The 115,343-nt window shown below is 54.7% G+C and carries 107 protein-coding genes and 7 tRNA genes (2 of these 114 cut by a window edge); 34 read left to right on the top strand and 80 right to left on the bottom strand.

All coding sequences use genetic code 11. The features are described from left to right. Positions 1-121, top strand: the end of a protein-coding gene (locus ATK06_RS08875; protein WP_048381673.1) for a TetR/AcrR family transcriptional regulator. The gene continues 443 nt to the left of window position 1, outside the view; 121 of the gene's 564 nt are visible here — the last part of the coding sequence; the start codon falls outside the window, past its left edge; the stop codon is at positions 119-121. Positions 122-178: 57 nt separating this feature from the next. Further along, positions 179-904, top strand: coding sequence for a glutamine amidotransferase (locus ATK06_RS08870; protein WP_048381671.1), 726 nt, complete (start codon positions 179-181; stop codon positions 902-904). On the opposite strand, the gene ATK06_RS08865 is transcribed toward ATK06_RS08870, so the two are convergent. Further along, positions 901-1,581 (bottom strand): NAD(P)H-binding protein, encoded by a 681-nt coding sequence (locus ATK06_RS08865; protein WP_048381668.1) that lies wholly within the window; start codon positions 1,579-1,581, stop codon positions 901-903. The two genes, ATK06_RS08870 and ATK06_RS08865, sit on opposite strands and share 4 nt — an antisense overlap. A 53-nt stretch (positions 1,582-1,634) precedes the next feature. Here ATK06_RS08865 and ATK06_RS08860 point away from each other — a divergent pair, with 53 nt between their 5' ends. Together ATK06_RS08860 and ATK06_RS08855 are read left to right on the top strand one after the other, a co-directional pair. Beyond that, the gene (locus tag ATK06_RS08860; protein WP_048381666.1) at positions 1,635-1,901 is read left to right on the top strand and encodes an ACT domain-containing protein; all 267 of its coding nucleotides are present in this window, start codon (positions 1,635-1,637) and stop codon (positions 1,899-1,901) included. 8 nt (positions 1,902-1,909) lie between these two features. Further along, entirely contained in the window at positions 1,910-3,274 is a 1,365-nt protein-coding gene (locus ATK06_RS08855; protein ID WP_048381664.1) for a PFL family protein, read from the top strand. A gap of 120 nt (positions 3,275-3,394) precedes the next feature. Here ATK06_RS08855 and ATK06_RS08850 read toward each other — a convergent pair whose 3' ends face one another. The 8 genes from ATK06_RS08850 to ATK06_RS08815 all read right to left on the bottom strand — a co-directional run bounded on the left by ATK06_RS08850 (position 3,395) and on the right by ATK06_RS08815 (position 11,365). Then, positions 3,395-5,026 carry an ABC-F family ATP-binding cassette domain-containing protein gene (locus tag ATK06_RS08850; RefSeq protein ID WP_098389208.1) on the bottom strand — a complete coding sequence of 544 codons (1,632 nt, stop codon included), beginning with the start codon at positions 5,024-5,026 and terminating at the stop codon, positions 3,395-3,397. A gap of 110 nt (positions 5,027-5,136) precedes the next feature. Then, positions 5,137-5,538, bottom strand: a complete 402-nt coding sequence (locus ATK06_RS08845; RefSeq protein ID WP_048381659.1) for a metal-sulfur cluster assembly factor — start codon at positions 5,536-5,538, stop codon at positions 5,137-5,139. 3 nt (positions 5,539-5,541) lie between these two features. Continuing rightward, positions 5,542-5,988, bottom strand: coding sequence for a Fe-S cluster assembly sulfur transfer protein SufU (sufU, locus tag ATK06_RS08840; RefSeq protein WP_048381657.1), 447 nt, complete (start codon positions 5,986-5,988; stop codon positions 5,542-5,544). Then, on the bottom strand, positions 5,988-7,253 hold the full coding sequence (locus ATK06_RS08835; protein ID WP_048381656.1) for a cysteine desulfurase: 1,266 nt from the start codon (positions 7,251-7,253) through the stop codon (positions 5,988-5,990). The genes sufU and ATK06_RS08835 overlap by 1 nt, the downstream gene beginning before the upstream one ends. Then, positions 7,253-8,008, bottom strand: a complete 756-nt coding sequence (sufC, locus tag ATK06_RS08830; RefSeq protein WP_048381654.1) for a Fe-S cluster assembly ATPase SufC — start codon at positions 8,006-8,008, stop codon at positions 7,253-7,255. Before sufC ends, ATK06_RS08835 begins: the two co-directional genes overlap by 1 nt. A 32-nt stretch (positions 8,009-8,040) precedes the next feature. Further along, positions 8,041-9,213 (bottom strand): Fe-S cluster assembly protein SufD, encoded by a 1,173-nt coding sequence (gene sufD / locus ATK06_RS08825; RefSeq protein ID WP_098389207.1) that lies wholly within the window; start codon positions 9,211-9,213, stop codon positions 8,041-8,043. Next, the gene (sufB, locus tag ATK06_RS08820; RefSeq protein ID WP_048381650.1) at positions 9,213-10,664 is read right to left on the bottom strand and encodes a Fe-S cluster assembly protein SufB; all 1,452 of its coding nucleotides are present in this window, start codon (positions 10,662-10,664) and stop codon (positions 9,213-9,215) included. The genes sufD and sufB overlap by 1 nt, the downstream gene beginning before the upstream one ends. A gap of 23 nt (positions 10,665-10,687) precedes the next feature. Further along, positions 10,688-11,365, bottom strand: a complete 678-nt coding sequence (locus ATK06_RS08815; RefSeq protein WP_048381648.1) for a helix-turn-helix transcriptional regulator — start codon at positions 11,363-11,365, stop codon at positions 10,688-10,690. A gap of 271 nt (positions 11,366-11,636) precedes the next feature. Between ATK06_RS08815 and mptB the strand changes: the two genes are divergently transcribed. The 5 genes from mptB to ATK06_RS08790 all read left to right on the top strand — a co-directional run bounded on the left by mptB (position 11,637) and on the right by ATK06_RS08790 (position 17,070). After that, positions 11,637-13,349 (top strand): polyprenol phosphomannose-dependent alpha 1,6 mannosyltransferase MptB, encoded by a 1,713-nt coding sequence (gene mptB, locus ATK06_RS08810; RefSeq protein WP_098389206.1) that lies wholly within the window; start codon positions 11,637-11,639, stop codon positions 13,347-13,349. Between the two features lie 27 nt (positions 13,350-13,376). Beyond that, positions 13,377-14,318 carry an ABC transporter ATP-binding protein gene (locus ATK06_RS08805; protein ID WP_048381646.1) on the top strand — a complete coding sequence of 314 codons (942 nt, stop codon included), beginning with the start codon at positions 13,377-13,379 and terminating at the stop codon, positions 14,316-14,318. Positions 14,319-14,320: 2 nt separating this feature from the next. Then, entirely contained in the window at positions 14,321-15,100 is a 780-nt protein-coding gene (locus ATK06_RS08800) for an ABC transporter permease (protein WP_048381644.1), read from the top strand. An 84-nt stretch (positions 15,101-15,184) separates the two neighbouring features. Next, on the top strand, positions 15,185-16,225 hold the full coding sequence (locus tag ATK06_RS08795) for a COX15/CtaA family protein (RefSeq protein ID WP_408608290.1): 1,041 nt from the start codon (positions 15,185-15,187) through the stop codon (positions 16,223-16,225). 71 nt (positions 16,226-16,296) lie between these two features. Beyond that, positions 16,297-17,070 carry a zinc-binding dehydrogenase gene (locus tag ATK06_RS08790; RefSeq protein ID WP_048381642.1) on the top strand — a complete coding sequence of 258 codons (774 nt, stop codon included), beginning with the start codon at positions 16,297-16,299 and terminating at the stop codon, positions 17,068-17,070. Between the two features lie 52 nt (positions 17,071-17,122). Here ATK06_RS08790 and ATK06_RS08785 read toward each other — a convergent pair whose 3' ends face one another. Then, positions 17,123-18,055, bottom strand: a complete 933-nt coding sequence (locus ATK06_RS08785) for a heme o synthase (protein WP_098389205.1) — start codon at positions 18,053-18,055, stop codon at positions 17,123-17,125. Between the two features lie 369 nt (positions 18,056-18,424). On the opposite strand from ATK06_RS08785, the gene tkt reads away from it, so the two are divergent. The 5 genes from tkt (at position 18,425) to pgl (ending at position 25,197) form a co-directional block, all read left to right on the top strand. Beyond that, a complete protein-coding gene (gene tkt / locus ATK06_RS08780; protein WP_098389204.1) occupies positions 18,425-20,518 on the top strand; it encodes a transketolase in 2,094 nt (697 codons plus the stop codon). Between the two features lie 81 nt (positions 20,519-20,599). Continuing rightward, on the top strand, positions 20,600-21,685 hold the full coding sequence (gene tal, locus ATK06_RS08775) for a transaldolase (protein WP_048381640.1): 1,086 nt from the start codon (positions 20,600-20,602) through the stop codon (positions 21,683-21,685). Positions 21,686-21,866: 181 nt separating this feature from the next. Next, the gene (zwf, locus tag ATK06_RS08770) at positions 21,867-23,408 is read left to right on the top strand and encodes a glucose-6-phosphate dehydrogenase (protein WP_098389203.1); all 1,542 of its coding nucleotides are present in this window, start codon (positions 21,867-21,869) and stop codon (positions 23,406-23,408) included. Positions 23,409-23,432: 24 nt separating this feature from the next. Further along, positions 23,433-24,377, top strand: a complete 945-nt coding sequence (locus ATK06_RS08765; RefSeq protein WP_048381636.1) for a glucose-6-phosphate dehydrogenase assembly protein OpcA — start codon at positions 23,433-23,435, stop codon at positions 24,375-24,377. Positions 24,378-24,441: 64 nt separating this feature from the next. Beyond that, positions 24,442-25,197, top strand: coding sequence for a 6-phosphogluconolactonase (gene pgl / locus ATK06_RS08760; protein WP_048381635.1), 756 nt, complete (start codon positions 24,442-24,444; stop codon positions 25,195-25,197). 66 nt (positions 25,198-25,263) lie between these two features. Here the strand turns inward: pgl and secG are convergent, their stop codons facing one another. From secG to pyrR, 29 genes are all read right to left on the bottom strand, one after another. Next, positions 25,264-25,500: a preprotein translocase subunit SecG gene (gene secG, locus ATK06_RS08755; RefSeq protein ID WP_048381633.1), complete on the bottom strand. Its 237-nt coding sequence runs from the start codon at positions 25,498-25,500 to the stop codon at positions 25,264-25,266. Between the two features lie 99 nt (positions 25,501-25,599). Beyond that, positions 25,600-26,391: a triose-phosphate isomerase gene (gene tpiA, locus ATK06_RS08750; protein WP_048381631.1), complete on the bottom strand. Its 792-nt coding sequence runs from the start codon at positions 26,389-26,391 to the stop codon at positions 25,600-25,602. Between the two features lie 27 nt (positions 26,392-26,418). Further along, a complete protein-coding gene (locus ATK06_RS08745) occupies positions 26,419-27,636 on the bottom strand; it encodes a phosphoglycerate kinase (RefSeq protein ID WP_048381629.1) in 1,218 nt (405 codons plus the stop codon). A 116-nt stretch (positions 27,637-27,752) separates the two neighbouring features. Next, positions 27,753-28,760 carry a type I glyceraldehyde-3-phosphate dehydrogenase gene (gap, locus tag ATK06_RS08740; RefSeq protein WP_048381626.1) on the bottom strand — a complete coding sequence of 336 codons (1,008 nt, stop codon included), beginning with the start codon at positions 28,758-28,760 and terminating at the stop codon, positions 27,753-27,755. A 379-nt stretch (positions 28,761-29,139) separates the two neighbouring features. Next, positions 29,140-30,129 carry a DNA-binding protein WhiA gene (gene whiA, locus ATK06_RS08735; RefSeq protein WP_048381624.1) on the bottom strand — a complete coding sequence of 330 codons (990 nt, stop codon included), beginning with the start codon at positions 30,127-30,129 and terminating at the stop codon, positions 29,140-29,142. Positions 30,130-30,177: 48 nt separating this feature from the next. Next, positions 30,178-31,146 (bottom strand): gluconeogenesis factor YvcK family protein, encoded by a 969-nt coding sequence (locus ATK06_RS08730; protein ID WP_098389202.1) that lies wholly within the window; start codon positions 31,144-31,146, stop codon positions 30,178-30,180. A 20-nt stretch (positions 31,147-31,166) separates the two neighbouring features. Continuing rightward, positions 31,167-32,048 carry an RNase adapter RapZ gene (gene rapZ / locus ATK06_RS08725; protein ID WP_231913507.1) on the bottom strand — a complete coding sequence of 294 codons (882 nt, stop codon included), beginning with the start codon at positions 32,046-32,048 and terminating at the stop codon, positions 31,167-31,169. Between the two features lie 49 nt (positions 32,049-32,097). Further along, on the bottom strand, positions 32,098-34,185 hold the full coding sequence (gene uvrC, locus ATK06_RS08720; protein WP_098389200.1) for an excinuclease ABC subunit UvrC: 2,088 nt from the start codon (positions 34,183-34,185) through the stop codon (positions 32,098-32,100). A 3-nt stretch (positions 34,186-34,188) separates the two neighbouring features. Beyond that, the gene (locus ATK06_RS08715; protein ID WP_098389199.1) at positions 34,189-34,722 is read right to left on the bottom strand and encodes a PH domain-containing protein; all 534 of its coding nucleotides are present in this window, start codon (positions 34,720-34,722) and stop codon (positions 34,189-34,191) included. Positions 34,723-34,883: 161 nt separating this feature from the next. Next, positions 34,884-35,366 carry a 6,7-dimethyl-8-ribityllumazine synthase gene (gene ribH / locus ATK06_RS08710; RefSeq protein WP_048381618.1) on the bottom strand — a complete coding sequence of 161 codons (483 nt, stop codon included), beginning with the start codon at positions 35,364-35,366 and terminating at the stop codon, positions 34,884-34,886. 103 nt (positions 35,367-35,469) lie between these two features. Next, a complete protein-coding gene (locus tag ATK06_RS08705; protein ID WP_048381617.1) occupies positions 35,470-36,792 on the bottom strand; it encodes a bifunctional 3,4-dihydroxy-2-butanone-4-phosphate synthase/GTP cyclohydrolase II in 1,323 nt (440 codons plus the stop codon). 53 nt (positions 36,793-36,845) lie between these two features. Then, positions 36,846-37,439, bottom strand: coding sequence for a riboflavin synthase (locus tag ATK06_RS08700; RefSeq protein ID WP_048381615.1), 594 nt, complete (start codon positions 37,437-37,439; stop codon positions 36,846-36,848). A 20-nt stretch (positions 37,440-37,459) separates the two neighbouring features. Beyond that, positions 37,460-38,467, bottom strand: a complete 1,008-nt coding sequence (ribD, locus tag ATK06_RS08695) for a bifunctional diaminohydroxyphosphoribosylaminopyrimidine deaminase/5-amino-6-(5-phosphoribosylamino)uracil reductase RibD (RefSeq protein ID WP_048381612.1) — start codon at positions 38,465-38,467, stop codon at positions 37,460-37,462. Positions 38,468-38,473: 6 nt separating this feature from the next. Next, complete coding sequence (gene rpe, locus ATK06_RS08690) at positions 38,474-39,172, bottom strand: ribulose-phosphate 3-epimerase (protein WP_048381607.1); 699 nt, start codon at positions 39,170-39,172, stop codon at positions 38,474-38,476. 56 nt (positions 39,173-39,228) lie between these two features. After that, positions 39,229-40,761 carry an RsmB/NOP family class I SAM-dependent RNA methyltransferase gene (locus ATK06_RS08685; protein WP_048381604.1) on the bottom strand — a complete coding sequence of 511 codons (1,533 nt, stop codon included), beginning with the start codon at positions 40,759-40,761 and terminating at the stop codon, positions 39,229-39,231. Beyond that, positions 40,758-41,714, bottom strand: a complete 957-nt coding sequence (gene fmt, locus ATK06_RS08680; RefSeq protein WP_048381603.1) for a methionyl-tRNA formyltransferase — start codon at positions 41,712-41,714, stop codon at positions 40,758-40,760. The genes ATK06_RS08685 and fmt overlap by 4 nt, the downstream gene beginning before the upstream one ends. 96 nt (positions 41,715-41,810) lie before the next feature. Then, positions 41,811-42,320 (bottom strand): peptide deformylase, encoded by a 510-nt coding sequence (def, locus tag ATK06_RS08675; RefSeq protein WP_048381602.1) that lies wholly within the window; start codon positions 42,318-42,320, stop codon positions 41,811-41,813. A 93-nt stretch (positions 42,321-42,413) separates the two neighbouring features. After that, a complete protein-coding gene (locus ATK06_RS08670) occupies positions 42,414-44,441 on the bottom strand; it encodes a primosomal protein N' (protein ID WP_048381601.1) in 2,028 nt (675 codons plus the stop codon). A gap of 37 nt (positions 44,442-44,478) precedes the next feature. After that, a complete protein-coding gene (gene metK / locus ATK06_RS08665; RefSeq protein WP_048381597.1) occupies positions 44,479-45,708 on the bottom strand; it encodes a methionine adenosyltransferase in 1,230 nt (409 codons plus the stop codon). Between the two features lie 149 nt (positions 45,709-45,857). Beyond that, positions 45,858-47,081: a bifunctional phosphopantothenoylcysteine decarboxylase/phosphopantothenate--cysteine ligase CoaBC gene (gene coaBC, locus ATK06_RS08660; RefSeq protein ID WP_098389198.1), complete on the bottom strand. Its 1,224-nt coding sequence runs from the start codon at positions 47,079-47,081 to the stop codon at positions 45,858-45,860. Positions 47,082-47,215: 134 nt separating this feature from the next. Further along, positions 47,216-47,506, bottom strand: a complete 291-nt coding sequence (rpoZ, locus tag ATK06_RS08655) for a DNA-directed RNA polymerase subunit omega (protein WP_048381593.1) — start codon at positions 47,504-47,506, stop codon at positions 47,216-47,218. Positions 47,507-47,571: 65 nt separating this feature from the next. Continuing rightward, on the bottom strand, positions 47,572-48,144 hold the full coding sequence (gene gmk / locus ATK06_RS08650; protein WP_048381591.1) for a guanylate kinase: 573 nt from the start codon (positions 48,142-48,144) through the stop codon (positions 47,572-47,574). A gap of 2 nt (positions 48,145-48,146) precedes the next feature. Next, a complete protein-coding gene (gene mihF / locus ATK06_RS08645) occupies positions 48,147-48,470 on the bottom strand; it encodes an integration host factor, actinobacterial type (RefSeq protein ID WP_048381589.1) in 324 nt (107 codons plus the stop codon). 277 nt (positions 48,471-48,747) lie between these two features. Continuing rightward, positions 48,748-49,572, bottom strand: coding sequence for an orotidine-5'-phosphate decarboxylase (pyrF, locus tag ATK06_RS08640; RefSeq protein WP_048381587.1), 825 nt, complete (start codon positions 49,570-49,572; stop codon positions 48,748-48,750). Positions 49,573-49,575: 3 nt separating this feature from the next. Then, the gene (carB, locus tag ATK06_RS08635; RefSeq protein WP_098389197.1) at positions 49,576-52,926 is read right to left on the bottom strand and encodes a carbamoyl-phosphate synthase large subunit; all 3,351 of its coding nucleotides are present in this window, start codon (positions 52,924-52,926) and stop codon (positions 49,576-49,578) included. A gap of 42 nt (positions 52,927-52,968) precedes the next feature. Next, positions 52,969-54,120 (bottom strand): glutamine-hydrolyzing carbamoyl-phosphate synthase small subunit, encoded by a 1,152-nt coding sequence (gene carA / locus ATK06_RS08630; RefSeq protein ID WP_048381585.1) that lies wholly within the window; start codon positions 54,118-54,120, stop codon positions 52,969-52,971. A 36-nt stretch (positions 54,121-54,156) separates the two neighbouring features. Continuing rightward, positions 54,157-55,521, bottom strand: a complete 1,365-nt coding sequence (locus tag ATK06_RS08625; protein ID WP_098389196.1) for a dihydroorotase — start codon at positions 55,519-55,521, stop codon at positions 54,157-54,159. A 9-nt stretch (positions 55,522-55,530) separates the two neighbouring features. Then, the gene (locus tag ATK06_RS08620) at positions 55,531-56,472 is read right to left on the bottom strand and encodes an aspartate carbamoyltransferase catalytic subunit (protein ID WP_048381581.1); all 942 of its coding nucleotides are present in this window, start codon (positions 56,470-56,472) and stop codon (positions 55,531-55,533) included. Positions 56,473-56,474: 2 nt separating this feature from the next. Then, positions 56,475-57,104, bottom strand: coding sequence for a bifunctional pyr operon transcriptional regulator/uracil phosphoribosyltransferase PyrR (pyrR, locus tag ATK06_RS08615; protein ID WP_048381580.1), 630 nt, complete (start codon positions 57,102-57,104; stop codon positions 56,475-56,477). A gap of 481 nt (positions 57,105-57,585) precedes the next feature. On the opposite strand from pyrR, the gene ATK06_RS08610 reads away from it, so the two are divergent. Genes ATK06_RS08610 through ATK06_RS08600 form a run of 3 tightly spaced genes read left to right on the top strand, consistent with a single transcriptional unit; the run spans position 57,586 to position 59,546 of the window. Beyond that, positions 57,586-58,581, top strand: coding sequence for a TIGR01777 family oxidoreductase (locus ATK06_RS08610; protein ID WP_231913508.1), 996 nt, complete (start codon positions 57,586-57,588; stop codon positions 58,579-58,581). Between the two features lie 27 nt (positions 58,582-58,608). Then, positions 58,609-59,097: a YbjN domain-containing protein gene (locus ATK06_RS08605; protein WP_048381578.1), complete on the top strand. Its 489-nt coding sequence runs from the start codon at positions 58,609-58,611 to the stop codon at positions 59,095-59,097. A 2-nt stretch (positions 59,098-59,099) separates the two neighbouring features. After that, positions 59,100-59,546 carry a YbjN domain-containing protein gene (locus ATK06_RS08600; RefSeq protein WP_048381575.1) on the top strand — a complete coding sequence of 149 codons (447 nt, stop codon included), beginning with the start codon at positions 59,100-59,102 and terminating at the stop codon, positions 59,544-59,546. A gap of 76 nt (positions 59,547-59,622) precedes the next feature. Here the strand turns inward: ATK06_RS08600 and nusB are convergent, their stop codons facing one another. The 15 genes from nusB to aspS form a co-directional block, all read right to left on the bottom strand. Further along, complete coding sequence (gene nusB, locus ATK06_RS08595) at positions 59,623-60,237, bottom strand: transcription antitermination factor NusB (protein ID WP_048381573.1); 615 nt, start codon at positions 60,235-60,237, stop codon at positions 59,623-59,625. Between the two features lie 15 nt (positions 60,238-60,252). Beyond that, positions 60,253-60,816, bottom strand: a complete 564-nt coding sequence (efp, locus tag ATK06_RS08590; RefSeq protein WP_048381571.1) for an elongation factor P — start codon at positions 60,814-60,816, stop codon at positions 60,253-60,255. 72 nt (positions 60,817-60,888) lie between these two features. After that, entirely contained in the window at positions 60,889-61,980 is a 1,092-nt protein-coding gene (locus ATK06_RS08585; protein ID WP_048381570.1) for an aminopeptidase P family protein, read from the bottom strand. A gap of 24 nt (positions 61,981-62,004) precedes the next feature. Continuing rightward, on the bottom strand, positions 62,005-62,436 hold the full coding sequence (gene aroQ, locus ATK06_RS08580; RefSeq protein WP_048381569.1) for a type II 3-dehydroquinate dehydratase: 432 nt from the start codon (positions 62,434-62,436) through the stop codon (positions 62,005-62,007). Between the two features lie 4 nt (positions 62,437-62,440). Next, positions 62,441-63,532, bottom strand: coding sequence for a 3-dehydroquinate synthase (gene aroB, locus ATK06_RS08575; protein WP_098389195.1), 1,092 nt, complete (start codon positions 63,530-63,532; stop codon positions 62,441-62,443). 165 nt (positions 63,533-63,697) lie between these two features. Continuing rightward, positions 63,698-64,231 carry a shikimate kinase gene (locus ATK06_RS08570; protein ID WP_048381567.1) on the bottom strand — a complete coding sequence of 178 codons (534 nt, stop codon included), beginning with the start codon at positions 64,229-64,231 and terminating at the stop codon, positions 63,698-63,700. A 42-nt stretch (positions 64,232-64,273) separates the two neighbouring features. Then, a complete protein-coding gene (gene aroC, locus ATK06_RS08565) occupies positions 64,274-65,497 on the bottom strand; it encodes a chorismate synthase (RefSeq protein ID WP_048381565.1) in 1,224 nt (407 codons plus the stop codon). 13 nt (positions 65,498-65,510) lie between these two features. After that, positions 65,511-65,888 carry a prepilin peptidase gene (locus tag ATK06_RS11540; RefSeq protein WP_048381986.1) on the bottom strand — a complete coding sequence of 126 codons (378 nt, stop codon included), beginning with the start codon at positions 65,886-65,888 and terminating at the stop codon, positions 65,511-65,513. Positions 65,889-65,978: 90 nt separating this feature from the next. Continuing rightward, positions 65,979-66,824, bottom strand: coding sequence for a shikimate dehydrogenase (locus tag ATK06_RS08555; RefSeq protein WP_048381563.1), 846 nt, complete (start codon positions 66,822-66,824; stop codon positions 65,979-65,981). A gap of 91 nt (positions 66,825-66,915) precedes the next feature. Continuing rightward, a complete protein-coding gene (mltG, locus tag ATK06_RS08550) occupies positions 66,916-68,061 on the bottom strand; it encodes an endolytic transglycosylase MltG (protein ID WP_048381984.1) in 1,146 nt (381 codons plus the stop codon). 11 nt (positions 68,062-68,072) lie between these two features. Further along, the gene (gene ruvX, locus ATK06_RS08545; protein WP_048381562.1) at positions 68,073-68,591 is read right to left on the bottom strand and encodes a Holliday junction resolvase RuvX; all 519 of its coding nucleotides are present in this window, start codon (positions 68,589-68,591) and stop codon (positions 68,073-68,075) included. A 175-nt stretch (positions 68,592-68,766) separates the two neighbouring features. Next, on the bottom strand, positions 68,767-71,454 hold the full coding sequence (alaS, locus tag ATK06_RS08540; protein WP_098389194.1) for an alanine--tRNA ligase: 2,688 nt from the start codon (positions 71,452-71,454) through the stop codon (positions 68,767-68,769). A 121-nt stretch (positions 71,455-71,575) separates the two neighbouring features. Continuing rightward, positions 71,576-72,955 carry a replication-associated recombination protein A gene (locus tag ATK06_RS08535; protein WP_048381561.1) on the bottom strand — a complete coding sequence of 460 codons (1,380 nt, stop codon included), beginning with the start codon at positions 72,953-72,955 and terminating at the stop codon, positions 71,576-71,578. A 33-nt stretch (positions 72,956-72,988) separates the two neighbouring features. Further along, the gene (locus ATK06_RS08530; RefSeq protein ID WP_231913509.1) at positions 72,989-74,305 is read right to left on the bottom strand and encodes a phosphotransferase family protein; all 1,317 of its coding nucleotides are present in this window, start codon (positions 74,303-74,305) and stop codon (positions 72,989-72,991) included. Between the two features lie 174 nt (positions 74,306-74,479). Next, positions 74,480-76,303 (bottom strand): aspartate--tRNA ligase, encoded by a 1,824-nt coding sequence (gene aspS, locus ATK06_RS08525; RefSeq protein WP_048381560.1) that lies wholly within the window; start codon positions 76,301-76,303, stop codon positions 74,480-74,482. A 154-nt stretch (positions 76,304-76,457) separates the two neighbouring features. Between aspS and ypfJ the strand changes: the two genes are divergently transcribed. The 4 genes from ypfJ (at position 76,458) to ATK06_RS08505 (ending at position 80,740) form a co-directional block, all read left to right on the top strand. Further along, positions 76,458-77,348: a KPN_02809 family neutral zinc metallopeptidase gene (gene ypfJ / locus ATK06_RS08520; RefSeq protein WP_098389191.1), complete on the top strand. Its 891-nt coding sequence runs from the start codon at positions 76,458-76,460 to the stop codon at positions 77,346-77,348. 170 nt (positions 77,349-77,518) lie between these two features. Beyond that, positions 77,519-78,643: a CE1758 family FMN-dependent luciferase-like monooxygenase gene (locus tag ATK06_RS08515; protein ID WP_048381554.1), complete on the top strand. Its 1,125-nt coding sequence runs from the start codon at positions 77,519-77,521 to the stop codon at positions 78,641-78,643. Continuing rightward, positions 78,643-79,320, top strand: a complete 678-nt coding sequence (locus ATK06_RS08510; RefSeq protein WP_048381552.1) for an FMN reductase — start codon at positions 78,643-78,645, stop codon at positions 79,318-79,320. Before ATK06_RS08515 ends, ATK06_RS08510 begins: the two co-directional genes overlap by 1 nt. 43 nt (positions 79,321-79,363) lie before the next feature. After that, entirely contained in the window at positions 79,364-80,740 is a 1,377-nt protein-coding gene (locus ATK06_RS08505; RefSeq protein ID WP_098389190.1) for an L-serine ammonia-lyase, read from the top strand. On the opposite strand, the gene hisS is transcribed toward ATK06_RS08505, so the two are convergent. Next, positions 80,737-82,023 carry a histidine--tRNA ligase gene (gene hisS / locus ATK06_RS08500; protein WP_098389189.1) on the bottom strand — a complete coding sequence of 429 codons (1,287 nt, stop codon included), beginning with the start codon at positions 82,021-82,023 and terminating at the stop codon, positions 80,737-80,739. The genes ATK06_RS08505 and hisS overlap by 4 nt on opposite strands. A gap of 21 nt (positions 82,024-82,044) precedes the next feature. Next, positions 82,045-82,683 (bottom strand): MBL fold metallo-hydrolase, encoded by a 639-nt coding sequence (locus ATK06_RS08495; protein ID WP_048381980.1) that lies wholly within the window; start codon positions 82,681-82,683, stop codon positions 82,045-82,047. Between the two features lie 110 nt (positions 82,684-82,793). Between ATK06_RS08495 and ATK06_RS08490 the strand changes: the two genes are divergently transcribed. Both ATK06_RS08490 and ATK06_RS08485 read left to right on the top strand, forming a co-directional pair. After that, a complete protein-coding gene (locus ATK06_RS08490) occupies positions 82,794-83,639 on the top strand; it encodes a peptidylprolyl isomerase (RefSeq protein WP_098389188.1) in 846 nt (281 codons plus the stop codon). A gap of 184 nt (positions 83,640-83,823) precedes the next feature. After that, a complete protein-coding gene (locus tag ATK06_RS08485) occupies positions 83,824-84,099 on the top strand; it encodes a hypothetical protein (protein WP_098389187.1) in 276 nt (91 codons plus the stop codon). A gap of 92 nt (positions 84,100-84,191) precedes the next feature. Here ATK06_RS08485 and ATK06_RS08480 read toward each other — a convergent pair whose 3' ends face one another. From ATK06_RS08480 to ATK06_RS08380, 21 genes are all read right to left on the bottom strand, one after another. Continuing rightward, the gene (locus ATK06_RS08480) at positions 84,192-85,832 is read right to left on the bottom strand and encodes an IS30 family transposase (RefSeq protein WP_048379854.1); all 1,641 of its coding nucleotides are present in this window, start codon (positions 85,830-85,832) and stop codon (positions 84,192-84,194) included. 69 nt (positions 85,833-85,901) lie between these two features. Continuing rightward, positions 85,902-88,187 carry a RelA/SpoT family protein gene (locus ATK06_RS08475; RefSeq protein ID WP_169916290.1) on the bottom strand — a complete coding sequence of 762 codons (2,286 nt, stop codon included), beginning with the start codon at positions 88,185-88,187 and terminating at the stop codon, positions 85,902-85,904. A 43-nt stretch (positions 88,188-88,230) separates the two neighbouring features. Continuing rightward, positions 88,231-88,779 carry an adenine phosphoribosyltransferase gene (locus ATK06_RS08470; protein WP_048379122.1) on the bottom strand — a complete coding sequence of 183 codons (549 nt, stop codon included), beginning with the start codon at positions 88,777-88,779 and terminating at the stop codon, positions 88,231-88,233. Between the two features lie 3 nt (positions 88,780-88,782). Then, a complete protein-coding gene (locus ATK06_RS08465; RefSeq protein WP_161795978.1) occupies positions 88,783-90,198 on the bottom strand; it encodes an ABC transporter substrate-binding protein in 1,416 nt (471 codons plus the stop codon). 239 nt (positions 90,199-90,437) lie between these two features. Next, positions 90,438-91,637 (bottom strand): protein translocase subunit SecF, encoded by a 1,200-nt coding sequence (secF, locus tag ATK06_RS08460; RefSeq protein ID WP_048379124.1) that lies wholly within the window; start codon positions 91,635-91,637, stop codon positions 90,438-90,440. Position 91,638: 1 nt separating this feature from the next. Then, positions 91,639-93,468 (bottom strand): protein translocase subunit SecD, encoded by a 1,830-nt coding sequence (gene secD, locus ATK06_RS08455; protein WP_098389185.1) that lies wholly within the window; start codon positions 93,466-93,468, stop codon positions 91,639-91,641. 248 nt (positions 93,469-93,716) lie between these two features. Further along, positions 93,717-94,118, bottom strand: a complete 402-nt coding sequence (gene yajC, locus ATK06_RS08450) for a preprotein translocase subunit YajC (RefSeq protein ID WP_053072599.1) — start codon at positions 94,116-94,118, stop codon at positions 93,717-93,719. 73 nt (positions 94,119-94,191) lie between these two features. Continuing rightward, the gene (gene ruvB / locus ATK06_RS08445) at positions 94,192-95,286 is read right to left on the bottom strand and encodes a Holliday junction branch migration DNA helicase RuvB (protein WP_098389184.1); all 1,095 of its coding nucleotides are present in this window, start codon (positions 95,284-95,286) and stop codon (positions 94,192-94,194) included. Between the two features lie 11 nt (positions 95,287-95,297). Further along, positions 95,298-95,903 (bottom strand): Holliday junction branch migration protein RuvA, encoded by a 606-nt coding sequence (ruvA, locus tag ATK06_RS08440; protein WP_048379127.1) that lies wholly within the window; start codon positions 95,901-95,903, stop codon positions 95,298-95,300. Beyond that, complete coding sequence (gene ruvC, locus ATK06_RS08435) at positions 95,904-96,434, bottom strand: crossover junction endodeoxyribonuclease RuvC (RefSeq protein ID WP_048379626.1); 531 nt, start codon at positions 96,432-96,434, stop codon at positions 95,904-95,906. 188 nt (positions 96,435-96,622) lie between these two features. Further along, positions 96,623-97,381, bottom strand: a complete 759-nt coding sequence (locus ATK06_RS08430; RefSeq protein WP_098389183.1) for a YebC/PmpR family DNA-binding transcriptional regulator — start codon at positions 97,379-97,381, stop codon at positions 96,623-96,625. Positions 97,382-97,533: 152 nt separating this feature from the next. Next, positions 97,534-97,980 (bottom strand): hypothetical protein, encoded by a 447-nt coding sequence (locus ATK06_RS08425; protein ID WP_098389182.1) that lies wholly within the window; start codon positions 97,978-97,980, stop codon positions 97,534-97,536. Beyond that, complete coding sequence (locus ATK06_RS08420; protein WP_098389181.1) at positions 97,977-99,071, bottom strand: glycosyltransferase family 4 protein; 1,095 nt, start codon at positions 99,069-99,071, stop codon at positions 97,977-97,979. Before ATK06_RS08420 ends, ATK06_RS08425 begins: the two co-directional genes overlap by 4 nt. Next, entirely contained in the window at positions 99,068-100,024 is a 957-nt protein-coding gene (locus ATK06_RS08415) for a phosphatidylinositol mannoside acyltransferase (RefSeq protein WP_231913614.1), read from the bottom strand. Before ATK06_RS08415 ends, ATK06_RS08420 begins: the two co-directional genes overlap by 4 nt. A 62-nt stretch (positions 100,025-100,086) precedes the next feature. Then, positions 100,087-100,758 (bottom strand): phosphatidylinositol phosphate synthase, encoded by a 672-nt coding sequence (gene pgsA, locus ATK06_RS08410; RefSeq protein WP_048379133.1) that lies wholly within the window; start codon positions 100,756-100,758, stop codon positions 100,087-100,089. Next, a complete protein-coding gene (locus tag ATK06_RS08405) occupies positions 100,758-101,423 on the bottom strand; it encodes an HIT family protein (RefSeq protein WP_098389429.1) in 666 nt (221 codons plus the stop codon). The genes pgsA and ATK06_RS08405 overlap by 1 nt, the downstream gene beginning before the upstream one ends. Positions 101,424-101,603: 180 nt before the next feature. Next, positions 101,604-103,664 carry a threonine--tRNA ligase gene (gene thrS / locus ATK06_RS08400; protein WP_048379135.1) on the bottom strand — a complete coding sequence of 687 codons (2,061 nt, stop codon included), beginning with the start codon at positions 103,662-103,664 and terminating at the stop codon, positions 101,604-101,606. A 169-nt stretch (positions 103,665-103,833) separates the two neighbouring features. Beyond that, positions 103,834-105,060, bottom strand: coding sequence for a Dyp-type peroxidase (locus tag ATK06_RS08395; RefSeq protein ID WP_098389179.1), 1,227 nt, complete (start codon positions 105,058-105,060; stop codon positions 103,834-103,836). Positions 105,061-105,177: 117 nt separating this feature from the next. Continuing rightward, a complete protein-coding gene (locus tag ATK06_RS08390) occupies positions 105,178-105,810 on the bottom strand; it encodes a copper chaperone PCu(A)C (RefSeq protein WP_098389178.1) in 633 nt (210 codons plus the stop codon). Positions 105,811-105,819: 9 nt separating this feature from the next. Continuing rightward, positions 105,820-106,323: a copper resistance CopC family protein gene (locus ATK06_RS08385; RefSeq protein ID WP_048379138.1), complete on the bottom strand. Its 504-nt coding sequence runs from the start codon at positions 106,321-106,323 to the stop codon at positions 105,820-105,822. A gap of 377 nt (positions 106,324-106,700) precedes the next feature. After that, a tRNA-Val gene (locus tag ATK06_RS08380) sits at positions 106,701-106,772 on the bottom strand. 265 nt (positions 106,773-107,037) lie between these two features. Here ATK06_RS08380 and ATK06_RS08375 point away from each other — a divergent pair. The 9 genes from ATK06_RS08375 to msrB all read left to right on the top strand — a co-directional run bounded on the left by ATK06_RS08375 (position 107,038) and on the right by msrB (position 110,228). Continuing rightward, positions 107,038-107,110 (top strand) — tRNA-Gly (locus ATK06_RS08375). Positions 107,111-107,142: 32 nt separating this feature from the next. Then, positions 107,143-107,214, top strand: a tRNA-Val gene (locus tag ATK06_RS08370). A gap of 42 nt (positions 107,215-107,256) precedes the next feature. Beyond that, positions 107,257-107,332 (top strand) — tRNA-Gly (locus ATK06_RS08365). Between the two features lie 30 nt (positions 107,333-107,362). Then, positions 107,363-107,436, top strand: a tRNA-Cys gene (locus ATK06_RS08360). 12 nt (positions 107,437-107,448) lie between these two features. Next, positions 107,449-107,520: transfer RNA gene (locus tag ATK06_RS08355), tRNA-Val, on the top strand. Positions 107,521-107,562: 42 nt separating this feature from the next. After that, positions 107,563-107,638 (top strand) — tRNA-Gly (locus ATK06_RS08350). Between the two features lie 102 nt (positions 107,639-107,740). Continuing rightward, positions 107,741-108,457 carry a dihydrofolate reductase family protein gene (locus ATK06_RS08345; RefSeq protein ID WP_053072602.1) on the top strand — a complete coding sequence of 239 codons (717 nt, stop codon included), beginning with the start codon at positions 107,741-107,743 and terminating at the stop codon, positions 108,455-108,457. Positions 108,458-108,544: 87 nt separating this feature from the next. Further along, positions 108,545-109,882: a glycosyltransferase family 87 protein gene (locus ATK06_RS08340; RefSeq protein ID WP_053072603.1), complete on the top strand. Its 1,338-nt coding sequence runs from the start codon at positions 108,545-108,547 to the stop codon at positions 109,880-109,882. Then, the gene (gene msrB, locus ATK06_RS08335) at positions 109,824-110,228 is read left to right on the top strand and encodes a peptide-methionine (R)-S-oxide reductase MsrB (protein WP_083985921.1); all 405 of its coding nucleotides are present in this window, start codon (positions 109,824-109,826) and stop codon (positions 110,226-110,228) included. Before ATK06_RS08340 ends, msrB begins: the two co-directional genes overlap by 59 nt. Positions 110,229-110,309: 81 nt before the next feature. Here the strand turns inward: msrB and hemQ are convergent, their stop codons facing one another. Further along, the gene (gene hemQ, locus ATK06_RS08330) at positions 110,310-111,035 is read right to left on the bottom strand and encodes a hydrogen peroxide-dependent heme synthase (RefSeq protein WP_048379140.1); all 726 of its coding nucleotides are present in this window, start codon (positions 111,033-111,035) and stop codon (positions 110,310-110,312) included. 191 nt (positions 111,036-111,226) lie between these two features. Here hemQ and ATK06_RS08325 point away from each other — a divergent pair, with 191 nt between their 5' ends. Beyond that, the gene (locus ATK06_RS08325; RefSeq protein ID WP_098389177.1) at positions 111,227-111,865 is read left to right on the top strand and encodes a DUF3000 domain-containing protein; all 639 of its coding nucleotides are present in this window, start codon (positions 111,227-111,229) and stop codon (positions 111,863-111,865) included. An 84-nt stretch (positions 111,866-111,949) separates the two neighbouring features. After that, entirely contained in the window at positions 111,950-113,095 is a 1,146-nt protein-coding gene (locus tag ATK06_RS08320; RefSeq protein WP_169916288.1) for an HRDC domain-containing protein, read from the top strand. Here ATK06_RS08320 and dxs read toward each other — a convergent pair. Both dxs and ATK06_RS08310 read right to left on the bottom strand, forming a co-directional pair. Then, positions 113,084-114,985: a 1-deoxy-D-xylulose-5-phosphate synthase gene (gene dxs / locus ATK06_RS08315; RefSeq protein WP_098389175.1), complete on the bottom strand. Its 1,902-nt coding sequence runs from the start codon at positions 114,983-114,985 to the stop codon at positions 113,084-113,086. The two genes, ATK06_RS08320 and dxs, sit on opposite strands and share 12 nt — an antisense overlap. Positions 114,986-115,154: 169 nt before the next feature. Next, positions 115,155-115,343 carry the end of a class I SAM-dependent RNA methyltransferase gene (locus ATK06_RS08310; RefSeq protein ID WP_282957064.1) on the bottom strand. Its footprint extends 1,122 nt past the window's final position, so only the last 189 of its 1,311 coding nucleotides appear in the window; its start codon lies off the right edge, out of view; its stop codon occupies positions 115,155-115,157.

The raw sequence follows: 115,343 nt of genomic DNA, 5'->3' as shown, positions 1-115,343 counted from the left end.
TCTGCTCACCTACCTGGAGACAATCATGGACGGATTGATCAGCCGAGTTGCGGCCGGCTTATCAACCGACAACTTTGAAGAAATGCTGGACATGGTTGAGGCTTCCGTCCGCGGACACTAGCCCCACTGCAGATCCGCACTTTAAGGACGCGTCGCTGGCGTTGTACAATGACCAGTCATGCGTCCTTTCCTTTTAGTGTCACCGCGTCAACGTAGTCCCCTGGCTGAGGTGGAGCTCCATGATTTCCTCCGTGCCACTGGATTATCGCTTTCCGACGTCCAGATGATGCTAATCGAATCGCCTGAAGACTATCTTCCGGATCTGAGTGACTACGCAGGAGTTTTTGTGGGCGGTTCGCCCCTCAACACTACGGACGCTGAGCATTCAGAGTGGCATAAACACGTTGATCAGCAGTTGGGGTCGCTGATTGATTCACCTGTACCCGTCCTAATGTTGTGTTACGGAATGTCAAGCCTTGCTATGTCACAGGGTGGCGCGACCGGGCATTCGCACCCTGAGGACTCCGGGCCAACCGAAGTACGTCTGACACGAGAAGGCCTCGAAGACCGAATATTTCGAGGTGTGAAACCAACCTTTACCGCGTTAACTGGCCATACCGAAAATGTGACCGAGCTTCCTGATAGTGCAGTTCTGTTAGCAACGGGACCAACGTGCCCTATCCAGACGGTCCGTTATGGCGACCATGTTTGGGCATGCCAATTCCACGCGGAAATGGACGCCCAAGCGATGGAGAAGCGAATGAGCTTCTTCCGTGGATATGGTTATTTCGATGATTCCGAATTCGAAGCAATTGTGGCCGCCCTACCGAGCTATGACACCTCTGGGCCACGGCAGCTTATGCGGAATTTTGTCGCGCTAAGTCGCGAAAAAGAGGCTAATTAAAAGCTGATTTCGGAAGCCGGAGCGTCGCCTCCGGCAATCGCAACCCGTGCCCCATGCTCGGGAATATCGGCGCGTCCTACTAATTCAGCTAATACCGCGGCTACCGCTTGGCGTGGGGTTGGTTCGGCTGCGGAGGCGATATCGTCGACGCGCTTGATGCCCGAGTTATCCTCATCGGTGAGTTCACCCGGTGCTACTACCACGAACGGGAATTTCACGCCTGCGTTCAGACGGCGATCGACTTCCTGCTTCGCCAAGCCGTAGGCGTACATGGGGTCATTTTTATCCCACGGATTGTTCAGTGAACCGGTAAAGGAAACGAGCAGCAAGGTCGGTGCTTTCTCTGGACGGTCGTCAAGCCTATTGAGCGAATCGATCATCGACCACGCGGCATCGCGATCGACCGCGCGTGTTGTCGTAGCATCGCCACGTCCGCCGGCGCCAGCAGACCACACAATTACGTCGTATGCTGCCAGAAGTGCATTCCATTTCACAGCGTTGAGCGCCGTAATATCTTGAACGAGCGGTTGCGCACCGAGCTCCTGAATGTGGTCTACCTGGTCTTCTTGCCTAATCACGCTGGTTACGTTGTGGCCAGCGTCGATAAGTAAAGGAGTAAGTAGGCGCGCGACCTTGCCGTGGCCGCCGATGATGAGAACTTTCTTAGCCGTAGTCATAGTCAACCACCTTACTCAATTCCCGCAGTGGTGGACCGGTAGGATGCTGTGGCATGTATGCAATCATGACGGTCACAGGTAAAGACCACACGGGGATCATCGCAGCTGTAACAACGGCTCTGGCAAAGTTGGACGTCAATATCTTAGACGTGTCGCAAACCCTCATGGACGAGTGGTTCACCATGATCCTCCGCGTTGAACTCCCCGAAGAAAGCACCATCACCGGTGTGCACCAGGCAATGGAAAAAGTAGAAGAAGACCAGTCCTTGACTATTCGTCTACAATCTGAAGAACTCTTCAGCGCGGTCAACGAGATTTAGGGATAGCAATGAGCCTACGTTTTAATCCTGGATCCGTTCTCGACACAATCGAGATGATTGAAAAGTATCGCCTCGATATTCGCACGGTCACCATGGGCATTTCTCTGCTCCAGTGCACTCGCTCCACTATGGAGGAGACGTGTGCCGCGGTATACGACCGCGTGACCACCCAAGCAGCACGGTTAGTGGAGACGTGCGAAGGTATCGAAGCCGAGCTTGGAATCCCCATCGTAAACAAACGTATTGCGGTGACCCCCATCGCTCTTGTCGCTAGTGGTGTACCCGGCAACCCTGCAGATATCGCGCGAGCCCTGGATAAAGCGGCGCGGGAGCTAGGCGTTAACTTTATCGGCGGATACTCTGCCCTTGTAGCTAAAGGTGCAACAGACGCTGATGAAGCGTTGATCGCTTCTCTCCCAGAGGCGCTTTCCGAAACATCCCTCGTGTGTGGTTCGGTCAACGTCGGTTCTTCACGCGCGGGTATCAACATGAACGCTGTGCGTACCTTGGGACATGTCATCAAGGATGCCGCTGAGCGCACAAAAGATGCCTCTGCAATCGCGTGCGCGAAGCTCGTCGTTTTCTGCAATTCTGTCGGCGATAATCCATTTATGGCTGGCGCATACCATGGTGTGGAAGAACCCGACTGTGTCGTATCAGTCGGGGTCTCTGGCCCCGGGGTTGTCGACCGAGCCCTTGGGTCCCTAGAAGGCGCCACGCTGGACCAGGTCGCCGAAGAAATCAAAAAGGCAGCATTCAAAATCACGCGTACCGGCCAACTGGTCGGATCAATGGCCGCGGAACGCTTGGGCGTTCCTTTTGGCATCGTTGATCTCTCCTTGGCGCCGACTGCGGAGCTCGGCGATTCAGTGGCCCACATCCTAGAGCACATGGGCTTGGATCAGGTGGGCACGCACGGAACAACCGCTGCGCTGGCGCTGCTCAACGATGCAGTGAAAAAGGGCGGAATGATGGCATGTTCGCGCGTGGGTGGTCTGTCGGGTTCCTTCATCCCAGTCTCAGAGGACAAGGGCATGATTGATGCCGTGCGTACCGGCGCGATATCTATCGACAAGCTTGAGGCCATGACGTCTATTTGCTCGGTAGGCCTGGATATGATTGCAATCCCCGGTGACACTAGCGCTGAGACTATTGCTGGCATGATTGCTGACGAATCCGCGATCGGCATGATGAATCATAAGACCACTGCAGTGCGCGTTATCCCAGTACCGGGTACGAAACCTGGTGACGAGGTGAACTTCGGCGGGCTCCTCGGCTACGCTCCTGTCATTCCCGTGAACACTGTGGCATCGAGCGAATTCATTAACCGAGGTGGCTTTATTCCTGCCCCCGTTCATGGCTTCCGTAATTAGGCCGGGGATGTAATGGCGTGCGACACGTGTCGTGGGTATCGCTTCACGACGACTACCCCACGATGCGTGTCCGCGTACATGAACCAGGGCAGCGCAAATGCCGCGGGGCCGTCGGGTTTGCTATGCCAGCTCTACAATTTCCATGTAGTCATCGCTCCAAAGGTCCTCTACCCCATCAGGCAGGACAATGACGCGCTCAGGCTCCAAAGCTCGCACAGCTCCAGGGTCGTGGGTGACCAATACTACCGCGCCAGTGTAGGTACGCAACGCATCAAGCACCTGCTCACGTGATTGTGGGTCGAGGTTGTTTGTCGGCTCATCGAGCAGAAGCACGTTGGCCCGCGAAGACACTAACGTGGCCAATGACAAGCGCGTCTTTTCACCACCGGACAAAGTCCCGGCAGGCTGCTCTAATTTGTCACCGGAGAACATAAAGGCGCCAAGAAGGCCACGTAAATCTTGCTCGTCAGCGTCGGGGCACGCAGCAATCGTATTTTCCCACACAGTTGCTTGCGGATCGATTGTGTCGTGCTCCTGGGCAAAGTAGCCAATTCTCAGTCCGTGGCCAGTGACAATACCGCCCTCCCCGTCCGTGCGCTCGACCCCGGCAAGGAGTTTAAGCAAGGTTGTTTTACCAGCGCCGTTGAAACCTAAAATGACCACACGAGAGCCTTTATCGATAGCTAAATCCACGCCGGCAAAAACTTCCAATGACCCGTACATCTTGGTTAAACCTTTGGCAAACAAAGGCGTCTTTCCGCATGGCGCCGGTTCCGGGAAGCTGATGTGCGCTACTTTGTCGGCCACGCGGACGTCGTCGAGTTCTCCGAGCATGCGTTCCGCACGCGCAGCCATTTGCTTCGCGGCTCGCGCCTTCGTAGCTTTGGCACCAAATTTTTCAGCCTTCTCCTGAAGCGCCGAAGCTTTCTTCTCTGCGTTTGCGCGTTCACGACGGCGACGTTGTTCATCCTGCGCACGGGCCGTTTTATATTTTGCGAAGCCCATGTTGTAAATATCGGCCTCAGCACGGACGGCATCAAGGAACCACACTTTATTGCACACGGCGTCTAGCAAATCGACGTCGTGAGAAATCATGATGAGGCCACCCTCGTGTTTGGCTAAGAAGCCGCGCAGCCACGTAATAGAGTCGGCGTCTAAGTGGTTTGTCGGTTCGTCGAGAAGCAGAGTGGTATTCGACTTACCCGACCCCGCGGTTGCGGCAAAGAGGATCTGGGCCAGCTCGACGCGCCGGCGCTGACCACCACTGAGTGTCTTCAACGGTTGATCCAGAATTCGCTGTGGTAGACCAAGATTGTCGCAAATCTGGGCGCACTCCGCGTCTGCTTCGTAACCACCGAGTGAATGATAGCGTTCTTCCAGCTTGGAGTATTGCTGGATTGCTTTATCGCGCTTGGTCTCATCGAGACTGTTCTCAATGACCTCACGCTGTTTTTCCATCTTGATGCGAATCTTGTCCAGGCCTCGGGCCGACAACACACGATCCCGGGCCGTCTGCTCGATATTGCCCTCCCGGGAATCCTGGGGCAGGTAACCGATTTCTCCAGAACGTACGACAGCCCCTTGGTATGGCTCGGTCTCCCCTGCCAGGATCCGCATAGTGGTGGTTTTGCCAGCACCATTGCGGCCGACGAGTCCAATACGGTCGCCAGGTTGGACGCGCAATTGCTCCCCAGGAGCGGTGAGCAGAGTTCGAGCGCCAACGCGGACTTCCATATCTTTAGTAACAATCACGTTTTTGTATCCTAGCGGTTGGGAATTCCTTGTGCTGTGGAGGGTGAAACAAGAAAGACTGGCAGGAGCAAGTCCTGCCAGTCCGTCCTTTTCATTGACCGGGTGAGGTTTTAGACCGCAAAGCCCAGGGCGCGCAACTGTTCGCGGCCTTCCTCGGTGATCATATGAGGGCCCCATGGTGGCATCCAGACCCAATTGACGACCACTTCATCAGCAACCCCATTGTTGACAATCGCAACCTGGGTTTGTTCTTCGAGGACGTCTGTCAGCGGGCACGCTGGCGTCGTCAGAGTCATGTTGATTACAACGCGTTTAATGCCATCGATGTGTTCGATCCAAACATCATAGACAAGCCCGAGATCAACAACATTGATGCCCAGTTCAGGATCGATGACGTCATGCATGTACTCGAGCGCATCGGAGGCATCTTTTTCGTCCTGCTCGGACTGCGGTGGGCGTGCCTCTGGATCGTACTTCTCAAAAGAACTCGACGAATCAGTAGGGTTTGTCATGGTTTACTCCTCCAGTGCTTCGCTTGCGGCTGCTTCAAAAGCTTTCCAGCCTAACAGTGCGCATTTGACTCGCGCAGGAAATTTAGACACTCCAGCAAAAGCAATGCCATCGCCGATGACAGCGACATCGCCTTGCTTCTGACCTTTAGAAGTCACCATTTCTTCAAAAGCGCCGAGTTTTTCCATCGCTACTTTCAGCGGTTGGCCAATTACCTCTTCAGTCATAACCGATGTTGAAGCTTGGCTGATCGAACAACCTTCTGCTTCGTACGACACGTCTTCTACCACGGTGCCGTCCTCTGAGAGCTGTACTCGCAGAGTAAGTTCATCTCCGCAGGAAGGATTTACGTGGTGGACTTCAGCCTGATAAGGCTCGCGAAGCCCGGCATGCTCGGGGTTTTTGTAGTGGTCAAGAATGACCTCTTGGTACATCGCTTCTAAATCGCTCATTATTTCACTCCAAAGAATTTCTTTGCTTCAACAATAGCTGCAACAAGCTCGTCAATTTCTTCGAGTGTGTTGTACAAGTAGAAACTTGCACGGGCGCTCGATTGCATTTCCATGCAACGGTGAAGCGGCCAAGCACAATGATGGCCCACTCGGACGGACACGCCGTGCCCATCGAGAACCTGCCCCAAGTCGTGGGGGTGAATGCCGTCAACGGTAAAGGACACTGCTCCACCACGATGAGTCGCGGTTGTCGGACCGAGGATGGTCAGCCCTGAAATCCCCTGCAATTTATCTAAAGCGTACGCAGTGAGCTTCTGCTCGTGAGCGTGGATAGCGTGCATGCCTACCTCGCTGAGGAAATCCACAGCTGCACCGAGTCCAACTACTTGGCTGGTCATCTGTGTTCCTGCTTCAAAACGCTGCGGCGGTGGCGCATACGTAGAACTGTCCATCTTGACGATCTCAATCATTGAACCGCCCGTGAGAAATGGAGGCAGGGCTTCCAAACGCTTTTTCTTCCCGTAAACGGCGCCGACACCGCTTGGCCCAAGCATCTTGTGCCCCGAGAACGCAGAGAAATCTACGTCCAGTTCGTGGAAATTGACAGGCATATGTGGCACGGACTGGCATGCGTCCAAGACTGTCATAGCTCCGACAGCTTTCGCACGGCGGACTATTTCCGGGACGTCAGAGATTGCGCCCGTTACGTTGGACTGGTGGGTAAACGCGACCACTTTGACGGTGTCATCGAGCTCAAGCGAATCAAGATCGATGCGCCCGTCGTCGGTTAAGCTGTACCACTTCAGCGTTGCACCTGTGCGTCGGCAAAGCTCCTGCCAAGGAACCAGATTGGCGTGGTGTTCCAGTTCAGTTACGACAACAGTGTCACCAGCCTTGACCTGCATCTCTCCGGCGCGATCGTCGCCCAATACGTACGCGATGAGGTTCAGCGCTTCAGTTGCGTTCTTGGTGAACGCGATTTCTTCGTCATCGGCGCCCACGAACCGCGCAATGTTAGCTCGCGCAGATTCGTAAGCATCCGTTGCTTCTTCGGCAAGTTGGTATGCGCCGCGGTGTACTGGCGCATTAGTGTGCAGAACAAAGTGCTCCTCAGCACGCCAGACTTTTTCTGGGCGTTGCGAAGTTGCACCGGAGTCCAAGTACACCAAGGGCCGGTCGCCACGCACGGTCCGAGAAAAAATCGGGAACTCCGCGCGGATGGCGTCGGTATTAAGTGTTCCGTCGGCGTTGAGGTAGCTACTCATTAGATGAACTGCTCGTACCCTTCTGCATCCAGCTGCTCTGCAAGGCTTGCGTCACCAGACTTGACGATCTGGCCGTGAGCAAATACGTGCACGAAGTCTGGCTTCACATACTCCAGGATGCGCTTGTAGTGGGTAATCATGACGATGCCACCATTGGTCTCTGCCTGGTAGGAGTTGATGCCCTCCGACACGACGCGCAGGGCGTCGACGTCTAGACCGGAGTCGGTCTCGTCCATGATGGCGAACTTTGGCTTCAGCAGATCGAGCTGGAGAACTTCGTGGCGCTTCTTTTCGCCGCCGGAGAACCCTTCGTTCACGGAGCGCTCAATAAACGCCTTATCAATCTTGAGGTGCTCACGTGCTTCACCAAGCTCCTTGACCCAGTCACGAAGCTTCGGTGCCTCACCGCGGACAGCAGTCACGGCAGAGCGCAAGAAGTTCGACATGGACACACCTGGAACCTCGGTTGGGTACTGCATTGCCAGGAACAGACCAGCCTGCGCACGCTCATCTACTTCGAGGTCCAGGATGTTCTCGCCGTCGAGAAGCACCTCACCTTCGGTGATTTCGTAACGTGGGTGACCAGCCAGGGCGTATGCGAGGGTGGACTTGCCGGAGCCATTTGGTCCCATGATTGCGTGGGTTTCACCAGAGTTGATGGTCAGGTTCACGCCCTTGAGGATTGGCTTTGGCTCAGCGCCTTCCTCGGATGGAAGGACCTGCGCGTGAAGATTCTTGATTTCCAGAGTTGACATAGTTATTTCACTTTCGTCGAGATTGGCGGGTTTTAGACAACGACGGATTCGAGCTCAGCTCCAACGCGTGCTTCGAATTCGTTTCGGATTTCTTCCACAGGAATCTGATTAATGACCTCAGTAAAGAAACCGTGAATGATCAAACGACGAGCTTCTGCCTCAGGAATACCGCGGCTCATGAGGTAGAAAACGTGCATGTCATCGAAACGGCCAACGGTAGCAGCGTGACCAGCGCCCGGGATTTCGCCGGTTTCAATTTCCAGATTCGGAATAGAATCTGCGCGAGCGCCTTCGCTGAGTACCAAGTTACGGTTTGCTTCGTAGGTCTGGGTATTGCGCGCGGTATTGCGGATCAGAACGTCACCAACCCAGCAGGTACGGGCCTCAGTCTTGGTCTCAGGGTTTCCCTGCAGAGCGCCCTTGTACAGAACGTTGGACTTGCAGTTAGGCGCGGAGTGATCAACGAGAAGGCGGTTTTCAAAGTACTGACCGTCATCAGCGAAGTACACACCGAGCATCTCGACGTTGCCGCCTGGTGCCTCGTAACGAACGCGAGGAACGATACGCACAATCTGGCCACCGAAGGTCGCGACGGTGTGATGCAAATGAGCGTCTCGACCGATAACTGCCTGGTGGTTGGACAGGTGCACGGTGTCATTGTTCCAGTCAGCGTCGGTAACAACGTTGAGCTTCGCACCATCACGAACGATGAAGTGAATGTTGTCAGCGTAGGTGGCTGAACCGGTGTAATTGATCACGACGGTAGCCTCTGCGTGCGCCTCAAGTTCAATGACCACTGCACCGAAAGCGGTGGACTCTGCGCCCTGGCCTTCAATGTGAACGGAGATGACGCCTTCGACAACCGAGTCTTGTGCGACGTTGACGTACGTGACATCCTTCATGGAAGTCCAAGCCTGGGCCGCTACACGGTCAGCTGGAGCACCTGCGTAGGTTGCACGCTCATCATCTTTGGAGATGACGTCTACCGAAACAGTGTCTCCTGCGTTCTCTGGCACGTCAACGGTAATCGAGCTGTCAACCTGCTCCGGGAAGTTGCCGTTGTGCAGACCTCGAATATTACGCAGTGCGATGAAACGCCAAATCTCGTCGCGACCTTGAGGAACGTCAAAATCGTCTACGTTGAAAGATGTGAAGACGTCACCCTTGGTGTTGTGCGGAGTGCCGTTTTTAACCATTTCGGACATTAGCCCACAGATCCTTCCATTTGCAGCTCAATGAGGCGGTTCAGCTCGAGTGCGTATTCCATCGGCAGTTCCTTCGCAATGGGCTCCACGAAGCCACGAACGATCATGCCCATTGCTTCTTCCTCACTCATGCCACGGCTCATCAGATAGAACAGCTGGTCTTCGGAAACCTGGGACACTGTTGCCTCGTGACCCAAGGTGACGTGATCGTTGCGGATGTCGTTGTATGGATACGTATCCGTACGCGAAATGTTGTCGACGAGCAGCGCGTCGCACTCGACGTTAGCTGTTGAGTGATGCGCGTTTGCGTGAATCTCGATCAGACCACGGTAAGCCGAGCGTCCACCGTTTCGCGAAACCGACTTGGAGACAACGTTCGACGAAGTGTAAGGCGCCATGTGCACCAGCTTTGCACCAGTGTCTTGGAACTGGCCTTCGCCAGAGAACTGAGCGGAGAGGACTTCACCCTTAGCGTGCGGTCCGGTCATCCAGACTGCTGGGTACTTCATGTTGGTCTTAGAACCGATGTTGCCATCGATCCATTCCATGGTTGCGCCCTCTTCAGCGCGTGCGCGCTGGGTAACCAGGTTGTAGACGTTGGTAGACCAGTTCTGAATCGTTGTGTAACGGCAGCGTGCACCCTTTTTCACGATGATTTCAACGACCGCTGCGTGCAGGGAGTCGGACTTGTAAATAGGGGCCGTGCAGCCCTCGACGTAGTGTACGTACGCGTCCTCATCCACGACGATAAGCGTGCGTTCGAACTGGCCCATGTTTTCCGTATTGATGCGGAAGTAGGCCTGCAGAGGAATCTCTACGTGAACGCCCTTAGGGACGTAGATGAAGGAGCCGCCGGACCATACGGCCGCGTTCAGCGCGGAGAACTTATTGTCACCAGCTGGAACTACGGTGCCGAAGTACTCGCGGAACAGCTCAGGGTATTCACGGACTGCAGTATCGGTGTCGACAAAGATAACACCTTGCTCTTCCAGATCTTCACGAATCTGGTGATAGACCACCTCAGACTCATACTGAGCTGCGACACCTGCGACCAAACGCTGCTTTTCAGCCTCAGGGATACCCAACTTATCGTAGGTATTTTTAATATCTTCTGGGAGGTCATCCCACGAGGTTGCCTGCTGCTCGGTAGAACGAACGAAGTACTTAATCTTGTCGAACTCAATGCCTGACAAGTCAGGACCCCATGTTGGGATGGGCTTCTTTTCGAAGATGCGGTAGGCCTTCAGACGCTGCTCCAGCATCCATTCTGGTTCATTCTTGAGACGCGAAATCTCGCGGACGACATCTTCATCGAGGCCACGCTTAGCTTTCTCGCCGGCTTCGTCTGAGTCGTGCCAACCGTAGTTGTAAGCACCGGTCATCTCATCGATAATCTCGTCATCGCTGCGCGATGCGGATTCGATGCCAGGGTTCTGGGTTGCCTGGGTCATGAACCGCTCCTTTCCTAAAACTGTTAAAACTTTGGGTTAATTGGAATGTTTGTCGTACATACACCATGGCCATCTGCGATGGAAGCCAACGGTTGTACATGTAGTCCGGTTAGCTCTGCAATGACTTCATGTTCGGCCTCGCACAGTTCAGGGAATTCCTCTACCAAATGAGATACCGGGCAGTGGTGTTGGCAGATTTGAACGCCACCTGGCGCTTTTTTGACCGTGGCAGCATAACCGTGCTCGTCAAATGCGTGAGCAAGTTCTTCTGCTGTTTCGGCAACCGATTCAGCAGTGTCATCTGCGTGCCCTACCCCATGGATTATGTTCTCCATCCTGTTTCGGGCGAGCTCCAAGACGGCTTCACGGCCTCCAGATTCCTTCAAAGCGGCCAATGCCAGCATTGCCACGCTGTCGTACGCGTGGCCGAAGTGCTCCCTGCCAGAATCCGTCAGTGTGAATACTTTTGCCGGACGCCCGCGCGACCGCATACCGCGCCGTGGTTTAGGCACCTGTGTCTGCGCCAGACCTTCATCAATCAGAATGTCCAAATGTCGACGAACTCCAGCAGCAGATAAGCCCAACTTGTCGCCTAAATCACCGGCGGTAATTGGGCCATCTGTAAGGAGCGCACGCATGATATTGCGGCGTGTGTCGCCATCCACTGAACTGGTCGATCGCGATTCAACCTTCTTACTCATCGTGTCACCTCCTCTTGCTCAAAGCGTCTACTATTAGACAACACTAGTGTTACCTAAATTGTTTCAGCAATGCCAAGCAAAGGTGCCCTAACTTGCCTGGACCTCGGCCTTTGCCGGGTTTTATTCGCAAAATCTGCAAAACGGAAAGAGAAGGCGTCGTTTTTCCTATTAAATTTTAGGGAGCTCAGCTACCCTCCCCGTCCTGTTCCTGTTCCACACCGATCACACCGCGTCGCGAAAGCACACCCTACCCGGCTAAGCTAGTGAAACCGTGAAGCAAAAGTTCAGCCAGCGCTCTGTCCTTTGGCGCGCCCTAACTCGCGACCTGCCTCGCCTGGGCGCGCCAGGTTCTCGGTCGGCGGAGCTTCACTCTGATTCCGCCCTGGTTACTGCGGTATCCGGTAGTGACTTGGCATCGCGGAGAACGTATCAGGGTATTAGTCCGGTAGCGCTAGTGCACGTGGCGTTTTTTCGCTGGCTTGGGGTATTGGGGTCTTTGATAATCGGCTTAGCAGCGTTAGGCGCTGGAGCTTTGCCCGTGGTGCACAGCCCTTATGCAGATTTTCCTGGCGGTTCACTGCTTGCTCAGATGCTTCCAGCCGCCACCGTCGTTTGCTTTGTTGGTGTCGTCATGTTGGTTGTGGCGTGGCTCGGCCTATCTCCTTTCGCAGGTATTCGCCTTATCGATGGGTCCCCGCGACGTCACGGCTTGGTTAGTGAAGGGATGCTTTGGCGCACTTTTGCTGCTTGGGTTTTCCCGTTACTTTTCACTGCCCCACTGTTTACCCAGGACGTCTACAGCTATTTAGCCCAGGGGTCTATCACGAATCAAGGCATGGACCCGTATTCAGCCGGCCCTATCGATCTCTTGGGTGTTGAACATGACTTAGCTCGTTCCGTCCCATTTATCTGGGCGCATTCACCGTCACCATACGGGCCGGTAGCCTTAGGGTTTGCATCGCTAGTCAGTTCTCTGACCAATGACTCAATTGTTTTAGGCGTACTCTTTCATCGGTTGCTGGCCGTAGTGGGATTCGTGGCTATGGGATGGGCGTTGTCCCACCTTGCGCGTAGGTGCGGAGTGCCTCCAGCCTCAGCATTGTGGTTGGGAATGCTGAACCCGTTGGTACTTCTCCACTTGGTCGGTGGTATCCACAACGAAGCCTTAATGTTGGGCTTCATGATGGTGGGGCTCGAGTTTGGCTTCCGCGGCAATGAACGTCTGCGCGATCTGCAGCGCATTGATCTTAGGACAATCGGCTGGTGGGTCAGCGCCGTGGCGCTACAGACCTGTGGTGGTCTGGTAAAAGTGAGCGCTTTCTTGTCCCTTGCTTTCTTCGCGATGGCCTTAGCGCGGGATCTGCGTGCTGTAGGTAGGAATCACTTCAGAGCTATGGGTATTTCCTTCAGCCTCCACGTCCTCATCGTTCTCGCGACGGTAGCTACGGTCACCCTTCTTACTGGTATTGGGCTGGGCTGGATTACCGGGCAAGGTGGGGCTGCCCAGATCCGCAGCTGGATGTCTTTGACCACAGATATCGGCGTAATTTCCGGTTGGATAGGGATGGTCTTGGGTCTGGGCGATCACACTGACGCCATGCTGTCGTTGACTCGTACGGTAGGAATCGTGATAGCTGGAGCCTGGACGGCTCGCATGCTCTACGCCACGTATGTAGGGAATGTCTACGCTATGGGTGGTTTGGGTGTTTCCATGTTTGTGGTGGTCATTTTATTCCCGGTCGTGCACCCTTGGTACATTTTGTGGGCTGTAGTCCCTCTAGCTGCGTGGGCGAACCGGCGCTTCTTCCACGTGGCGGTAGCCGCGTATTCGTCGATAGTTTCTTTAATCGTGCTGCCCCGTGGCTTATCTCTACCTCCCGGCACGGTGTCTGGGATTTATGCGGCCACCACTGTTATTGCGGTGTTAATTCTTGGCCTCGGTTGGTGGCTGCTGCGCCGCCGCGGACTCTTTCGCCTACACTGATACCTTGTGTCTGAAACTTTTGGTGGAATGTCGCGTGAATTAAACGATACTGAGATAGCCGTATCGCTGAGCGACGTTGTCAAAGAATTTGGCAATAAGCGCGTGGTAGACGGTCTTACCCTCCAGGTGCGGCGGGGTGAGATTTTTGCGCTACTTGGCCCTAATGGCGCTGGTAAGACCACCATGATTGATATGTGCGAAGGCTTCCAGAAGCCGACCATGGGAACAATTTCCGTCCTCAGTTTCGATCCAGCCAAGAACCCTGATGCTGTCCGGGCACGCGTGGGGATCATGCTCCAAGAGGGCGGTTCCTATTCCAGCATCAAGGTCCAGGAATTGCTCGAGCTCAATGCGAGCTACAGCGTGGAGCCACTTTCCGTAGACTGGCTGATTTCCATCTTGGGCTTGGAAGGCGTCAGAGATAACACTTATCGACGTCTTTCCGGCGGTCAGAAACAGCGTGTCAGCCTAGCTTTGGCCTTAATTGGACGCCCAGAGCTCGTTTTCCTTGACGAGCCGACAGCGGGGATGGACGCGCAGTCCCGTTTGGCGGTTTGGGAACTCATTAAGGCTTTGCGCCGCGATGGGGTCACAGTAGTTATCACCACCCATCTCATGGATGAGGCGGAGGCTTTAGCTGACTACGTTGCGATCGTTGACCATGGTCGCCTCATTGCATCGGGTACCCCAGAACGCCTTACAGGCGGCGGTACGGATTCCTTGCGCTTCCAAACCGCCAGCGAACTGGATGTAGCGCGAGTGAACGAATACTGCTCAGCATTAGGCATCGAAGTAACGACTATTCGGCCATTGCATTATGCGGTGGACGGCGAACCACGGCCTGAAGTTATTGCCGCCGTTGCAACAGGTTGTGCAGAACAGGACGTTCTAATACGGACACTGGACGTCGCTCACTCTACGCTCGAAGAGGTTTTCCTAGCTCTTACGGGAAGGGAATTAAGGAGTTAATCATGGTCGACGCAACGAATGAACGCTTCTCCCCCGGTGTCTTTTCTCCGGCACCGCAACGCTCATCGGTATCGACCATGATGTGGGCACAGGGAAAAATTGAGACAAAACTGTTTTTAAGGCATGGCGAACAGCAGTTGCTGAGCCTTATCATTCCACTCGGTCTGCTCGTAGGAATCGCTAAGATCCCTTTCTTGGGCGTTGAAGATCCGCTAACACATGGCTTCCCCATGATGCTAGCAATCGCGGTAACCTCATCTGGCTTTACCGGGCAAGCGATTGCACTGGCATTTGACCGGCGCTACGGCGCACTGAAACGTACGGGTGCTTCTGGTGTGCCGGCGTGGGCGATTATTGCGGGCAAGGTTATCGCTGTAGCCGCGATGGTGATTTTCCAAGTGCTGGTTTTGGGTGCTACCGCATACCTTCTAGGTTGGCGTGCAAGTGGCTCCGGCGTTCTGATGGGCTTGGCCATCCTTCTTCTTGGTGTAGCGTGCTTTACTTCATTGGGCCTGTTGTTTGGCGGTTCGCTGAGTTCAGAAATTGTGCTAGCTGGGGCTAATCTGCTGTGGGTTATCTTGGTGGCGGTTACCGGATGGGTGCTTTACGAGTTTGGGCTTACTGTTTCAACCTGGTTTGACCTCATTCCTTCGGTGGCTTTAGCGTCAGGTTTAGCGCAAGCTTTTGAAGGCATAGTTCCTTGGTCGCAGGCGCTCATCCTGGTCACGTGGACGGTCTTTATCACTGTGGCGTGCACACGATTCTTTAAGTTTGCCGGTTAAAACATCGACCCTTTGCTCTCGCTGGCGGGCGCCGATGCGTACGTCTTTATGATGATACGAACAAGTGGGTTAGACTCGGTCCCTGTGACTACTCCTCAGAACACTGCCGCTCAGGTTCACGACCGCGCTCTTGGTAGCGAAAAAATAGGGTGGATTCCCACAATTAAGACCCAGCGCATACTTGCTTTTATTCTGCTACTTGCGCAGGGTGGCATTACCGTGACCGGTTCAATCGTTCGTGTTACCGGTTCTGGCCTTGGTTGCGACACCTGGCCGCATTGCCATGAAGGTTCATTTATTCCTGTTGCAGGCGCTGCGCCTTGGATTCATCAGGCAATTGAGTTCGGCAACCGGCTCCTGACCTTTGTTCTTGCTGCCATGGCATTGGCTGTGTTCATCGCGATTATCAAAGCTGGTCGTCGCACTGAAATTTTTGTGTACTCACTCATTTCTGGGTTAGGTATCGTTCTACAGGCCGTTTTGGGCGGCATTACGGTGCACCTAGATCTGAAATGGTGGTCGGTTGCTTTGCACTTCCTGCCCTCCATGGCCTTGGTCTGGATTGCCGCGATTCTTTATCAGCGAATCGCACAGCCTGATGATGGTGTCGTCGAGAAGCGATTCCCTACCCCGGTGCGAGCTCTCACTGTCGTGTCAGCTCTAGCAATGACTTTCACCCTCGTTACTGGGACGATGACAACAGGCGCCGGACCGCACGCAGGTGACGCTAATGAAGGCATGGAAGGTCGCCTCGATGTAGACATCGATCTGATGGCGCACATCCACGGATACAGCATGTACGTCTACCTTGGAGCCACTGTCATCATGGTTCTCCTACTTCTGCGCGCAGGCGCCTCGAAGGATGATAGGAAACTCGGGTTCTGGCTCATTGCCATGATTATTGTCCAGGGCATCGTCGGCATCGTACAGTACCGACTCGGCGTCCCGCGGTGGACGATCCCGTTCCATATTGCGATGTCTTCAGTCGTTGTCGCACTCACGGGCTTCTTCTACGGCCGTGGGCGCGTGCTCCGGGGCGGTAAAGCTACTATGACTGGTTCTTTGCTTGGCGACGAAAAGTGGTACGCCAAAGACGCACGGCAGAACACTCCACAAACCGTCTAGTTTCAAAGACAAGCTCGAAAACGCCGGTACTTAATAAGAAGTCCCGGCGTTTTCGTCTACGCTGGACCAGTATGGAGAACATCCAGGTAACCATCGCTGAGACGTGTGAATACGCACACGAGTTTTCGGACGGACTGCTTCCCGAGAATGCTTACGGAGCTGCTGGAATTGTCAACGAGGATCCGTCAGGAGATCTTGCTCCCGGCACCGCTGTGATGTGGTGGGTTTGTGACTCCACGGTCCCGGAACGCACTCGACGCATTGAAGTACAGCGGGAACGGATTGTCGTGATTCCGGCCGGGGTGGAACCGGCCGAGGCCGCAAGGATTTTACTGCCAGCCATGATTTCTTCCGTATTAGTATTTGACGTCCTCCGCATCGGGGCCGATTCGGTATTTCTAGTGGGAAACATCGGTCTGTGCGCCCCGCTCGTGACTTCCCTGGCCCACTCTTCCGGAGCACATATTATTGGTGTCGACGAATCGGAACGCGCCGTCGCCGAATTAGAGGATGCGGGAGCGGCGCAAGTGCGCACTTCACACCAATTCCCCGCTGCGTGGACGATGAAACTCACCGGTAATCAAGGCGTAGATTGCGTAGCGGTCCCGGTAGATCACACCGCGTTTGCCCGCGCGTTGAGCGTCTTACGCCCTCATGGCGTACTCTGCCTTCTGGCCAATGAAGGTCGGCCTAAAGCTCGATTAGCCGCCTCTGCCCTTTTCGACCACGGTTCAGCGCACGTTGTTTGCCCTGACATGATGGGAATTCTTCACCGGGAGGAAATGTATCGCGTGCACGCACAGCATGTTACACAAGCGTTGAGTGCTGGAATTTTGGCTCTCTAAACTACTAACGCCACCTGAATTCTCAGGTGGCGTTAGAGATTACGGCAAGTGTTTAGAAGAACGTGGTATCCCAGCCCAACATTTCACCGATAGTCGTCCAACCCAGGATCGCATCTACAGACAAAGCGACAAAGAGGATTGCTAAGTAATTGTTCGAGAGAATAAACAACTTCAGCGGCTTGACGTTCTTGCCTTTTTTCACCCCGTTGTGCAGCTGGGTAGCCATCACCAAAAAGACGGCCCCTACTACAACCGAGCCGATGAGATAAATCCAGGAAGTTGCCGGAACAATCAACAGAGAGACGATTACGGTTGCCCAGCTGTACCACAGAATTTGGCGGGTAACCTCGACGTCCTTGCGCACAACCGGAAGCATGGGAACGCCTGCACGTTCATAATCTGCGCGGTATTTCATTGCAAGAGCCCAGGTATGCGGTGGCGTCCAAAAGAAGATAATTAGCCACAAAATGATGGCTTGCCACCACTGAGATGGGGCGCCTGCAGGGAGATGATCAGTGATTACGGCCCAGCCGACAGCAACCGGCATACAACCTGCTGCACCACCCCAGACAATGTTCATCGGCGTGCGGCGTTTAAGGAACTTTGTGTACACAAAGATGTAGAACCACACCGTCAATAGGATAAAAAGCCCAGCAAGCAGGGAGTCACACAGCAACCACAGCCAGAGGAAACTAGCCACCATGAGCACCCATGCGAAGATACTCGCATTGCGCGTCGAAACAGTGTGGCGCACCAACGGACGTGCGCGTGTCCTCCCCATCTTGTGGTCGATATCGGAGTCAGCGACCATATTAAACGTATTCGCTGCCGCTGCACCCATCCAGCCACCTACTAAGGTCAGCAGAATCAGGCCGATATTGTTCTCACCGCGATCTGCCTGCAACATTGCTGGGATCGTTGCGACGAGAAGCAATTCGATAACCCTGGGTTTGGTCAGCGCGATATACGCCTTGATCGTATCCAAGGAGTAGCCTCCAACATCTCGTAGATTCAGCCGGAAATACTGCCGGCAATTTTTGTGCGCACTCAAGTAGTCGTGAAAACGTACACCAAGTTCCCAGTATTCCAGAAAGAGGCAGATTGGGGCCGGATGGCGTCGATAAGCACGCACCACATTTAGCGCTCTTGGCTACTGTATATGGTTTCAGTAGCTTCAGATAATTCAGGTTAACCCTATAAGTCCAATATTTTCAGGATAAGAAGGACAGATGGGCTGGGATTCTGCCGAAAGGCTAGAAACTTACTATTGTGGGAGAAGTACATAGTTCGATTACGCTTGTCGCGCTAATCGACGCGAACCACATTTGTTTGACATGATCGTGAGGACGAAATCGTGACCCTAACCCCAGAGCAGAAGGCACGCACTGAACGTCGCTACCCGGAGAACTGGTCAGATCTTGACACCAAGGCAATCGATACCGCACGCGTTCTTGCCGCAGATTCTGTCCAAAACTGTGGATCCGGACATCCCGGCACGGCGATGAGTCTAGCGCCTTTGGCATACACCCTGTACCAACGTGTCATGAACCACGACCCACAGGACACCGCGTGGGCTGGACGCGACCGCTTCGTCCTATCCTGTGGCCACTCTTCCCTAACTCAGTACATTCAGCTTTACTTGGGTGGATTCGGCCTCGAACTTGATGACCTCAAGGCGCTGCGCACCTGGGGATCCCTTACTCCAGGCCACCCAGAATACGGTCATACCGATGGCGTTGAAATCACCACTGGCCCACTGGGACAGGGCTTGGCGACGGCCGTCGGTATGGCAATGGCTGCACGACGCGAACGTGGCTTGTTCGACCCCGAAGCCCCGGCGGGTGAATCCCCGTTCGACCACTTTGTATACGTGATTGCTTCTGATGGTGACCTCCAAGAAGGCGTCACTTCTGAAGCTTCGTCGCTCGCTGGCACGCAGAAGCTAGGTAACCTTATTGTCTTCTGGGATGACAACGAAATCTCCATCGAAGACGATACCGACATCGCTTTCAACGAAGATGTTGTCAAACGGTATGAAGCCTACGGTTGGCACACCCAGGAAGTCGCATCCGCAGAAGATGTTGTGGCCCTGGAAGAGGCAATTGCTGCCGCAAAGGCTGAGACTACTCGCCCGTCCTTTATTCGGGTACGTTCCATCATCGGCTACCCTGCTCCTAACCTCCAGAACACCGGCGCAGCGCACGGCGCAGCTCTAGGTGACGAAGAGGTTGCTGCAGTAAAGGAAATCCTAGGCTTCAACCCTGAGCAAACTTTCGCGGTCGCGGAAGATGTGATCGCACATACCCGAAAGCTGCAGGACCGCGGAGCAGAAGCGCACGCACAGTGGCAAAAGAAGTTCGATGAATGGGCAGAAAAGAACCCAGAAAACGCTGAACTATTCCGCCGCCTGGCCGCACGGGAGCTTCCTGCGGGTTGGGATGAAGAACTTCCCACCTGGAACGCTGGAGATTCGGTTGCAACTCGTAAGGCGTCCTCCGCTGCGCTTCAGGCCTTGGGCAAGACACTCCCAGAACTGTGGGGCGGCTCCGCCGACCTCGCAGGTTCCAACAACACGGTGATTGAAGGCGCGGACTCCTTCGGTCCGGAGAGCATCACCACCGACACCTGGACTGCCCAACCTTACGGCCGTAACCTCCACTTCGGTATCCGCGAACATGCTATGGGAGCGATCCTCAACGGTATGGCTCTCCATGGTGGCACCCGCCCATACGGTGGAACCTTCCTTATTTTCTCCGAATACATGCGCCCAGCACTGCGTCTCGGAGCCCTGATGGGTGTGAGCACCTACCACGTCTGGACTCACGACTCCATCGGTCTTGGTGAAGACGGACCAACACACCAGCCAATCGAACAGCTTGCTGCGCTCCGCGCGATGCCGGGTCTGACACTAGTTCGTCCAGCTGATGCGAATGAAACTGCAGCCGCATGGCGAGCAGTCCTAGCCGACGAAAACGGTGGACCGAAGGGGCTAGCGTTATCCCGTCAGAATCTGCCGGTGCTGGACGGCACTAAAGAGAAAGCTCTTGAGGGCGTTGCTCGTGGCGCATATGTGCTCGTCAAGGAATCCGGCGATACCCCTGACGTCATCCTCATGGGTTCTGGCTCAGAGGTAGAGCTCGCCGTATCCGCGGCCGCAAAGCTGGAAGAAGAAGGCGTCTCCGCTCGCGTTGTTTCGGTGCCATCTTTGGACTGGTTCGAGCAGCAGGATGCCGAATACATCGAAGAAGTGCTTCCGACTGCTGTGAAAGCCCGTGTTTCCGTTGAAGCAGGTATCGCGATGCCGTGGTACCGCTGGCTTGGAGATGGCGGCAAGGCTGTCTCCCTCGAACACTTCGGAGCATCGGCCGATTACAAGACCTTGTACAAGGAGTTTGGAATCACCGCTGATGCTGTATACGAGGCTGCCCGCGAGGTTCTAGATAAGTAGCGCAGTATCCGCCAGTTTGATTTCACATCGAACTGGCGGAATTCCATATAAGAGACACCCAATGAAAGAAGGTAAAGATTTATGACCGCAATCGATGATCTTAAGAAAGCTGGCACCTCAACGTGGCTGGATGACCTTTCCCGCGACCGCCTCAACACAGGTAACTTGGCGGAAGTTATTGAGACCAAGTCTGTCGCAGGTGTCACCACGAACCCCGCTATCTTTGCAGCCGCTATGACCCAAGGTGTGGCTTACGATGCCCAGATTGAGGAACTGAAAGCTGCCGGCGCCTCAGTTGACGATGCCGTATACGAGATGAGCATCCAAGACGTGCAGAACGCATGTGACTTGTTCCTGCCGATTTACGAACAATCGGGTGGCGAAGACGGTCGGGTTTCCATCGAAGTTGATCCTCGTATCTCCGAAGACACCAATGCGACAATTGCCCAGGCAAAGGAACTCTGGTCAAAGGTTGATCGCCCTAACGTGATGATTAAAATCCCGGCTACCCGTGGATCACTGCCTGCAATCTCCGAGGCTCTTGGCGCTGGAATCAGTGTCAACGTCACCCTAATCTTCTCGGTGGATCGTTACCGTGAAGTCATGAAGGCTTTCGAAGACGGCATCACCTTGGCGGAAAAGAACGGCCATGATGTCTCCTCCATCCATTCGGTTGCGTCGTTCTTCGTGTCCCGCGTGGACACTGAAGTAGACAAGCGATTGGAAGAAATTGGCACGGAAGACGCCTTGGCCCTGCGAGGTAAGGCGGGTGTAGCCAACGCACGTCTGGCATATGCAGCTTTCCAAGACTTCTTCGGCCCTCGCGAACTTCCTACAGGAACCAACATCCAACGCCCACTGTGGGCTTCCACTGGGGTTAAGAATCCCGAGTACCCTGCCGACCTATACGTCAAAGAGCTGGCCGGACCGAACACCGTGAACACCATGCCGGAGAGCACCATTGATGCCACCCTCGAGGCAAACCGGATCGATGGCGACACCCTCACTGGCACTGCCGCCGCCTCTGAGGAAATCTTTGCAGACCTTCGCAAGGTAGGTGTGGACTTGGAGGACGTCTTCGCGGTGCTTGAAGTCGAAGGCGTCGAGAAGTTTGTCGCATCGTGGACGGAACTTTTGGAGAAGATTGGCGGACAACTCTCAGCATAATAGCTGATGCGTTTCCCGCCTGAAGTATCGCTCACATTGCAGTGATTGAGGGCACGGCCACACATAAAGAGTTGTGTGTCCGTGCCCTTCTTTGATGAATGAATAAAGCTTTTGCCCACAGCATAAGCACGGTTTAGCCTACGATAGAGAAAAGTCTTCGTTTGACCCTGAAAGGTTTCCGGTGTCCACGCCTTTGCCACCTACCGCCCCAAATCCTTTGCGCTCCCCTGACGACAAGCGCTTACCTCGTATTGCCGGACCGTCTGGAATGGTTATTTTCGGCGTCACCGGTGACTTAGCACGCAAAAAATTACTTCCCGCCATTTATGACCTAGCCAATCGTGGCCTACTACCAGCTGGGTTCACTTTAGTAGGTTATGGTCGCCGTGAATGGTCCAAATCGGATTTTGAGGAGTATGTCCGCAAAGCGGTAGAGGCCGGCGCGCGCACGACTTTCGACGAAAATGTGTGGATTCGTTTAGCTGAAGGCATGCATTTTGCCGCGGGCAATTTTGACGATGATGCTGCCTTCGACAGCCTAGCAGCGGACTTAAAACACTTCGACGAGACTCGTGGTACCGGTGGGAACTGGGCTTTCTATTTGTCTATTCCACCTGGTTTCTTTGCCGATGTTTGCCACCAGCTTGAACGCACCGGTATGGCGCAGGGACCCGACCACGCGTGGCGGCGCGTCATTATCGAGAAGCCTTTCGGCCACGACTACGAGTCAGCTCACGAACTGAACCGGATTGTCAATGCCGTTTTCCCAGAGTCGTCGGTCTTCCGTATTGATCACTACTTGGGCAAGGAGACGGTTCAGAACATCATGGCTCTGCGTTTTGCGAACCAGTTGTTCGAACCGTTTTGGAATGCTCACTACATCGATCACGTACAGATCACTATGGCCGAGGATATCGGGCTCGGTGGGCGTGCAGGCTACTACGACGGTATCGGCGCAGCCCGCGATGTCATTCAAAACCACTTAATTCAGTTACTTGCATTGGTAGCGATGGAAGAACCTACATCGTTCGAAGCTGCTCAGTTACAGCAAGAGAAGATTAAAATCCTCACCGCCACCAGTCCGGTTGAGCCGCTCGAAGAGACGACGGCCCGGGGCCAGTACACAGCGGGGTGGCAAGGCTCCGAATACGTAAAAGGCCTCCGCGAAGAAGACGGATTTGATCCTGAGTCAAAAACCGAAACGTATGCAGCATGTACCCTCGAGATTGCTTCTCGACGTTGGGCCGGTGTCCCCTTCTACCTGCGTACTGGAAAGCGGCTAGGCCGTCGCGTCACCGAGATTGCACTGGTATTCAAGAAGCCACCGCATCATCCATTTGGTGAGCACCACACCGGGGCAATGGGCGAAAACGCGGTTGTGATTCGAGTGCAACCGGATGAAGGCGTCCTGATGCGCTTCGGTTCTAAGGTGCCTGGCTCACAGATGGAAGTCCGTGACGTCAACATGGATTTCTCCTATGCAGAGGCATTCACCGAAGAATCGCCGGAAGCCTACGAACGCTTAATCCTGGACGCTCTTCTCGACGAATCCAGCCTGTTCCCAAGCAACACCGAAGTCGAGTTGAGCTGGAAGATCCTAGATCCGATTTTGAATTTCTGGCAAAAACATGGGAGGCCTGATGATTACGAGGCTGGAACGTGGGGTCCAGAAAGCGCGGACGAAATGCTGGAGCGTAGTGGTCGCTCATGGCGCCGGCCATAAGCAGCGAAGAAAGGTACTTTGATTATGCACATCTGTCTCAGCAACACGTCGACTCGGACAATTTCTTCGCAGTTGCAGCGTATCCACGAAACTACAGCTCAAACAACTGGTCGCGTACTCACATTAATCATCATGGCAACTGCTCAAGATGACTTAGAAGCACTCATGACCGTCACTACCGACGCTTCTCGCGAGCACCCTGCTCGTGTGTTAGTGCTCGTCGATAGTCGTGATAGCAACGTACAGGAAGACTCTCGGGTGGACGCAGAGATTCGCGTCGGTGGAGATACTGGGGCGAGCGAATTAGTCGTGATGTACCTGCATGGCCACGTCGCGGACCACCCAGATGCAGTCGTGACTCCCCTGCTCTTGCCCGATACACCAATTGTTGCGTGGTGGGCTTCTCAAGCGCCCAAGAACCCTGCACAAGACCCAATTGGGAAAATCGCGCAACGCCGCATCACCGACTGCTTCAACGACCCGCATCACAACACGCTGGGCCGCCGCTGCAGCTACTATGAGCCAGGTGACTCTGATCTAGCTTGGGCTCGAATTACCCAATTCCGCGGACTTATCGCGTCCGCTCTGGATGTCTACCCACGTCTACCAATTAAAAAAGTCGAAGTAGCTGGTGTGGACGAGAACCCCAGCATTGACTTGCTCGCGGGATGGCTTGCAGACCGACTGAATGCGCCGGTGCGTCGAGTCACCAAGAAGGACAACAATACTGGCGGTACTCTGCCCGCTTGTTCGATTTCCTTGCATCGAGAAGATGGTGAGATTAATGTGTCCACCACCGAGAACGCAACGGCTGCGCTTTCGTTACCCAATAAACCCGTAACGTACGTTGCATTGAATACCCGTTCGCTGTCCGACTGTTTGGCTGAGGAACTACGACATCTCGACGACGATAAGGCATACGCGGGAGCTCTTGCAGGCGTTTCTCGAATCGAACGAGACGACGATTAATCAATATTTTTAGCATCGCAGCACTACAAGGCGCTGCGGTGCTCTTTCATAGGAAGGAATACGTATGGTCCTGGTGCACCCAACCGATGACCTCAATGATCTTACCCGCATTGTGGCATCTCGTTTTGTTGAGACTGTAGCCCACATCCAAGCCGACGCAACTGGGGTCTCCCAAGATGGTTTCGCTCGAGTTGTACTCACCGGCGGGACGGCTGGTATTGCCGTTCTAAAACGTATTGCGGAATTAGATAGGGCCGCTCAAATACAGGCAGACAGTTTCCCAATTGCAGCTATTGACTGGACGCGAGTGCACGTATTCTTCGGTGACGAACGCGTTGTCCCTGTGGATGATTCTGAGTCTAACGAGGGACAAGCACGCCAAAGCCTTCTTGAGCATGTGAATATCCCAGACGAAAACATACATGGATACGAAGCGTGCTCGCATAGTTTGGAAGAAAGCGCTGAACGGTATGCACAGCTGATTAAGAAGTACGCACCTGACGGCTTCGATATTCATTTGCTCGGGATGGGACACGAAGGCCACATCAATTCCCTATTCCCGCATACTCCCGCAACGGCAGAGAAAAAACGCCTAACTGCAGCCGTGGAAGACTCCCCGAAGCCGCCAGCACAGCGCCTCACGCTAACACTGCCTGCTGTGAATACTGCTGCACGCGTGTGGCTGCTTGTATCCGGTTCCGAAAAAGCTGAAGCTGTACAAGCACTTGTCGATGGCGCTGAAACTTCCGAGTGGCCCGTCGTTGGCGCTCATGGCCGTGATGAGACCGTCTTGTTTGTAACACCAGATGCGGCACCATGAGCGTAGCGTGTGAAAAAGCGGTTGTAGTTCGATGAACTACAACCGCTTTCGGCTATTAAGGAACCTTTACGATCCGTAAGCCTGGAGCAGATTAAGTGCAATGATGCAGATAATCCAGATAAGAGCCATGACCACGGTATAACGATCAAGGTTCTTCTCCACTACGGTGGACCCCGAAAGATTTGATTGGACACCGCCACCGAAGAGGCTAGACAAGCCGCCGCCCTTGCCTTTGTGAAGCAGCACGAAAATAGTCATAAGAACGGCTGCAATCACCAGGATAATCTGGAGCGTAAGAATCATGAATATCCTTCTTTATTTTGTCGACAGGGCGGATAACACTAGACACAATACACTAAACGGCGTGTAACCGGTTAAAAGACGACACGCCGTAGAGCGTAGTTAAGCCTGAGGAATTGACGGCTGCGCCGCAGCTGCAACAAGCTTGGCAAAGTCTTTTCCATCCAAGGAAGCTCCGCCGACGAGTGCGCCGTCGATATCAGTCTGCGAAACAATCTCGGCTGCGGTTTCTTGCTTGACGGAACCGCCGTAGAGAATGCGGAGACCCTCAGCGACTTCTTGGTCAGCAATTTCGGAAATGACTCCGCGAATTGCGGCGCACACTTCTTGTGCGTCTGCAGCGGAAGCCACTTTGCCGGTGCCGATTGCCCATACGGGCTCGTAGGCGATAACAACTTTCTTGAGGTCTTCCGCGCTGAGTCCGGCCAGGGACTCACGGGTTTGGTTGACTACGTAGTCGACGTGTTCACCGGCGTCTCGTACTGATTCAGGCTCACCGACGCACACGATGGGCTGAAGATCATGCTTCAAAGCAGCGCGGGTCTTTTCTGCCACAAGTTCGTTGGTCTCATGGTGGTAGTCACGGCGCTCAGAATGGCCGACGATAACCCAAGTGCAGCCAAGACGCTGCAGCATAGAACCAGAGATTTCACCAGTGTATGCGCCTGCATCGTGAGCCGAAATGTCCTGTGCGCCAAAGCTAACAGCTAGCTTGTCGCCTTCGATAAGCGTCTGGACGGAACGAAGGTCAGTGAAGGGGACACAGAAAGCAGCGTCAACGAATTCGTAGTATTCCTTTGGCAGAGCAAATGCGAAGCTCTGCACAGTAACCATCGCTTCGAGATGGTCCTTGTTCATCTTCCAGTTACCGGCGATGAGTGTTTTGCGAGACATGGATTTCCTTCCGGAAGTTAAATGGTTTTACTTCGACAGTACGGCTACGCCAGGAAGTTCCTTGCCTTCCAGGAACTCGAGAGATGCGCCACCTCCAGTGGAAATGTGGCTGAAGCCGTCCTCATCGAGACCCAAGGCACGGACAGAAGCTGCGGAGTCTCCACCACCAACGACACTGAATGCACCGTGTTCGCGGGTGGCTTCGATGATGGCCTCTGCGAGACCCTTGGTGCCGAAAGAGAATGCCGGGAACTCAAAGACGCCCATCGGGCCGTTCCAGAAGATGGTCTTGGAAGCTACCAGAGCGTCACGGAACTTCTTGACGGTCTCTGGTCCGACATCGAGAGACTGCCAACCGTCAGGGATTGCGTCGAGTTCAACGATCTTGTGCTCAGCATCCTTGTCGAACTCTTTTGCTGCCACAAGATCGACAGGAAGCACAATCTTGTCACCGTACTGTTCGAGTAGCTTGCCACAGGTTTCGATCATCTCTTCCTGCAGCAAAGATTGCTGGACGTTGTAGCCCTGCGCTGCGAGGAAGGTGTAGCACATACCGCCACCGATGATTAGGTTATCGGCCTTACCTGCAAGGGCTTCGATGACACCAAGTTTGTCAGAGACCTTGGAGCCACCGAGAACCACCGTGTATGGTTTTTCTGGAGCAGTTGCGACAGAGTCCAATACGGAAACTTCCTTAGCGACCAAGTAACCTGCGTATGCCGGCAGCTCCTTGGCTACGTCATAGACAGATGCCTGGGCACGGTGAACCACACCGAATCCGTCGGAGACGAAAGCGCCATTGTCTGCCGCAAGAGCCGCAAGAGCCTTCGCGAATTCAGCGCGCTCGGCATCATCCTTGGAAGTTTCCCGGGCGTCGTAACGAACATTTTCCACAAGGAGGATGTCACCGTCGTTGAGGCCATTTGCACGCTCGTGAGCGTCCTCGCCGACGACGTCGTCTGCAAGTGCCACGTACTGGTCCAGTGCCTCGCTGAGCGCTTCAGCAACCGGCTTCAGGGAATACTTAGGGTTGACCTCGCCTTTAGGGCGGCCGAGGTGAGCCATAACGATGACCTTGGCATCGGCGTCAAGCAGGGCTTTGAGAGTTGGCAGCGAAGCCGTAATACGGCCCGGGTCGGTGATGTTGCCTTCGTCATCCAGTGGGACGTTGAAATCGGAACGTACAAGAATGTGTCGTCCTGCAACGCCTTCAGCGAGAAGATCATCAATGCTGCGAAGTGCCACTATTTCCTCTTTTCAGTCGGCAGTATAAAAGGTTGTGTACCAGGATATCTGTTTATGCAAAAGGTCCAGGGTGAAGTGCCCAAGGCACCCCACCCCGGACCTACAGGGGAAACGGTTTAGAGCTTAGAAGCAACCATTTCGGTCAGGCGAAGGAGCTGGCAGGTGTAGCTCCACTCGTTGTCGTACCAGGAAACAATCTTGACCTGGTTGCCGCCGATAACCTTGGTCAGACCAGCGTCAAAGATTGAACCGTGTGGGTCGGTCACAATGTCGGTGGAGACAATTGGGTCCTCAGTGTAAGCGAGGGTCTCACCCATTGGGCCTTCTGCAGCTTCCTTGATTGCTGCGTTGACCTCTTCGACCGTGGTGTCGCGCTTGACAGTCACGGTCAGGTCGGTTGCAGAGCCAGTGATTACTGGTACGCGAAGTGCGTAGCCATCAAGCTTGCCCTTGAGCTCTGGAAGAACAAGAGCCACTGCCTTTGCAGCACCGGTGGAGGTAGGAACGATGTTCACGGCTGCTGCACGGGAACGACGCAGGTCGCGGTGAGGTGCATCGTGCAGACGCTGATCGCCGGTGTATGCGTGAACAGTGGTCATGAGACCGTGTTCGATGCCGAACTTGTCGTTGAGAACCTTTGCGACTGGCGCAAGGCAGTTGGTGGTGCAAGAAGCGCCGGAGATGATGTTGTGCTTCTCTGGATCGTAGTCCTCGTGGTTGACGTTGTAGACGAAGGTTGCGTCTTCGTTCTTCGCAGGTGCGGAGATGAGGACCTTCTTAGCGCCAGCTTCCAGGTGAGCCTTAGCATCGTTAGCGTCAGTGAAGAAGCCAGTGGATTCGATGACGACATCAACGTTGTGGGCGGACCAATCCAGGTTCTTTGGATCGCGTTCTGCGGAAACGAAGATCTTGTGGTCGCCGACAGTGATGGACTCGTCGTCGAAAGTGACTTCCTGGTCGAGCTTGCCCAAGATCGAGTCATACTTCAGCAGGTTAGCAAGGGTCTTGTTGTCAGTCAGGTCGTTGACTGCAACAACTTCAAGGTCGTTGCTGCGCTCAAGAATTGCGCGGTACAGGTTACGACCGATGCGACCAAAACCATTAATGCCAACACGAACAGTCACGATTGAACTCCTTAAATGTATGCGAATCGGGACGCCAGGCATAGGTACCACTTCAACACTTTGGGGAGGTGTGCTACCCAAACCTGTTTACGTTCATCAGTTTAGCGCACTCAGGTCGATTCTCGCCAAGAAAATCCAAAAAGTAATCAGAATTGGGCAGGAATTTTCCAAATTTGTAAAGACACTCGGAAGAAAACGGACATATTCAGACTTTTGGCCGATCTTAATCTGTGAAAGAATTCGAACAAGGTTTAAACCCGCAGCTGAGGTAGCTCATGACCCCTCATCGGGGGTAGTCCTGTTTGAACTTTAGCTTGATGGCATCGCAACAAGACAGCCTATGTGAGATATGCCACAATAGGAAAGAGCGATAACTTAATTAATCACTTTCAGAATTCTGCTCTGTCTTCTGGGTGTCCGGTATTCCTAGCTCAGCTGCACGTTTATCAGCCATCGAAAGTAAACGTCGAATACGTCCGGCGATCGCATCTTTGGTAAGCGCGGGCTCCGCAAGACGCCCCAACTCTTCGAGTGACGCTTGCTGATGCGCTACTCGCAGATTCCCTGCTTCAGCGAGATGTTCTGGAACCTCGTCGCCCAAGATTTCCATAGCTCTTTGAGCCCGGGCCGCTGCCGCAGCAGCTGCTTGGGCCGAGCGCCGCAGATTGGCGTCGTCGAAGTTATCTAATCGCCGTGCACTGCTCGAGGCCTCACGTTGCAATCTTTCCATGTCCCAACGCAGTCGAGAGCCGTGCGCTCCCATTCTGGTTAGCACAGCCCCAATGGCGTCTCCATCTCGTACCATCACTCGGCAACCAGTTCGGCTTTCTTTAACTTTCGGCACCGCTCCAAGCTTCCTACCGCACCCAGCAAGAGCTAAGCCAGCTTCCATACACGGCACCGTTACTTCGAGAGACGAAGCCCTTCCTGGCTCTGTAATATGACCTGCCACGAAGAACGCACCACGCCAGACGGCCTCATGGACTGGAACCTGTCCAGCAACGATTGTACGAGGGAGGCCAACGACAAGGTCGCCGCCACGCGTAATTAGACCCGTTTTTTGGATTAGGTCTCGTGCGCCGTGTTCTGTAACGACCTCATAGCGCATCGCCCCACGGGACGTTGGCGCGGGCATGGGGATAATCTCGGGCCGGGCACTTTCCGAGACTTGAGTCATCAGATTTACCACGCGTTCAGCCACCTCGATGGTGCGGACCCTCACCGTAATCCGCGCTTCCCCTGCAACGTTGGGGCTCACATCCAGTACTCCCCCGAAGCGAATCATCGAAGCTAATTCAGCGCTTTGTTCAGCCGCCTTAGTTGCGCGGACGGCACACAATTCCCTGGCGACGTCGAGGGTTAAAGACATTATCTCAGCTTTCTATCCAACGTAACTTAAAGAAAACAAGCTTACTGGTCACAGCTGTTTCAGAACTTCTGCCACCTTTTGGGGATCATGTAATTCGGAAAGATGACCATTACTGTCTTTCTTTCGCACATCAGCGAAGATTACGCTCGCCCCGAGCTGCGATGCGGCGCGCTCTACGTTGCGACGATCAGAACTTGAACGCAATTCATGTGAATCTGCGACTACAAAATCCATCCGCAAATCAGGCGCGTGCTGTCCCAACATTTGGATGTGTCGTTCTGTTGAGAATCCCGCGGTTTCTCCCGCTTCTGCTGCAAGATTTAGGAACACTACGGTGGTTGCGTCCGTGTTCGAAAGTCCCTGTGAGATCTCTGGTATCAACACATGCGGAATAACCGAAGAAAACCATGATCCCGGACCCAAAGTGACAATGTCGGCCGAAGCTATAGCCGTGAGCGCCTCAGGATGCGCTTTCGGTTGCGCTGGATATAGCTGCACTCTACGTACTTGACCAGGAGTTGAAGCGACGGCTACTTGTCCACGTATATGAGACATTACCTGGGGGTTATCGTGTAAGCCCGCAACTTCTGCTTCGATATCCAGCGGACTAAGACAAACTGGTAGAACACGCCCTTGAGCACCTGCCAAATCAGCGACAATATCTAAAGCCTCTTGCATAGAGCCTAAAGATTCCGCTATGCCTGCGATGAGCAGATTACCTACCGCATGTCCGGCTAGCGCACCGTGTCCCCCAAACCGGTGCTGGAGAATTTTTTCCCAATCAGTATCACCTTCGCCTGCCTGGGATAAGGCGGCCAATGCCATGCGTAAATCTCCGGGTGGAATGCCGTGAAGTTCTTTGCGAATTCGACCGGACGATCCGCCGTCGTCGGCGACAGTGACGACGGCGGTAATCGGCAAACGCGTGACGCTACGGGCTGCTCTTAAAGTCTGGAAGAGCCCGTGGCCACCGCCTAGGGATACGATACGGCGATCACGGGAAATGTGCTCGGACATGCACTATGCTTTCTAAGAATCTAGTTTCGGGAAATATCACGGTGATGGACGCTGACGTCAAGGTCACCGCGCTGCCTAATACGGCGTGCAATTTCTTCTACTACTGCCACTGACCGGTGGTGTCCGCCGGTGCAGCCGATTGATACGGTGACAAAATTTTTGCCCTCGTGCCGGTACCCTGCCTGCATTGAATCAAACATGGCAATGAAATTTTCGATGAATTCCGAAGCTTCAGGCTGTCCAAGAACATAATCTGCAACAGGACGGTCGGTACCACGGAAAGGACGCAGCTCCTGTTTCCAATATGGATTAGGCAGGAATCGAACATCGACTGTGATATCCGAATCGCGCGGAGAACCGTGCTTGAAACCGAAGGACTGAATCGTCACATGTGGTTTGGCTAATACTCGCTCGCCGAAACTCTCCTCAATTCTGCGGCGGAGATCATGGACCGACAGTTCGCTTGTATCGATAACTACATCTGCCGCTTCTTTGATAGGTGCTAACAGCTCACGTTCACGTTCAATACCAACGCTCAGAGAATCTTGTCCTTGGAGAGGATGCGTCCGGCGGACAGAGTCAAAGCGGCTAATAAGAATTTCAGTCTGTGCATCCAAAAAGAGCACGTCAGGACTTAATTCTTTGGCGCGTAACGTCTCAACTGTCGAAGCCAAATTTCCCCCAAAGACCCGTGATCGTACATCTGTCACCACAGCGGCCCTCGTTACTGGAGAATGGGCGTCAGCACACATCGAGAAGAAATCCACGATGAGAGCTGCGGGGAGATTCTGCGCGACATACCAATCGCGATCTTCGAACACTCGAGCAGCGGTACTTAAACCGGCGCCGGACAGTCCCGTTATGAGGAGTGGAGGCGCTTCCAGATGCACAGATTGATTCATGGGCGCCATTCTAGCCCGGAACTTCTACGAACGCGTTGGGGCGCAAAAACTAATTTTCTGCAGGATGCAACGCTTCGTATACTTGCTCCGCCAAATTGGGCCCAAAGCCCTTAACCTGTTGAATCTCTTCAACAGACGCAGTCTTGAGTTTCTTCAACGATCCGAAATGCTTCACCAGATCGGTACGCCGAACTGGCCCTAATCCTGGGATGTCGTCAAGCTCAGAGCGGCGCATCCTCTTGGATCGCTGCTGCCGATGATATGTGATAGCAAACCGGTGAGCCTCGTCTCGGATTTGTTGCAGGAGATATAAACCTTGGGACTGGCGTGGCAGAATGACCGGGTCTTCCTCGCCTGGCAACCACATCTCTTCAAGACGCTTAGCCAACCCGATAAGAGTTACATCCGTTATGCCAAGCTCTTCAAAAACCTCTTGGGCGGCGTTGACCTGCGGCGCACCGCCATCGACAATAAAGAGTTGTGGCGGATAGGCAAATTTGTTTGGGGAGGTGGCCATTTCTTCCACTGCCGCTTCTAACTCATCTTCAAAGGTTGAGCCGTCGAATTCTTCAGCTTCTGGAACTGCGAGTTTGTCTTTGTTGTGGCGGATGAAGCGACGCCGAGTTATTTCTGCGATGGAAGCTACGTCATCGCTATGGCCATCCCCAGCAGCGTCTTTGATGCGGTAGCGGCGGTAATCAGACTTCTTGGGCAGACCATCTTCAAACACAACCAGCGACGCAACGACGTCTGTACCTTGAAGGTGAGAGATGTCGGTACATTCGATACGCAATGGTGCCGATTCCATCCCGAGAGCTTCTTGGATATCGTTTAACGCAGCTGAACGCGCAGTAAGGTCCCCGACGCGTTTGAGTTTATGCTGCCTCAAGGCCTCCTGCGCATTGCGGTGTACCGTTTCGCACAAGGCTCGCTTGTCGCCTCGTTGAGGAACCCGAATTTCCACCGGGCCGCCACGTAATTCTTCCAAAACGGCTTGGGTTTGTTCAGTGTCTTCCGGGAGCGCCTCCACCAGAATCTGGCGCGGGATTACCTGCGTCTTGCGAGGTTTGCTGCTCAGCTGGCCGTCGTGGGAAAGTTGATCCACTCCGCGACGTCGAATGGAGCGTGCGTCTTCCAGCTCTTCTTGTTCGAAACGCGCGATTGCATCGCCATAGAACTGGACCAAGAAGTTTTGCATCAGCGCCGGCAATGCCGGATCAGGTTGTCCCTCTTCGAAGGTTTCTGTCGAGGCTTGGTCGCCGGACTTTTCCACGACCCAACCGCGCTGGCCTTTTACTCGTCCGTCTCGAACGTGGAACATCTGCGCAGCTGCCTCGAGTTCATCGGTCGCAAACGCGATAATGTCGGCATCGGTGCCGTCGCCAAGCACTACTGTTTGCTGCTCCATGAGCTTGTCGATTGCGCCAAGATCGTCTCGTAGACGTGCAGCACGTTCAAAATCTAGTTGCTCGGAAGCAGCCAGCATGTCGGCTTTAATTTTCTTCCGTACTGGGTCGGTATGGCCGTTCATGAAAGCCATGAAGCCGTCGGCAATCTTGCGATGTTCTTCTTCCGACACCCGACCAACGCAAGGAGCAGCGCATTTGTCAATGTAGCCCAACAAGCACGGGCGACCTAGTTGTTCGTGGCGATTGAAAACGCCCTGTGAGCATGTGCGAATTGGGAAGATTCGAGTGAGCAAGTCGAGCGTCTCCCGTACCGCCCATGCATGCGAAAAGGGCCCGAAGTAGCGTACGCCTTTACGACGTGGTCCGCGGTAGAAGAATGCGCGGGGGAAGCGTTCTCGCACGGATACAGCAAGCATCGGGTACGTTTTATCGTCCCGGTACATGACGTTGAAGCGAGGGTCGAACTGCTTAATCCAGGTGTATTCCAACTGGAGTGCTTCAACTTCGCTGGCTACGACAGTCCATTCCACAGATGCACCAGTAAGCACCATTTGCCTAGTCCGAGGATGCAAAGCAGTGATGTCCTGGAAGTAGGAATTCAAACGGGAACGGAGGTTTTTTGCTTTACCGACGTAGATGACGCGCTTGTTCTCGTCACGGAATTTGTAGACACCGGGATCCGTAGGGATAGTGCCAGGAGCCGGCCGATACGTTGCGGGGTCTGCCACAGGCTAATCCTTAGGCATGTATTGTGCTTCGAGCCGCCGGAACGCATCGACCTTCTGCACAATGGTGCTGCGGTCTGCTGCCTGGAATGCCCACAGCGGGACAAATTCAAAATCGGGTAGTTCGAGGCGTGCCATGCGCGAGCCCTTCGGGAAAGAGAGGCCGTAAATCACTGCCCAGGAGTAGAAACGGGTGCCAATAAAGTTACGCACTTCTACCCCATCGGCATTAGCACGGACTCGCGGGCGTGACAGCCCGATGTAGCACACCACTGAAATCACGATGCCGACACCGATGAACGCCCATTTATCTATGGTCGTGACCGCTGCACCGGTGTATCCCACACCAACGACCAACGCCATGAAAATGTGAACAGCCATGACGATGACAACCCAAACGATTGCTATGCGCCGCATGGTTGGCGACGTCACCTCCAAGTCCCACGGCCGCGACGTGGTTGCCGCAAAGGGGTCGAGTGCGTTGTAGGTTGCCCGCTCTTGGGTAGACAACTCGCGATTCTGTTTGTGCTGTTCAGACATGCTCTTCCTTCATCTGTCGAACCAGCTCCATTAGAGGTCGGGTTCGACGTCAACGTCAGGTTCTCAGTGTACAGAGGTCCCGCATGATTCCAGAAAGCTAACGTCGTGGCGGGTGCATGCCTATCGACGACGCCGGCAGTTTCATGCGTGTGAGGTCGCGATTACTGCTTCGCGTCTGAGACGATCCGACGTAAAGTTACGGCGGTGTGGAGTGCCGCGATCATGGCTTCCGCACCTTTGTCTTCTGCAGCACCTTCAACGCCGGACCGTTCAATGGCTTGTTCTTCCGTAAATGTTGTCAGAACACCGTTGCCTACGGGGACACCCTCATCGAGGGCTACGCGGGTTAAGCCTGCCGTCACAGAATCACACACGTAGTCAAAGTGCGGAGTGCCGCCCTTAATAACGCATCCGTTTGCGACAACGGCATCGTGGGTCTTGGCTGCCGCTTGCACTGCGACGGGTAATTCTAGAGCGCCGATCACACGGTATTCACTCACTTCTGCGCCACAGCGAATGCCGGCTTCGACTGCGTGCTGATGCAAACGATCGCAGATCTTTTCATTCCACGTCGCGCTAATCACTGCTACTTTCAGGCCTCGTGCATCAACCTCTGAAATTGCTGGCAAGCCTTCTTTAGCCATTATTGTGCTCCCCTGTCTCTAGTTGTCCGACTGCAGGTTCATTCTCAATCACACGTCCACTATGCCACGGCCGAAAGCAAACCGCCTGCGGCTTCAACGGACGTCAGGACTGGGAGTGTGCTTGGTCCCATTCGGCAAGTGCAGGCACGTGATGGCCCATTCGATCACGCTTTGTTCGCAGGTAACGCTCATTCTCCGCGTAGACATCCACGGGGATGGAGGTTCGCTCTGCAACGTCGAGACCGTGGCTGCGTAGGACGTTCGCTTTGTCTGGATTGTTAGTCAACAAATTGATGCGTGACACACCCAACAGCTTTAAGATCTGTGCACCGGAGTCAAACTCGCGAGCGTCGACAGGCTGCTCAAGTTTGAGGTTGGCATCGACTGTATCCATGCCTTCATCTTGTAGCTTATACGCACGAAGTTTTTCAATCAGGCCGATCCCGCGCCCTTCGTGACCACGCAAGTAGACAACAACGCCGACACCCTGTTTCGCAATCATTTCCAGCGCGCGGTCGAGCTGTTGGCCGCAGTCACATCGATGGGACCCAAATACGTCGCCAGTAAGACATTCGGAGTGCATACGCACCATTATCGATTCGTCGTGGCCAGTATCTGTGTCTAGTCCCATAGATAAAGCGACATGTTCTTGTCCAGTCACGGTGTTGGTGAAACCATGCATAGTGAACGTACCGTGCTGGGTCGGGAGCTTCGTAGTGACTACCTCGTGAATGTAGGTTTCATGGTGACGTCGCCAATCAATTAGCTGAGCGATGGAAATCATCTTAAGCCCATGTTCGTCGGCAAATCGGCGCAATTCAGGCGCACGTGCCATGTCGGTTGGGTCATCTTCAGAGACGATTTCACATAAGACTCCAGCTGGATACAGCCCTGCCGCTCGTGCTAAGTCAATAGAGGCCTCAGTATGCCCATCGCGGACCAGCACACCGCCTTCCCGTGCACGTAACGGGACTACGTGGCCTGGGCGAGTGAAATCAGAAGGGACTGAGTCTGGGTTAGCCAGACGGCGGACTGTTTCAGCACGGCTGGTGGCAGAAATGCCGGTGGTGCCGGTATTTGCGTCAACGGTGACGGTATAGGCAGTACCACGGGCGTCTTCATTCGCAGCCACCATGGGCGGAAGACCGAGGCGGTCTGCGATTGCGTTCGTCACTGGCGCGCAGATGTAGCCCGAGGAATATCGAACCATGAAGGCCATCAGCTCTGGCGTCGCTTTTTCCGCCGCGAAGATGAGGTCGCCTTCGTTCTCGCGGTCCTCATTATCAACAACCACCACCGCACGTCCGGCAGCGATCTCGGCGATAGCTTCGTCGACGCTGTCTAGCCGTACAGCGGATTCAGTGTATTCAGAGCCAGATTTGTTCTCAGTCACATCGACAACTTTAGCCCGAAGGCCGACCGGCATGGTGAGCCGGCCTATCACCGCAGGTAGTGAGAGACCCTGTGGGGGCAACCACGCTAAGTCAGCGGAGCTACCATCTTCTCCACATATTTGGCGATCATATCTACTTCCACGTTGACGATATCCCCTACCGTGAGCTCGCCGTGCGTCGTTGCTTTGAGTGTTTCGGGGATGAGCGAAACCTCGAAATAATCTGAGCTAGCTGCGGATACTGTGAGCGACGTGCCGTTGAGGGCAATGGACCCCTTTTCCACCACATACTTGCCTAATGCCGGAGGCAGTTCGAAACGCAGCACCACCCAATGATCCGATTCCGTACGTGAAATTAGGGCCACAGTCGCGTCGACGTGTCCTTGGACGATGTGCCCGCCGAGCCTGTCGCCCACGGCCACTGCACGTTCTAAATTAACTTTGGCGCCCTCGGTGATAGTTGCTAACGACGAACGGTTCAGTGTTTCTTGCATTACATCGGCAGCCCACCAATCGTTTCCTTGATCCACTACCGTGAGACAAACTCCATTGACACTAATCGAATCGCCGTGGCCGGTGCCCTCAAGCACGCGCTGTGCGCTAATTCGTAGGCGCAGCGAATCTCCAAGTGATTCAATGGCCCGAACAGTACCAATTTCTTCAATAAGACCAGTAAACATGATGGGAACCTTCTAAAACGTTACGAAGCGGATAAAGAAAACTCGATAAGTACATCCGCGCCAAGTTGGGTGGTGGTCGTGTGAGCGCCTCGGGTAGCGTCGGCTAGCGTGCTCGCACCCGGCCCCGCAATAACGGGTTTTCCTTCACCCAAGATACAAGGTGCTACATACGCCTGCACCTTGTCCACAACGCCTGCGCGGAGGGCTGCACCTGCCAAAGTCGGCCCGCCTTCGATGAGGACGTCACGACATCCTTCCTGCCATAACGTGGACAATGCAGTCTCTAAATCTGGGTATTGCGAATACCCACGAGTAACCAAGTTTGGGCAAGCAGCTTTAATCGGACGCCTCCCGATAACCACTGCACGTGGTTGGTTCTCACGGAGAGTACCATCTGGGAATCGGGCGGTTAAGGACGGATTGTCTGCCAAAGCGGTACCTGTTCCGATGATGATCGCATCGCGGTGCTGTCTATCGGCGTGAACGTATTCTCGCGCAGTCCGTCCAGTAATCCACTGCGATGTTCCGTCGGGGGCGGCTACGAAGCCATCTAACGATTGCGCGAACTTCAGGGTTACGCACGGGCGCCCATGTTTCAACGCCGTCAGCCACGGAACTAATTCGGGAGTTAGGGCGTCGACATGCACAACTGCAATGTGGTGCTGGCGCAAGAATTCTCCGCCACCAGAAGCCTCCGCGTTAGGATCAGCGTTGGCAAAGTAAACTTCCTCAATCCCAGCTTGAAGCAATGCCTCTGAACATGGACCAGTTCGCCCTTGATGGTTGCACGGCTCTAAGGTGACGAACGCAGATCCACCTTCGGCGCGACTACCAGCTTGACGCAACGCCTCAATCTCCGCATGCGGGCCACCGGGCGGTTGCGTCGCCCCAACCCCCGCAACGCGACCATGCCTATCAACTATGACTGCACCTACAGGCGGATTCGGGCTCGTTGTGCCACGGACTTTGCTCGCTGCTTCACTGGCCAGAGCCAAGTATGACGCGGCTTCAGCTTCTTGATAGTGCACTGCTTATTACTTTCGAGCAGCTGCAGCTGCCGAAGCGAGTTCACCGATCATCGCATTGGGGTCCTCGGCACCGAATACCGCTGAGCCAGCGACGAATACATCTACTCCGGCCTCTGCAGCTTGCGCAATCGTCTTCAAACTAATGCCACCGTCAATTTCGATCAGGGTGTCTAGACCGCGCTGATCAATTTCATCCCTGAGAGTACGTACCTTATCTAGGACCTCAGGCATGAAGGATTGCCCGCCAAAGCCTGGTTCCACGGACATAACCAGCACCATGTCAAAGTGCTCGAGGTCCTTCAAATATGGTTCTATTGGAGTGCCTGGCTTGATAGAAAATGAAGCCCTGCAGCCCAGTTCGTGCAGCTTTTTAGCAACTGCGACAGGATTCTCCGTCGCTTCAACATGGAACGTGATACTTGCCGCACCAGCATCAACATAGCGTTCGATCCACTTCTCAGGTTCCTCGATCATCAAGTGGAAATCGAGGGGAATGTCGATGTTGTCGTATACCGTCCGTGCAATGTCAGGGCCGAAAGAAAGGTTGGGAACAAAATGCCCGTCCATAATGTCGACGTGCAGCCAGGGCGCATCGGGAATCGTCTTAATTGATTCAATCAGATTACCGAAATCGGCCGACAAGATAGACGGGGCTATCACGGGAACGGCTGCGGGAAGTGGACGCAAGAAAGTTGTAGAGGTCATGCCACTACACTACTTCACCACACTGGCGGGAGGCACCCGCCTGTCAAGACAACAACCTATTTCATGGGCTTACGCAGCACTGCGAAGAACATCGCATCAGTGCCATGCCGGTGCGGCCACATCTGCACAGATTTTTCCTGTCCCACGTTGTCCATCGGCGCCACATAGGGGTGGGCATCCTCTTCAACGACGCCCAACTCCGAGATAGCCCAATCGACGACCTCGCGGGTTTCACGCAGGTCAGGTGAACACGTGGAATATACGATGACACCGCCAGGGCGTGCGAGCGCAATAGCGGACTCCAGGAGTTCTTTCTGCAGCACCACGAGCTCCGCGATATCGCTTTCTTTCTTACGCCAACGTGCCTCAGGGCGACGTCGCAAAGCACCTAACCCAGAACAGGGCGCATCAACGAGCACGCGATCGAAGTCTGTGCCTACATCGGGTTTGCGGCCATCGGCTACGTGGGTGGTCACCGGCAACCCAGCAACTGCCTTCTCAACCAGTTGCGCGCGATGAGCAGAAACTTCGACAGCGTCGACGTGGGCGCCGTCGATACGCGCCAAACTTCCGACCAGCGCCGCCTTCCCGCCGGGGCCGGCACATAAATCGAGCCATTTGCCGCGGTCATCGTCTACTGGGACCTCAGCGAGTGCTCGCGCTATCAGCTGCGACCCTTCATCTTGGACACCCGCCAGACCTTGGGCTACGGGCTCAATATCCGCAGGATTACCGGATTCCAGGTACACCGCGTATGGAGAATAGGAACCCTCCTCGCCGCCAGTGATAAGTGCGAGCTCCTCGGCACTAATCTCTCCCGGACGAGCAACCAAGTGCACAATCGGACGCTGGGAATCAGCGTCTAGCGCGGCAGATAATTCGCCCACACCGACGGAACGTGAGAATGACCGGGCGATCCACTCAGGATGAGCATGCTTAAATGCTGCTGCTGCAATTTCGCCTTGCGGAGTCAGCCGCTCTAGCCACTGCTCCGGCGTTGAACGCGAAATGGTTCGAAGGATGCCGTTGGCGAACCCTTTTGCTTTGATATTGCCCGTAGCTTCGACAAGGCGCACTGATGTATCGACAGCTGCGTGTGGTTCCACACGGGTGTACATCAACTGGTAGGTCCCCAACCGCAGCGCGTCGAGCACCTCAGGAACTATGCGTTCCAAGGGACGTGATGAACATTCACCGATCACTGCATCGAGTACACCAAGAGTACGTAATGTACCGTACGTAATCTCTGTTGCAAATGCCGCGTCACGTCCAGTGATACCACGCTGGCGCAGTGCCTTTGGAAGGATGAGGTTGGCGTAGGCATCATTTTCGCGCACTTTTACTAGCGTCGTGAAGGCTACCTCGCGTGCAGCATCAATCCCTGTGAAACTCCAGCGTGCGTCCTGGCTTCTTTGCCCAGCATGCGGAGCAGTGCTCTCACGGCTGCGGTGGTGTTCACGGCGCGGACTATTCTGAGTTTTTTGCGGCGCCTTCCCAGATGTAGGGCGTGGACGTTGCGGCCGTGCCGATGCACTCCCCTGCCTTTTCGACCGAGACCGGAAGCCACCACCAGAAGATAAAGAGCTCATTGGAATACCACCTCAGTATTATCGTGAAGGCCGCGCGCCCACGCTGCAGCCTCCATCATTTTCTTCCCAGGAGGCTGAATGCGATCCAAGATAACCGGATGGGTCCCAGTGCCCACTGCGACGAAATTCTTTGCGATGAACACCTCTCCAGGCTGCAGATCAGGGATCTGCTGATTGGGTTCAACCACAGAAGACGGATCCAGCGGACCAACCTTCACCCGATTTCCGTCCCAGGTTGTCCAAGCACCGGGCGCGGGAGTAAAAGCGCGAATGTGTCGATCGATTGTTTCTGCAGGATCCGACCACGATATGGCAGCGTCTGCAACCGTTATTTTTGATGCATATGTGGCTTCGCCTTCTTGCGGCGTTAACGTAGCACTGCCATCTTCTAAGCTGCTTAGGCTGTCCACGAGGAGGTCTGCGCCCTTGTAGGCCAAACGTGTGAGCAGGTGATCGGCTGTGTCAGTAGGAAGAATTTCCTCGGTGATTGTTCCGACGACGTCACCGGTATCCAAGCCTTCCTCAATGCGGAAAGTCATCGCCCCTGTCTCGGGGTCCCCTTCGTGGATAGCCCACTGCACTGGCGCAGCACCACGCCAGCGTGGGAGCAGCGAGAAGTGAAGGTTGATCCAACCGTGCGGGGCAATGTCAAGCAAGCTTGCCGGGATAAGGTTCCCATAGGCAACTACGGGGATGGCATCGGGTGCAAGATCGTTGAGAAGCTGAGCAATAGCAGCTCCATCTTCCGTGTCCGGCTTCAGTGAATTCGGAGTATGCACTGGTATGCCATGCTTTTTAGCGCACTCTGCGACCGGGGAATCGTGCAAGGTACGCCCGCGCCCGCGCCGTGCAGGAGGGCGGGTGAGGACTGCAACGACCTCGTGGTCCGATGCGATCAATGCCTCCAAAGCGACAACCGCAGGTTCAGGTGTACCGGCAAAGACTAGTTTCACACATTCCTCCCTCAGCGCAGCGTGAATTACTCGACGTAATCTTCAACGATTTAACTTTACACGGCAGCCCTGTTGCGTCATTTCTCGCACGCGGACCTAGAAAAGTTCTGGATGCGTGCTTCGAAGCGTTGCTATGGCTTCGCGTTTCTGATCACGGGATACCCGATCGAGGAACAAAGTACCGTCTAAGTGATCGCTTTCGTGCTGAATGCACCGAGCCAGAAGCCCTGAGGCCACGATGGTCTGCTTCCTACCATATTGATCGAAGCCCGACGCTTGGATCAATTGATAGCGGGGTGTGTTCAGCGAAATTCCCGGGATAGAAAGACAGCCCTCTGCTCCGTGCTGGACCTCCTCGCTCAGAGGTTCCCAGGTGGGGTTAATTAAGACTCCGCGCAGGCCGTTCCCACGCCGTCGGGTGTCGTAGACGAATAGTCGTTGCAGGACACCAATCTGATTTCCTGCTAAGCCAACTCCACCGCGCGCATACATGGTGTCAAACATGTCTTCAACCAGCGTGTGCAAGCGGCTATCCCACATCTTCACCGGCGACGCCGCAGTGGTCAGCTCCACTGCCCCGAACATCTTCAATTCTCGTACAGCCATATTCCCTCTTTCTCATCCATTCACAGCATCGGCCGAGTTCTTGGTTGCTTCTCGACGCCCACCTGCTCCGGGGCCACAAAATCAAAGGACCGCCTAGCCCACATTCATCGGATCGATTTGAATGCGCAACGGCAAATCTTCCTTGCGTGCAATCCGTGCCGAGGCCGCAGCTTTCAACGCGGAACCAAGCTGAGAACGCGGTCCTCGGGCTACGCGGATAAGCACCCTCTGTGGCGGGCCGTATTTTGCTTCGTCGTATTCGCCAGGAAGCTTTATACCTGGCGGTAGATCGACTGGACCCAGCACATCGGCGCCTTCAGGTAGCTCGATATGTTCAATAACATCCTCTACCGCACGCGCAGCCCCGTCGACCGCTGCCATGTGCACGGCAGGTGGAAAACCTACTTCTTCACGTTGGGCGAGTTCACGACGTGCAGCCCCGACCGGATCCCAACGGAGAAATTCCTGAACAACAGCCAAATCAGGCTCAGCCGCCACAATCACTCGTCCGCCTTCTCTGTGGCTGCCCACCAACGTTGCCACATCCATCCACCGCGCCAGTGTATCCTCCGTAGCACGCAAATCCTGACGGCCTAAAAGCGCCCAGGTATCAAGGATGAGTGCGGCTCCGTAATCGCCGTCGTCGATAAGCGGCTCTGCGCCAGGAGTAGCTACCACAAGCGCGCCCTTCTGTGGAACTGAGTCCTTGACCATGCTGCCACCGGAGACAATCACGGGCACCCCGGCGAACGCTCGACCTAGCTCTTCAGCAGTGCGTTCACTGCCCAACACAACCGCGCGTAGGGAATCTGAACCACACGCCATGCAGCGAAAATGAGTATCCGGACGCCCGCACCACCGGCACGTCGGCAGCACCCCCGGCTGTTCCTGCTGCGACTGAGGTAATTCTAACGGCCCATTGCAGGATCGACACCGAGCCGGGGTCCTGCAGGAACCACACGCGAGCGTCGGGATATAGCCTTTCCGTGGGGTATGCACCAGCACAGGTTTATCTGCTGCAAGTGCCTCGCGTACAGCCTGAAACGCAACACCAGGAAGCCTCATACCGCCCGCGTTAGGGTCACGCTGTAGAGCGAAGTCAGTATCAGCAACAGCTTGAATCCACGGCAAGCGTGTGCGAACGGTATCCCGCGACGCGACGAGATCGTGTGCCCAACCTTCCTCAACGAGCAACTGTGTTTCTGCCGTACGGGCATAGCCGCCGATAATCACCGCACACCCCTCGACCACAGCCCGCGTAGTGATAACCTCCCGGGCATGGACGTACGGCGCTCGCGGGTCGGTGAGGTTGTCGTCTCCGTCGAACATCACGACGGCCAAACGGAGATCTTGGACGGGCGCATACGCAGCAGAGCGCGTGCCGACGACAATCTTCCCCTGCCCGTGAAGAATCGAAAGATAGCGCCTATACCGAGCCTGCGGTCCGAGATCCGAGCCCAAGACGGTAACTTGCGCTGCGGAAACCCATACCCGCAGAGCCTTCTCCACTTGGGCAACACGCTTAGCGTCTGGCACCACGATAAGCGCACCACCACCATCGCTTGCCACGGCGACAGCGAGCGCGGCTAACGCTTCCGCCCAATTATCGCCTGGAGCGATCTGCCACGCGGCCCGACCACTGCCCCCACCCAATACATGATCCACAAACGATTCACCGTAGACATACGATGACCATGCAGAAAGATCCGGTGCCTCGCGCTTACCCAGATCCTGCCAACGCTGAGAAAAATCTGACTTCTCTGCCCCCGCATGCCGAGGCGGAATCGCCGCGCGAAGGATGTCTGACCGCGTGGCTCCATAGCGTTGCGCTACACGCTCAATGATTTCTTTCAAGACGGGTGTGAGCACAGGCTCAGGGGATATTACTCTATCTACATATCGCAGCTTGCCCTCGTGCTCAGCACTAGCCACACGATCGTAGACCAACCCATCGACAAGCCTGCCCCCAAAGCGAAGCCGTACGCGCACGCCAGGTTGCATTGCTTCGGAATCAGCTTCCGCAACCTGGTAGTCGAACAACTTATCCAAGTGAACGAGCCCTAATAGCGGAAGAACCCGCGCAACAGGGAGATGCGTTGCGGGGGTTCGAGGGGCTGCCATAGGCCCTAATCTTACGGCCGTCTGTTGAAGTTTGCTACTAGCTAGAAATGCCTGCTGCTGCTTGGAGCTTGTCGACGATGTCCGTGCGCTCCCACGGCAAATCCAAATCGGGGCGACCGAAGTGACCATACGCTGCAGTCTGCGCATAGATAGGCCGCAGCAAATCGAGTTCGCGAATGATAGCTGCCGGCCGCAGATCAACGACCGCAGAAACCGCGGCCTGAATTTGCGCGTCCGTCAGCCCGTGGTGCGCAGTACCAAAGGTTTCGACATAAAGGCCAACCGGTTCGGCACGACCAATAGCGTAGGCCACCTGTACCTCGGCACGATCAGCAAGGCCCGCTGCGACGATATTTTTAGCCACCCAACGCATCGCGTACGCGCCAGAACGGTCAACCTTGCTCGGGTCTTTGCCTGAGAAGGCGCCGCCACCATGCCGGGCCATACCACCGTACGTGTCGACGATAATCTTGCGCCCCGTCAGACCCGCATCACCCATCGGGCCGCCAAGGACAAACGAGCCCGAAGGGTTGACCAACAAAGTAAGGTCATCGCTTACGAACTTCCCCCACCCTGATTCTGCTAGAACCCAATCGATAACATGCTCGCGCAGACGCGGTTCCAACCACGCAGCATCGACCTGTGGGTCATGTTGGGTGGAAATAACGATTGTGTCGATATATACGGGCTTACCTGCGTCGTCATAAGCAAACGTAACCTGAGTTTTACCGTCTGGACGCAGATGATCAACGATTCCTTGCTTACGCACCTCAGTCAGACGGCGAGCCAGACGATGGGCCAAGGCAATCGGGAGAGGCATGTACTCATCAGTCTCGTTCGACGCGTAACCAAACATGAGGCCCTGGTCGCCGGCTCCTGCTTGGTTGTTTTCATCCGCCTCCGAACCGGAACGCACTTCATGTGAGGTGGTCACGCCACTCCCAATCTCCGGCGACTGTTCTCCGATTGCAATATTAACGCCACAGGTGGTGCCGTCGAAGCCCACCGCGGAGCTAGTAAAGCCGATTTCAGTCAACGTTCGGCGGACAAGTGCTGGAATCTCAACGTAACCAGTGGTCGAAACTTCACCGACCACGTGCACTTGGCCAGTAGTAACCAAAGTTTCCACAGCCACGCGCGCGTGAGGATCTTCGGTAAGCAATGCATCAAGAATTGTGTCCGAAATGGCATCACAGATCTTATCCGGATGTCCTTCGGTCACGGACTCACTGGTAAACAGTCGAAGAGCGGGAGTATCCACAGTCACAGACGTTCTTCTTTCAATCGAGGTTAAGGAAATGCCCAAATTCACTAAAGACAACTTAGACCAAGCTGTCTACTAACCGCTATATCGTAGCACTCTGCTTGGAAGAAGAACACTCTAGCTATGAAAAAATTCATAGCCAGGAAAAATACTTACGATGCGCCGGCAATAATAGCCAAGATATCTGCGGCTACGGAATACTTTGTACCGCGGTTAATAACGGTTTCCTGACCGTCGGCATGCAACAACCAGCCTGCGTTGTCGTCAGCCCCAAATGTTTTATTCGAGCCAACTTCATTGCACATCAGGTATTCACACCCCTTCCGCTGCAATTTCTGTCGTGCGTACTCTAGAGCGCTACATTGGGCGTCGCCAGTTTCCGCAGCGAATCCGACTATTACGGTTTCATCTTTAAGACACCCTCTATCACGCGCCTGAACTGTGTCACGCAAAATATCGGGATTCTCTGTGAGCTGTATCTCTGTTAATCCCGCCTCCGACTCACTGCCCTTCTTCATCTTCGAGTCCGAAAGTGTGCGAGGTTTAAAATCTGCGACTGCTGCAGCCATCACAATAAGGTCCGCATCTCCACGGAGGTCTTTGACGGCAGAAAGCATCGCATCAGTACTGTCGACGCGATGAATGCGTGCACCAATGGGGTTCGGCATAGTCTCGGTCGCTCCCGCGACGACATCAACGGAAGCTCCCATTTGCGCAGCGATTTCAGCCAAAGCCCAACCCTGTTTGCCAGAAGAGTGGTTGCCAATGTAACGGACTGGGTCGATAGCCTCCCTGGTGCCTCCGGCCGTTATGAGGACCTTTTTTCCTGCCAGTGACCGTTTCCATTTCCGACCAGACAGGACAGTCTGCGCCAAATTGTAAATTTGCGAGGGCTCAGGCAGGCGTCCTGCTCCCGAGTCCTTACCCGTTAGCCTCCCGTGCGCCGGATCGAGAACGATGTATCCCCGGCTCCTTAACGTGGCGACGTTGGCTACAGTGGCCGGATTATTCCACATCTCAGTATGCATAGCCGGAGCGATGATCACAGGGCATGTCGCAACCAACACCGTAGCTGCGAGAAGATCGTCTGCACGGCCTGCTGCTAATCGCGCCAAAAGGTCAGCGGTTGCCGGCGCAATCACGATTCCATCGGCGTCTTGTCCTACCCGGACGTGTTGCACTTGATCTACTTTGGAAAAAACACCAGTGTCGACCGGTTGCCCAGACAACGCTTCGAAGGTTGCTGCGCCGACAAAATTCAAAGCACTGTCAGTTGGTACAACTTTGACGGTGTTTCCGGCTTCTGTGAAAAGCCGAATGAGGTGGCAAGCCTTATACGCGGCGATTCCGCCAGCTACACCGACGACGATGTTCATGATTTACTATTCTCCTCGTGTAAGTGGAGTGATTACACACATAGAGTCGCATGCGTGAAATTAAGTTGCGGACTAGTGTACGCAGAAACCCCGCACTCCACTTGCGTGGGTACGGGGTATACAGCATTTACGCTCTAGCGACCTTCTTGGTGATCCAAAAGGTTAGCGTCAATTTCACGAAGAGCAATCGACAGTGGCTTTTCACCAGGTTCAGGGGTGACCAGGGGGCCGACGAATTCAAATACGCCTTCGTCTGCCTGCTGGTAGTAGCTGTTGATCTGGCGTGCACGCTTCGCAGCGAAAATTGCCAGAGCATACTTCGAGGAAACCTTTTCCAGCAAAGAGTCAATCGGAGGGTCGGTAATACCAACCGGCGGATCGAATACTGGTTGCTTCTTCTCCGTTTCGTTGCTCACGTTTGTCACATTCACCTTTTCGTCAAAAGAAAGTAGATAAGGCCATGAGTATACAGGTTCATGACCTAGTGTGTTTAATCGCCGCTGAGAATGTCGCGCAGTTCGGCTACTGCCACGTCGATATCGTTGTTGACCACGATGCGGTCGAACTCATCCTTCGCCGCGAGTTCGTGGCTTGCGGTATCCAAACGACGTTTGATTACATCTTCAGGTTCTGTGCCCCGCCCTGTAAGGCGCTCCACGAGGATTTCCCATGACGGAGGCGCTAGAAACACGGTGATTGCATCTGGGATGGCCCGTTTAACATTGCGGGCACCTTCCAGGTCGACCTCGACCAGGACTGGCCGCCCCTCGGAGCGCGCGTGCTCCACTGGTTCGGCGGGGGTACCCGAGCGTTGTAGGCCACCGTGGATGTCCGCCCACTCGAGCATTTCTCCGCGGTCGATGCGATCTTGAAACAGTTCTGGGGTGACAAAGAAGTAATCAACTCCGTCGACCTCGCCAGGTCGAGGAGATCGAGTGGTCATGGAAACTGAAAAATAAAGATCTTCCAGTTCCGACCGAAGGCGATGCACGATCGTGGATTTACCCACGGCAGAAGGCCCGGCCAAAACTACTAGCCGGGCTTGTTTCGTATCGCCTGGCACTATTAATCCTCGGAGAAACCGAAGCGCTCGAGCAGTGCACGACGCTGGCGGTCGCCCAGACCACGCAGACGACGGGTTGGAGCAATCTCCAGCTCGTCCATGATTTCCTTAGCCTTGACCTTGCCTACCTTAGGCAGAGCCTCAAGAAGTGCGGAAACCTTGGTCTTACCAATGATCTCGTTATCTGGAACCTGGTCCAGTACCTCTTTGAGGGTGATGTCGCCGCGCTTCAGCTTTTCCTTCAGCTCGGCACGTGCCTTGCGGGCTTCCGCTGCCTTGGCAAGGGCGGCCTTGCGCTGCTCATCGGTCAACTTGGGAAGGGCCACGGGGTTCCTCCAGTTCAGTAATTGTTTGGGTTATCTTGAGCCATGCTACCCCGAATCGATGGTAGGGGTAAACACGGCTAACGCAGTGCAGCCTCAACCAACCCGTAAGGCTGGCTAACCGCTGTACACCATGGTGTAACAGTGTATCACTGCAGGTAAAACTATCAACGCCCCAGGGGGCTGTTTTCAGGTATTTCCCGAGGATTTGCGCCTCAGGATTCTGCCGCAGGACACTGCCGTCCAACTTAAATTAGCAGGTCGGCAGCGATCTTACTAGTTAACGCGAAACAGAATCATCCACGAAATCAGCGATGGCCTGCTTGAGAGCGTGCACTGAAGGCCCTGCCTTCAATATTCCGCGGGAAACCGAAGGTAGAGCGAGTGGATTATCTTCCCCACATAGTCGGTCAATGTCGCGCATTGTTGCACCTTGCGCACCCACACCAGGCAACAATATCGGCCCATGCAGACGCGAGATAGACGGTGGATTCGCAACCGTGGCACCCAATACGATGCCAAGGTTTCCACCGACGGTCTCGGCATGAGAAGAAGCATTTATCTCCGCTACGGTATCAACGACATGCTGGGCCACGCTGGTTTCAGCGGCGAAGCGTGCGCCCTGCAGCGCGATTGCCTCAGGGTTCGAGGTGGCAGCAAGAACGTAAACGCCTTTTCCGTTTTCTTCTGCAACATCAAATGCAGGTTGCAAAGCTCCGACCCCTAGGTATGGAGACACTGTTACTGCATCTGATTCCAAAGGAGAACCGTGCCCAAGCCAGGCTCGCGCGTAACCGGCCATTGTGGAGCCGATGTCTCCACGTTTTGCGTCCGCGATGACAAGCACCCCCTGTGAACGGAGCTCTTTGATAGCGTCTTCGAGGATGCTGAAGCCCCGGGCGCCATAAGGTTCATAAAACGCGATTTGCGGCTTTACGACGGCAACCTCAGCAAAAGCTTCGACACAGATTTCAGTGAAACGTGCAACACCTTCTGCGTTCGTGGGAAGCCCCCACGCTTCAAGAAGTGAAACGTGGGGGTCAATTCCGACGCAGAGACGGCCGCGACGTGATGTTGCCTCAGCTAATCTCTGGCTAAAGTTCACGGTTTATGCCTCCTTAGCCACCGCATGTTCGAGTTCTTGGAGTGCGCGTACGCCGAAACCGCCGGACAGGCGGGCCTCGATGCCTTGAACAGCTGCCGTAGAACCCTGAACTGTGGTGATAAGAGGTACACCGGCCAAAACAGCTGCCGCACGGATTTCGTAGCCATCGTGGCGTGCACCTGCAGAGCCTGCTGGTGTATTAAGAATCAGGTCGATTTCGCCGTCCTTAATCATGTCCACGATGGAACGGTCGCCCGCGGAGCCTTCGCGAACATCCGAAGCCTTCAAAACGGTTTCGCACTCAATGCCATTGCGGCGCAGCGTCATCGCAGTACCTGCAGTAGCCAAGATCCGGAATCCTAGGGCCGCCAGGCGCTGGATTGGGAACATGAGGGTCCGCTTATCGTGGTTGGCCACGGATACGAAGATCGTTCCTTCGGTAGGCAAGTCGCCGAACGCCGCTGCTTCGGCTTTCGCGTAGGCTGCTCCAAAGTTGTCCGCCAGGCCCATGACCTCACCCGTGGATTTCATCTCTGGGCTGAGCAGGGTGTCCAGCATAGTTCCGTCCGGGCGACGGAAACGGTTAAACGGCAGGACGGCTTCCTTGACCGCAATCGGGGCGTCCAGTGGCAGCGATGCGCCATCATAGTCCGTCGGAATCATGCCCTCTTGCTGGAGCTCGCTGATGCTTGCACCAGTCATGATGCGAGCTGCAGCCTTTGCCAGTGGGACACCCGTGGCCTTGGAAACGAATGGAACCGTACGCGATGCGCGTGGGTTAGCTTCGATGACGTAGAGGGTATCGTCCTTGAGCGCGAACTGAACATTCATCAGGCCCTTGACGCCGATGCCGTGGGCCAGCGCCGCGGTGGAACGTCGTACGGTTTCGAGGTCTTCTTGGCCGATGGACATTGGGGGCAGTGCACACGCCGAGTCACCGGAGTGGACACCTGCTTCTTCGATGTGCTCCATGACGCCGGCAAGGTAGACGTTCTCGCCGTCGCATAGCGCGTCGACGTCAATCTCGATTGCGTTGTCTAGGAAGCGGTCCACCAGGACTGGGTGGTCCGAGCTGAGCTCGGTTGCACGCGAGATGTAGGACTCCAACGAGTCCTCGTCGTAAACAATTTCCATACCGCGTCCGCCAAGCACGTACGACGGGCGGACAAGTACTGGGTACCCGATCTTGGAAGCAACCTCGCGGGCTTCTTCGAAAGTGGTAGCGGTTCCGAAGGGTGGTGCTGGAAGTTCTGCAGCCTGAAGGACCTTGCCGAATTCGCCACGATCTTCGGCCTTGTCAATTGCTTCCGGAGAAGTACCAATGACTGGTACACCTGCTTCTTCCAGACGCGCTGCGAGACCCAGTGGTGTCTGGCCGCCAAGCTGGACGATGACACCAGCAACGTTGCCTGACTCGGACTCTGCGTGGTAGACCTCCATGACGTCCTCGAACGTCAGTGGTTCGAAGTACAGACGGTCAGCAGTGTCATAGTCGGTGGAGACAGTTTCTGGGTTGCAGTTGACCATGATGGTCTCGTATCCCACGCGTGAAAGCTCGAGTGCTGCGTGGACACAGGAGTAGTCGAACTCAATGCCCTGGCCGATGCGGTTCGGACCAGAGCCCAAGATGATGATCTTGTCCTTGTCCTTCTGCGGGGCAACTTCGCTCTCCGCGTTGGGATCAAGCTCGTATGCGGAGTAGTGGTACGGCGTTTGTGCTTCGAATTCGCCTGCGCAGGTGTCGACGGTCTTGTATACCGGACGGATTCCTAGCGACCAGCGCAAGGAACGTACGCCATCTTCGCCAGCAAATTCTGGCCGAAGCGCAGCGATCTGTGCGTCGGAAAGACCAAACACCTTTGCCCGGCGCAGCAAAGTTTCATTCAGGACCGGCGCGTCGAGCAGCTCGGCGCGGAAGTCGACCAGCGCGCGCAACTCAGCGAGGAACCACGGGTCGATGCCGGAGGCCTCGTAGATTTCGTCGATTGTTGCGCCGAGACGCATCGCCAATTCTACGTCGTACATGCGGCCTTCAGTGGGTCGCTTGAGGTCCTCGAGGACCGCTGCCTTGTCGTGTGCACGCTCGCCGGCGATCGCTTCGTCGCTAGCTGTCCAAAAACCAGCTGGTTTGTTTTCCAGCGAACGCATGACCTTGTTCAATCCGGAGATGTAGTTGCGGCCAATAGCCATGGCTTCGCCGACAGACTTCATGGTGGTGGTCAGAGTGTCGTCGGAGCCCGGGAACTTAGCGAAGTCGAAGCGTGGAGCCTTGACAATAACGTAGTCCAAGGTCGGTTCGAACGCTGCCGGAGTGGTTCCAGTGATGTCGTTGGTGACTTCATCGAGGGTGTAGCCGATAGCGAGCTTGGCAGCCATCTTCGCGATTGGGTACCCGGTCGCCTTCGACGCGAGTGCCGAGGAACGGGAAACGCGTGGGTTCATCTCGATCGTGATGATGCGGCCGTCTTTCGGGTTCACCGCGAACTGGATGTTGCAGCCGCCGGTGTCAACGCCAACTGCACGGATGATTGCGATGCCTTGATCACGCATAATCTGGTATTCACGATCGGTCAGCGTCATAGAGGGAGCCACGGTCACGGAGTCACCGGTGTGCACACCCAGCGCATCGACGTTTTCGATAGACGCGATGACAACCACGTTATCGTCGCGGTCTCGCATAAGCTCGAGCTCGAATTCCTTCCAACCCAAGATAGATTCCTCAATCAGGACATTAGCCTCAGGCGAGGCACTCAGACCTCCACCGGCGATCCGATCCAAATCTTCGTAGGTGAATGCGAGACCGGAGCCGAGGCCACCCATGGTGAAGGATGGTCGAACGACAACGGGCAGGCCAAGCTTCTCGACGGTCGCGTGGACCTCATCCATGTTGTGGCAGACAGCTGAACGTGCGGATTCGCCGCCGATGGAGGCCACGATGTCCTTGAACTTCTGGCGGTCTTCGCCGCGTTCAATGGCGTCGATATCTGCGCCGATGAGCTCAACACCGTACTTTTCCAGGATTCCCTGACGGTCGAGGGCAATGGCAGCGTTGAGCGCGGTCTGGCCGCCGAGGGTAGCCAGTACGGCGTCGACAGGATGACCTTCCTCTTGCTCCTTAGCCAAGACCTTTTCAATGTATTCCGGTTCAATTGGCTCTACGTATGTGTGGTCGGCAAACTCGGGGTCGGTCATAATTGTTGCCGGGTTGGAGTTCACCAAGGTTACGCGGAGGCCTTCTTCGCGGAGAACTCGGCAGGCCTGTGTACCGGAATAGTCGAACTCGCAGGCCTGACCGATGACGATTGGGCCGGAACCGATAACCAGAACGTGGTTAATATCTGTGCGCTTAGGCATGAATGTCTCTTTCTTCTGTCGCTTCAGGGATGAGTGATCTGGTTATTTCTTGGCTTCATTCATCAAGGTGATGAACTGGTCAAACAGCGGATCGGCATCGTGCGGTCCGGCCGCGGCTTCGGGGTGATACTGCACGGAGAATGCACGACCGCTGTCGAGTGCCACGCCTTCAACTACGCCGTCGTTGAGGCAAGTGTGTGTGACGTGAGCGGAGCCGAACGGGGTATCAAAGCTCTCCCCTGCCTCGGATGACGGATTCTTCAATGCGAATCCGTGGTTTTGCGAAGTGATCGAGATTTCGTCGGTATCGTGGTTGAGCACAGGGACGTTGACGCCACGGTGACCGAAGCGCAACTTGTAGGTTTCCATGCCTAGCGCCCGACCGAGCAGTTGATTGCCTAGACAGATGCCAAAGAACGGAATGTCGGCCTCGAGAACTTGCTTAATCGTGGCCACCGAATCGTCCATTGCACCTGGGTCTCCCGGACCGTTGGACACGAAGACTCCGTCTGGTTTGTGGGACTTGATGGTTTCGAAGTCGGTGTCATGCGGAACGACGATGGTAGTGATACCTCTACTAGCCAGTCGAGCTGGTGTCGTTGATTTAATGCCCATGTCCAGGGCAACTACGGTCGCCTTGTGGTCGCCTTCGGCTTCGACAGTGTACGCATCGTTAGTGGATACGTCTGCAGTTAGGTTGGCGCCGAGCATCGCTGGTTGCTGCTTGACTAGCTCGATCAATGTCTCATTGTCGCGTTCTGCCTCGGCGCCGCTGAAAATACCCGCTGCGATAGACCCTTCGTTGCGCAGGTGACGCACTACCGTCCGGGTGTCGACGCCTTTGATACCGACGATGTTGTTCTCGACGAGCGCTTCTTCGAGAGTCTTTTCTGACCGCCAGCTAGAAGCGATTGTGCTGTAATCGCGAATGATGATGCCCGCCGCGCTAATCAGATCGTTGTGGGACTCCCCATCCTCGGAGTTCCAACCGGTATTGCCAATCTGAGGTGCGGTGAACACAATCAACTGACGATGGTAAGACGGGTCCGTCAATGTCTCTTGATAGCCGGTCATAGCTGTCGTGAATACGGCTTCGCCCAAAGTGGTGCCCTGCGCGCCAAATGCTTCACCGCTAAATACTCGACCATCCGCCAGGACCAACTTGGCGGGGACGAAAGTTGCTGGAGTGCTCACGTATAGAACCTTTCTGAAAAAGTGTGTATCGGAATCTTAGGAAGCGTTTGGCTGAGCAACGTTGCCATCACGACACGTCACGTGGCCACGCAAAACCGTAGAACGTACGCGGGCGTTGAATTTTTCACCATGGTACGGGGTGTTACGGGACTTCGATGCCAATGCGTTGCGGTCGACGGTCCAGGCCAAGCCTGGATCAACGAGGGTCAGGTTGGCGGGCTCCCCGACTGCAATCGGCCGGCCATGATCAGGGAGCCGGGTGATCTCTGCCGGCTTCTCGCTCATAACCTTGGCCACGAAACGCCAGTCTGCGCGCCCAGTTTCCACAAAGAGCTTCGCGACGATTGCCAGTGACGTTTCCAGGCCGAGCATGCCGGGCTTAGCATGTTGGAATTCGCAGCACTTCTCCTCCGAACCATGTGGTGCGTGGTCAGTAGCTACGCAGTCGATAGTGCCGTCGAGAAGTGCCTCCTGAAGGGCTTCCGCGTCACTACGCTCACGAAGTGGTGGGTTCACTCGGTAATACCCGTCATAAGTGCGCAAGAGTTCGTCGGTAAGCAGCAAGTGGTGAGGCGTAACTTCTGCGGTGAGCGATACGCCTCGGTCCTTGGCAAACTTGATCAGATCGATGCTGCCCACTGTCGAGGCGTGACACACGTGAATGCGTCCGCCGTAATCGCGGGATAGCAAAGCGTCGCGGGCAACGATGGCCTCTTCTGCGGCACGTGGCCAGCCGGAGAGTCCGAGTTCTGCTGCGATGGGCCCCTCATGAGCAACAGCGCCTTCAGTCAGGCGGATGTCCTCCGCGTGTTGTGCGAGGAGGACGTCCTCACCGCGAGCATATTCAAGCGCACGGCGCATCAGGCGTGGATCGTCGACGCATTTGCCGTCGTCGGAAAACATTCTTACTTTTGCGCCACTTCGCGCCATGAGGCCGAACTCGGTGAGCTGCTTACCTTGGAGTCCTTGCGTGATCGAACCTACTGGGTGTACGTCGCACAAGCCGAGCTGCTGGCCCTTGAGCCACACGGCTTCTGCAAGGATAGGTTGGTCGAGCACGGGCATCGTGTTAGCCATCGTGAAAACAGCAGTGAACCCGCCGCGGGCCGCAGCTGCCGAGCCGGTAGCCAGGGTTTCGGTGTCTTCGCGGCCAGGTTCGCGTAGGTGTACGTGCATGTCCACGAGACCGGGCAGCAAAACCGCGCCGTGTCCATCGAGTACGTCGTCGGCAGTTGCATCTGCGGCAGCAGCCACATCGACGATGATGCCGTCTTCAATGAGAACGTTAGTGGGATCGCCCTCGCCGTAGACAAGGACATCACGGATTAAGAGAGTCCCTGCAGCAGCCGGCGCATGTGCACCGGTTTCTGGGAAGGACACCGTAGTTTTTTCTTCAGTCATCGTATCCTCCTAGAATCCCCGGCTGCCAGAGCTTGCCAGCAAAGTGAACAGCGTTGCCATGCGTACGTGCACACCGTTGTTGACCTGCTGAAGAATTGCTGCCTGGGGAGCGTCAGCTACCTGGTTATTAATTTCCATGCCACGCAGGATTGGTCCAGGGTGCATGACGATAGCGTTATCTTTCATGGCTGCGTAGCGGGCTTCGCTTAAGCCGTACAAAGTGGCGTACTCACGATGGGATGGGAAAAATCCACCGTGCATGCGTTCTGCCTGCACGCGAAGCATCATGACTACGTCAGCGGAACCGATAACAGAATCGAAGTCGTGGGAGGTTCGGACTGGCCACGTTTCTACGCCAGTAGGCAACAAGGTTCGAGGGGCAACCAGCGTGATCTCAGCTCCGAGGGCGGTGAGCAGGTCAACGTTGGAGCGCACGACCCGGGAATGGAGGCAGTCTCCGACAATGACCACGTGGAGGCCTTCGACAGTTCCGAGTTTTTGGCGCATCGTGACCGCGTCGAGAAGCGCCTGCGTCGGATGCTGATGCGCCCCGTCGCCGGCGTTGATTACGCTTGGCCCGGTGCCGTCGTGGTCCAGCCACTGCCTAATGTGATGGGCAGCGCCAGAGGACGGGTGACGAATAATGATTGCATCCGCGCCGATGGAAGCCAGCGTGGCTGCTGTATCACGGAGAGATTCACCCTTCTTAACAGAGGAGCTAGAGGCAGACAGATTGATGACGTCTGCACTCATCCACTTGCCAGCCGTTTCGAAAGAGGAACGGGTGCGGGTGGAATTCTCGTAGAACAAAGTGTAAACAGTGCGGCCACGCAAAGTAGGGAGTTTTTTCACTTCACGGCCATTGAGGGCTTCGCGGAATCGGTCGGCCTCGTCCATCAGTCCGACGATCTCGTCGACTGAAAGGTCTTTAATATCGATGAGGTGCTTCATTGTTAAGCGTCCCCTTCAGCGGTGGTCGGTTTCTCTGACCCTGATACGGATTGGCTCACAGGGCGGTGCAGAGTGACGGCATCAGAGCCATCGATTTCAGCAATGTCGACGCGCACATCTTCGTCTTTGGAGGTTGGAAGGTTTTTACCAACGTAATCGGCGCGAATCGGCAGTTCTCGGTGCCCACGATCAACAAGGACAGCCAACTGAATAGCGTCCGGGCGCCCTAAGTCGCGTAGGGCGTCAAGGGCAGCCCGGATGGTGCGGCCGGAGAACAGAACGTCGTCAACCAAGACCACGATGCTGCTATCAATGCCGCCGTCAGGAATCGAGGTTTCTTGAAGAGCCCTATGTGGCTTGTTGCGTAGGTCATCACGGTAAAGAGTGATGTCTAGGGAACCAACGGGAACTTCAAGGCCGGTGAATTGTGAAATCTTCTGCTGCAAGCGCTCTGCCAGCGGGACCCCACCCGATGGAATGCCCAGTAGAAGCACACGAGGAGCGTCTGGGGAATCCAGCGCTGTCTTTTCAATAATCTGGTGCGCGATGCGCGAGATGGTTCGGCCTAGCTGCTGGGAATCCAGAATTTCTACGGATTCCAGCTGCTGCACGCCGGTATCTTGTTCGCTCATCGTGACCTCCTTCCCCGCCTCTCTGTGCGGTCATTAAAGGATGTCTTAATGGTTCAACGTCTACACTTGTGCAAGACGAATTAAAGCATAGCACTATCGTACTTTTACCGTTGAGGAGCAACCTGTGCTTTTTAATTTCAGCGATAATCTGCCATTCGAGCGCGAAACTGTGTGGGATTGGCACACCCATCCGGGGGCAGTCCAGCGCTTGACTCCGCCATTCACACCGATGAAAGTATCCCGGGGCGCATCATCGCTTTCCGACGGTACAACTATCTTTGCGCTCCCCGCTGGACTGAAGTGGATCGCACAGCATCTTCCCGGCCCATACTCTCCTGGGAAACGGTTCGCGGACAAGTGCGTAAATTTTCCGCTCTCACTAACCGGATGGACCCACGAGCACAATTTTTCCGACGGCTCCCCCGGTTCCACAATCGTCTTAGATAGCGTCAGAACGCGTATCCCTCTGCCTCCTTCTTTCATGAAAAGAATCTTTGGATATCGCCAGAATCAACTGCGGGCCGATCTCGAGCGCGCTAAAGAATTCGCAGTATTTGCACGCGAAAGCTCGAAGCCTCTGACTATTGCGGTGACGGGCAGCTCTGGCCTCGTCGGCACTGCGCTAAGAGCCCAGCTTTCTACGCTCGGGCACACCGTTATTCAGCTGGTACGTTCTCAGCCCAGAGAAAAACAGCGGCTGTGGAACCCCAAAGATCCTGACCCTTCAATTCTGGACGGCGTTGACGCCGTCGTGCATCTGGCGGGCGAACCAATTGGTAAGCCGTTTACGCAAGGTCACGTGCAGCGTCTCTTCGATTCGCGTATCACTCCGACTCAGTTATTGGCCCGTTTGGCAGAGCGCTCTCCCCAATGCCGCACCTTCGTAAGCGCGTCTGCCGTGGGGTTTTATGGAGCTGACCGCGGAGACGCGGTGCTGGATGAAACCGCGGCACAAGGAACAGGAATTTTAGCCGACCTTGTGCAGCGCTGGGAAGAAGCCAGCCACGAATTCGATGGCTCATCTTTGCGGGTAGTGCACATCCGTACCGGGATCGCCTTATCTGGTGCCGGCGGCATGCTCCCGATACTTGCTGCACTGACGTGGACAGGGTTAGCTGGCCCAATCGGTAAGGGAGATAACTGGTTTTCCTGGATCGCGCTTGACGACCTCACAGACATTTACGTCCGTGCGATACTCGATGCAACGGTTCGTGGACCGGTCAACGCCACTGCTCCGAATCCCGTCACAAACGCTGAGTTTATGGAGGCACTCGGTTCTGTTCTCCATCGCCCGACAGTCCTCCCTATCCCGAAATGGACCCCAGCTATTCTTTTGGGTCGGAGCGGGCGGGATGAATTGGCCGTCGCTAGTCAACGAGTGTCCCCGACGACGCTTCAAACACTCGGGCATACTTTCCGCTACGCTACGGTGAACAGTGCTCTAGCCCACGAACTTGGGCGAAATGACGCAAGTTAGCGTCGACCACGATTAAGAAAGGATATCGTGACTTTATCTTCTCAGGACGCCAGCGCTATTATCCGCGACGTCACCGCCGTACTGGAGGATGAAAACCTGCAGCTACGCGTCGATGACGAGACAGACATCCCGAAGATCAATACGGGGTTCATCAACCTAGCCATCACGATTGCCATCGATGAGGATTATCTAGCAGTCGAGGCTGCGTGGCGGGGATCGGTTGCTACTGACGACGCTGCGACATTGCTCGCTGTCACTAACGAGTGGAACCAGTCACAGATTAGCCCCCAGGTTCGCTTTTTTGAGCGCGACGGGCAACTCAACATCAGCATGATGCGCCAAGTCTTGGTCTCTGAAGGCCTCACCTACAACCAGTGTGGGGCGTTCCTTATGAGCACGTTGGAATCAATGGTTGCGGCGTCCCAATGGTTGGAAGAAAACTTCCCTGAATCCATTACCTGGAATGATCCACACGCGGTCAGCCACTCCAACACACATCAAGACTCGGAGGACTAACGATGGACACCATTACCCCTACCCCAGTAACCATTGAACGTGTTGTCGAGGCGATGAAGCACTACGACGTCGCCCTGTTCCATTCCGGTGAACATGGAGTCGCTACCGCAAACCTCAATGGTTTCGCCGTGACGTTCGCGGTCTTTGATTCTGTCATCATCGTCCGCGCTGACTCGTACACCAATATTCCCAGCGACTCCGGTATTCCTACCTTGCATTTGGCCGCGAATCAGGCAAATTGCGCACGTACGGATTTTACGGCTGCGGTTGTAGATCGTGCAGAGAAGCTGATCGTACGAACCGAAGTTAATATACCGTCAGCTGCAGGGCTCACCGACGAACAACTTCGCGCGCAGCTACAGGCAGCTGTGGACTCTGTTCTTAGCGGACAAGAAGTAATCGGTAAATACGCCGAAGCCATTATGGACCAGATGGAAGATGCTCAGTAGCACGTAAATACGTATCGTGCCCTCCACCAGAAAACGGTGGAGGGCACGAAGCATATGTGGGAAGTTGCCTAACGGTTTACTCGGGATCGGTTTCCGAAATAATAGAAATCGTAGGCGCCTCCACGGGGGCGTCGGTTACCTGTTCGCTGACGGTTTCAGGCTCCTGATCTGTTTCTGGAGCTTCTAAGCCAGCTTCTGCCATCGCGGCTTCCTCTTCAATACGACGCAACTCTACGAGTATTTCTTCGCGATGCTTTGACACATCGTCGAGGATGCCATTGATATAGGCGCTGGCGTTGTCGCCACCATAGTGCGCAGCCATCTCAACGCCTTCAACGACAGCCGTCTTTTGCGGTACGTCGTCGTTGTACAAGAGTTCCCATGTTGAGACACGGAGAATTGCGCGGTCAACTGCTGGAATGCGGTCCAATTCCCAGCTATCGGACAACTTCTTTTCAATAGTGTCATCCAAGTTGTCCAGTTCCACGGAAACACCGTCGATTATTTCACGGGTGTAGTCGTCTATGGGAGCAACCTGATTATCAGGTTCTACCGCGAGTTCCACACGGTCGGCGATGATTGCCATGGGGTCTACGTCGCGGGTCTCGGCTTCGAAGAGAATATCGACAGCCCGAAGACGCGCCCGGAAGCGCTTCCCGTGGCGACGGTATTTATTTACGCGTTGATTCACGTTAGCGCCGGCCGCTTAGTGGTTGACGCGGGACAGGTATTCACCGGTACGGGTGTCAACCTTGACGACGTTTCCGGTTTCCAGGAAGAGAGGAACCTGAATCTCTGCGCCGGTTTCCAGAGTCGCTGGCTTGGTGCCACCGGTGGAACGGTCACCCTGCAGACCTGGATCGGTGTGCTCAATCTTGAGGTCCACGGAGACTGGAAGCTCAGCGAATAGTGGCTCGCCTTCGTGGAAAGACACCTGGACTGGCATGTTTTCGAGGAGGAAGTCAGCGGCATCACCGAACTTGTCACGGGCAAGTTCTACCTGGTCGTAGGTCTTGTCGTCCATGACAACGTAGTTGGTGCCGTCGTTGTACAGGTAAGTCATGTCGCGACGGTCGACCGTAGCCGTCTCAACCTTGACGCCAGCATTCCACGTCTTGTCCACGGTCTTACCGCTAACAACGTCCTTGAGCTTGGTGCGGACGAATGCAGGGCCCTTACCTGGCTTGACGTGCTGGAACTCTACGATCTGCTGCAGCTTGTTATCGACCTTGAGTACCAAGCCGTTCTTAAAATCTGCTGTCGTTGCCACGACGGAACTCCTCACATAAATTTGAACATTCGACACGGTTGTACCTAACCGTGTCGGTCTAACGGCGCTATTCTACAACACCTGCAGTTCAGTACTGCCATGGGTGATAATCTCCGGCCGTCCGGCAGTAATAACCAAGGTGTCCTCAATCCGAACGCCCCCAACTCCGGGGAGATAAATTCCAGGTTCGATGGTCAGAGTGTGTCCTTCTGCGAGAATTTCCTCGCTGCGTGTGTTAGCGCTCGGCGCTTCATGCACCTCGAGCCCTACACCATGCCCAGTGGAATGCGTGAAGTATTCGCCGTAGCCGGCTGCGTCGATAATGCTTCTCGACGCAGCGTCCACATCAACGGCCTTCTGCCCCGCTACTGACGCTGCGATTCCAGCAGCATGCGCCTCCTGGACAACCCTATAGATTTCCTGAAGCTGCTCACTTGGCTCACCGATTGCCACGGTGCGTGTCATATCAGAGTTATAGCCTCGGTAATGCGCACCAAAATCTATTGTCACCAAGTCGCCAGATTCGAGGACGCGCTCGCCAGCACTGTGATGCGGTTTGGCTGAATTCGAACCCGACGCCACAATCGTGTCAAAGCTGGTGCGTTCTGAGCCCTCCAGTCGCATGAAGTATTCCAATTCAGCGGCTACCCGCTTTTCAGTATTTCCTGCTGCTAAGACTCCACTTTCCAGCAGTCGTTCCCAGGCACGATTGCCAATCCCTGCGACCTCTCGCAGCGCTTCAAGTTCGAGGAAATCTTTCTTAGCTCTCAGCTTCTCTACTTCCCCTGAAAGCGGGATGAGCTTAACGGAATCTCCTGCAGATCGAGCTAATTCCTGAAGCTGGACGTAATTCACGGATTCGGCTTCAAACCCCACGCGGTAGGCACCATCGACGTTTTCAAGAAGCGCCGGTCCTACATCTCGGCGAATCAACAGCTCCACATCGGGCGCCTCTTGGACGGCAGCTGTGGCGTAACGTCCGTCAGTCGCGAGTGTCGCCGAAAGATCTTTGCCCACCAACAGAGCAGCATTCGAACTGGCCAGACCGGTTAAGTAGTACACATTCGTGACATCGGTGACAAGCATCATGTCTACACGCTGAGCTGCACACCTAGCTGCTAAAGCACGGCGACGATTTGAAAAACGGGTATCAGCTAAAGCCACTGCTTAACCTCCCAACAGAAAGATTTAATGTTGTGAAAAATAGTCTAACGCAGCCACATACCCAATTGGCCCAAGACCGGCTATAACCCCACGAGCGATATCGGACAAGTAGCTATGACGCCGAAACTCCTCGCGTGCATGAACATTAGACAAGTGGACTTCAATGAAACCCGGGCCGTCGGCCACTTCCGCCAACGCATCGCGTATAGCAACGGAAGTGTGCGTAAATGCACCGGGGTTGATGATGACGGGCCAACCGTCGTCAGCGACCTGGTGGATACGCTCCACAATGTCGCCTTCATGATTGGACTGGAAAAAGTGTGCTTCGAGCCCACGCTCTTTTGCCGCTGCTGAAACCATCTGCTCGATATCAGCAAGTGAAGTAGAACCGTAGATTTCAGGCTGTCGCTTACCAAGACGGTTCAGGTTAGGGCCGTTGATAACCAATATTTTCATGGTCTTACTTCCCTTCCGCTACCACTGATGCGAATGCCCGCTCCAGTTGTTCAGTAGTAGGCCCTTCCAGACGAGTAGTCTTGCCTACTTCCCCGTCGAGGGCGACAAACCGAATGACACCCGACTTATTTTTCTTGTCGTGGAGCATCGCCTCGTGCAGTGGCGCAAAATCCGGCCCAGCATAGGTGGTTGGAAGGCCCACGGATGTCAAAATCTGGCGATGACGATCGACTAGGTTGTCGTCGATAAGCCAGGCATCGTGTGCCAAGTGAGCAATAAACATCATGCCAACAGCAACAGCATTCCCATGACGCCACGTGAAATCTTCTACCTTCTCGACGGCGTGCCCGAACGTATGGCCATAATTAAGAATCTCTCGCAGGCCAGATTCCTTAAGGTCGGCGCCCACCACGTTTGCTTTGACCGTCACCGATCGCTCGATGAGCTCCTGGAGGTGACCATCCACCCGGTAGCATGCATCGGGATCTGCTTCATACAGTTCTAGGATGCGTTCGTCAGCAATGAACCCAGTCTTGATAATCTCAGCAGAACCCGCTACAAGCTCGTCACGTGACAGCGAAGCCAAGTAATCGACGTCAATGAAAACACCGGAAGGTTCATGGAAGGCACCGACCAAGTTCTTCCCTGCAGCAGTATTAATGCCTGTCTTGCCTCCGACAGCAGCATCGACCATCGCAAGAAGAGAAGTAGGTACGTGAAATACCTTGATACCGCGCATCCAGGTCGCAGCAGCAAAACCAGCCAAATCCGTAACTGCCCCACCCCCGAAGCCGACAAGAGCATCCGATCGGGTAAAACCGTGCGCTGCTAGGTGGCCCCAGATACCGTCTAAAACTTCAACAGTTTTCGCAGACTCAGCGTCAGGAACCTCAAGGAGGATACACTCCGGGCCCGCTGCCTTCACAGCATCAGCAAACTTCTGTGCCGGACCGCTCAACGTCGGTTGATGTACAACCGCAACGTGCCGGGCGCCGCTATCCGCAATCGCGTCCACTGCTTCCGAAGTAACACCACGACCAACAATCACCGAGTACGGTGCAGGACCATTCACTGGAATTTTCGTTGTACTGTTCATAAGACCTCATCTTCATACCAATATTCAACGCCATGGGTCCAGCGCGGAAAACAATGTCCACCACCGCTGTAAGCACCTCGTTTTGTGTGCAATGCTACCCCACAGAGAAAAACTGACTAGCACAAGGCAGCACTAGTCAGTTTTCATCTGGCGACAAGTTCGCCGCTAGTCTTCGTCACCGGACGCAGCATCAATCATGTTCAAAATCGTGCCAACAAGCTGTGCCGGCGGCACGCCATCTGTGCGGACTCTAAAATCAGAAACTTCACGGTACAACGGCTCACGACGATGCAAAATCCCTTGATAATGCTCCAACGGGTTATCCGCTGCCAAAATCGGTCGCGTTGCATTACCGGATGTACGGCGTGTGCCCTCCTCCGCAGAGACATCGATCCATACCACGGTGTGATTGCGGAGCATCGACCGAACCTCAGGGGTTTCTACAGCTCCGCCACCGAGGCTAACAACTCCGGGCAGGCCGAGCGCCTCTTCGACAACTTCCGCCTCTACCGTGCGGAAAGATTCTTCACCGAGACGGGAAAAAACCTCCCCACATGCAGCTCCATAGCGTTCCTCAATCATATGGTCAGTGTCTGCGGACGGCTGATTAAGAACTCTAGCTAGACGACGCGCGATCGTGGTTTTACCGGCGCCGGGAGGCCCGATCAAAACGACTACAGGACGTGTACCAGTAGACATGCGTTGTTCCTCTACAAATACATGACAAACAGGGCTAAAGAATTATGCGCGATTATTACCATCAAACGCCAATCTCTGCTCAACATACTCTTGATAAGCAGTGATATTGCGTTTGGTTTCAGCGACAGAATCGCCGCCGAACTTCTCGATGACCTCCCGTGCAAGCACGAGCGCGACCATCGCTTCTGCGACAACCCCTCCAGCAGGAACCGCACATACATCAGAACGCTGATGAATAGCAGTCGCTGGACTCCCATCCTTAAAATCGATAGTTTTCAAAGCTCGTGGAACCGTCGAAATCGGCTTAAACGCCACACGTGCGACCAGCGGTTGACCGTTTGTCATACCGCCCTCTAAACCTCCGGCCCGGTTTGTTTCTCGCTCAACGCCGTCGTCTGTGCGGACAATCTCATCATGAGCCTGACTGCCAGGGCGACGGGCCTCTTCAAAGCCGTCACCGATCTCGACACCTTTCACTGACTGGATCCCCATCAACGCTCCAGCGAGCTGGGCATCTAGGCGGCGTTCACCAGAAATATGAGAACCCAACCCAATTGGGAGGCCGTCCACACGCACTTCGACGATGCCCCCAAGGGTGTCACCAGCCTTTTTCGCAGCCTTAATACATTCGATCATCGAATCCTCTGCATCCTTGTGGAACGAACGCACCGGGGATTCATCGATAGCTGGGAGGTCCCCATAGGACGGAACAGAATCTTCACGTGTCGGCGCCGATTGGCCGATGCTCAGGACGTGAGAAAACACCTCCACGCCAAGGACTTCCCGCAAAAAATTACGGGCCACAGTAGCAGCCGCGACACGTGCAGCGGTCTCACGAGCGGACGAACGCTCCAGCACCGAACGGGCTTCATCAAAACCATATTTAATCATCCCAGCGAAGTCAGCATGGCCGGGACGCGGACGGGTCAACTGAGCACCTCGGCCAGACTCCATCGCTGCCTGTACATCAGGATCCTCGAGATCCAGTGGGTCAGCGCTCATAATCGTGGTCCACTTTGGCCATTCGGAATTCGCGATAAGTATAGAAATCGGGCTACCCAGAGTGCGTCCATGAACGATACCCGTGAGCAGAGTCAGTTCATCTGCCTCAAACTTCATACGGGCGCCACGGCCATAGCCCAAACGGCGACGCGCGAGCTGATACGAAATATCCTCTTTAGTCACCTGTACACCCGCAGGCATATTCTCTACCAAGGCAACTAAACCTTGGCCATGCGACTCTCCAGCAGTAGTCCAACGAAGCATGAGATGTATTGTCTCACATTCCGCATAAAAACACCCCCGCAACAGCGCCAAGAAGCATAGACGGACCATGCGGTACCGCGTTACCCCTGCTCCAGACGCTTCGAGCCACTGTCATAATGCTCGAACACATCATGGACAAGCACACACACCAGACACCAAACGAACCGACAATGATGCCCAGCGAGCACGCTAATTTAATATCTCCCCCGCCGACGCCCCCAATGAAAGCTCCCACCACAACGTACAGGAGCAACCACAGCACACCGCCCCACAGCCAGCCTGGATCGTAGAGGATAGCCACAGCAATGGCGAGGAAACCCCCGGTATAGGTCATAGCGTTCGGAAGGCGCCGAGAGGTTTCGTCGTAAAGCGCCAAAGCGCACGCCCACATTATCCACCCAGAAATCCACGCACCTGTGATGGGAGGCGAGTCTATGAACACACCGAAAAATCCCCAGTCCCCCCGCATAATCCCCATGTTTTACACCTCGAATCCTAGGTGCTTGTACAGTGCCGAACGCATGGCTTCGCGAGGTGCCGGTTCGCCAGTGAACTGCTCAAACTGGCTGTATGACTGATTGGCCAGCATGACATGCCCGGCTACCGTCAGATATCCATTGGATGCCGCGGCAGTTGTCAGCGCGGTGGGCCACGGATCGTAAATCACATCGAGGACTGGACTATGCCCCAAAGCCTTGGCGTAAGGCTCCACGACGTGTGCAGGGACCGTGGAGATTATGTAGTCGGCGGTGGAACTCAACTGCTCAAAGTCAGCCTTAAAGTCAACGAAGTCGAGAGTTACGTTAAAACCGTCTACTAAAGATTCAAGCTCCCGGCGGCGATCTGAACGGTTGACTACGACAATGTTCTCTGCACCGCGCTGCGCAGCCGCATAAATAGCCGGCCGCGCGGTACCGCCCGCACCAATGACCAAAGCACGCTGGCATTCCTTGTCCCCGAGAAGCTCATCTAAGGCACCATGGATACCCTCCACATCCGTGTTGTCGGCTCGCCAGGAATCATCATTCATTCGGGCCAACGTATTGGCAGAACCGATTGCACGTGCACGGTCGGTGGCCGCATCCGCACATTCTAAGGCTGCGAATTTTGCTGGCATCGTCACCGAGAACCCTCGAAATTCCTTCGGTGCAGTATGCACAATATTCGCGAGCTGTTCAGCAGTCGATTCATGGCGTACGTACTTCCAGTCAGACATGCCTTTGGCCGCGTAGCCTGCATTGTGTAAAATCGGTGAAAGCGAGTGCGCGATGGGGCTGCCCAGCACCGCGGCGTAATGAGTGACGCCATCTTCAAGTTCAAAACTCATGGATTCAACCTTACTGTTTTCATCTCAGCCTGGAACAACAGTTAAGCCCAGGACGCCAAACGGAGCCCTGGGCTTTCAACCGACATAGTGATTAGCGGTTACTGTCTAATATTCCGGATTGTAGTGCTTCCTGGACTGACTGTTGGTGTGCGTCGAAGGTGTCATTGAATACCGTGCGACCAGACTTGTCGACGGTGACGAAGAACAACCAGTTACCGTCTGCGGGATTCTCCATGGCTGCGATGGCGTCATCAGAAGGTGCCGCAATCGGGGTAGCTGGAAGACCATCCGAAGCGTAGGTATTCCATGGAGTGACGCGCTGGCGGTCCTCTGTAGTTGTCGCGACTTCCACGTCGTCGAGGCCATAGTTCACCGTGGAATCAAATTCCAATCGCATTGGCTCATCCAAGCGGTTCAAGATAACGCGGGCAACCTTGTCAAAGTCACCAGCTGGTGCCTCACGCTCGACCAAGGAGGCAGCAGTGAGAAGCTCATACGGGGTCAACCCGATTTCCTGGGCACGACCCACAATGTTAGTGGAGTTGTAGTACTCCGCGGAACGCGTTATCAGGTCAGTCAAGATTTCTTGTGCGGACTTATTTGGGTCGATAATGTATTGGCCCGGACGAATCAGCCCTTCAATGCGCTTCGGGTCATCACCGCGAGATTTCACAGGCTCAAGCGCCCACTCGGGAACGCCAAGCTGCTCCGGAGCAGTGGTAGCGGCCACACGCTGTAGCTCTTCGACGCTGACGCAGTCACCCGATTCACTTTCCGCACAGCTCAGGCGAGAAATCTGCGAATAAATCCCTTCGCGAGTCTGGCCGCCGACAACTTTCACGTCCATCAACGTAGCGCCACCGTGCACGTCCAGCATTTCAATCTGGTACTGGCTTGGGCTCAATAGCGCATTGACGGCAGCCTCAGCGCTCATTTGCTCCTGCAGCTTGTAGAAACCTGGCTTCAACGTTGATGCCATAGGATGCATGAAAGCAGCCGACTGGAAAGCTTCATTGGTCTTGACTACATTCTTCTCTTCAAGATCTGGCCCAAGCTCCGAAAGAGACGAACCCTCGGGAACCTCAACGAGCGCAGTGACTCCGTTTCCGGAACCTTCATAGTCGTTGCTTTCCGTCAGCTTCACTCCTATGTAAATAATGGCAGCGACGATGAGAACAACCGCGGCGATGAGAACGGCAAGACCTCGCTGCCTGCGTTTGACGAACTTGGGCTCCATATTGCGGTAACTCACAATGTTTCTCCTTCAGATTCTTGCGCTGCCCTCGACAAATAGTTCGAGCGCCCGTCGAGCCACGTTTGCAAAATTTCAACAGCAGCAGCCTGATCGATGACCGACCGCCCCTTCTTAGTATTCACGCCTGAAGCGTGCAGTGCGCTTTGTGCGACTACGGTGGTTAAGCGTTCGTCGGCAAGCCGAACTGGAATAGGCGATATTCTGCGAGTTATGCGGCGAGCAATATCGGCTGCATCAAGGGCACTCGCTGACCCCTTATTTTTCAAGGTCTTGGGTAATCCTACGACTACCTCGACAGCCTCGTATTCCGTGATGATGTCCACGAGGTCATCGATGTCGGCTTGGTCCGAGTCATTCGTACCGGTTAAACGATAAACAGTCTCGACGGGCGTGGCTAACATCGCAGCGCGGTCTGATACCGCTACGCCTATGCGGGCTTTGCCGACGTCGATACCGATGCGTCGCCCCTCCCCAGGGTCTTGAGCACCTGGAATATCTGCCTCTAAGCTCATGGATTTTCTTACCTATCTAGTCCGGTCTTGCCTACCACCGCATTAGGTGACGCATGCCAGCATCGCTCCCCGGCTGCGCACAACCGAATATAAAGAAACGATAACTTCACATAGTACAAGCAATGGTGCCATGAATAAAGGCGTGGGTAACATACCCACGCCTTTAATAAAATCCTTAGAGGTTCTCCAGTTCTTCGGCAATAGCCTCAAAACCGGCCTTGAGCCCCTCAGGCTTGGTTCCCGAACCTTGGGCCAGTTCCGGCTTGCCACCGCCACGGCCATCAATGTACTGGCCAAGGGTCTTAACTAGGTTCCCTGCCTTGACCCCACGTTCAACGGCAAGCGGGTTCGCCGCTACAACGAAGGCCACTGAATTCTTGGATTCATCACGGGACCCGAACACGACGACAGCGGGCTGATCAGAGGGCAGATGCCCCCGCGCCTCTGTTGCGAGGACGCGTAGATCGCCACCCGCGACGTTGTCAGGAACTTGGGCAGCAGCCACACGGATACCGTTAATGGTGCGAGCACCGGCAACAAAGTCGGCGGATTTAGCAGCTAGTTGCGCACGTTGCAGTGCCTGAACAGTCTTCTCGGCGTCGTGCAGGCGCTTGGTCAGTGCAGCAATACGCTCAGGCAGATCGTCGGTCGGGGTCTTCAGCGACTCCGCAAGACCAGACGCCAGGGCAGTTTCCTTCGACATGAAGTTGAATGCGTCCAAGCCAGTGTACGCCTCGATGCGGCGCGCACCTGATCCCACGGAGGACTCACCCAGCACAGAAATCGGGCCAATCTGCGACGAGTGCGCCACGTGCGTGCCACCGCACAGTTCCATGGAAAAGTCTGCGCCACCAATTTCAACAACACGTACCTGGTTGCCGTAGTTCTCGCCGAAGAGTGCCAAAGCACCCATTTCCTTCGCCTTGTCCAGGGTAGTTTCGAACGTGTTGACGTCCCAGTCGATATCGACTGCCTGGTTAGCAATCTGCTGGATTTCAGCAATTTGCTCTGGGGTGAGCTGCTCTGTGTAGTTGAAGTCGAAACGCATGTAACCAGGGCGATTCATGGAACCTGCCTGGACCGCCGTTGGGCCGAGAACTTGACGCAGGGCGGCATGGATGAGGTGCGTTGCAGAGTGAGCCTGGCGAGCACCGTGACGCCAAGCAGCGTCAACGTCTGTGGTCACGGTATCGCCGACACTCAAACCACCTTCGGTCACGGTGGAACGGTGAACCCACAGCTTCTTACCAATACGCTGGACATCCTTGACGTCCAAGACAGTGTCACCGGTACGGATAGTGCCACGGTCACCGAGCTGGCCGCCAGACTCTGCGTACATCGGAGTCAGGTCTAAAATGACCTCTACGTCCGATCCAACTGGGGCTTCTGAAACTTGCTTGCCGTCATGAATCAGGCCAAGGACCTTGGACTCGGCAGTCAGGTTGTCGTAGCCGACGAATTCCGTCGGGTGATTATCCACGAAATCACGATAAACCGTCAGGTCAGCGTGACCATGCTTCTTAGCCCGGTTATCAGCCTTGGCTCTTGCACGCTGCTCAGACATCGCAGCTTCAAAGCCTTTTTCATCGACTTTCAGGCCTGCTTCGGCAGCCATTTCCAGAGTGAGGTCGATCGGGAAACCGTAGGTGTCGTGGAGCTCGAAGGCCTTAGCGCCAGCCAAGGTGGTGGAGCCTGTTTCCTTGAGTTCTGCGACCGCGTTGTCGAACAGCTGCGTACCAGCCTCGAGCGTCTTCAGGAAGGCCTTTTCTTCAGTGACCGCGGTCCGCATGATGCGTTCACGGTTTTCCGCGATCTCTGGGTAGGACGGCGTCATTGTGTCCATGATCGTGTCCATGAAAGTGGCCATCGTCGGACCAGTTGCCCCGAGGAGGCGGGCCGAGCGCACGATGCGACGAAGCAGACGGCGAAGAATGTAGCCACGGCCCTCATTCGACGGAGTGACACCGTCGAGAATGAGCATCATTGCGGTACGCGAGTGGTCGGCGATAACGCGGAAGTGAATATCTTCGGAGCGATCTGCAGCTGGGTCTTCGTACTTCGCGCCGGTCGCAGACTCAGCTGCGTCGATAACCGGACGCAGCAAGTCGGTCTCATAAACGTTGTCTACGCCCTGCAGGATGCACGCGACACGTTCGATACCAAGACCCGTATCGATGTTCTTCTTAGGCAGTTCTCCGACGATTTCGAAGTTACCCTTGCCAATACCTTCGCCGCGTTCCTTTTCCATGAAGACCAGGTTCCAGATTTCCATGTAGCGGTTGTCATCAGCAATTGGACCGCCTTCTTTGCCGTATTCAGGGCCACGGTCATAATAGATTTCTGAGCACGGACCGCACGGCCCAGGAATACCCATTGACCAGTAGTTGTCCTCCATGCCGAGCCGCTGAATGCGCTCACGTGGAATGCCGATTTTTTCGTGCCAGATATCCGCGGCCTCGTCGTCATCAAGGTATACCGTTACCCAGAGACGCTCCGGGTCAAGGCCCAATCCACCGTCTTCGAGGGAACCAGTCAGCAGGGTCCATGCATGTGTAATAGCTCCCTCTTTGAAGTACTGCCCGAAGGAGAAGTTACCTGCCATCTGGAAGAACGTGTTGTGGCGAGTGGTGATACCCACCTCTTCGATGTCGAGCGTGCGTACACACTTCTGGATGGAGGTAGCAGTTCCGTTGGGAAAAGGTGGGTTCTGCTGCCCCAAGAAGTAGGGCTTGAAGGGAACCATGCCAGCGTTCACGAAGAGCAGGTTCGGGTCGTCGAGAATCAGGGAAGCACTAGGGACTTCTTGGTGACCTGCTTTCACGAAGTGTTGTGTGAACCGCTCGCGGATTTCATGAGTGTGCACTGTGGTTTTCCCTCACTTTAGTTTCTGCACGTAGAACAATGTTTTTAAGCATACAACGGCGCGCGCATCACCGTGGGCTCAACGCGTGAGTGCCAATTGCTGCTAGACGTAAGCACAGAGTTTACCCCTTACCGCGCACAATCTTGCGAAGACGTCCAACTAATGCCTGAATGCGGCCTTCATGACCGTGGTCTGTCGGCGTGTAATAGACGGCGTCTTTGAGCTCGTCGGGTAGATACTGTTGCTTGACGATGCCCTTCGGATCGTCATGCGGGTACACATAACCGATGGCGTGCCCCAGTTTCTTGGCGCCTTCGTAATGTCCGTCGCGGAGGTGCGCCGGCACGTGGCCGATGTTTGTGTTGCGTACATCAGCTAAGGCGGCGTCAATACCGGCTATAACGGCGTTTGATTTCGGTGCAGTAGCTAGGTGGATCGTTGCTTGCGCTAAGGTGATACGCCCTTCTGGTAATCCGATAAGGGCCACTGCCTGTGCTGCTGCAACTGCAGTCTGCAGTGCTGTGGGATCAGCCATCCCAATGTCCTCGCTGGCATGAATTATCAGCCGCCGCGCAATAAACCGCGGGTCCTCCCCTGCATCGATCATGCGGGCTAAATAATGTAACGCGGCGTCCACATCTGAGCCTCTAATGGACTTGATAAAAGCACTCGTTACGTCGTAATGCTGATCGCCATCGCGGTCGTATCGGACCACCGCTTTTTGAACGTTTGCGGCAACGTCCTCGGCGGTGAGCTCCCCACCATCGCTAATTCCTTCAGCAGCCGCCTCAAGATAGGTCAGACTCCGGCGCGCATCGCCACCAGAAACACGAACGATGTGGTCGACAGCTTCGTCTGCAACAGTAATGCGTCCTGCTAGTCCACGATCATCTGCGATGGCCCGGAGGAGCACTGTGCGAATGTTGTCGTCGGAAAGCGGTTGCAGGTTAAGGAGCAAAGACCGCGAAAGAAGCGGTGCCACAACGGAAAAAGACGGATTCTCGGTCGTGGCGGCCACGAGCAGTACTGTGCGGTTTTCCACAGCAGCTAGAAGGGCATCCTGCTGAGTTTTAGAAAACCGGTGTACCTCGTCAATAAAAAGGACCGTTTGCTGGCCGTAGATTAAATCACGGCGCGCTTGGTCTATGACCGCGCGCACCTCCTTCACTCCAGAATTAAGCGCTGACAGCCCGATAAAGTTGTGCCCGGTTGTGGCAGAAATCAGGCTCGCAATAGTGGTCTTTCCAGTCCCCGGAGGACCGTAAAGAATAACCGATGCAGCACCGTGCCCTTGGATGAGCCTCCGCAACGGAGTGCCCTCGCCGAGAACATGCTCTTGCCCTACTACTTCGTCGAGGCTACGGGGCCTCATACGCGCAGCTAAGGGCGCATCAGGTCCAACCGCAAAAAACGATGAAGCTTCGCCTCTCGACGGAGCATGGCTGGACGTACGCTTCGGCTGCGAATTATGCGGTTGGCCAAACAGTGAGTCTTGGGCCACTATCGATCAGGATTCCTTTCTGGGGAGCGTTGGTCACCGTTCCAGGTGGTCGTCGAGAAGCTCAGAGAATCTGCGCGCAAAATCGGCGACGACCAGTAGTCGGGTGTCCCTGCCCCGAACAGCAAAACGAGCCAATGCCTCCGTCGTTTCATACAAATCTCGGCGCATGAGCAACTCTTCCCTACTGAACTCAACACTGCCGGCGGGCGCTAGCAAGCGGCGAATAGGAGTGACCTCACTTGAGTCGGGAGTAATCACCGTTTCATAGTCTCCCAAGGCAGCCACCGCGGCGACAATGTTGTGCGAGCTGCCGTAGTGCATCATGGTCAAACCGCTGATTGCAAGCCCAAGCACGGCCGTCGCAATCGAAATGTGCAAGGCCTCATCGTCCTGGACATCCGGCCACACCGTGGCTGCCTCGCGCTGCCACGCTTCAAGGAACAGATCAGCCTCATCACTAGTAATCGGGTATTCAAACAAGTATTGCGGGAACCCCGCCACTACCGACGCGAGATCAAAGACAACGTTGCGGAATCCAGCCCATTCGTAATCCAAGAAATGGGTACGCTCCGCAACAATAATGTTGTCAGGCGATAAGTCATATGGAGTAAACGCCCGGTGGCCCGTGTGCATGAGCGATGAACTTGCTTCTGCTAGCAGAATTACCGTATCCGGTACCTCAATGTCTGCGTCACGGAGCAACTCGAAGCCACGCTGGATAGTAAATTCCTTTGTTTTGAGGCGGAGGTGGTTCACCTTCGCGGCGCTTGGATGTTTCTTCGCCATTCGGGCACGTAGAATTTCAAAGCCTTGCTCCTTCGGGGCTGTGCCTACATGCATAAGTCCTAGTGCTTCACCAAGGTTGCGCAGTATGTGAATACGTTGGTCACTATTGCCCTTGTCCAGGAGCTCAGCGAAGGTGTCGCCACGGCCCGAGTCGGTAAGCACAATAATACGTTGCGCGATGTCGTGCGCCAGCAGCACCGGCCCAGGGCGGACATCCTCATGGAGTGATGTGGTGAATTGGTAGGCCACGATTTCGCGGACGAGGGCGGCATCGTCAAGTTCATCATCTGTCAGCGGTATGTATTTCACCACGACAGAGCGTTCCTGAAGGAATGGATTGGTCACTACACGGCAACGCAAGACAACAGAGGTACCAGATCCAGTCAAACGTTCTACATCACTAAGCTGCTGTGCGCCACCGAAGCGCGTGGACAATAGTTCCTCAGCGGTAACGATGATGTCCTCGTAGGTAGGCGCTGAGCTACCCCCCAGCCTTGTGACGCCGCCTGAATCCGCCTGGGCCTCAGCCTGACTGCTGTCGGGTGCTGCTTCACTACCTGTCACGGTGATCTCCTTGGGCGCCCAACCAAAGGGCATGTACTGATTACCAATTGTGAACCTCTGGCACACAGTAAAATGCGCTCCCGCGTTGCAGGAGCGCATTGTGTCACTGCACACTAGCTTCACCTAGTGTAGCGATTTCATCGGTCCATTGCCGAATAGTTATTCGCTTAAGAGCTACGCGTCGCTTTTCTGCGCAGACTCTTCCTTCTTTGCCGCCTCGTCTTTCTTCGGCTTGGCGTCAACGCCAGCCTCACGGCGCTGCTGCGGGGTGATAGGTGCAGGAGCATCTGTCAGTGGGTCGACGCCACCGCCGGACTTCGGGAAAGCAATAACGTCACGGATGGAGTCAAAACCGCCCAGCAGGGAGACGATGCGGTCCCAACCAAAGGCGATACCTCCGTGTGGTGGAGCGCCGAAAGCAAATGCATCGAGCAGGAAGCCGAACTTCTCTTGAGCTTCCTCCTCCGAGATGCCCATAACCTTGAACACGCGTTCCTGGACATCGCGACGGTGGATGCGAATGGAACCGCCACCGATTTCGTTGCCGTTGCAGACGATGTCATACGCGTATGCCGTTGCAGAGCCAGGATCGGTATCAAAGGAGTCCAAGCACTCAGGCTTCGGCGAAGTGAACGCGTGGTGGACAGCAGTCCAGTTGGAGTGCCCCAAGGCGACATCACCAGATGCTGTCGCATCAGCCGATGGCTCGAACAGTGGGGCGTCAACGACCCACGTAAAGGCCCAGTCGCCCTCCTTGATCAGGCCGAGCTTGTTTGCAATTTCACCACGCGCGGCGCCCAGCAAAGCACGGGAGCTCTTGGCATCACCAGCCGCAAAGAAGATGCAGTCGCCTGGCTTAGCACCAACGTGCTCTGCGATACCAGCACGCTCCGCGTCGGTGATGTTCTTTGCAACTGGGCCACCGAGCTCGCCGTCTTCACCAACAAGGATGTAGGCCAAGCCCTTAGCACCGCGCTGCTTTGCCCAGTCCTGCCATGCATCCAGCTGGCGACGTGGCTGGGAAGCGCCACCTTCCATGACGACAGCACCGACGTACTCGTTTTGGAAGACGCGGAACGTGGTGTCCTTGAAGAAGTCGGTGCACTCAACGATTTCAATGTCGAAGCGCAGGTCAGGTTTATCGGAGCCGTACTTCTCCATAGCTTCCTTGTAGGTCATACGAGGAATCGGAGTAGGAATCTCGTAACCAATGAGGCGCCACAGCGCTACCACAATCTCTTCGGCCAGGCCGATGACATCATCTTGGTCAACGAAGCTCATCTCCACGTCAAGCTGGGTGAATTCAGGCTGACGGTCTGCGCGGAAGTCCTCGTCGCGGTAGCAGCGTGCGATCTGGTAGTAACGCTCCATACCCGAAACCATGAGCAGCTGCTTGAACAGCTGTGGGGACTGCGGGAGTGCGTACCACGAACCCGGTCGCAAACGTGCTGGAACCAGGAAGTCACGAGCACCTTCGGGGGTCGATCGGGTCAAGGTTGGGGTCTCAATCTCCACGAAATCGTGAGAATCAAGAACCTCACGAGCAGCACGGTTTGCCTTCGAACGCAGACGCAGTGCATCGCCCTGCTCCTTACGACGCAAATCCAGGTAACGGTACTTCAGTCGAGTTTCCTCGCCGACCTCGCCAGAGGAGGAAGGATCGTCAATTTGGAATGGCAATGGCGCCGAGGCGTTGAGGACCTCTAGCTCCGTTACGTTGACCTCGATATCACCAGAAGGCAGGTTCGGGTTCGTGGAACCTTCAGGGCGCTCCTCTACCGTGCCTGTGACCTGAATGCAGTATTCACTGCGCAAATCATGGGCCTGTTCGGCGACCGCGCTGTCACGGAAAACTACCTGCGCAATTCCGGAACGATCACGCAGGTCTACGAAAATGACGCCACCATGGTCACGACGACGCGCAACCCAACCAGTCAAGGTTACGGTGTTGTCGGCATTCTCTTTACGGAGCGAACCAGCCAGATGAGTACGTAGCACGAGACGTTACGTCCTTCCACATTGAATATTCTTAAAATCTGCTAGACGTCCATGATAGTACCCGCCTCAGGTTCGTGACGGTTATGCCCCCAGGCCCGAGCCTTTGGACTAATTCATGCCCGTGACGCCTAAGTCCTCGCCTAGTATGAGTCTTATGACTTTTCGCGACGACTTATCCCGGGACTCCTCCCGCGTACGCACATCCAAAGGCCGCAAAGGCGCTGTTGCCGGCGTGGGCGGAATCGGGGGCCTGGCCCTCGTTGCGCTTTTCTTGTTCCTTGGCGGCAACCCGAATGACCTGGATGCCATCTTGGGCGGCAACCAAAATCCGAAGCAATCTATTGAGTCTGGCGAAGATTACTCGTTAGATCATTGCCAAACCGGCGCAGACGCCAATCAATACGACGACTGCCGTGTGCTCTACACCGCCTATTCCGTCGATGAAGTGTGGAGCCAGGTACTCCCCCAGCAGGCCGGCCTCGAATACACCGAACCCGGGGTCACTATCTTCCAAGATTCGGTCCAGTCACGGTGCGGAGTAGCTTCCGCAGCAACCGGTCCTTTCTACTGCCCTGCAGATAACACCGTGTATTTAGACGTTTCCTTCTTCAATCAGCTACAGCGTTTCGGCGGCACGAACGCGCCCCTAGCCCAGATGTACATCGTTGCCCATGAGTTCGGACACCATATCCAGAACCTTGAGGGAACCCTGGGGTTGTCCAACTACAACGACCCTGGCGCAGAGTCCAACGCGGTCAAAATTGAGCTACAAGCAGACTGCTACGCAGGCGTGTGGGCCCACTGGGCAGATGACAGCCAGTTTGGTGACCTCCAACAAATCACACCGGAGCAGCTCCGAACCGCTGTCGAAACCGCGGGCGCCGTTGGCGACGACAATATCCAACGCCGTTCCGGAGGCTCGGTCAACCCCGATTCCTTCACCCACGGCTCTTCAGAGCAACGCCAACAGATGTTCATGGCGGGTTATAGGTCGGGAAGCATGGCGCAATGCGACCTCTTGGACCGCGGCGTCTACGCACAGTAGAAGAGAAGGCGTACCACCCCGGAGGCGACGTCGATAAGCGACATACACTATCAGGCCACCTACACTCCATCCGAATCCGGAGTTTGTGCAGGTGGTCTTTGTTGTGGAATAAAAACACTTTCACATTGTTGACACGTCACAAGCACTGTGAACGGAGAAAGGTTGTAAAGATGCAGTTCGGAATCATGACGATCGGCGATGTCACGGTCGACCCCACAACCGGCATTAAGCCAAGTGAACACGAACGTATCAACGCAATGACAGAGATAGCCCTGAAAGCCGAGGAAGTCGGTCTCGACGTCTTTGCAACCGGCGAGCACCACAATCCCCCATTTGTGCCGTCGTCGCCAACTACACACTTGGCCTACATTGCCGCAAAGACACAACGAATTATCTTGTCGACGTCGACGACGCTCATCACCACGAACGATCCCGTGAAAATCGCCGAAGATTACGCCTTCCTGCAGCACTTGTATGGAGGGCGAAACGACCTCATGCTGGGGCGAGGTAACACAGGGCCGGTATACCCGTGGTTTGGTAAAGATATCCGGCAAGGCATCCCACTGGCAGTGGAAAACTATCACTTGTTACGCAAGCTGTGGCGCGAACGCCCCGTAAATTGGCAGGGGAAATTCAGAACCCCGTTGCAGGGCTACGTGTCAACCCCCTGGCCGCTAGACGACGTCCCCCCATTCGTGTGGCACGGTTCGATTCGTTCTCCACAAATCCCCGAACAAGCCGCCTTCTATGGCGATGGCTTCTTCCACAACAACATTTTTTGGAACAAAGAGCACACCGCAAAAATGGTGAACTTGTACCGCAACAGGTACGAAGCATATGGCCACGGCCGTGCTGACCAAGCAATTGTCGGCTTAGGCGGGCAAACATTCATCGCGGATAGCGAACAGGAGGCGAAGGACTTCTTCCGCCCTTACTTCGACAACGCTCCGGTGTATGGGCACGGCCCGTCCTTGGAGGAATACACGGAGATTACGCCGTTGACCGTCGGTACTGCAGAGCAAGTTATCGAACGCACCATGCAGTTTGCAGACTGGGTCGGTGATTATCAACGTCAGCTTTTCTTCGTCGACCACGCCGGCTTACCGCAGGAAGTCGTGTTGGACCAGATTGAACGGCTTGGACGTGACGTTGTGCCCGAGTTGCGCCGCAGAATGGAGGCACGCCGACCAGACCACGTTCCCGCGGAACCACCCACTCACGCATCACTGAAGTCCGCGATGTCAGGCCCCCACTTTGAGGTCCACCCCGGGGCACCACGAAAGGAGAATAACTAATGCGGAAACTGACTGTGATCACGGCGGGGCTTTCTACCCCTTCTACAACCCGACACGTAGCCGATCAGATCGCTGCGGCAACACAGACTGCTGTTTCTGCCCGAGGCGAAGAAGCAGAAGTTACAGTTTTAGAGCTCAAGGACTACGCCACTGAGTTAGCCCAGTTTATGGTCACCGGCGGGTTACCCACTCCGCTTATCGACGACCTCCGGAACACCATCCACAATTCTGACGGACTCATCGCTGTCACTCCTGTTTTCAAAGCAAGTTACAGTGGCCTGTTTAAGTTGTTCTTCGACGTGCTGGAGAACACTGCTCTCATAGACATGCCAGTCATAGTGGCAGCCACGGCCGGTTCGATACGCCACGCTCTCGTACTCGACTACGCAATGCGCCCACTGTTTTCTTATCTGCGCGCCAACGTCATGCCCACCGGCATATTTGCAGCGACAGAAGATTTCGGTGGAGAAGCTGGCCAACTTCTTACCGAAAGAATTTCCCGTGCCGCCGGCGAGTTGGCCGAGTACATGGTCACCCAGCGTGACTCCGTCGGAGGTTTGGGCGGAGTGACCGCCCGGGGTGCTATTCAACGCCGAACATCCGGAACTGATGCCATGGAGGAGTTCACACCATTTTCTGAATTGCTCCAGGGACATGACGGCTCGGCCTCTTCTTAGTAAACTAAGTCGCATTCTGTTTTTCTAATGTGAGAGGCTCAACGTGGCAATTAGCGTTACCGACTTATTCACAATCGGAATTGGCCCGTCCTCTTCCCACACGGTCGGCCCTATGCGCGCTGCCCTGCGCTTCATCGAGGAAAATCCGGGAGTCCGAAATGAAGAAATTGTTGTAGAACTTCGTGGCTCCTTGGCATCTACCGGCCGCGGTCACGGCACGGATCGCGCTACCATACTTGGCTTAGCTGGCTACACCCCGACTTCCTGCCCCGCTGATGTATCCCCGCGGTTAGGAGAAAATGTACCGGTGGTTGGATCAGTAACAGGCCCGGGTGGCACTGTGGCCTACCAGTTGAACTTTAACCCGATTGCGCTGCCCGGACACCCAAATGGGATGGTTTTTAGTACTGCAAGTGGGGTGTACGCAGAGTTCTATTCTGTCGGTGGTGGATTCATTGCCTCAGCAGCGGAATTGCAAGGTGAGAATCCGGCGAGCGAAGCTGTAGCTGCCATCCACGATGTTCCCTATCCTTTCAGCACTGGGGCGGAGCTCAGCGCTCACTGCCAACAGCAAGGGCTCACGGTCGCTGGTGTCATGGCAGCAAACGAAGAAGCCATGCACGCAACAACAGGTGGAATTGCACATGTTCACGAGCACATCGACGCCATCTGGAATGTCATGCGCACATGCGTAGACAACGGCCTTCACACCTCCGGAGTGCTCCCGGGCGGATTGGCTGTCAAACGTCGCGCCCCCGCGATCTTTGCTGCGATGTCTGATGCTCACCCGCGCTTGCAGGCTGCCGGTTTTGATGCCATGGAATGGGTGAATCTCTTCGCGATGGCCGTCAACGAAGAAAACGCCGCGGGTGGTCAAGTAGTCACGGCTCCCACGAATGGTGCAGCAGGGATTATCCCAGCAGTTGTACACTACGCCGACAAATTCCTCGGGCCCCTCAGCTCAAGTCAGATTTATGATTTCTTCCTCACAGCCGGTGCGATTGGCTCCTTAATTAAGGAAAACGCCTCTATCTCTGGTGCGGAAGTTGGATGCCAGGGCGAAGTAGGTTCTGCCTCTGCGATGGCTGCGGCTGGTCTCGCTGCCGTACTTGGAGCAAGTCCTTTACAGGTTGATAATGCCGCAGAGATCGCTCTCGAACACAACCTCGGGCTCACGTGCGATCCTGTTGGTGGACTAGTCCAGATTCCTTGTATAGAGCGCAACGCCATCGGCGCTGTAAAAGGAATCAATGCCGCGCGTCTTGCCATGCTTGGCGACGGCACCCACTTGGTTCGCCTGGACGATGCGATTATCACCATGGCGCGGACCGGTCGAGATATGTCTACTAAATACAAAGAGACCGCAGCCGGTGGGCTTGCGGTCACCTTGGGGATGCCAGTGAGCTTCCCAGAGTGTTAGGCCAACTTCTTTTCGATGTAGGCCTGGACTTCACCAAGAGCGATCTCTTCTTGCTCGTGGGCGGCTAGGTCGCGCACAGTGACGGTGCCTGCCTCAAGCTCGGAATCGCCGAGGACTAACGCATATTGGGCCTGAGCTCGGTCAGCTCCCTTCATCGCCCCCTTGAGTCCGCGGTCTCCATACGACATGTCAGTGGCGACACCTGCACTGCGCAACTGGTTTACCAGCACCGCCATGTGCTTCTTCGCCGCTGCGCCTAAGGCTACGCCGTAGACGTCAACGCGGCGCTGGACTCCCAGATCTTCAGCGGTAATACCTTCTGCTTCCAGAGCGAGGACAGTTCGATCAACACCAAGCCCGTAGCCAATACCTGATAGGTCCTGACCACCCAGCTGCGCCATGAGACCGTCGTAGCGCCCACCCCCGCCGATGCCCGACTGCGCGCCGAGGCCATCATGGACGAATTCGAAGGTCGTCTTTGTGTAGTAGTCGAGACCACGCACGAGGCGCTTGTTGAGCGTGTATTCAACACCCATGGAATCGAGGAGCTGAAGCACCGTGTCAAAGTGTTCCTGGCAGGAATCGCACAGGTGGTCTGGCATAAGCGGCGCGTCTGCCGTCATCTCTTGGACCTCAGCGCGTTTATCGTCGAGGACGCGCAAGGGGTTAATCTCGGCTCGCTTGCGCGTTTCCTCATCCAATGGAAGTTCGAACAGGAAGCCCTGCAAAACCTCACGGTATGCCGCGCGGCATTCTGAACAGCCCAAACTAGTCAGTTCCAGGCGAAAGCCCTTCAACCCCAGTGAACGGTAAGAGCGGTCAGCCAACGCGATGACCTCAGCATCCAAGGCCGGGTCATCGACACCAATGGCTTCCACCCCGACCTGCTGCAACTGCCGGTAACGTCCGGCCTGCGGACGTTCATAACGGAAGAACGGACCAGCATAATTGAGCTTGACCGGCAATTGACCGCGATCAAGGTTGTGCTGAATCACCGCGCGCATCACACCTGCGGTGCCTTCTGGGCGCAAGGTGACTGGACGCCCACCGCGATCAGCGAATGTATACATTTCTTTGCTGACGACGTCCGTAGACTCACCCACGCCACGGGCAAAGAGTTCCGTCTCTTCAAATACCGGCAACTCAATATGCTGGAACCCAGCTAGATGCGCTTGCTGGATAAATGTGTCCCTAACTGCCGTGAACATGGCCGAGACTGGGGGGACGTAATCGGGAACGCCCTTTGGGGCTTTATGTGCCTGGTACTTGCCTTTATTACTCACGGTTACCCATGGTAACCCGAACTAACGAAGGTGTTGAAGAAAGGGGTTAGTTTCGCGCTCGTACTCCATCGTGCTGGTCTGCCCATGGCCCGGCAAAACTGCCAGTTTGTCAGCAAGCGCCCACACCGGGCCAGCCAAAGACTTACGCATCGCCTCTGGGTCAGAATGTGGCAAATCCACCCGCCCGATCGCTCCGCGGAACAAGACATCACCGCTGAATACCACGTCCTCCCCTACCAGTATCACGCACCCAGGAGAATGACCTGGACAATGCTTAACCGTGAATTCGGCCCCGGCGAGGGTGAGTGTTTGGTCGTCGAGAAGCGACTCTGGGGCTGTGATGGGGTCCATAGACTGGGCATCAAACAATAACGCTGTCTGGTCAGACACCCCTTCCCCACGCAGTAACATAAAAGCATCATCCGGATGGCAATAAACGTCTACATCGAATTCTTTAGCGAGTTCCGCCGCGTCGCGGGTGTGGTCGATATGCCCATGCGTGAGCACAATTTTATCCACCGACCAGCCATTATCCTGGACGGTCTGCCGAATCCGCCCCGCCGCGTGCATGCCGGGATCGATGATTGACACAAGTCCGTCGCGTTGAACCAGGTAACAATTGGTTTTAAACGGTCCTGCCGGAAAACCCAGAATTTGCATACACTCCAGCATAATGGCCATTGCCCGGGCCGGGGTTAAGGGACGCTACAATAAACCGACAACGCTGTCCGGAGTATGGACAAATACACCGAAAAAGAAAGAACAACCACATGACGAACACCCAGCGAGGCGATGAAGCCTTAGAGAAACTGGACAAAGCCCTCAAGAGCCGTGAACGTAAGAAGAAGAGCGGTCCCGCTGCGGTAGTAGCAGCCTCTCTTGTGGTGATCGTCGGTGTTGTTGCAGGTATTTGGTACTTTGCCACCCAAGACTCCAACGAGGATGTAGTCGCAGAAGAATCCACCTCCGAAACCACCACAGCAGAGTACACACCGCTCTCCATGAAGCGTGAAGAACAGCTGCCTGAAACCGTATCCTGCACCTACGAACCAGCAGGTGAAGCAGCAAAGGGTGCCACCCCGCCTGCTAAAACAGAGAATGTTTCCGCACGCGGAACCGTCAACGTGGAACTAGACACCACTCAAGGCAAGATCAGCATGGAACTCGACCGCGAAACAGCACCATGCACCGTTAACGCTATTGAACACCTCGTCGAAAACAACTACTACGACGACACCGTCTGCCACCGACTGACCACATCTGGCATCTACGTCCTGCAGTGCGGCGACCCCACAGGAACCGGTGCCGGCGGCCCTGGCTTCCAATTCGCCAACGAGTACCCCACTGATGAGAAAACCGATTCCTCGATTGGTCCAGTAATTTACCCACGCGGTTCGATCGCAATGGCTAATGCGGGTCCGGGTACCAACGGTTCGCAGTTCTTCCTCAATTACAAGGACTCTCCGCTTGCTCCGGATTACACCTACTTCGGCCAGATTTCTGATGAAGGTCTGAATACCCTGGATTCAATCGCGGAAAAAGGCACGGAATCATCTGGTTCCGGAGATGGTGCCCCCGCCGAAGAAGTACGTATCAAGAGTGCGACCATAAAGTAAATTTTCAGTAAAGAAAGCGTCTGCGTAGGAAACTAACGCAGGCGTTTTCTCTATCTGACCTGCTTGAGGAGCGCACTGGACATTTTAAAAAAATATTATTCTATAGTGTTGCGTCTTTAGAATCGTTGAAGTATCATCTGTTAACCGTACGTACCCTCCTCCATCTGTGAAGGAATTGATTTTTATGAAGCTTTTCTCGCGTAAGGCACTGGTCGCTGGCGCTGCTTCCATCGCTCTGCTCACCGGCGCAGGCGCAACCGCATCCGCAACTGAGGTTTCCAACGACACTGTCGTTGCAGGCGCAGCTAACACTGGCAAGACTGCAAAGAACGATGACTCCTCGAAGTCTTCCTCCGAGGACGTCACTCCCAAGGAAATCCGTGCGTGGATCGGCATCGTCACCGCTGTAATCGGCGCTCTGACCACCGCCTTCACCTTCGCACAGCGTTTCCTGAAGTAAGCGCTTACACGAAAACCGCTGAACGCTAGTTCAGCGGTTTTTTCATGCCATTTAACGGGCTTGAATTCTAGGGGTCGTTGCAACAACGACGATTAATCCCGTCTAATGCTACCGGTTTGTGCCAGAGCCTCTGCCATAACTTCCGCCGGAGTCTTCCATTGCAATGCTTTACGTGGTGTGTGGTTGTGGATATTGGCAATCATTTCAAGATCATGTGCGCTGTAGACTGACAAATCACTACTTTTCGGAAGATTCCGCCGGAGTCGCCCGTTAGTATTCTCGTTACTTCCACGTTCCCATGGTGAACCAGGATGACAGAAATAAATGGGTATATCTGTAGCCATCGTAAAAGCCTTATGACCAGCCATCTCGCTTCCCTGATCCCAGGTAATCGATGACCACATCGCTTCGTCGATCGTGCCAACTGTTTTCTTTAACGCTGCAAGTACCTCATCACTGCTATGGCGCCCAGGCAGGTGACCTAACACGACGAACCTGCTGACACGTTCCACCAAAGTGATCACTGCTGATTTGTTATTTTTGCCTAAAATGAGGTCCCCTTCCCAGTGTCCAGGCAAAATACGCTCAGCGACTTCTTCAGGTCGTTCATCGATCATGATCATGTCATCAACGAATCGTTGCTGAGTAGGAGTGTCAACCCGGGGGAGTCGTTTCTTGCGTTTCTTCCTACCCCGAGGCAGTGTCAAACCTAGCTCACTGAGCTTACCTTTCGACTGCAGGTAGAAAGCATCGTAGATAGTTTCGTGGCTAATACGCATGTCCTTGTCATCGGGAAAATCAACAGGGAGTCGATGAGCAATCTGTTCAGGCGACCATTGTGCCCGCAACCCATTACACACGTACTCCCATAATCGTTTATCTGCTAATAACTTGGGTAGTTTAGGACGCAGCCGACGTGCGCACGCTTTCAACTGAGCAGTTTCTGCACGATACGGGCCTTCCGCACTGCGATTGCGTCTAATTTCTCGAGCAATTGATGAAGCACTTCGCCCAAGTCGGCGACTGATTTCACGAACCGAGGTATGCTCACGCAGCAAATCAGCAATAAGTACTCGTTCTTCGAAGCAGATATAGCGAGCGCTAATAGGTTTGTATGGATCAACCCCATGTGGCAATGCCGGTGGACGCAATCGTCCAGAGTCAACGAGATCATGGCGTTGGCGCAGCGTGATCATAAGTCTTTTATACGTGATGGCATCGATACCAACACCGACGAACTCTTTGCGTGAGCCGTTTGTTTTAAACAGACCGCGTTCGAAATCTTGCCTCATCGATCTCTCAATACCGAGTGCACGCCCAGCATCACCAGAAGGCACACTTGCTAAACGTAGCCGGAGGTATTCCACACGAAGTTGAGTCTGCCGAACCCTGCGCTGGTACCTGCTTAAGCGGATATGACAGCCGGCATCCATTGCAATCGCATACGCAGCAGTGTCATTGATTCCGCATTGAACTGCCGCGGCGTGGACTGATTGTCCATGTCGAACACGTGTCAGGAACTCTTTGATAACCGGGGTGTTGTGATTAAGTGGTCGTTGTCTCTTGCGTGGTTCGATGAGTTTGTGGGCGTGGCAAAAATTTAACGCATGTCCGTAGTTACAGCCGATTTCATAGGCGGAGGAACGCACGCTGCGACCGCGTGTCACTAACGCGATTAGTCGTACACGATCAGACTCGGATAACGAATGATAAGGCCCATAACTGGTAGTCATTGCCACACTCCTTAGGGAAAGTGTTGCAACGACCCTCTGAACTTAAGGGGTCTAGAGCACTAACAGCATCTAAGCAATCACGCGGTAGATGTCGAACACACCCTCAATGTTACGCAAGAGTGTCATGACAGCACCCAGCTGCTTCGCGTCGGACACCGTAAACGTGAAGCGCAACGTAGCCACATTGTCATCGTTGACATGGGAGTTCATTGCGTTTACCGAAAGCTTCTGCTCCGTAACTGCACGTGTGATATCCATCAGCAAACCGTCCCGGTTCAAAGCTTCAACTTGAACCGTTGCAGTAAATATTGAAGACGTCGATTCGCGCGCCCATGCGACAGTGACAATGCGCGCGTCTTCTTCATGCAGCTTCTGCGCATTAGTACAGTCCATACGGTGCACGGACACCCCGCCGCCGCGCGTGATGAATCCAAAAATTGCGTCCCCCGGAACTGGCTCACAGCATTTGGCCAACTTCGCTAAAACATCAGGATTGCCTTCAACCAGGATTCCCGAGTCAGACGCATGGGCTGCTGCGCGAGAGTGCATAAGCTCAGAAAACGGGATACGGCGAGCGAGCTCATCTTCAGCGGAAGTCTCGTCTCCGAAGATAGACACAAGCCGTTGCGCAATAGATTGCGCAGAAACATGTCCGGCGCCTACGGCAGCGTAGAGGGCTTCCACATCGGGATAATGGAACTGGGTAGCCATCTCTTTCATCGTCTGGGCTGTAAATAGCCGATGCATAGGCAGGCCACCCCGCTGCATTTCTGCAGCCAAAGCATCCCTGCCGGCGACGATGTGTTCGTCGCGGCGCTCCTTGGTAAACCACTGGCGAATGCGGGATTTTGCACGCGGCGACACCACGAAATCCTGCCAGCCACGGGACGGTCCTGCCTTCGGATCCTTAGACGTGAAGATTTCCACGCGGTCACCGGAGTTGAGCTTAGTTTCTAAGGCTACGAGTTTCCCGTTTATCTTCGCGCCAATGCAACGGTGGCCAACCTCGGTGTGCACAGCGTAGGCAAAGTCAACGGGACACGAACCAACCGGTAGATTTACCACGTCGCCCTTGGGAGTGAATACGAAAATCTGTTTCGACGTGAGATCGTAGCGCAAGGAGTCAAGGAACTCGTTAGGATCTGCTGCTTCCTTTTGCCAATCTAAAAGTTGGCGCATCCACGCCATCTGGTCGACCTCATTGGAGTCACCTTTGTGGCTCCCCTTGGTCTCCTTGTACCGCCAATGCGCCGCAATACCGTATTCCGCGTTGTAGTGCATTTCATGTGTACGAACCTGCACTTCAAGTGGGCGCCCCGAATTTGTCATCACGGTAGTGTGCAAGGACTGGTATACACCGAAGCGTGGAGCGGAGATATAGTCCTTGAAGCGGCCCGGCATAGCTGAAAACAGGGAGTGAACCACACCAATCGCGGCGTAACAGTCATTAACTGAGTCAACAAGGACGCGGATGCCCACAAGGTCAAATATTTCGTCAAACTCGTGGCCACGCACAATCATCTTCTGATAAATAGACCAATAGTGCTTAGGACGCCCCATCACAACGGCTTCAATATTATTTTCTTTAAGCGCGGACTCCACACGGGTCTTAATGTCCGCGAGAGCATTATCACGCTGCGGTGCCCTATCAGCTACCAGACGAACTATCTCGTCATATTTCTTCGGGTACAGGATAGCGAAGGCAAGGTCTTCCAATTCCCATTTCACGCTGGCCATACCAAGGCGATGCGCAAGCGGCGCTATTACCTCCAGCGTTTCACGCGCTTTTTTGGCCTGCTTCTCCGGGGGCAAGAAACGCATTGTGCGCATGTTGTGCAGCCGGTCAGAGACTTTGATGACGAGCACGCGTGGGTCATGGGCCATTGCAACAATCATCTTGCGGATGGTTTCGGCCTCGGCTGCGGCACCCAACGCAACCTTGTCCAGCTTGGTGACGCCATCAACTAGTCGCGCTACTTCCTCACCAAAGTCTTGGGTGAGATCGTCTAGCGTGTAATCGGTATCCTCAACGGTGTCGTGCAAAAGAGCAGCGACGAGCGTTGTTGTATCCATACCAATTTCTGCGGCAATAGTAGCAACTGCGAGGGGATGTGTAATGTACGGCTCCCCTGACTTGCGGAATACGCCGTCGTGAAGCCGTTCAGCAGTCGAGTAGGCACGATCGAGGATCAGCCCATCCGCTTTAGGATGAAACTGGCGGTGAATACTCAGCAACGGCTCCAAAACGGGATTAATCCGCGCGCCTCTGTTACCGGTTAAGCTGCGAGCAAGCCGGGCAGACATCCCGCGCACGCTCATTCCGCCACGGCCACGAACCCGGTTATCACTGCTCATAGATTCAACCTTACCTAAAGCATTTCTGGAGGAGGTCCTGATATTAGTCGTTGGAAGAATTCAACACCACGACTGGTGTCCCCTCCAACTTTTTCCGGCCGCCCAATTCAGGAACTTCGAGCACAACTACATTGCCAGCACATTCAGCACCTGCACGTTCCAACAGTTTGCGTGCCCCTGACAATGTTCCGCCGGTAGCGAGCACGTCGTCGATAAGCACCACTTTTTTGCCCTCAAGGTCCATTGCCTCTGCGGGAATCTCTAACGCTGCGCTGCCGTATTCAAGTTCATATTCCTCAGTGAAAACAGGTGGCGGCAACTTGCCCTTTTTCCTAATCGCCAAAATGCCCACCTCGAGTTCATAAGCAACCGCAGCGCCCAGTAGGAATCCGCGAGCATCGAGCCCGCCGATCAAATCTGCACCGAGTTTGCGCGCAGCTTCAGCTAAACCCTTAACAACTGCTTGGAAGGCATCAGCATCTGCAAGCACCGGAGTAAGGTCCTGGAAAATCACGCCTTTCTCCGGGAAATCCTCCACGTGACGAACTTTACGGTTTAACGCCTCTCGAGCTTTCTCAATTACTACACTCATGGTTTATCCTTCTTGAATTTTCCAACGGTCAATGTTCCAACCAATACCGGTAAGGCCAGTGTAAGGAACTACATTTCCCATATCGCGGTGAATTATGAAAGTCCGTGGCTGTGTGGACAGTGGAATCGTCGGTGTCACCGCATCGATAGTATCTTCCGCCCACCGATAATCACCGGACTTAGTATTTGCAATCCCTACATTGCCGTATTCGGTGACAGGATCGACAGCTTTCAAAACTGCATCCATTTCTCCTGGCTTATCGACGGCATTTCCGTATATATCGAATTCGGTAGCAGCCAAATCACCTAGGTGTCCGCCGGCGGTGTCATGTACGTCAACGACCTCGATGCCAAACGGCGCGCAGGATTGCTTAATCGCCGTAATCATTTCAGATTTACGTTGATCCTCGCCTAAATAGCCGATACGAATAGTAGAGCCACGGAGCTGTTCCGCGCTTATCGGGTCGACGGCCATTACTCTGTCGGAAATATCGACCAGCGAGTTACGGACAGGATCGTTGGGGGCCACAGACCTCAGCCCCTGAGGTGCCACGTCTTGCCCGCTCACCTCAGAAGAGGCAGCAGCTACAGCTTTTTGATCGACGCACGCATTGAATGCTCTCCGTCCTTCCGCGGTAGCAAAAGGCCCACCCGTGCCCAAAATCAGGCTGTCGACAAGAATGCCCGATTGCTCGGCGATCGAATAGGGGTTTTTAGGGTCGTTGCGATCAACCCACGAATAATCGGCAGCCTTAATGTCCGCTACATAAATCTTTCCACTATCGTTCAAGTGGCGAACGTCAGTTGATGCAGGCCATAATGCTATGCGAGGAATACTAGCCATATCCCCGTAATAGTTTTCATTTCGAGAAAGAGTAACTTGCCCCTTATCCCCGACCCCTTCTACTTTGTAGGGCCCATAGGATAAATGCATGTCAGGTTGGAACTCCGCAAAATCAAAGGCCGTGTTCCACGCTTCAGCGATTGGAGCAACAAGGGACGGGTCTTGAGAATGAAGCTGACTAACAAACTCCTCTTCAGAGAGACCTAGGCGGCGTCGAATGGGCGCGGATGGCAAAACCTCTCCGGGGCCGAATAAAGCACGCCACTGAGCGCCCTGATCTTCTTTAAAGACGACCGTAAACTTTTGATCATTGGGCTTGCATTCTAATTCCTGCACCTGTTGAGCAATGGGAATTTTTGAGTCGAACTGGTTGTCCATTACCCCTGCTGTCCAAGAAAGCAAGTAATCTGCACACGTTAAAGGCGTTCCATCATCAAGGACCGCATCCTTAGAAATCGTGTAAATGACTTGCTTGTGCGTACCTGGCAGAGCTTGCGCGGTAATCAAATCAGTATTAGGAATTAGCTGCCCGGAAGGTCCCGGAACATACACGCCGGGATAAACGCGCCCAGACACCAATTCCGCGTTCGTCGACGCACCTAGGACGCTACCTGCATTGACAGTAGCAACCTCGGAACTCAACACATACGCAGGATCTTCGTAGCTTGCATTAGCTGTAACGTCGTCCGAACTGCACGCTGCAAGCGAAATGGTCCCGAGGCACAAGACTGATAGCAGCGTGATGAAACGGCCAGAAGCCCGGCGAGGCATCGCCGGGCGACTACTTATTGTGTGCGACATGATAATTGCTCGGATTAATTCGAACCCGGGCGCCACGTTGAACCAGACGAACCGGGCCCAGGCAGGTTTTCGTGCTCGTCTTTGGAATCAACCACAGGAGCTACCGGTGAGGTTACCGTGCGTGGCGTCGACGTTTCCGGCGCAGCTACGTCGTCTCCGACGGTGGTGGTGTCGCCCGTACGGAACGCGCGTACCTCGTCGTTGTGCTTCTTGATATCTTCCCTGCGATTAGCGATAGACACCAACAGTGGTGTTGCCAAGAAGATTGAGGAGAACATACCTTCTACGACACCGATAAGCTGAATCAATGCGAGGTCTTGTAATGCGCCTACGCCCAGCATCCAGACTGCGACGACCATCAAGGCCACAATCGGCAAACCAGAAATGACGGACGTTGAAATTGATCGCATTACTGTCTGATTAACTGCAGCGTTCGCCGCTTCGCCGTAAGTCTGGGTTCGTGATTGCGTAATGCCTTCGGTATTTTCTCGTACTTTATCGAACACGATTACCGTGTCGTAGATCGAAAAGGCAAGTACCGTAAGCAGACCAATGATTGCCGCCGGCGAGACCTCAAGACCGAATAGCGCATAGATGCCAGCAATGACAATGCCATCGATTACGAGAGCCAGCATTGCGGCAGCAGCCATTTCACGCTGGAGCCGGACAGCAATATAGACAAAAGCAAGAATCAAAAAGACGACCATTGCGACGATCATGCGGTTGGTAATCGTCGACCCCCAAGATTCGGAAACCGTAGAGTCACCGATGGCGTCTGGGGTCGCCCGGCCGGCTGCATCGACGGGTGCGTATTCGTCGAAAAGCGCAAGACGTGCATCCTCAATTTGATCTTCTGAGAGCCGCTCAGAATTAATCTCCAGTGTCGCCGTACTACCGGTACCGACGATCTGTGTTAGTTCAGGTATTACTCCGGTGGCATCGATAAAAGTTTCTTCGACCTCCTCGACCACGAGGTCGGCGGCAGGCATATTCATCTTGGTGCCGCCCTCAAAGTCGATAGACAAATCAAAGCCACGGATAGCTATCGCGGCGACGCTGATAATCAACCAGACCGCGGTAATCCAGTACCAAAGTTTGGTACGCCCGATGAAATCAATGCCACCTTCACCGGTGGTGATGCGATCGAAGAAGTTAAGCTTCACCGCAGGTCCCTCGCTGGTGCGCGATGCTACAGAGGAGTTGTCAGTGGCCATCTCAGTTCTCCTTCTTCTCGCCATGAGCCGCCGCGACTTTATCTTTCGCTTCTGCGACTTCCGCTGCGTGAGTGTTGTTCACCCGAGCCAACTTGAATACTTTGCCCATACCGTTTACCGAGGGTTTCGCCCAGAACGGTTTGTTCGCTGCCATCAACATCAAAGGCGCGGTGACTAGGAAGGTGACGAGCAAGTCAAAGACAGTCGATAGACCCAAAGTAAAGGCAAATCCCTTGACTTCCCCAACGGCGAGGAAGTAAATGACCACAGAGCCAATGAGCGTGACCATGTTACCGGTAACGATAGTGCGGCGGGCCCGTGACCAACCACGGTGAGTAGCTGACCGGAAAGTGTGGCCTTCGCGGACTTCATCCTTAATACGTTCGTAGATAACCACGAAAGAGTCCGCCATTGCACCGAGGCCGATGACGAGACCCGCGATACCCGCAAGGTCCAATGAATAACCAATCCATCGACCCAGTAGCACCAGGGCACCATACAAAGCCGTGTTCGCCAGAATCAGGGTAACAATGGAAATAATTCCGTACAGGCGGTAGTAGATGAATACGAAGATTGCAACGGCAAGCAGACCCACAATGCCTGCGATGAGGCCAGCCTTAAGAGAGGCCTCACCGAGGGACGCAGGGATGGTCTGAGTAGTTCCGCCACTTTCACCATTTTCACCTGCGAACGACAACGGCAAAGCACCGTACCGCAAGTTGTTTGCAAGGTCTTGCGCTTCTTGCTGCGTAAACTGGCCGGTAATGGACGTTGCCGAACCAACAGGCGTCGGAGACTGGATAACAGGCGCAGAAATAACCTCTGAGTCCAAAGTAATAGCAACCTGCTGCTGGAGGTACTCGCGCGTCAGCTTCGCCCACGTCTCCCCGCCAGCTCCATTATCAAAGGCAAAACTGATTTCCATCTGGCCCGTTTGAGTGTTCAATCCACCGTTAATCGGGCGATCAGTGTCAATCGCAGCACCTGTCAGGCGGTCTGGTTCACTTTCGTTTTCTTGCCCTACCAACACAGGTGCTGGCGCAAGCAGGTAGACGGCACCCGAGCTACGGTCACAGGTCACCAAAGGCAACGCCGGATCGTCTGTGCCAGAAAGTGGATCTGGGGTGTCCGCTGCACACTGCAGAAGGGTGCTCGCAGCAGCCTGGGTGGTGGGATCGGTGGATTGGCGATCCTCACGAAGCATCGCGGTGGTCTCTTGACGCCGGTCTGTCGCTTCAATTGAGTTTGCCGGTTCAGGCTTTGGTTCAGCCGAAATCGCGGGGGCTTTGGGAGCTTCGCTGCCTTCCGGCAAAGCGGAACTTAAGCCCTGGATTAGCGTGTTGATGGAGCCCTCAGCCTGCTCCTTCGTGATCACCGAATATTCCACCCAACGGTTAGCCATATCGCCAAGAACCTTTGGAAGCTCATTAGTGTCGGGCATAGCCGGAGTCATCACGGGCCGGAACAGCAGCTGTGATGTCTGCCCCACGCTGCGCGCCTGAGAAGTGTCCTCACCAGGAACCGTGATGACCAAGGTATTTCCGTCAGTAACAACACTGGCACCAGAAACGCCCATACCATTAACGCGGTTCTCCAGAATAACGCGTGCTTGCGCAAGCTGTTCTGCAGTAGGTTCTTGGCCCTGCGGAACCAACGTGACGCGCGTGCCACCTTGAAGGTCGATACCCAGCTTCGGGGTGGCCGATTTATCCCCCGTGAAAAACACTAATGCATAAATAGCGACGAAAAGCAGTACAAAGACCCCTAGTGCTCGCCGCGGCCATGTTCGCGTGGTCGATGTTTTACCACGCGAAGAATTTGTTTTGGCCAACGCTCAAACTCCTCTATTTTTTGCCGCGACTCTTGAAACAATGCGGCACCTGCTCAAAGTGGATTTAACACCACTCGACCACCTCGCACCCCTACTTTGAAATGTGGTGCAAGGTGGATTGGACTCTTAAAAACCCACAGTCATCGTACGCTACCCCTGCGCTAATACGTTTAACAAGGGCGGACATTTTCATATTTTCTTAGCCAGCACGCCACCGGGAAAATCATGGAGTTGGCTAATACTCAGTCTTAGTTGTTTTCGGGGTGTTCGCGACGGCGCTGCGCTTCGTCATCGAGCTCTGCAGTTGTGTTTTGGATTTCCTCGTGGTTACCAGGCATTTCATCTACCTGTTCGAAGTCGCCTTCATTCACCTTGACTGGATCCACTGGTTCTGCCGGCGTAACAACACGCACAACAGCCATACGCTCCCATACTGTGTGTACGCCAGGGGAAACCTCAATAGTGACCTGGTCGCCGTTCAGAGCCGATACCGTGCCATGAATGCCAGCTGCAGTAACAACATCAGTTCCTACTTCTAAACTTGCCTGCAGTTGCTGCATCTGCTGCTGTTGCTTCTGCTGGCGACGCTGCAGGAAAAACGAAGGCAAGAGAAACACAGCGAGGAGAATAAGAATCAACAAAATATCCATAGGGACCACTGTGCCAGAAAACTTTAGGTACTCGCCACTTGAAGCTCTCCATGGGAGGAAACTCGGAAAGCTCCTAACCTCCTAGTGCGTGCTCTGGGGGCTCGAGCCCTAGATGACGCCAGGCGCTGGCCGTCGCTACGCGTCCTCGGCCCGTACGAGCCACTAAACCGGCCCGGACCAGGTACGGTTCACAGACTTCTTCCACAGTTGAAGGCTCCTCGCCCACAGCAATCGCCAGCGTACTTACGCCAACGGGACCGCCACCGTGACCACGCACAAGTGCGGTAAGCACTGCTCTATCCAAGCGATCGAGACCAAGCTCGTCGACGTCGAAAACTTCTAGCGCTCCTTGCGCTGCTGATAGATCAATCGTCCCATCGGAATGCACCTCTGCGTAGTCCCGTACGCGCCTGAGCAACCGATTGGCGATGCGCGGTGTACCGCGTGAACGAGAGGCGATTTCCACCGCAGCGTCATGGGTGATTGGCACATCCATAATGGACGCCGCTCGGTTGACAACCTGCTCAAGTTCGCCGACATCATAGAATTCCATTTGTGCCGTAAAGCCGAAGCGGTCACGCAATGGCCCCGTCAGCATGCCGGACCGAGTTGTGGCCCCAACTAAGGTAAACGGAGGCAGCTCCAGAGGAATGGAGGTTGCCCCTGGGCCTTTACCCACGATGACATCAATGCGGAAGTCTTCCATAGCCATATACAGCATTTCCTCCGCAGGCCGGGCGATGCGGTGGATCTCATCGATAAAAAGAACATCGCCTTCCATGAGGTTGGACAGCATTGCTGCTAAATCCCCCGCGCGTTCCAGCGCTGGACCAGAGGTCATGCGCAAGGACGTACCTAGCTCTTGGGCGATAATCATGGCCATCGTGGTTTTACCCAACCCTGGTGGGCCGGAAAGCAGGACGTGATCGGGGACTACTCCCCTGTTCTTCGCTCCTTCGAGAACCAAGCTTAGTTGCTCGCGTACTTTATATTGCCCAATGAACTCGTCAAGACTCTTAGGACGCATTGATAGTTCAAGATCAGCTTCACCACTGTGCTGCGACGCTGATACATCAGCTGAACCTGCGAAAAGCCCAGTTCCACGATCCGCGGGCCCTGAACTATTCTGCGGAGGCAGCTGAAATTCGGTACGTTGAATGTCTGACACGCCTGCTTACCTTACTTCTTTCCGAGTTCAGCCAACGCCGCTTTGAGCAACGCAGACGTCCCAAGATCAGGATTCTCCGCACTAATAGCTGCGACGATAGGCGTCGCCTGCTTCTCGGTAAACCCAAGGCCTTCGAGGGCTTGCACGACTTGGTCCGCGGATACCGTTGCGGGCATGGTCATTTGAGCTGGGGCTTCATCGCTTACGGGTTCCACGTATCCGTTAAGTTTGTCCTTGAGCTCTACAATCATGCGGTCCGCCATGCGCTTACCGACGCCTGGAATACGCTGAAGCCCTTTATTATCTCCAGCACTAACCATTCGGGCTAATTCCGAAGGGGGCGCCACAGCAAGACACGCTAAGGCAAGTTTTGGACCCAACCCAGAAACGGTTTGGAGTTGGCTAAACATGGCTCGAGATGCGTCATCAGTGAAACCATACAAGAGTATCGCGTCTTCGCGTACCACCATTGTCGTGAGCACTGTAGTTTCTTCGCCTCGGACGAGCCGGCCTAATGTCTCCGGAGTGGCGGTGAAATAATAACCAACCCCACCAGCCTCAATGACTGCACCTTGTAGGTCGATACTCTGAACTTTGCCGGTAAGAGACGCGATCATTTATTGGGCCTTTCTTTGACTAAGTTGCTGTGTTCTTGCGATAAGGGGCGCCCGCCAACAGTGACAGACTGCTAGCGCCAAAGCATCTGCTGCATCGGCAGGTTTTGGTGGTTCGGTCAATCCTAGAATCCGGGTAATCATGTTGGTCATCTGTTTTTTGTCGGCACGCCCGTTTCCAGAAATCGCTTTCTTTACTTCCGACGGTGTGTACATATGCACGTCGATACCTCGTTGTGCCGCCGCCAGAATGAGAACGCCCACGGCGTGAGCAGTGTTCATGACCGTGGATACGTTACTTCGCTCAAATACTCGTTCTATAGCAACTACGTCTGGTGTGTAATCATCCATCCACTCGTTAACAGCTACAGATAATCGCAGTAAACGTTCCGTAAGTGGAGCATCCGCTGGAGTACGTACCACGCCGACGGAAACAGGGAGTACCGCGCGACCGCGACCGGCCTGGACCACCGATAACCCACAGCGTGTAAGCCCAGGATCAATGCCCATAACCCGCAAACCTTCCAGATTCACAGCGAGGCCCCTTTCTTTACTCCACATAGCAACCAGCGGAATGTGGCGTAAACACAACTCCACAGCCCATTCGCACAGGTTTACGATAAGTGTACTATACATCGTCACCTAGCTTGGCGAACACACTAAAGCCCGTAGGTCTACCTTGCGATAGAACCACGGGCCAGAGTCATTGAGCGAATGTCAGATTAGTCTTCTTCCGCTAACTGCGTTGCAACATCCTCGGGAATGTCAACGTTAGTGTAAACCTCTTGAACGTCGTCGGATTCCTCGAGCGCATCGATAAGCCGCATGATCTGCTTTGCCCCACTGAGATCAACCGGTGCCGAGACATCCGCGCGGAAATCTTGCTCAGAATCCTCCACCTCAATACCGGCTTCTGCAAGCGCCTCTTTCACACCAGTGGTGTCCTCTGGCGCGCATAGAATCTCGAACGCGTCGCCAGTCAAGTTAACTTCTTCTGCCCCGGCATCAAGTACGGCCATCAAGATATCGTCTTCGGAGAGCTCACCTGCAGCTACGTGGACCACGCCCTTACGGTGGAACATGTAGGAAACTGCGCCGTTTTCTGCAAGGTTGCCACCATTCTTAGACATCGCAGTGCGAACTTCGGTAGCTGCTCGGTTACGGTTGTCGGTAAGGCACTCGATGAGCATAGCTACACCGTTCGGACCGTAGCCTTCATACATAATAGTCTGCCAGTCAGCGCCACCGGCTTCTTCACCGGAACCACGCTTACGGGCGCGCTCAATGTTGTCGTTAGGAACGGAGGCCTTCTTAGCCTTCTTAATCATGTCATCCAAGGTGGGGTTGGCCGCAGGGTCTCCACCGCCAGTGCGCGCAGCTACTTCGATGTTCTTGATGAGCTTGGCAAATTCTTTACCACGCTTGGCGTCGTTAGCAGCCTTCTTATGCTTGGTAGTGGCCCACTTTGAGTGACCTGCCATCGTTTCCCTTCCTTGTCCACACTTTCATCCACTATGCATGGATTCGCGTAGTTGTTTTCAATATGTGCGTGCACTAACTATACGCCTTTTAGGACGCTAAAGGGTTACCCGACAGATCGTGCGAGCCGTACACCACAATCGGGTGATTGAGTCTATTCGTTAACGTCAAAGTATCTAGGCAATTGCACTGTCCCCCCTAAGTGCAGGAACCTGACTAAGGGTCGCGTCCGCAGTGCCCGGGTGCTCGTGACGGCGTCATTGTAAAAGCGCGCAGCAAGTTCCAGCCTGGCTGAGGCATCGATGATATCAGCCGCCACGGGCCTCGTTTGGAGCTGGGTTTTCAAGTCCGAATCCGCTTTAGCCTTGGCTTCCACGAATTCCGGGGCTCCAGGAATGCTTAACGACGTCTGCGCCAGCTCTCGCAGCCCCGGTTCTAAAGCAGCCACCAGCGCGTCGCGGCGATCAAGTGCACTCATCAATTGGGCGAGCGCTGAATCGGTCCGAATGTGAAGTCGATTGAGACGTTGGGCCGTAAAATATGCCCACGCAGCAAGCATTGTGACGACAACGGCGAGGACTATTGCCAGGTAAACGTTCATAGGCGCACTCCGTGGCCGTCGTCGATAGTTTCGTATACCGTTACAATCTGATCTGCTATCGTCGCCCAATCAAAGTCCTTGGCGCGCGTGACCCCACGTTCCGCCACGTCTCTCATTCGTTGCGGTTTATCGATGAGTTCTTGAAGCCTCCGCGCCAAGTCATGAGGCGAACCGTTTTTAAAAACCACGCCCGCAGGATTCGGGGAATCGGCCTCGCATACTAACGAAAATGCCTCTATGTCACTTGCAACAACGGCACAACCTGCAGCCATTGCTTCCACGAGAACAATCCCAAAACTTTCCCCACCGGTATTTGGCGCCACGTAGATGTCTGCACGCCCTAGGATCTGCTGCTTTTCCTCGTCAGACACTTTGCCTGCAAATGTCACGCCAGGTACGGTTCGGGATTCGCCTGCTCCCATAACGGTGACCTTTACCTCTCTGTCGAGTAGCGTTAAAGCTTTCAACAACACCTTAAGCCCCTTACGTGGCTCATCAAGGCGGCCTAAAAACACAATCTCAAACGGCTCCCGCTGAAGTGGATTCGGCAGTTTCCGAAATTGTGCGTAGTCACGAATATGCACGCCATTGGGTATCAGGATTGGATCGCCTCCGAGTGCTTCTACCTGCCACCTACGCGCCATCTCACTTACAGCAATTCCCGCCCGAATTTTCTCCAAAAATGGACGCAAAAATGGGAGTGCAAGTTTTAGTACACGCGACTTCTTCGTTGAGGCGTGGTACGTTGCCACAAGATTTCCGTAGCAGTACATGGCTGCGGCCATCGAGTAGCTCGGCGAATTAGGTTCGTGGATGTGTAAGACGTCTAGTTGCTCTTCGCACACGAACTTCTTGAGGTTATTAATTACGTGCGGGCCGAAAGAAATACGGGCAACGGAACCGTTATATGGAACCGCTATAGCGGGCCCACCTTTGACCACAAAATCCGGCAGCTGTGTCTCTGTGGACGCCGGACCAAGAACAGCCACTTCGTGCCCTTTAGCTTTCAGCGCCCGTGCTAGATCGATGATGTGTGCTTGGACACCACCCGGCTCATCAAACGAATAGGGGCATACAATGCCTACCTTCATTGCTCCCCTTTCTTAACCTGAGCCTCTTTTCTTCTTTTCCGCCTCAATTCACGATCGTGTGGCCATAATGGCTGCAACATGTGCCAGTCTTCAGGATGTTCGGCAATGTTCCTGGAAAAGATGTCCGCTACCTGCTGTTGCATGGTCGTAGCTTCTGAACGTGGAATTTCCTCAGAGACAGACAACCCCCACCCCTCATCATCGAACCACGAGTGGACAACGTGCAGTGCTGCCCCAGTGCTTAATGCCAATTCCACCGCCCCGGGGGGCATAGTAGTTTCTTCATCGAAAAACGTGACCGGTATGCCTGATCCTTTGAAATCCCTCTCCCCGACCAGGCAGACCACTCCTCCTTCTCGAAGAACCTCCTGAAGCTGTGGGTAAGGAGCCTGGCCTCCAGTGAGCGGCAATACTTCAAACCCGAGGGAATTCCGGAAATCCACGAAGGCGTCGAAAAGCACCTCAGGTTTCACACGTTCGGCGACTGTAGTGAAGCTTCCGTATTCCTGAACCAAGAACATGCCGGCCATGTCCCAATTCCCAGTATGCGGCAAGACAAGCACGACACCTTTGCCGCGCGAGTATGAAGCGTCAAAACGCTTTCTGCCTTGTACACCCGCTGCGATAGTGTTCATCACCCTAGGATCGCCAGCCATGGACGAAAGCGAAAAGGCTTCAACCCAGTACCGGGTGTAAGAACGAACCGCATCCCTAACTAGGTGCGACGTGACGTTCTCTGCCCCTACGACCCGTATGAGATTGCGCCGTAACTGCTCCATTCCACGGCCGTTTTTTGAAACACAATCCGCAGCGCAGTTTCCGAGCGAACGCAACAGATGATGCGGTATGAAGCGCGCGCACTTCCACCCAGCTAGATAACCGACGGTAGCAATGTCCACGCTATCGCCTTCAGCAAGCTCGGCACCCAGGGCGCGTGCTAAAAATCGCAAGATGCCAGACACTGCGTCATTATCCTTCCATCGAGGTGAGCGTAATTCCGTGGGTACATCCAGGCCTAAGCTGTGTGTTCCGGTTGGAGCTGTTGGGAATCGGGAGCCCCAGCTGGCGGTTTAATAGTGTCGCAGGCCCGCGGGTCGCGCGAAGCAATAATAAGCCGTTGAATTACCGTAAATACGGAGCCGATGGCTAAAAGATACATTGCAATATCTACCGCATAGGGGACACCGAGCCCGTGCAGTCCGATACCGAGCAAACCCACGATGAGGCGTTCGGGGCGCTCGACAAGACCCCCGTTTATCGTGAAGCCACTTGCCTCTCCCCTGGCTTTGACATAAGAAATGACTTGCGACGATACCGTCACCACTAGTGCCGAAACGACAAGGATGCCGGGGGCATCATAGCTATACACCAACCACCACGTGATAGCAGCAAAAAGAGCCCCGTCTGTGATGCGGTCACACGTTGCGTCGAGCGTGGCACCAAATTTTGTGCCGCCTCCGCGCAAACGAGCCATCGTTCCGTCAATCATGTCCGTAGCTGTAAAAAGTGCAGTGAGAATAGCTGCCCACACCAGATGCCCCTGGGGGATGAGGGCGATAGCTACGATGCATGCGCAGAGTGCGCCGACGATTGTCACCATGTTCGGCGATATTCTAGCGCGCAATAATGTCCGAGCGATCGGCTCGATAACTACAGCGGCAGGCTTACGCCCCTTGATACCAAGCATTACGCCTCCCCTTGAGGTGCATCACTGGATTGCGGAAGGTCTGCGATCTCAGTCCAGGCTTCGGCAAGCATCGCCCGAGTATCTTTAAGCAATTGTGGCAGCACCTTTGTACCGCCTAGGACAGTCATAAAATTTGCGTCACCAGACCAACGTGGCACAACATGCAAATGTAGATGGTCACGGACAGAACCTCCTGCCCCGGATCCTAGGTTGAAACCGAGGTTAAAGCCATCAGGGTTAGACACACGTTTGAGTGTTTTGATGGCGTGCTGGGCAAACTGCATGAGTTCCAGGGATTCGTCGTCACTCAGTTCTTCAAGCTGCCCTACTTGGCGGTATGGCACCACCATCAAATGCCCATTGTTATATGGGAAAAGGTTGAGTAATGCATATACGTGCTGTCCCCGGGCAATAATCAGCCCGTCTTCATCACTGCCCTGCGGCGCGGCAAGAAAAGGGTCCTGTGTAGGAGCCTTCTCCGCAGCCCCTTGCGAGGTTTTCGCGGTGCTTGCACTCCCAGCATGTGATTCCGCGTTAGAGGTGATGTAATTCATACGGTACGGGGCCCATAAACGCTGTAGACGGTCAGGGGTGCCTACGCCAGAGTCTATGTAGGTGTCGTTGCTACCCCGTTTTTCGGGATCCAGACTCTCCGACTCACTCATAATCTCAGCCTCCATAGCGATCTCTACACACCTGCAGCGCTTCCACACCGGTGGTGCACAACACGTGCAAGCATAGTCTGCAAAACCAGAAACGGGTGGACTAGAACTAGCCACCCGTTTCATCTTTCTCGAAGCACCTCGTCTTCATAGAGGAAGGAGCTGCCTCGATCTACGCGGACATCACAGCCGTGGCTCGATGTTGTCCTTCGTAGGCTGATCGTTGATCCGCTCCCCGATCCAGGAGGCAATGAGCTCCACGGCATCAGTAACAGGTACACCGTTAACTTGAGTTCCGTCTAAGAAACGGAAGCTAACGGCGTTAGCCTCGACATCCCGGCCACCTGCCAGCAACATGAACGGAATCTTTCCGGTGGTGTGATTACGAATCTTCTTCTGCATCCGGTCAGCCGAAGTATCAACGTCAGCGCGAATGCCGCGCGCCCGCAGGGCAGCAGCCACCTCCTCCAAGTGAGGAATGAATTCGTCTGCAACCGGGATACCCATGACTTGGTGTGGTGCCAGCCATGCTGGGAATGCGCCTGCGTAGTGCTCCAGCAGGACGCCGAAGAAACGCTCAATGGAGCCGAAGAGTGCGCGGTGAATCATAATTGGGCGCTGCTTCGACCCATCAGGCGCGGTGTATTCCAACTCGAAGCGTTCTGGCAAGTTGAAGTCCAGCTGAACGGTAGACATCTGCCAGGTGCGGCCGATGGCGTCACGGGCTTGGACAGAAATCTTTGGCCCATAGAATGCTGCACCTGCTGGATCTGGTACCAGATCTAGACCGGAGGCTGTCGCAACGTCTTCCAGAATCTTCGTTGCGCGTTCCCACACGGCGTCGTCGCCGACGTACTTGTTGGGATCCTTGGTGGACAACTCCAGGTAGAAGTCGTCCAAACCGTAATCCTTGAGCAGCGAAATAATAAACTCAAGGACAGAGGTCAGCTCTTTTTCCAGCTGGTCCTCGGTGCAGTAGATGTGGGCATCGTCCTGTGTAAAACCACGAGCACGGGTCAGACCGTGGATCACACCAGACTTCTCGTAGCGATAAACGGTGCCAAACTCGAAAAGACGCAGCGGAAGTTCACGGTAAGAACGACCGCGAGACGCAAAGATGAGGTTGTGCATCGGGCAGTTCATCGGCTTCGCGTAGTAGTCCTGGCCGGGCTTAGTCTCCACACCGTTTTCGTCGTATTCGGCATCAAGTTGCATGGGAGGGAACATGCCGTCGGCGTACCAATCAAGGTGGCCGGACTTCTTGAACAATTCGCCCTTAGTGATGTGCGGAGTGTTCACAAACGAATAACCTGCGGCGAGGTGACGCTTGCGGGAGTGCTCTTCCATCTCGAAGCGCACAATGCCGCCGTTTGGATGGAACACGGGGAAACCGGAGCCAACCTCATCCGGGAAGCTGAAGAGGTCAAGTTCAGTACCTAGTCGGCGGTGGTCGCGCTTTTCAGCTTCCTCGATCATGTGCTGGTATTCTTCCAGCTTTTCCTTGGATTCCCAGGCTGTACCGTAAACACGTTGTAGGCCCGCATTGTTCTGGTCACCACGCCAGTAGGCCGCAGAAGTACGAGTCAAAGCGAAGGCTGGAATGTAGCGCGTGGTCGGCACGTGGGGGCCACGGCACAGATCGAACCATTCCACTTCGTTGGTACGAGGGTTCACGTTATCGTAGGCGGTTAGGTCGCCAGCTCCGACTTCGGTAGCTTCATCAGAATCAGGGTCAACATTCCCTTTGTCGTCGATAAGCTCTAGCTTGTACGGCTCATCCTTGAGGGCTTCGCGCGCCTGCTCTTGAGACTCCCAAACACGGCGCTCAAAGCGCTGACCTGACTTGATAATCTTCTTCATCCGCTTTTCCAGCGTCTTCAGGTCTTCTGGGGTAAACGGCTCGGCAACATCGAAGTCGTAGTAAAAACCGTTCTCGATTGCGGGACCGATGCCCAGCTTCGTGCCGGGGAATTCTATCTGCACAGCCTGCGCCAAGACGTGCGCACATGAGTGCCTGATGACCGCACGGCCTTCCTCAGTATTGGCAGGAACTGGGATGAAATTGGTGTCCACATCAGGAGTGTGGGAAAGATCGAACAGGTGGCCGTGATCATCTTTGACCACGACGATGGCATCTTCACCCTTGTTGGGAAGGCCAAGGTCTCGCATCGCAGCACCAACCGCGGTGCCTGCAGGAACCGTGAAAGACTGATGTTCTGCAGGATTCTGGTGAGAGTTCTCCATGTGGACGTGCGCTCCTTCTTGCGCTCGTGTGCTCCCGGCATACCTGGCCGACAGCACGCTAATAGGTCATCTCGCCGAAAGAAATCGACAATAGTTAGTTACCTTACCGCGTAAGCAACCAAGCTCACCCGTCGACTCCGTTCTTCACGCTTATCGACGCCTCCCGGCGTCACACCGTGAATAGCCCTTCACCCCAATACTTATCCCCATCGGCGCCTACCCCCGGAAAAACTGCGTACACCCCGGAGCCAATATGGGTGATCCATTCATTGAGCCGATCAACTTGATCAAGCCTGCGTTGAATCGGTGTGAATTGCGTACGCGGGTCTTTCTGGAAGCAAATGAAAATCTGCCCGGTATTTGAGGTGTCCTCCATCACGTCCACCGGTGGCAAATCGAAATTGTATGGTCGGCGAAGAATTTGCTGTTCCGGGTTTTCAGCGGGCGCCTTGGCTCGTGCAGCATGCGAGCTGGGGTCAATCGCAGGCAGGCCATATTCGTCTGTAACCGTCATATCGATTTCATCGAACTCATCTCCACCATGAAGCGGCGCACCTGTGTCGAGTGTGCGTCCCACCACGATTTCACGTGAACTGCGGTCCAGCTTTTCCCACTCATCCATGTGCATCTGGATCCTTCGGACAACCATCGCGGTACCGTCCACCATCCATGCCGGAGAGCTATCCTTTGTTGCCCAGACGTGCTGGTCCAATTCTTCCTGTCCGCGGGGGTTTATGGTGCCGTCCTTCTGCCCGAAGAGATTACGAGGGGTTTCTCCGGCGGTCTTCACCCCTGCGGCATTCATGAAACCTTTTTGGGTCCACACATGCTTGGCATACGAGACAGACGACCTCAGCATGTGCCGGGTAGCATAAGCGACGCTCAAGGGATCATTACCGCAAATCTGCAGAACAAGGTCGGTTTGTCCCCATTCCGGACGTAGCGCATCACGCTCAAAGGGTTCAATATCGGCTAACCATTCGGGTGTGGCGTGATCCAAGCCGACGCGTTGTAGACCGGGTGCGCCTATTCCACCCGTGATGGTCAGCTCGGCTGGATCTCGTGCGAGTTCAGGCTCAAGCGAACCTAACGGAGCGCGCCCTTCGCAGAGCGCACGGGCATCTTCGGTCCACAAGGTGAGCAAACGCCGAAGCCCATTTTTATCGACGCCCTCCAACAGATTCATTCCCACAAGGTTCAGGTGCGCTTGTTCCGGGGTCGAAATTCCGCCTTGATGGAGCCCGTCAAAAGGAATCGTGAGAGCTCCCAGCGAGGTCTGTTGGTCCCCTGTCCGATTGTCTTCACTGGCCTGTGAACATCCCGTAGCCGCCAGACCTACAGCACCAGCTACCCCACCTGCCAAGAAATGGCGTCGCCCGATACCAGAAGATTTCATGATTCCTTCCTGAATTTCAAGTGAGTTTATTGCTCAAGAATACGGCGGCGGCGCCTGCATTCCCTAGTAGGAATCAGACGCCGCCCATACACTTCACAACCGCTGGACTCTCAATCGTTAGTGGCCCGCGTGCTCGCCGTGATCCATGCCTTCATGGCCTTCACCATGACCACCATGCTCGCCGTGGTTGTGCGCCATATCGCCATAATCTTCGTCACCAGGCAGCAGGTCACGTACCGGCACTCCCGATACGTGTGCCATGGTGCCGCCGTCGAGAAGCAAATCAATGTCGATGGTGTCGCCTGCGTGTGCCTGGCTCTTCATCTCCATCACCATGAAGTGGTCACCGCCTGGCTTCAGCTCGTGGGAACCACCTGCGGGGATAGTGATTCCACCTTCCTTCTGGCGCATCATGCCGTCGACGACCTCGTGAATTTCGTAGCGTGCTTGCCCGAGGCTCTCGGAGGTGAAACCAATGATCGTGACGTCCTTGTCAGTGTTGTTATGCAAGGTTCCGAAGATCGACGTCATGTCATTGCCTTCGACGGATGCACGAACAACACCCTCTTCCAATGTGACGGAATCTTCTGCAGCAGCATCAGCTTTTGTGGTCTCCGTGGCAGTAGCGGTGGTTTCCGACGTCGTGGATGCTGTAGTTGTCGCAGTAGTGTCATCACCCGAGGCGCATGCGGACAGCGTTAGTCCGGCAGCCAACACGACAGCACATGGAGCTAGGAAACGAATGGACATAATTTCTCCTTAAAGTTCTTCAATTCGACGCGACTTCACGCGCACCATGATCAAGACAGCGACAAGAGCCGCAAAAGCACCGAAAGCAATAAGCGCGAGAACAACTGGGCTTAGTCCAGAGTCTCGTTCTGTTCTATCGTCAGCGGAAACCGGCTGATTCTCGGGCGGAGCACTCTCACCAGCTACACGAAATTCAGTTTTGCCACGGGTAGCGTGTCCGTCCGACGATGTAATCTGAAAACCCACGGTATATGTGCCGGCGCCGGGGTTGACATCAGCTGGGACGTCGATGGTCAGGTTCCGGCCGTCCAGCTTAGGGGTTCCGTCAAACAAAATTTCCCCGGAGCTTTTATCAGTGACAGCGAACATATTGAACGTATCGCGAGGATACCCAGAAAACTCCAGCACTATTTCACGAGGAAACTGTTCCACAGTTCCACCCGCAGGTGGCTGCGCATCGACGACAACATCATGTGCTACCGCCGGGGTAACAGCACCTGACGTCGCAAACATTGTCGCACACAGCACCGCGTAAGAGCCACGGCGTAAACGTTTTACGCGAGAGCGCGCACATTGTGCCACTTGAGAATTCCTTCCTCGCCACTGCGCATATGACTTTGAAAGTGCGATGCGCACAGCGTCCTACGGACAGAGGGGCATAACCAGGTTGTATGCACTTCCTCCACCGTACCCAAGTTGTCGTAAGCAAACCGTCAATAGTTCCAACGAAAGTTAAATGATTCTAAACAACCTGGCTAAGAGGGTGAAAACCCGCCCGGGCCGGTTGGGGCGAAGCGACAGCATCTAGATCTCGAGGGCTTCTAGATGCTGTCGCCAGCCACGCCAACCGGCAATGAAAAAGCCCGCCACTGAAGATGACGGGCGACGCGTGGTCCCAGCTGGGATCGAACCAGCGACCTTTCCGGTGTGAACGGAACGCTCTTCCACTGAGCCATGGGACCTTGTTTCTACGGCGTGTGCCGTACATTTTTGAAATGTACACCCGATGCATTCAGAACCCAAATGGCCAGCAAAGCTTATGTCGAATCAGATGCCTTTCTTACAAGACAAACCTTCGCTAGCCCACAAGGCCTTTGGCGACTGTGAAAGAACTTCAGATTAGGGCGTTTCCCTGGGGATTTGTCATAACTGTTCCAATGAGGATATAGTTTGTCCTCGCACCACGCAGTTGGTTACACACCATGTAATCCGGCAGGTTGTGCATATGCGGATGTAGCGCAGTTGGTAGCGCATCACCTTGCCAAGGTGAGGGTCGCGAGTTCGAGTCTCGTCATCCGCTCTCATTTCACCGGGCCTGTGTGAAATGAATTTGCGCGATTAGCTCAGCGGTAGAGCACTACCTCGACACGGTAGGGGTCACTGGTTCAATCCCAGTATCGCGCACGGTTCTTCCACGTTCACACCCGTGAACTTGCAAGATACTATGCGGATGTAGCGCAGTTGGTAGCGCATCACCTTGCCAAGGTGAGGGTCGCGAGTTCGAGTCTCGTCATCCGCTCCAAGTACTATGGTACTTCTGGAGGAAATCCACGGTGGATTGGTCGAGTGGTTAGGCAACGGTCTGCAAAACCGTGTACACGGGTTCGATTCCCGTATCCACCTCCAACGTATGTTGAAGCGCGATTAGCTCAGCGGTAGAGCACTACCTCGACACGGTAGGGGTCACTGGTTCAATCCCAGTATCGCGCACGGTTCTTTCAGGTTCACACCAGTGAACTTGCAAGATACTATGCGGATGTAGCGCAGTTGGTAGCGCATCACCTTGCCAAGGTGAGGGTCGCGAGTTCGAGTCTCGTCATCCGCTCCACTACTGCGGGTTTGCTATTTGCAAGCCCGCAGTTTTTTGTAACCTACAAGGCTACAGTGGCCGAGGTCATGTTTATAAGATCGCTCCAGGTACGCTAAAACCATGTCCAATGCTTTTGATCGCGATGACATCCCTGCATTCTTCGAGCCATCCGACTCTCCAGTCGGAAGTGTTCGGAGCATTCATGCGATGACCGCCAACGGCGCCTTCACCATTGATGGTAAATCGGGCGGTATCGGCAATGAGATTGACTCGGCACTTCTTCACCACGCACGACTCTGGGCTGACTGCATTCTAGTCGGTGCTCAAACTGTGCGTTCTGAAGAATATTCCGGTGCTAAAGCGAACCCATCGCAGCGCAAAGCACGCGAAGCCCGAGGCCAAGAACCCGTGCCGGTGCTGGCTGTACTCACTGGGACGCTGAATTTGGACCCGACATCCCCCTTTTTCACCGATACATCTATAGCCCCTATTGTCCTCTGCCCGGAGGAGAGCCTCGTCGAGCACCAGGGAAAGGCTACTGAACTGCTCGCCACCGGCGCCCAGCTACGCGCAACCGGAACGAAACCCAATCAGCTACTGGATACTTTGCGGAACCTCGGTCATCAGAACATCCTGATAGAAGGTGGGCCGTCACTGTACCACGAGTTCTTCGCTGCTCAACTGGTGGACACAATGTACGTCACGATTGCACCAATGACCAGTTCTTTTAGTGGCCACGGCAATTCGCCCTCGAACGTGAACACCATGTGGGCTCTAGATAGATGTGCGGCTTCCGGCGATGGATACCTTTTCTTACGCTACCGGGCGCTAAAGTAATGAGTCGGTCGCCTCTGGCCGCCATATGCTGTTCATACCGTGTGCACCCCAGGGTCGTGCACCCGTGAGGATTGAGGATTTGCATTAATGAGTAATCGCTTCACCGCTATCGCTCGGACAACGTGGACCACTCAGTCCGCGCTGACAAGCGACGGCGATGGCTACGTGAATTCTCCCGCGCAGCGTGATTGCGGGCGAGCAGACCGACTCCTAACAACTGCCGGGTGGCCAGTAACATTCATCCTCATTGTGCACACTGTTTTCGTGCAAGCGGCTAACGGTCACGTTACTGATGATTTCACCACTGTATATCAAGCAGTCCGTCGATTCCTGGACGGCGTACCGGTATACAACGAGATCTACCACTACGTGGATCCGCACTACCTGTACAACCCGGGCGCTACTCTTGCGCTGACCCCAATGGCGATTCTGGGGTCATCAGCATTAGCCCGCATGCTGTTCGTGTGCGTCAATGCCGCGGCAATTATCGCAGCGCTTGCGTTAATGTGTCGTCTCTTTGGTTTTCGATGGAGTTCAGGCATCGTTCCTGTCACTATTGCGCTGGCCTTCCTTACAGAAGCCGTTCAAAATACCTTAATTTTCGGGAACATCAATGGCCTCATGCTTTTGTTCATAGTCCTTTTCCTAACAACTCTCCTCTCAGGACGAACGGTATGGGCTGGAGTTTTGCTGGGCCTAGCGATTTTGATTAAGCCCCTTTTTGCTCCGCTAGTTGTGCTTCTTATCATGCGTGGCCATTGGGCAGGCACGTTTGCTGCAGTGATTGTTCCATTCGGAGCCAATGTCATTGCCTATCCCCTTGTGCCGGGCGCGCAGGACTACTTCGACATTGTGGTGCCATATCTCGGTATCACCAGAGACTACGCAAATGGTTCCCTGGCGGGCATGGCAGTGTATTTAGGAATGCCGCAGTGGGCCCACGCATTCATGTTCTGCCTCATAGCGATTATTGTCGTGATCGCTCTCATAAGCCTGGCACGTTTTAGGCTTGTCGACGGCCTCCTGTGGGCAACGTCGACGACGGGAGTCTTACTCGTAGGCGTGTTTTTCCTATCGTCTTTGGGGCAGCAATATTATTCAATGTTCGCTTTTCCCCTGTTATTCACTGTGTTCCAGGCACGTTCCATAATGCATTCCTGGTTAGCGTGGCTCGCAGTGGTCCTTTTCTACGCCCCGTTGTCATGGAACTCAGTACACTGGGTGACCTTGATGCGGTGGTGGGAATACTTTAGCGCAACGACTGGGTGGGCCCTGCTCCTCGTCGTCGCTGCTGGAGTTTCGCTCGGCTGGGCGATATCAGATCTGAAGCAATCCCCCACCCCCAACCAGAAGAAAGGACCATTCGATGGAAGATTTTCGGAATATCAGCGAAGCCGAATGGAAAGAACGCCTGACTGCAGCTGAATATCACGTGTTGCGGGAGGCCGGGACTGAGCCTCCCGGAGTCGGGGAATATACTGATACCACTGCTGCAGGTGTGTACTCGTGTCGCGCCTGCGGGGAAGAACTATTCCGATCGACAGAAAAATTCGACGCCCACTGTGGATGGCCCGCTTTTTTCAGCCCGCTGGCCGGCGACAAAATTATCGAACGCGCCGACGATTCATTGGGGATGCGACGCACCGAGGTACTCTGTGCACGTTGCCACTCTCACCTAGGCCACGTATTTGAAGGCGAAGGCTTTGACACCCCAACCGATCTGAGGTACTGCATCAACTCGATCTCGATGACTTTCGAACCTCAGGAATAGAGAAGCTGGGGCGTCGATAAGCACGCCAAAAAATGAGGCCTTAATCCTTGCACAAGGATTAAGGCCTTTTCTACGGTGTCTTTATGGCAGCGCGTTGATGAGATCCGCGAGGTCTGCCACGCGACGACCGGAGAAGAACGGAATCTCTTCACGGACGTGGAGACGAGCCTCGGTATAGCGCATGGTGTGCATCAAGTCGACGATGCGATCCAGGGATGGGGCCTCGAAGTTGAGCATCCATTCATAATCCCCTAGCGCGAATGCTGTAGTGGTGTTCGCACGAACATCTGCATAACCACCAGCAGCGCGTCCGTGAGCCGCCAGAATCTTGGAACGCTTTTCCGGCTCCATGATGTACCAGTCATAGGAGCGGACGAAGGGGTACACGGTCATCCATGCCTCTGGGGACTCTCCCATAATAAACGATGGCAGGTGAGCCTTGTTGAACTCAGATGGGCGATGCAGGCCGTTACCGCACCAGATGAGGTCTGAAACCTGACCCAGAACTGTGGTGCGGCGGAAACTGTTGAGTGCCTCCTGGATTTCGGAGAATTCGGTAGCGTGCCACCAAATCATGAAGTCAGCATCGGCTTGGATGCCAGACGTCAGATAAATGCCACGAACTTCTACCTTGCCTTCTTCAGCAAGGGTGGCAAAGAATTTTTCAGCTTCGGCGATTACTTCGGAACGGTCCTCAGTTAACGCACCAGGCACAAGCTTAAACACTGCCGTCTGGATGTAGCGTTGAACGTCGTTAAGCTTCTGCAACTCTTCGTTCTTTTCATGGGAGTGTGCATGATCACTCATAATTCTGCGGTCCTTTCACCCTTAATCCTGATACAAACACGAATTCCATTCGCGACACTTGCCACACTATCAAAACCCACGTATCAATAAAAAGTTTGAAAGACCTAAGTGGCACCGCCACTGATTTAGCTAAAGACGCACCACGGCGCGCCTTCCCCCCTCTTCACTACATCCCCGTTAGGTTGGTGTGCGTGACCAACTCCGATGCCATTTCTTCACTGCCATCGCATGGCGACTCCACTGACACGAGTGGCGAGGGCTCCTACCCCGTAGAGTTTTCTGACACCGTCGAGTCAATGCATTCCGCTCGACTCCGTAAAGAAATCTCCCTCGGAACTATTCGCCCCCCTCAGCGCCTAGCCCCATACAGTCATGCCATCGGACTCGAAATCTCTCGGCCCAGCACCGACGGTCCAGATACTTATGACCGGGCTGGAGACGCGTTCGGGCGGCTCATCCTACTCCACGACCCAAAGGCTGAGGATGCGTGGGACGGCAGCATGCGGCTAGTTGCTTATATCCAAGCCGACATGGAAGATGCTGTCGCCTCTGACCCCATGCTTCCCGACGTTGTCTGGCAGTGGCTCACCGAGGGCCTCGAAGTAAACGAAGTTACATATTCCAACCTGGGAGGCACAGTTACATCAACCGCTTCTGTGCGCTACGGCGACATTGGAGGCCCACCGCGCGCTTACCAAGTGGAGATGCGTGCCTCATGGACTGCAGAGTCTACAAATTTACAAGGGCATGTAGAGGCTTTCGCTGACGTGCTAGCTAATATCGCTGGACTCCCCCCTGAGGGCATCACTCAGATTTCGTTCAGATCCTAGGCCTCACTACCTAGACCCATTTTTCACATGGTAGAACTTTCCCAACCTCGCGAGGGTATACCTAAAGTATATTCAACTCCGGACATGTTTCTTGAGGCTGCACATGCCTTGGCAGCCGGACACGGACCATTTGCGATAGACACTGAACGAGCTTCAGCTTTCCGTTACGACGACCGCGCATTCTTGATTCAAGTTCGACGCGAAGGCGCAGGCACGTATCTGTTTGCTCCCGAAGGTCACCGGGATGCTTTCGCCTCGATTGTGAGCCCTATCCTCTCCGGGGAATCTTGGGTCATGCACGCCGCCCACTCAGATTTTCCCGCGCTCAACGCACTCGATATGTATCCCGGGCAGCTATTTGATACGGAGGTAGCCGGCCGCCTAGTAGGCGCCGCGAGGGTCAATCTAGGTTCCATGGTTGAGCACTACCTAGATATACGTTTGTCCAAAAATCACGGGGCCGAAAACTGGTCGCGAACTCCCCTGCCTGAATCGTGGCTAGTGTATGCGGCACTTGATGTCGAAGTTCTCATCGAACTCTCCGAGGCACTTACCATCCAACTCGTCCATACCGGCAAGATGTCAGTCGCCGACGAGGAGTTCAATGCCATCATCGCTAAGGGAAGATCACTGGGCCTGAAGCATCACTGGTACGACATGAAAGGCATGTCAACCCTGAAAACGAGGCGACAGCGGGCAGTTGCTCGCATGCTTTGGGAACGACGCGATAAAATAGCCCGCGAAAAAGACCTATGCCCATCTTCGTTACTGCACGATAAAGTGATTATTGCGGCCGCTAAAGCTCCACCACATAACCAGTCAGACTTCCAGGACTTGGATGGGTGGCGTGGACGTTACGCTCGCTATGTCCGGCAGTGGAAATCTGCGGTCGAGCAAGCCAATGCATCACCGCGATGCCAATGGCCGCTGCATAATGAGCCTGAGCTGGGGGCACCTCGTTCCTTATCCACGTGGCGCCGTATTGCGCCGGAGGCCGCTGAGATTTATGACGCAATCCGCGAAGAACTCAATTCCACTGCAGATCGTCTAGAGATCAAACCGGAAAACTTGCTGGAAACTCGTGTTTTAAAAAACACCGTGTGGAAAGCTGCCTACGAGAACACGCTCCGCGATGCGCACGCGATAGCTATCTACATGTCATCACAAGGGGCAAGAACTTGGCAGATTGAAGCAACACTGTCAGCCATTACTTCCGGTTTAGCCCGCTAGTTCATTAACCCATTCGACCAGCGAAGCAGTAATTCCAGCGCGGTCCAAGCCGACTTCAGCCAGGAGCTGACTACGGCTGGCGTGCTTCGGGAACACGTCAGGGAAAGCGATGTGACGAATAGGCGTATCGATGCTGCTCGAGTTCAGCGCTTCTGCCAGCTGGGCACCGATGCCGCCCCGGATAATTCCGTCTTCAACGGTTACGACAAGGTCCGCGTTCGACGCGCCGTCGAGAACGCTGGGCGCAATCGGGCTCACCCAGCGTGGATCGACCACAGTGAAGGAAACGCCATCCCCGAGCTCTGTGCGAACGTCCTCAACAGCACCTAAGACGTCGGCAGCGGTTGCACCAACTGCCATGATGTACACGCGCAGGTTATCGTCGTTAGCTGCATCCTCGAGCAAAGTATCCACCCCGTCACTGCTGCGGTGAAGCGCAGGGATGTCTGCAGAGACTTCACCCTTCGGAAACCGTACGGATGTCGGGGCGTCGGAAACTTCAATTGCTTCTTGGAAGAGCTCTCGCAACTGCTGCGAGTCGCGTGGGGCGGAAACTCGGATGCCTGGGACAATCGATGTCAAGGCCATGTCCCACACACCGTTGTGGCTGGCACCGTCAGAACCGGTTACACCAGCACGATCAAGAACTAAGGTAACGCCCTGTTTAATCAGTGCCACATCCATGAGGAGCTGGTCGAATGCACGATTCAGGAACGTTGAATAAACCGCTACAACTGGGTGCAGACCTCCGAGAGCAAGCCCAGAAGCCGACCCAACCGCATGCGCCTCTGCGATACCCACATCGAAGAACCTGTCCGGAAAGTTCTCTGCGAACGGTTGCATACCGGTGGGGCCGGCCATCGCAGCAGTAATAGCCACGATATCTTCACGGCGCTGGCCTGCCTTAAGAAGTTCGTCTGAGAACACGGAAGTCCACGACGTTCCGCTAACGCTCGTTGCCTTTCCCGTGACTGGATCAATCACGCCGGTAGAGTGCATGAGGTCTGTTGATTCCGTAGCCGCAGGAGCGAAACCTCGTCCCTTTTCAGTAACCACGTGGACAATGAGCGGACCAGAATAGTCACGTGCGTACTCTAATGCCGAAATAACCGAATCCAAGTCATGCCCGTCGACTGGCCCAACGTACTTCATCCCTAATTCTGGGAACATCTCGGTAGGCAGAACGGACGACTTCACGCCTTCCTTAAAAGCGTGGAGGGCTTCGAAAGAGCGTTCCCCTACCCAGCCCAAAGATTTGAGCGTCGACTTGCCATGCTCCATCATCTTGTCGTAGCCACGGGTCATCCGCAGCTGCGACAGATTTTCAGCAAACCCACCGATCGTAGGCGAATAACTACGCCCATTGTCGTTAACGACGACAACCACATTGCGATCTTCAGACGAGGCTACGTTGTTGAGGGCTTCCCAACACGGGCCACCAGTCATAGCCCCATCGCCTACGACAGCAATGACTTTTCGGTCCTTTTCGCCCGTGATGTGGAAGGCTTTAGCAAGACCATCCGCGTAGGAAATCGCCATCGATGCATGAGAGGATTCAGTCCAGTCGTGTTCACTTTCCGCGCGATCAGTGTATCCAGATAGGCCGTCTTTCTTGCGCAAGGTGTCAAACTTATCGTGGCGCCCGGTCAAGATCTTGTGAACATACGACTGATGCGACGTATCAAAAATAAACGGGTCACGCGGCGAAGAGAAAACTTTGTGTAGCCCTACAGTGAGTTCCACCACGCCAAGGTTAGGCCCTAGGTGTCCCCCCGACGCGGACACTTTTTCGATGAGAAATGCACGGATCTCTGAGCACAGCTGCTCAAGCTCAGTTGCAGAAAGCTGCTTAAGATCCTCCGGCGATTGAATACCGTGCAGAATTGTCATAGCTGTGCTTCCGCTCCTTCATGTGTCCGGTCAGTGTCGCGTATGTAGGACGCCATACGGGGTTAACCCCGTTGTGACGTTCGTCTTGAATTCTTACTCTACCCGCAGGAGGCTATCGCCTACGAACCCCGGTGTAGGTAATGCCCTATCGAAGACTGAGTAGTTTGCCTTAGGCAGTGGCCGCATTATCTGCAGCGAGCTTTGTTGGCATAAACGCTGCAATAATTTCCGTGTGATGAGTTCCTGGGAAAGCGTCTACGACGAGGCCATCCACCATCGTGTACCCAGCCGTGTCCCAAGCCTTGAGGTCACGAGCAAATGTAGCTACATCACAACCGAAATGAATTACTAATTTCGG

The sequence above is a fragment of the Corynebacterium renale genome (assembly GCF_002563965.1).
Taxonomy (GTDB): domain Bacteria; phylum Actinomycetota; class Actinomycetes; order Mycobacteriales; family Mycobacteriaceae; genus Corynebacterium; species Corynebacterium renale.
The sequence above is the reverse complement of the archived record's forward strand: the minus strand, read 5'-3'. Positions and strand labels throughout refer to the sequence as shown.

What these genes read in the sequence shown, in the direction of transcription:
- ATK06_RS08870 (WP_048381671.1), top strand. Translation starts at nt 179, where the DNA reads ATGCGTCCTTTCCTTTTAGTGTCACCGCGTCAACGTAGTCCCCTGGCT.
- ATK06_RS08865 (WP_048381668.1), bottom strand. Translation starts at nt 1,581, where the DNA reads ATGACTACGGCTAAGAAAGTTCTCATCATCGGCGGCCACGGCAAGGTC.
- ATK06_RS08860 (WP_048381666.1), top strand. Translation starts at nt 1,635, where the DNA reads ATGTATGCAATCATGACGGTCACAGGTAAAGACCACACGGGGATCATC.
- ATK06_RS08855 (WP_048381664.1), top strand. Translation starts at nt 1,910, where the DNA reads ATGAGCCTACGTTTTAATCCTGGATCCGTTCTCGACACAATCGAGATG.
- ATK06_RS08845 (WP_048381659.1), bottom strand. Translation starts at nt 5,538, where the DNA reads ATGACAAACCCTACTGATTCGTCGAGTTCTTTTGAGAAGTACGATCCA.
- sufU (WP_048381657.1), bottom strand. Translation starts at nt 5,988, where the DNA reads ATGAGCGATTTAGAAGCGATGTACCAAGAGGTCATTCTTGACCACTAC.
- ATK06_RS08835 (WP_048381656.1), bottom strand. Translation starts at nt 7,253, where the DNA reads ATGAGTAGCTACCTCAACGCCGACGGAACACTTAATACCGACGCCATC.
- sufC (WP_048381654.1), bottom strand. Translation starts at nt 8,008, where the DNA reads ATGTCAACTCTGGAAATCAAGAATCTTCACGCGCAGGTCCTTCCATCC.
- sufD (WP_098389207.1), bottom strand. Translation starts at nt 9,213, where the DNA reads ATGTCCGAAATGGTTAAAAACGGCACTCCGCACAACACCAAGGGTGAC.
- sufB (WP_048381650.1), bottom strand. Translation starts at nt 10,664, where the DNA reads ATGACCCAGGCAACCCAGAACCCTGGCATCGAATCCGCATCGCGCAGC.
- ATK06_RS08815 (WP_048381648.1), bottom strand. Translation starts at nt 11,365, where the DNA reads ATGAGTAAGAAGGTTGAATCGCGATCGACCAGTTCAGTGGATGGCGAC.
- ATK06_RS08805 (WP_048381646.1), top strand. Translation starts at nt 13,377, where the DNA reads ATGTCGCGTGAATTAAACGATACTGAGATAGCCGTATCGCTGAGCGAC.
- ATK06_RS08800 (WP_048381644.1), top strand. Translation starts at nt 14,321, where the DNA reads ATGGTCGACGCAACGAATGAACGCTTCTCCCCCGGTGTCTTTTCTCCG.
- ATK06_RS08790 (WP_048381642.1), top strand. Translation starts at nt 16,297, where the DNA reads ATGGAGAACATCCAGGTAACCATCGCTGAGACGTGTGAATACGCACAC.
- tal (WP_048381640.1), top strand. Translation starts at nt 20,600, where the DNA reads ATGACCGCAATCGATGATCTTAAGAAAGCTGGCACCTCAACGTGGCTG.
- ATK06_RS08765 (WP_048381636.1), top strand. Translation starts at nt 23,433, where the DNA reads ATGCACATCTGTCTCAGCAACACGTCGACTCGGACAATTTCTTCGCAG.
- pgl (WP_048381635.1), top strand. Translation starts at nt 24,442, where the DNA reads ATGGTCCTGGTGCACCCAACCGATGACCTCAATGATCTTACCCGCATT.
- secG (WP_048381633.1), bottom strand. Translation starts at nt 25,500, where the DNA reads ATGATTCTTACGCTCCAGATTATCCTGGTGATTGCAGCCGTTCTTATG.
- tpiA (WP_048381631.1), bottom strand. Translation starts at nt 26,391, where the DNA reads ATGTCTCGCAAAACACTCATCGCCGGTAACTGGAAGATGAACAAGGAC.
- whiA (WP_048381624.1), bottom strand. Translation starts at nt 30,129, where the DNA reads ATGTCTTTAACCCTCGACGTCGCCAGGGAATTGTGTGCCGTCCGCGCA.
- ATK06_RS08730 (WP_098389202.1), bottom strand. Translation starts at nt 31,146, where the DNA reads ATGTCCGAGCACATTTCCCGTGATCGCCGTATCGTATCCCTAGGCGGT.
- rapZ (WP_231913507.1), bottom strand. Translation starts at nt 32,048, where the DNA reads ATGAATCAATCTGTGCATCTGGAAGCGCCTCCACTCCTCATAACGGGA.
- ATK06_RS08715 (WP_098389199.1), bottom strand. Translation starts at nt 34,722, where the DNA reads ATGTCTGAACAGCACAAACAGAATCGCGAGTTGTCTACCCAAGAGCGG.
- ribH (WP_048381618.1), bottom strand. Translation starts at nt 35,366, where the DNA reads ATGGCTAAAGAAGGCTTGCCAGCAATTTCAGAGGTTGATGCACGAGGC.
- ATK06_RS08705 (WP_048381617.1), bottom strand. Translation starts at nt 36,792, where the DNA reads ATGCCGGTCGGCCTTCGGGCTAAAGTTGTCGATGTGACTGAGAACAAA.
- ATK06_RS08700 (WP_048381615.1), bottom strand. Translation starts at nt 37,439, where the DNA reads ATGTTTACTGGTCTTATTGAAGAAATTGGTACTGTTCGGGCCATTGAA.
- rpe (WP_048381607.1), bottom strand. Translation starts at nt 39,172, where the DNA reads ATGACCTCTACAACTTTCTTGCGTCCACTTCCCGCAGCCGTTCCCGTG.
- ATK06_RS08685 (WP_048381604.1), bottom strand. Translation starts at nt 40,761, where the DNA reads ATGAGCTCTTTATCTTCTGGTGGTGGCTTCCGGTCTCGGTCGAAAAGG.
- def (WP_048381602.1), bottom strand. Translation starts at nt 42,320, where the DNA reads ATGGCTGTACGAGAATTGAAGATGTTCGGGGCAGTGGAGCTGACCACT.
- ATK06_RS08670 (WP_048381601.1), bottom strand. Translation starts at nt 44,441, where the DNA reads ATGGCAGCCCCTCGAACCCCCGCAACGCATCTCCCTGTTGCGCGGGTT.
- coaBC (WP_098389198.1), bottom strand. Translation starts at nt 47,081, where the DNA reads ATGAACATCGTCGTCGGTGTAGCTGGCGGAATCGCCGCGTATAAGGCT.
- carB (WP_098389197.1), bottom strand. Translation starts at nt 52,926, where the DNA reads ATGCCTAAGCGCACAGATATTAACCACGTTCTGGTTATCGGTTCCGGC.
- ATK06_RS08625 (WP_098389196.1), bottom strand. Translation starts at nt 55,521, where the DNA reads ATGACTGAAGAAAAAACTACGGTGTCCTTCCCAGAAACCGGTGCACAT.
- ATK06_RS08620 (WP_048381581.1), bottom strand. Translation starts at nt 56,472, where the DNA reads ATGAAGCACCTCATCGATATTAAAGACCTTTCAGTCGACGAGATCGTC.
- pyrR (WP_048381580.1), bottom strand. Translation starts at nt 57,104, where the DNA reads ATGAGCGAACAAGATACCGGCGTGCAGCAGCTGGAATCCGTAGAAATT.
- ATK06_RS08610 (WP_231913508.1), top strand. Translation starts at nt 57,586, where the DNA reads ATGAAAAGAATCTTTGGATATCGCCAGAATCAACTGCGGGCCGATCTC.
- ATK06_RS08600 (WP_048381575.1), top strand. Translation starts at nt 59,100, where the DNA reads ATGGACACCATTACCCCTACCCCAGTAACCATTGAACGTGTTGTCGAG.
- aroQ (WP_048381569.1), bottom strand. Translation starts at nt 62,436, where the DNA reads ATGAAAATATTGGTTATCAACGGCCCTAACCTGAACCGTCTTGGTAAG.
- aroB (WP_098389195.1), bottom strand. Translation starts at nt 63,532, where the DNA reads ATGAACAGTACAACGAAAATTCCAGTGAATGGTCCTGCACCGTACTCG.
- ATK06_RS08570 (WP_048381567.1), bottom strand. Translation starts at nt 64,231, where the DNA reads ATGTCTACTGGTACACGTCCTGTAGTCGTTTTGATCGGGCCTCCCGGC.
- aroC (WP_048381565.1), bottom strand. Translation starts at nt 65,497, where the DNA reads ATGCTTCGTTGGACTACTGCTGGAGAGTCGCATGGCCAAGGTTTAGTT.
- ATK06_RS11540 (WP_048381986.1), bottom strand. Translation starts at nt 65,888, where the DNA reads ATGTGGGCGTGCGCTTTGGCGCTTTACGACGAAACCTCTCGGCGCCTT.
- ATK06_RS08555 (WP_048381563.1), bottom strand. Translation starts at nt 66,824, where the DNA reads ATGAGTTTTGAACTTGAAGATGGCGTCACTCATTACGCCGCGGTGCTG.
- mltG (WP_048381984.1), bottom strand. Translation starts at nt 68,061, where the DNA reads ATGGAGCCCAAGTTCGTCAAACGCAGGCAGCGAGGTCTTGCCGTTCTC.
- ruvX (WP_048381562.1), bottom strand. Translation starts at nt 68,591, where the DNA reads ATGAGCTTAGAGGCAGATATTCCAGGTGCTCAAGACCCTGGGGAGGGG.
- ypfJ (WP_098389191.1), top strand. Translation starts at nt 76,458, where the DNA reads ATGACTTTTCGCGACGACTTATCCCGGGACTCCTCCCGCGTACGCACA.
- ATK06_RS08515 (WP_048381554.1), top strand. Translation starts at nt 77,519, where the DNA reads ATGCAGTTCGGAATCATGACGATCGGCGATGTCACGGTCGACCCCACA.
- ATK06_RS08510 (WP_048381552.1), top strand. Translation starts at nt 78,643, where the DNA reads ATGCGGAAACTGACTGTGATCACGGCGGGGCTTTCTACCCCTTCTACA.
- ATK06_RS08495 (WP_048381980.1), bottom strand. Translation starts at nt 82,683, where the DNA reads ATGCAAATTCTGGGTTTTCCGGCAGGACCGTTTAAAACCAATTGTTAC.
- ATK06_RS08490 (WP_098389188.1), top strand. Translation starts at nt 82,794, where the DNA reads ATGACGAACACCCAGCGAGGCGATGAAGCCTTAGAGAAACTGGACAAA.
- ATK06_RS08485 (WP_098389187.1), top strand. Translation starts at nt 83,824, where the DNA reads ATGAAGCTTTTCTCGCGTAAGGCACTGGTCGCTGGCGCTGCTTCCATC.
- ATK06_RS08480 (WP_048379854.1), bottom strand. Translation starts at nt 85,832, where the DNA reads ATGACTACCAGTTATGGGCCTTATCATTCGTTATCCGAGTCTGATCGT.
- ATK06_RS08475 (WP_169916290.1), bottom strand. Translation starts at nt 88,187, where the DNA reads ATGAGCAGTGATAACCGGGTTCGTGGCCGTGGCGGAATGAGCGTGCGC.
- ATK06_RS08470 (WP_048379122.1), bottom strand. Translation starts at nt 88,779, where the DNA reads ATGAGTGTAGTAATTGAGAAAGCTCGAGAGGCGTTAAACCGTAAAGTT.
- secF (WP_048379124.1), bottom strand. Translation starts at nt 91,637, where the DNA reads ATGGCCACTGACAACTCCTCTGTAGCATCGCGCACCAGCGAGGGACCT.
- yajC (WP_053072599.1), bottom strand. Translation starts at nt 94,118, where the DNA reads ATGGATATTTTGTTGATTCTTATTCTCCTCGCTGTGTTTCTCTTGCCT.
- ruvA (WP_048379127.1), bottom strand. Translation starts at nt 95,903, where the DNA reads ATGATCGCGTCTCTTACCGGCAAAGTTCAGAGTATCGACCTACAAGGT.
- ATK06_RS08430 (WP_098389183.1), bottom strand. Translation starts at nt 97,381, where the DNA reads ATGGCAGGTCACTCAAAGTGGGCCACTACCAAGCATAAGAAGGCTGCT.
- ATK06_RS08425 (WP_098389182.1), bottom strand. Translation starts at nt 97,980, where the DNA reads ATGAACGTTTACCTGGCAATAGTCCTCGCCGTTGTCGTCACAATGCTT.
- ATK06_RS08420 (WP_098389181.1), bottom strand. Translation starts at nt 99,071, where the DNA reads ATGAAGGTAGGCATTGTATGCCCCTATTCGTTTGATGAGCCGGGTGGT.
- pgsA (WP_048379133.1), bottom strand. Translation starts at nt 100,758, where the DNA reads ATGCTTGGTATCAAGGGGCGTAAGCCTGCCGCTGTAGTTATCGAGCCG.
- ATK06_RS08405 (WP_098389429.1), bottom strand. Translation starts at nt 101,423, where the DNA reads ATGAGTGAGTCGGAGAGTCTGGATCCCGAAAAACGGGGTAGCAACGAC.
- thrS (WP_048379135.1), bottom strand. Translation starts at nt 103,664, where the DNA reads ATGGAGAACTCTCACCAGAATCCTGCAGAACATCAGTCTTTCACGGTT.
- ATK06_RS08395 (WP_098389179.1), bottom strand. Translation starts at nt 105,060, where the DNA reads ATGAAATCTTCTGGTATCGGGCGACGCCATTTCTTGGCAGGTGGGGTA.
- ATK06_RS08390 (WP_098389178.1), bottom strand. Translation starts at nt 105,810, where the DNA reads ATGTCCATTCGTTTCCTAGCTCCATGTGCTGTCGTGTTGGCTGCCGGA.
- ATK06_RS08385 (WP_048379138.1), bottom strand. Translation starts at nt 106,323, where the DNA reads ATGTTTGCGACGTCAGGTGCTGTTACCCCGGCGGTAGCACATGATGTT.
- ATK06_RS08345 (WP_053072602.1), top strand. Translation starts at nt 107,741, where the DNA reads ATGTCCAATGCTTTTGATCGCGATGACATCCCTGCATTCTTCGAGCCA.
- ATK06_RS08340 (WP_053072603.1), top strand. Translation starts at nt 108,545, where the DNA reads ATGAGTAATCGCTTCACCGCTATCGCTCGGACAACGTGGACCACTCAG.
- msrB (WP_083985921.1), top strand. Translation starts at nt 109,824, where the DNA reads ATGGAAGATTTTCGGAATATCAGCGAAGCCGAATGGAAAGAACGCCTG.
- hemQ (WP_048379140.1), bottom strand. Translation starts at nt 111,035, where the DNA reads ATGAGTGATCATGCACACTCCCATGAAAAGAACGAAGAGTTGCAGAAG.
- ATK06_RS08320 (WP_169916288.1), top strand. Translation starts at nt 111,950, where the DNA reads ATGTTTCTTGAGGCTGCACATGCCTTGGCAGCCGGACACGGACCATTT.
- dxs (WP_098389175.1), bottom strand. Translation starts at nt 114,985, where the DNA reads ATGACAATTCTGCACGGTATTCAATCGCCGGAGGATCTTAAGCAGCTT.